Source organism: Bradyrhizobium sp. 17 (assembly GCF_023073515.1).
GTDB lineage: Bacteria > Pseudomonadota > Alphaproteobacteria > Rhizobiales > Xanthobacteraceae > Bradyrhizobium > Bradyrhizobium canariense_D.
Window position 1 is genome coordinate 1 of the sequence record NZ_JADPJQ010000007.1, and the last position, 93,431, is coordinate 93,431.

The 93,431-nt window shown below is 57.6% G+C and carries 67 protein-coding genes and 4 pseudogenes; 55 read left to right on the forward strand and 16 right to left on the reverse strand.

The window, feature by feature from the left end; genetic code table 11:
- Together IVB13_RS00500 and IVB13_RS00505 are read left to right on the forward strand one after the other, a co-directional pair.
- A partial coding sequence (locus tag IVB13_RS00500; RefSeq protein WP_247487274.1) for a TrbI/VirB10 family protein occupies window positions 1-311 on the forward strand: 311 nt, incomplete at its 5' end.
- A 5-nt stretch (window positions 312-316) separates the two neighbouring features.
- Entirely contained in the window at window positions 317-559 is a 243-nt protein-coding gene (locus IVB13_RS00505) for a DUF2274 domain-containing protein (RefSeq protein ID WP_018459932.1), read from the forward strand.
- On the opposite strand, the gene IVB13_RS00510 is transcribed toward IVB13_RS00505, so the two are convergent.
- From IVB13_RS00510 to IVB13_RS00520, 3 genes are all read right to left on the reverse strand, one after another.
- Window positions 532-1,485: a LysR family transcriptional regulator gene (locus IVB13_RS00510; RefSeq protein WP_247487276.1), complete on the reverse strand. Its 954-nt coding sequence runs from the start codon at window positions 1,483-1,485 to the stop codon at window positions 532-534. The genes IVB13_RS00505 and IVB13_RS00510 overlap by 28 nt on opposite strands.
- 73 nt (window positions 1,486-1,558) lie before the next feature.
- On the reverse strand, window positions 1,559-2,191 hold the full coding sequence (locus tag IVB13_RS00515) for an acyl-homoserine-lactone synthase (protein WP_247487329.1): 633 nt from the start codon (window positions 2,189-2,191) through the stop codon (window positions 1,559-1,561).
- 549 nt (window positions 2,192-2,740) lie between these two features.
- Complete coding sequence (locus IVB13_RS00520; RefSeq protein ID WP_247487279.1) at window positions 2,741-3,466, reverse strand: LuxR family transcriptional regulator; 726 nt, start codon at window positions 3,464-3,466, stop codon at window positions 2,741-2,743.
- A 790-nt stretch (window positions 3,467-4,256) separates the two neighbouring features.
- Between IVB13_RS00520 and IVB13_RS00525 the strand changes: the two genes are divergently transcribed.
- Entirely contained in the window at window positions 4,257-5,426 is a 1,170-nt protein-coding gene (locus IVB13_RS00525; protein ID WP_247487280.1) for a M20 aminoacylase family protein, read from the forward strand.
- Between the two features lie 1,219 nt (window positions 5,427-6,645).
- On the opposite strand, the gene IVB13_RS00530 is transcribed toward IVB13_RS00525, so the two are convergent.
- Window positions 6,646-7,002 carry a hypothetical protein gene (locus IVB13_RS00530; protein WP_247487282.1) on the reverse strand — a complete coding sequence of 119 codons (357 nt, stop codon included), beginning with the start codon at window positions 7,000-7,002 and terminating at the stop codon, window positions 6,646-6,648.
- On the opposite strand from IVB13_RS00530, the gene IVB13_RS00535 reads away from it, so the two are divergent.
- The 7 genes from IVB13_RS00535 (at window position 7,003) to ald (ending at window position 17,567) form a co-directional block, all read left to right on the forward strand.
- The gene (locus IVB13_RS00535; RefSeq protein ID WP_247487284.1) at window positions 7,003-7,950 is read left to right on the forward strand and encodes an aminotransferase class IV; all 948 of its coding nucleotides are present in this window, start codon (window positions 7,003-7,005) and stop codon (window positions 7,948-7,950) included.
- A gap of 114 nt (window positions 7,951-8,064) precedes the next feature.
- Complete coding sequence (locus IVB13_RS00540) at window positions 8,065-9,252, forward strand: glycine C-acetyltransferase (RefSeq protein WP_247487286.1); 1,188 nt, start codon at window positions 8,065-8,067, stop codon at window positions 9,250-9,252.
- A gap of 327 nt (window positions 9,253-9,579) precedes the next feature.
- Complete coding sequence (locus tag IVB13_RS00545; protein WP_247487288.1) at window positions 9,580-10,686, forward strand: ABC transporter substrate-binding protein; 1,107 nt, start codon at window positions 9,580-9,582, stop codon at window positions 10,684-10,686.
- Window positions 10,687-10,877: 191 nt separating this feature from the next.
- A complete protein-coding gene (locus IVB13_RS00550; RefSeq protein WP_247487290.1) occupies window positions 10,878-11,975 on the forward strand; it encodes an ABC transporter ATP-binding protein in 1,098 nt (365 codons plus the stop codon).
- A 13-nt stretch (window positions 11,976-11,988) separates the two neighbouring features.
- Window positions 11,989-13,764 (forward strand): ABC transporter permease subunit, encoded by a 1,776-nt coding sequence (locus IVB13_RS00555; RefSeq protein ID WP_247487291.1) that lies wholly within the window; start codon window positions 11,989-11,991, stop codon window positions 13,762-13,764.
- Between the two features lie 589 nt (window positions 13,765-14,353).
- Window positions 14,354-15,514, forward strand: coding sequence for a Xaa-Pro peptidase family protein (locus tag IVB13_RS40085; RefSeq protein ID WP_256467674.1), 1,161 nt, complete (start codon window positions 14,354-14,356; stop codon window positions 15,512-15,514).
- 940 nt (window positions 15,515-16,454) lie between these two features.
- Window positions 16,455-17,567, forward strand: a complete 1,113-nt coding sequence (ald, locus tag IVB13_RS00570; RefSeq protein ID WP_247487293.1) for an alanine dehydrogenase — start codon at window positions 16,455-16,457, stop codon at window positions 17,565-17,567.
- A gap of 313 nt (window positions 17,568-17,880) precedes the next feature.
- Here ald and IVB13_RS00575 read toward each other — a convergent pair.
- Window positions 17,881-18,132 (reverse strand): annotated as a pseudogene (locus IVB13_RS00575) (MFS transporter); the annotation flags it as partial.
- A 102-nt stretch (window positions 18,133-18,234) separates the two neighbouring features.
- Window positions 18,235-18,711 (reverse strand): Lrp/AsnC family transcriptional regulator, encoded by a 477-nt coding sequence (locus IVB13_RS00580; RefSeq protein ID WP_247487296.1) that lies wholly within the window; start codon window positions 18,709-18,711, stop codon window positions 18,235-18,237.
- Between the two features lie 159 nt (window positions 18,712-18,870).
- Here IVB13_RS00580 and IVB13_RS00585 point away from each other — a divergent pair, with 159 nt between their 5' ends.
- From IVB13_RS00585 to IVB13_RS00600, 4 genes are all read left to right on the forward strand, one after another.
- Entirely contained in the window at window positions 18,871-20,382 is a 1,512-nt protein-coding gene (locus tag IVB13_RS00585; protein WP_247487298.1) for an NAD-dependent succinate-semialdehyde dehydrogenase, read from the forward strand.
- Window positions 20,383-20,392: 10 nt separating this feature from the next.
- Window positions 20,393-21,793 carry an aminotransferase gene (locus tag IVB13_RS00590; RefSeq protein ID WP_247487300.1) on the forward strand — a complete coding sequence of 467 codons (1,401 nt, stop codon included), beginning with the start codon at window positions 20,393-20,395 and terminating at the stop codon, window positions 21,791-21,793.
- A gap of 748 nt (window positions 21,794-22,541) precedes the next feature.
- On the forward strand, window positions 22,542-22,847 hold the full coding sequence (locus IVB13_RS00595; protein WP_247441769.1) for a hypothetical protein: 306 nt from the start codon (window positions 22,542-22,544) through the stop codon (window positions 22,845-22,847).
- Window positions 22,848-22,986: 139 nt separating this feature from the next.
- Window positions 22,987-23,253 carry an IS66 family transposase gene (locus tag IVB13_RS00600; protein WP_247487332.1) on the forward strand — a complete coding sequence of 89 codons (267 nt, stop codon included), beginning with the start codon at window positions 22,987-22,989 and terminating at the stop codon, window positions 23,251-23,253.
- 429 nt (window positions 23,254-23,682) lie between these two features.
- Here the strand turns inward: IVB13_RS00600 and IVB13_RS00605 are convergent.
- Both IVB13_RS00605 and IVB13_RS00610 read right to left on the reverse strand, forming a co-directional pair.
- Window positions 23,683-23,846: pseudogene (locus tag IVB13_RS00605) on the reverse strand (IS5/IS1182 family transposase); the annotation flags it as partial.
- Window positions 23,847-23,966: 120 nt separating this feature from the next.
- Window positions 23,967-25,346, reverse strand: coding sequence for an amidohydrolase family protein (locus IVB13_RS00610; protein WP_247441767.1), 1,380 nt, complete (start codon window positions 25,344-25,346; stop codon window positions 23,967-23,969).
- Window positions 25,347-26,253: 907 nt separating this feature from the next.
- Between IVB13_RS00610 and IVB13_RS00615 the strand changes: the two genes are divergently transcribed.
- Together IVB13_RS00615 and IVB13_RS00620 are read left to right on the forward strand one after the other, a co-directional pair.
- Window positions 26,254-26,676, forward strand: a complete 423-nt coding sequence (locus IVB13_RS00615) for a GNAT family N-acetyltransferase (RefSeq protein WP_256374449.1) — start codon at window positions 26,254-26,256, stop codon at window positions 26,674-26,676.
- A 523-nt stretch (window positions 26,677-27,199) separates the two neighbouring features.
- Window positions 27,200-28,555 carry a Glu/Leu/Phe/Val dehydrogenase gene (locus IVB13_RS00620; protein WP_026233846.1) on the forward strand — a complete coding sequence of 452 codons (1,356 nt, stop codon included), beginning with the start codon at window positions 27,200-27,202 and terminating at the stop codon, window positions 28,553-28,555.
- Window positions 28,556-28,823: 268 nt separating this feature from the next.
- On the opposite strand, the gene IVB13_RS00625 is transcribed toward IVB13_RS00620, so the two are convergent.
- From IVB13_RS00625 to IVB13_RS00635, 3 genes are all read right to left on the reverse strand, one after another.
- Complete coding sequence (locus IVB13_RS00625; RefSeq protein ID WP_247441765.1) at window positions 28,824-29,093, reverse strand: transposase; 270 nt, start codon at window positions 29,091-29,093, stop codon at window positions 28,824-28,826.
- A 164-nt stretch (window positions 29,094-29,257) separates the two neighbouring features.
- Window positions 29,258-30,427 (reverse strand): Xaa-Pro peptidase family protein, encoded by a 1,170-nt coding sequence (locus IVB13_RS00630; RefSeq protein WP_026233910.1) that lies wholly within the window; start codon window positions 30,425-30,427, stop codon window positions 29,258-29,260.
- A gap of 800 nt (window positions 30,428-31,227) precedes the next feature.
- Entirely contained in the window at window positions 31,228-32,649 is a 1,422-nt protein-coding gene (locus tag IVB13_RS00635) for a M20 family metallopeptidase (RefSeq protein WP_247441787.1), read from the reverse strand.
- Window positions 32,650-33,370: 721 nt separating this feature from the next.
- Here IVB13_RS00635 and IVB13_RS00640 point away from each other — a divergent pair.
- Entirely contained in the window at window positions 33,371-34,396 is a 1,026-nt protein-coding gene (locus IVB13_RS00640; RefSeq protein WP_247441763.1) for a hypothetical protein, read from the forward strand.
- Between the two features lie 28 nt (window positions 34,397-34,424).
- On the opposite strand, the gene IVB13_RS00645 is transcribed toward IVB13_RS00640, so the two are convergent.
- A complete protein-coding gene (locus tag IVB13_RS00645; protein WP_018459954.1) occupies window positions 34,425-34,907 on the reverse strand; it encodes a MarR family transcriptional regulator in 483 nt (160 codons plus the stop codon).
- Between the two features lie 468 nt (window positions 34,908-35,375).
- Here IVB13_RS00645 and IVB13_RS00650 point away from each other — a divergent pair, with 468 nt between their 5' ends.
- The 12 genes from IVB13_RS00650 to IVB13_RS00705 all read left to right on the forward strand — a co-directional run bounded on the left by IVB13_RS00650 (window position 35,376) and on the right by IVB13_RS00705 (window position 52,516).
- A complete protein-coding gene (locus IVB13_RS00650; RefSeq protein WP_018459955.1) occupies window positions 35,376-36,896 on the forward strand; it encodes a porin in 1,521 nt (506 codons plus the stop codon).
- 540 nt (window positions 36,897-37,436) lie between these two features.
- The gene (locus IVB13_RS00655; RefSeq protein WP_247487302.1) at window positions 37,437-38,840 is read left to right on the forward strand and encodes a CapA family protein; all 1,404 of its coding nucleotides are present in this window, start codon (window positions 37,437-37,439) and stop codon (window positions 38,838-38,840) included.
- Window positions 38,841-39,415: 575 nt separating this feature from the next.
- Window positions 39,416-40,990, forward strand: coding sequence for an AMP-binding protein (locus IVB13_RS00660; RefSeq protein WP_247487305.1), 1,575 nt, complete (start codon window positions 39,416-39,418; stop codon window positions 40,988-40,990).
- A gap of 102 nt (window positions 40,991-41,092) precedes the next feature.
- On the forward strand, window positions 41,093-43,165 hold the full coding sequence (locus IVB13_RS00665; protein ID WP_247487307.1) for a 3-hydroxyacyl-CoA dehydrogenase NAD-binding domain-containing protein: 2,073 nt from the start codon (window positions 41,093-41,095) through the stop codon (window positions 43,163-43,165).
- Window positions 43,166-43,448: 283 nt separating this feature from the next.
- Window positions 43,449-44,540, forward strand: coding sequence for an ABC transporter ATP-binding protein (locus tag IVB13_RS00670; protein ID WP_026233547.1), 1,092 nt, complete (start codon window positions 43,449-43,451; stop codon window positions 44,538-44,540).
- A gap of 90 nt (window positions 44,541-44,630) precedes the next feature.
- Window positions 44,631-45,698: an ABC transporter substrate-binding protein gene (locus tag IVB13_RS00675; protein WP_247392861.1), complete on the forward strand. Its 1,068-nt coding sequence runs from the start codon at window positions 44,631-44,633 to the stop codon at window positions 45,696-45,698.
- Between the two features lie 62 nt (window positions 45,699-45,760).
- Window positions 45,761-47,011: an ABC transporter permease gene (locus IVB13_RS00680; RefSeq protein WP_018458277.1), complete on the forward strand. Its 1,251-nt coding sequence runs from the start codon at window positions 45,761-45,763 to the stop codon at window positions 47,009-47,011.
- Entirely contained in the window at window positions 47,008-47,835 is an 828-nt protein-coding gene (locus tag IVB13_RS00685; protein ID WP_247487309.1) for an ABC transporter permease, read from the forward strand. The genes IVB13_RS00680 and IVB13_RS00685 overlap by 4 nt, the downstream gene beginning before the upstream one ends.
- A 622-nt stretch (window positions 47,836-48,457) precedes the next feature.
- The gene (gene pimC, locus IVB13_RS00690; RefSeq protein WP_247487311.1) at window positions 48,458-49,660 is read left to right on the forward strand and encodes a pimeloyl-CoA dehydrogenase large subunit; all 1,203 of its coding nucleotides are present in this window, start codon (window positions 48,458-48,460) and stop codon (window positions 49,658-49,660) included.
- A gap of 87 nt (window positions 49,661-49,747) precedes the next feature.
- Window positions 49,748-50,914, forward strand: coding sequence for an acyl-CoA dehydrogenase family protein (locus IVB13_RS00695; RefSeq protein ID WP_247487313.1), 1,167 nt, complete (start codon window positions 49,748-49,750; stop codon window positions 50,912-50,914).
- 62 nt (window positions 50,915-50,976) lie between these two features.
- Window positions 50,977-52,131 (forward strand): thiolase domain-containing protein, encoded by a 1,155-nt coding sequence (locus IVB13_RS00700; protein WP_018458281.1) that lies wholly within the window; start codon window positions 50,977-50,979, stop codon window positions 52,129-52,131.
- 4 nt (window positions 52,132-52,135) lie between these two features.
- Window positions 52,136-52,516, forward strand: coding sequence for an OB-fold domain-containing protein (locus IVB13_RS00705; RefSeq protein WP_083926517.1), 381 nt, complete (start codon window positions 52,136-52,138; stop codon window positions 52,514-52,516).
- 982 nt (window positions 52,517-53,498) lie between these two features.
- Here IVB13_RS00705 and IVB13_RS00710 read toward each other — a convergent pair.
- Together IVB13_RS00710 and IVB13_RS00715 are read right to left on the reverse strand one after the other, a co-directional pair.
- Window positions 53,499-55,169 (reverse strand): MFS transporter, encoded by a 1,671-nt coding sequence (locus IVB13_RS00710; RefSeq protein ID WP_018458282.1) that lies wholly within the window; start codon window positions 55,167-55,169, stop codon window positions 53,499-53,501.
- An 832-nt stretch (window positions 55,170-56,001) separates the two neighbouring features.
- Window positions 56,002-56,457: pseudogene (locus IVB13_RS00715) on the reverse strand (Lrp/AsnC family transcriptional regulator); the annotation flags it as partial.
- A gap of 187 nt (window positions 56,458-56,644) precedes the next feature.
- Between IVB13_RS00715 and IVB13_RS00720 the strand changes: the two are divergent.
- From IVB13_RS00720 to IVB13_RS00755, 8 genes are all read left to right on the forward strand, one after another.
- A complete protein-coding gene (locus IVB13_RS00720) occupies window positions 56,645-57,880 on the forward strand; it encodes an FAD-binding oxidoreductase (protein ID WP_247447204.1) in 1,236 nt (411 codons plus the stop codon).
- 374 nt (window positions 57,881-58,254) lie between these two features.
- Window positions 58,255-59,211 (forward strand): transporter substrate-binding domain-containing protein, encoded by a 957-nt coding sequence (locus tag IVB13_RS00725; protein WP_247487315.1) that lies wholly within the window; start codon window positions 58,255-58,257, stop codon window positions 59,209-59,211.
- Between the two features lie 4 nt (window positions 59,212-59,215).
- Window positions 59,216-60,187 (forward strand): proline racemase family protein, encoded by a 972-nt coding sequence (locus IVB13_RS00730; protein ID WP_026233549.1) that lies wholly within the window; start codon window positions 59,216-59,218, stop codon window positions 60,185-60,187.
- A 12-nt stretch (window positions 60,188-60,199) separates the two neighbouring features.
- On the forward strand, window positions 60,200-60,853 hold the full coding sequence (locus IVB13_RS00735; RefSeq protein ID WP_018458287.1) for an amino acid ABC transporter permease: 654 nt from the start codon (window positions 60,200-60,202) through the stop codon (window positions 60,851-60,853).
- Entirely contained in the window at window positions 60,853-61,692 is an 840-nt protein-coding gene (locus IVB13_RS00740; RefSeq protein WP_247487317.1) for an amino acid ABC transporter ATP-binding protein, read from the forward strand. The genes IVB13_RS00735 and IVB13_RS00740 overlap by 1 nt, the downstream gene beginning before the upstream one ends.
- Before the next feature lie 11 nt (window positions 61,693-61,703).
- Window positions 61,704-62,603, forward strand: a complete 900-nt coding sequence (locus IVB13_RS00745) for a dihydrodipicolinate synthase family protein (RefSeq protein ID WP_018458289.1) — start codon at window positions 61,704-61,706, stop codon at window positions 62,601-62,603.
- A 169-nt stretch (window positions 62,604-62,772) separates the two neighbouring features.
- Window positions 62,773-64,206: an NAD-dependent succinate-semialdehyde dehydrogenase gene (locus IVB13_RS00750; RefSeq protein ID WP_247447199.1), complete on the forward strand. Its 1,434-nt coding sequence runs from the start codon at window positions 62,773-62,775 to the stop codon at window positions 64,204-64,206.
- A gap of 36 nt (window positions 64,207-64,242) precedes the next feature.
- Window positions 64,243-65,631, forward strand: coding sequence for a PLP-dependent aminotransferase family protein (locus tag IVB13_RS00755; protein ID WP_026233550.1), 1,389 nt, complete (start codon window positions 64,243-64,245; stop codon window positions 65,629-65,631).
- 533 nt (window positions 65,632-66,164) lie between these two features.
- Here IVB13_RS00755 and IVB13_RS00760 read toward each other — a convergent pair.
- Window positions 66,165-66,899 (reverse strand): GntR family transcriptional regulator, encoded by a 735-nt coding sequence (locus IVB13_RS00760; RefSeq protein WP_018458293.1) that lies wholly within the window; start codon window positions 66,897-66,899, stop codon window positions 66,165-66,167.
- Window positions 66,900-67,861: 962 nt separating this feature from the next.
- Between IVB13_RS00760 and IVB13_RS00765 the strand changes: the two genes are divergently transcribed.
- The 12 genes from IVB13_RS00765 (at window position 67,862) to IVB13_RS00820 (ending at window position 84,952) form a co-directional block, all read left to right on the forward strand.
- On the forward strand, window positions 67,862-68,623 hold the full coding sequence (locus tag IVB13_RS00765) for an SDR family oxidoreductase (protein WP_026233551.1): 762 nt from the start codon (window positions 67,862-67,864) through the stop codon (window positions 68,621-68,623).
- A 28-nt stretch (window positions 68,624-68,651) separates the two neighbouring features.
- Window positions 68,652-69,071 (forward strand): RidA family protein, encoded by a 420-nt coding sequence (locus IVB13_RS00770; RefSeq protein WP_039800367.1) that lies wholly within the window; start codon window positions 68,652-68,654, stop codon window positions 69,069-69,071.
- Between the two features lie 976 nt (window positions 69,072-70,047).
- Complete coding sequence (locus tag IVB13_RS00775; RefSeq protein ID WP_247487319.1) at window positions 70,048-70,557, forward strand: flavin reductase family protein; 510 nt, start codon at window positions 70,048-70,050, stop codon at window positions 70,555-70,557.
- 45 nt (window positions 70,558-70,602) lie between these two features.
- Window positions 70,603-71,688, forward strand: a complete 1,086-nt coding sequence (locus IVB13_RS00780) for an LLM class flavin-dependent oxidoreductase (RefSeq protein ID WP_018458297.1) — start codon at window positions 70,603-70,605, stop codon at window positions 71,686-71,688.
- 508 nt (window positions 71,689-72,196) lie between these two features.
- Window positions 72,197-73,861, forward strand: a complete 1,665-nt coding sequence (locus IVB13_RS00785) for an ABC transporter substrate-binding protein (protein ID WP_018458298.1) — start codon at window positions 72,197-72,199, stop codon at window positions 73,859-73,861.
- A gap of 71 nt (window positions 73,862-73,932) precedes the next feature.
- Entirely contained in the window at window positions 73,933-74,880 is a 948-nt protein-coding gene (locus IVB13_RS00790; RefSeq protein ID WP_018458299.1) for an ABC transporter permease, read from the forward strand.
- Between the two features lies 1 nt (window position 74,881).
- Window positions 74,882-75,733, forward strand: a complete 852-nt coding sequence (locus IVB13_RS00795) for an ABC transporter permease (protein ID WP_247487321.1) — start codon at window positions 74,882-74,884, stop codon at window positions 75,731-75,733.
- Window positions 75,726-77,765 carry an ABC transporter ATP-binding protein gene (locus IVB13_RS00800; RefSeq protein WP_039800371.1) on the forward strand — a complete coding sequence of 680 codons (2,040 nt, stop codon included), beginning with the start codon at window positions 75,726-75,728 and terminating at the stop codon, window positions 77,763-77,765. The genes IVB13_RS00795 and IVB13_RS00800 overlap by 8 nt, the downstream gene beginning before the upstream one ends.
- A gap of 124 nt (window positions 77,766-77,889) precedes the next feature.
- Window positions 77,890-79,131 carry a serine hydrolase gene (locus IVB13_RS00805; protein WP_247487322.1) on the forward strand — a complete coding sequence of 414 codons (1,242 nt, stop codon included), beginning with the start codon at window positions 77,890-77,892 and terminating at the stop codon, window positions 79,129-79,131.
- A gap of 342 nt (window positions 79,132-79,473) precedes the next feature.
- On the forward strand, window positions 79,474-80,961 hold the full coding sequence (locus IVB13_RS00810; protein WP_247487324.1) for an AMP-binding protein: 1,488 nt from the start codon (window positions 79,474-79,476) through the stop codon (window positions 80,959-80,961).
- Between the two features lie 156 nt (window positions 80,962-81,117).
- Complete coding sequence (locus IVB13_RS00815; protein ID WP_018458304.1) at window positions 81,118-81,981, forward strand: SDR family NAD(P)-dependent oxidoreductase; 864 nt, start codon at window positions 81,118-81,120, stop codon at window positions 81,979-81,981.
- A gap of 2,746 nt (window positions 81,982-84,727) precedes the next feature.
- The gene (locus IVB13_RS00820; protein WP_083926545.1) at window positions 84,728-84,952 is read left to right on the forward strand and encodes a hypothetical protein; all 225 of its coding nucleotides are present in this window, start codon (window positions 84,728-84,730) and stop codon (window positions 84,950-84,952) included.
- 917 nt (window positions 84,953-85,869) lie between these two features.
- On the opposite strand, the gene IVB13_RS00825 is transcribed toward IVB13_RS00820, so the two are convergent.
- A complete protein-coding gene (locus IVB13_RS00825) occupies window positions 85,870-86,343 on the reverse strand; it encodes a hypothetical protein (protein ID WP_247487326.1) in 474 nt (157 codons plus the stop codon).
- A 294-nt stretch (window positions 86,344-86,637) separates the two neighbouring features.
- On the opposite strand from IVB13_RS00825, the gene panB reads away from it, so the two are divergent.
- From panB to IVB13_RS00855, 6 genes and pseudogenes are all read left to right on the forward strand, one after another.
- Window positions 86,638-87,516, forward strand: a complete 879-nt coding sequence (panB, locus tag IVB13_RS00830) for a 3-methyl-2-oxobutanoate hydroxymethyltransferase (RefSeq protein ID WP_018459036.1) — start codon at window positions 86,638-86,640, stop codon at window positions 87,514-87,516.
- 2 nt (window positions 87,517-87,518) lie between these two features.
- Window positions 87,519-88,376, forward strand: coding sequence for a pantoate--beta-alanine ligase (gene panC, locus IVB13_RS00835; RefSeq protein WP_247447194.1), 858 nt, complete (start codon window positions 87,519-87,521; stop codon window positions 88,374-88,376).
- A gap of 759 nt (window positions 88,377-89,135) precedes the next feature.
- Window positions 89,136-90,338 carry a serine hydrolase gene (locus tag IVB13_RS00840; protein ID WP_247487327.1) on the forward strand — a complete coding sequence of 401 codons (1,203 nt, stop codon included), beginning with the start codon at window positions 89,136-89,138 and terminating at the stop codon, window positions 90,336-90,338.
- A 55-nt stretch (window positions 90,339-90,393) separates the two neighbouring features.
- Window positions 90,394-90,923, forward strand: a pseudogene (locus IVB13_RS00845) (aminotransferase class III-fold pyridoxal phosphate-dependent enzyme); the annotation flags it as partial.
- 309 nt (window positions 90,924-91,232) lie between these two features.
- Complete coding sequence (locus IVB13_RS00850) at window positions 91,233-91,433, forward strand: hypothetical protein (protein ID WP_247447192.1); 201 nt, start codon at window positions 91,233-91,235, stop codon at window positions 91,431-91,433.
- A gap of 26 nt (window positions 91,434-91,459) precedes the next feature.
- Window positions 91,460-91,855, forward strand: a complete 396-nt coding sequence (locus tag IVB13_RS00855; protein WP_247447191.1) for a hypothetical protein — start codon at window positions 91,460-91,462, stop codon at window positions 91,853-91,855.
- Window positions 91,856-93,431 lie beyond the last annotated feature (1,576 nt).

The following is a 93,431-nucleotide window of genomic DNA, read 5'->3' on the forward strand; positions in this document are numbered from 1 at the left end:
GCGCAGATGCGGCAGGCTACTCTGGTCTTGAGGACGAAGTCGACAATCATTGGAAGGAATTGTTGGGGGCCGCCGCTCTTTCGACGCTGCTTTCCGTCGGCACGGAGGTGAATTCCGGGGCCGATAGCGGCAATACCAACAGCGATCTCATTGCCGCGCTCCGCCGTGGAGCTGGGGATTCGATCAATCAAACGGGCCAGCAGTTAGTCCGCCGCAATCTCAATATTCAGCCAACTTTGACGATTCGTCCGGGATTTCCGGTGCGGGTGATCGTCAACCGTGACCTGGTGCTCGAACCGTATAGGGGGTGAGGACGATGGCCAAGCTTAAGCTCGGCGCAATCGAAGACGACAAGCCGATCAAAATTACGCATGAACTGCCCGCGAGCGTGCACAGGGATCTCGTGGCATATGCCGAGATCCTTGCACATGAGACCCAGCAGCCGATCGGAGATCCAGCCAAACTTATCGCGCCCATGCTGGCCCGGTTCATGGCAGCTGACCGGAGCTTCCGGAAGGCGCGCCGCGCGGGTCAGCGACCAGCAGAAGGCGAGGGGTAGCGCTGGGAGAGCAACTTCAGGAATTCGTGTAGCGCGGGGTTTTCATTGTCGGCGCGCCAATAGGCAGAAAACTCCAACCGGCTCGCACCCGCCCCATCGCGCAGCTCCCGGTAAACAAGGCCCGCAAAATTTGCGCCTATATCGGACTCGAGCACGAGGCTTATTCCCGTGTTCATGCTGATCAGGCTTTTGATGATGCCGCGACTGACGTCATGGCGCTCGATATTTGGGCGGGCCTCAGGGGAAACGAGCTTGGAAACCAGGAGATCTTCGAGCTCCTTTCCGGGGTCGTAGTGGCTGAGCAGCACCGTCTCACCACGCAGGTCGGTCCAGTAGACAGTTTCGCGCGAACTGAGAGGATGGTCATGAGGCAAGGCAACGAGAACACGCTCGCTCCACAGAGACATGGCTTTATTGTCCAACAGCGGCAAGCTCCCCGTGACGATCAGGAGATCAAGCGATCCGTTGCGAAGTGCCGCTGCTAAACGTGTCCGTGATCGTTCAACCGTTGCAAGAGCGCTCTGCGGGAAGCGCTGCTTGAACTCAAGTAGGGACGCTTGCAGATTGCCGGCCGAAAGTGATGTGCAGAAACCGACGCTCAGACGGCCGGTTTCGCTGTTGTGGACGGATCGCGCGGTTGCGATGAGTGCGCCGAACTCCTCCAGGATGGTTCTGGATAACCGAAGAACGTCGCGGCCGGGCCGCGTTGGGCGCACACCTCCGCTGAAGCGCTCGAAAATTGGAACGCCCAAGTGGTGCTCAAACTCGCTGATTATTCGGCTAAGGCTCGATTGTTGCGATCCCAGCAACTCGGCGGCTCCACGAAAGCTACCGCAATCCGCGGCAGCCACCGCCGATCTTAAGTGCTTCAGTTCCACGGCTTTGTGGGCTTGAAGCGAAAGATTTCGTCCGCGGGAATTGCGCATCTTGAGGAACGAGCGAGAGTGGCTGCCGGTTTAGTGCGCAGCCATGTTAAAAGCTTCGGACTTGCTCGAATGCCTACGCGGCGGCTCGGACGACAGGCGCCCAGAGCACTGGACCTGAGATCTGCCCCGCCTGACGGATACGTTCCAACGCACCCGTCGATACTTCCAGGTAACCGGCAACAGCCGACGTGTTGCCGAGTGCCCGAGATCTCCCAATCCGGCAAAGAGGCCAGCCAGCGCGCCGAAGAATGCGCTCCATGCGGGCATCGGTGACGGTGACGATATTACAGAGATCAAGGGAGAGGCCGAATTCGATCATCGCTGCAAAAAGCTGGTAAGTCGCAGCAGCAAGTCCGCCACCTGCCTTCGGCGCGTCGGGGGGAATGTCGAGCGCAAAACGGCTGCTCTCCCAGATCTTCTCGCTCCGCGGCACCGGTTGCCCGTCCAGAAGAACCGGGAAAGTGTCTCTCAGCATCGTAGGGCCGGTCGAGGGGAGAAGACGGACACAACCCTGAAGCCGGCCTTCGCTCGACCGGAGCAGCAAGTGAACAGGCCGAACGACATCGAACGCGTCGACCTCCATATCCCCCTTCACTTGGACCTCCCATTCAAGACGCTGCTTGAACACTCGATAGCGCAGACGGTGCATCTCGGCCAGCTCCTCAACAAACTCGCCGTAATATTCTGGCTTAATCAGGAGCATCATTGCCACCTCCGTGCTTGCTTCGCAAAGTAAAGCACAATTCTGCGTACCCTCCACCTGTGCAGGTGCACAGGTGCGCGACCATTTTGCTTCGAGTATGATGTTGATTTTTTCTTCTGGCCGCCCAGTGAGGGCCGGCAATTCGTGCCAACAACGATCTTCTTTCAACTCTTTAACACGCGGAATGTGGCCGATAGCCGCGAGGAGGAAATGGTCGCCGGGGCGAGCCGACATTTCACGTACGGCCGGGCCGCACTTAGAATAAGTCTCAGCCTCACGGCCGCCCATGATGCAGTTGGCGAGCGGATCCTATCGTCAACATTTTCCTGATCAGCCTTGGCTTCGGTCACCTCCGGCCGTGGCTTTGACAACGTCTTTCCAGCCGGCATGCTCATGAATCAGCATGCGATAGGATGAGCTAATTCGCCTATGTCCTATCGGCTGCGCTAAGTGGTCTGGCGTACCACCGAAGACTGGTGCGGTCGGGCCTTATATAACAGGACTCCCACAATCGCGCCGTTGGTGCGGCGCGAAAGCCCAGGTCAAACGAGCCTACTTTCGTTGTGAATTGTGTTGCGCAAATTGCGCCACCGCCTGGCAAATCGTGCGAACACCGAGCTTGGCTCGAACATTATCCAGATGAAATGCGGCGGTTCTCCTTGAAATTCTTAGGATGCCCCCGATGTCGGCAATCGATTTTCCGTGAGAGGACCACTCGAGGCACTCGTGTTCGCGCTGAGACAGCAACACGCCATTGATCATACGATCGGGCGCAAGCTTTTGTCGGGCATGCGCGTGGAAATACCAGGCGATCACTTCCAGAACATTACCGCCTTCCCTCACGGAGCGCTCAAAGCCGGCCCGGTTCGTGTCAGTCGCAAATGTTATAATGGCCGTTTCACCTCTGTTGTCGTGAATTGGAATCGTATATCCGTGCCGGATACCGAACCTGCCTGCCTCTTCGAACAACTCTCGTTCCGAGTCCGAGCGGACTCGCGGTCCCAACCCGGGCCCCCACCGAAACGGTCGAGCATGGATGATCGCTTGACGAACCACAGGGTCCAGCTCCTGGTAGCGGCGTTGCAAATAATGCGTGGTCCAGCCGGGCGGATATGTTGAAATCAGCTTCGGATCACGGCCTTCCTTCTTAGAGAGCCGGAGGTAGGCGAACGAAGATAGGTTCAGAGCTTTGGCGACGTCGGCCATACTTTGCTGCAGAGCAGTCTGGTCTCTGCTCTCAATCATTCGATCTATAAACGTCTGAATGGTTCGGTTCATTTGAGCTAAGGGAGGCGTTCTTCGAAAGCTACTATCTCTGGTTGGGGAACCCTTCGCAAGTGCTTCATCTTCGAATGGTTCGAGCCGAACTCCCGCCCTGGGGGCCGTCGAGCCGGCGATCGTGACGGCAAAGCAATCAGCTTAGGGATGATCCGGTGGAGTCCTGCGGAAGTGTGCAAAACTTGCAGGATCTATGCGCGGGTTCGACGAGTTCTTCAGGGTTTCGATTTTGCAGAGGCCGTACGCTCTCTCGGACAGGCAGGTGAATAGGGGGCCGGAGCGAAGCGCCGAGTTGAAATGAATGGAGGGGCGGCCCGGCCGTAGGCCGGCTATGAAGGACCGCGACGAGCGTTCCGCGTGGCAAGTCCAATAGCCGCAGGTGTCTTTCTGAGGCCGCGGCAGCATTTCTTGACCATCTGGTTCCTCTAACTCAGCCCCGCATATAAAGCGGTCGTAACTCCCGCAATTCCGGATCGGATAATGGTAGTCGCGCTCATCGTGTGCTCCAACACAGGAATGGACGGGGGATGGCTTCAGCCATACCTCCCCCCAAACCGCTACGCACACCGAGAAACCGCAGCAATCCTGTTCGAATGCACAGGGTTTTCGCTAGTTGCGCCTGCGATCCGCCCCTGACTGGGCTTCCTATGACGACGTAACGGGACATGCCGGATCCACTAGCTTCGGTTACCTGATGGAGCGCTCAGGTGTCGGTGATACATCGCTTCATTTCGCCGCCACTACGTGCCCTCTGCCAGAGTTTCCGTAAAATGAAAAGGTGGGAACTACTATGAGCACGGTCGAACACTTCACGGATTTGCAACGCGAGGCAATCGAATGGCGGCGATATCTCCACCAAAATCCAGAGCTCAACTTCCGTGTCGACAATACAGCACGCTTCGTGGCGGAGAAGCTGGCATCGTTTGGCATTAATCACATCGAAACAGGAATAGCAGAAACGGGTATCGTCGCATTGATCCCGGGCGACGGCGGGGACGGGCCAACGATCGGGCTGAGGGCAGATATGGACGCCCTGCCAATTGTAGAGGCATCAAACAAGCCCTGGTCCTCCAGGGTGTCCGGGAAAATGCATGCATGCGGACATGATGGCCACACTGCCATGCTGCTAGGTGCGGCCAAATATCTTGCGAATACCCGCAGCTTTAAAGGTTGCGTTGCTCTGATCTTCCAGCCGGCCGAAGAGGTCGAGCTACCATCCGGAGGCCTGAAAATGGTTGAGTCAGGCATTATGGACCGATTCAACATCTCCCGGGTCTTTGGGATGCATAATTCACCCGGAATCGAGGTCGGACACTTTGCCATTTGCGATGGCCCGATTCTGGCGTCTCAGGATGATTTCGATATCGTTGTGAAAGGGAAAGGAGGACATGCGGCCTCGCCACATCGAGCCATCGATCCGGTCGTCATATCGGCGCAAATCATCCTCGGCTTGCAGACACTGGTTTCGCGGAACACGGACCCCACCGAGGCGCTTGTAATCTCCGTAACGAAGCTGAAAGCCGCTCAGGCCTACAACATTATTCCCGATCAGGTTGAGATGGCCGGAACGGTGAGGACCCTCATGCCCGGTCTACGCGACTTTGCCGAGCGTCAGATTCGCATGGCCGCTGAGGGAATCGCGCGCAGTGCTGGCGCCAACGTGGAGTTTAAGTACATTCGATCCGTGCCTGTCACGTTCAATCACACCCAAGAGACAAGCCTCGCAATCAAGGCAGCCCGCGATTTAGTGGGATCTTCCGCAGTCGACGGTAAGATAAAGGCGCAGATGGGGGCGGAGGATTTCGCCTACATGCTTGAAGCTCGGCCTGGTGCCATGATTTACATTGGCAACGGATCGACTGCTGGCTTGCATCACCCGGCGTATGATTTCAACGATGATGCGCTGCCTTACGGCATTGGCTACTGGGTTAACCTGGTCGAAACGGTGCTAGGTGCCTGAAGACGATTGACCCGCGCAGAATTGAACTTCCTTCTTGGCTATACCCTAAGCACATATGCATCATCGGGACACTGCGACGCTGGCGGTCATGTCAGCAATCTTGCTGCCTCATCCGAATAGCGCTTGCTGAGAGGGGGCCTGATCCGTAGGGCGTTCGCCCGGGCGTGGGTGCTGAAGGGATTTCCAATCAGCTCGGAGCTGATTAGTCGCCCCACCAAGGTGGAGGCCGGCCGGAAATCTGGAGATCTCGACGCTTTCGCTATATCTCCTTTTCCCAATTTAGCTGCGGTGAAGGCCGGCGCATCGCCTCGAACGCTGCACACCAATTGGAGCAACTGTTCATCGTCGACGAACACGTTGCAAGTGATCGGCGGATCCTTTAGCTGGTCGGTCGCCCCCAACTCTCGACCAGGTGACACCGCCGGTTTGTTCAGGAAGCTCACGATTCTACGAGTAGTCGTATGCATTGCGGTTGCTGCAGTCGACCAAGAGATATGAGGCTTGAGACGACGGATTTTGGCCAAACCGATCTTTCTCTTCTACTTTCTGCTCGCCAGTGTAAAACAAGCGCGGACGTCCGATAGAGAAACGACGACCTGCACGGCTGTTCTGGTAGTAGCCCTTGACCCTTCCCAACGTTCTTGCGGATTGCGAGCAGTCGATCTTTCGCGGAGCTCGACGACGACGCAGACATCGGCGCCAAGGGGCGCCACGTCCGTAAGCATCCGACGTAGACCGCGGGCTTGATCGGATTACTTCGGTCGGCCAGCGTTGAGCAAGCTCGGATTTTCTTCATAGATTTGGATGAGCTCAATAAGGCGCTTGTTCCGGTGAGCGCTTGAACGCCATTCGCCAACGGCAAACACCATAATGGCGCCGTCAACGAACTCAGAACTGGATAATACTTGGGGCAAGGTAAAATCGGCTTGAGCCGAATTTCCCTTATCAGCCCTCCGATCAGGAGAACGTGACAACATGGAGCCGGGTGATCATTTCGGCTGATGACTCCAAAGTATGGTACCTTGGCCACCGCTTCAACCGATGAGCCCGCATATGTACCCGACTCAGGCGTGGGTCCATTGCGCTGTTCGACCATGGACCGTCGGACATCCGCTCTGGCTCGAGTGCTGGCTCTTCCAACGGACGGTCTGAAACTTACGCGAGCGACGTCCTGCAGAGGACGGTTCTCGGCAAGGTCCACGCAGCGATGTGCCCGAGTTCAACCGCGGCTCTCGGCGATGCTGTTGAGTAAGAATACCTTTTCACGCGCCCGGCTATCGAGGCCGGATGCTCCTTCATCTCGATTGATCAATATCACGTTGGCGACGATCATGTGATTCTCGATGCTTTTGCGCTCGTCGATGAAAACGTCGGAGTTCCACTCCAGGTGAAGAATTTCGGCCATACGAGGCCCTACATTAGAGAAATGCGACCCTGCGACACTGCTAACAACATCACCTGCACGGCGATGCCGAAGTTTAACAACATCATAGGGCAACCATGTCCGAGACAGCTTTTTGCAAGAAGCATCAAGTACTTTCCCATGTTGCTCCATCCTGCCTTGAATGACCGCCACATGACAACTCCCTCATCTATGCTTCCGGGAATCGACAAGCATCACACTGATCGTCGGCGATACCCACACGGGGTCGCCTTTATGGATGGACAATACCTGCCGATGTCGGAAGCTAAGATCTCGGTGCTTGACTGGGGCTTGCTGCACTCCGATGCGACCTATGATACTGTGCACGTCTGGAACGGCAGGTTTTTTCGGATGGATTTGCACATCAACCGTTTCTTTTCCGGAATGGAGCGTCTTCGGATGACCATTCCCTACAACCGCGAAAAGCTAATAAGCATCCTTAGCGATTGTGTCGCGTTGTCAGGCCATAAATCGGCTTATGTGGAGATGATCTGCACGCGCGGTTCATCACCGACATTCAGTCGGGATCCCCGCCAAGCTGAGAACCAGCTAATCGCGTTTGCAATTCCGTTCGGATCGGTTGCGAATAAAGAACAGCTAGAGCGCGGCTTGCACGTAGCGATCAGCGACACTATTCGTATCCCGCCCCAGTCGGTCGACCCAACGATCAAGAACTACCACTGGCTTGACCTTGTCAAGGGTCTGTTCGATGCCTACGACAAGGGAGCCGAAACAGCGCTGATCGTGGACACCAACGGCAATCTTGCCGAGGGGCCTGGCTTCAATGTGTTCATTGTGAAACGCGGGGCACTGAAGACACCGGAGTTCGGAGTCCTTCCGGGTATCACACGCCGGACCGTCATAGAACTCTGCGCGGAACTTGGCTTTTCGGTGGACGCTGCCGATGTCAGTCCCCGCGAGCTCAGGGCTGCTGACGAGGTATTCATCACATCAACCGCCGGCGGCATTATGCCGGTGACCAACGTGGATGGCGCTCCCGTCGCTTGCGGCCAAGTCGGATCGGTAACACGCCGGCTGATGGACCTTTACTGGCAGAAGCATGAAGATCCGGCTTGGTCGACAGCTGTCGTTTATCCTTGATGGAACGCGTAAACAATGGCGGAGAGCCGGGCTGCGCCGCTCACGCCTTTTAACGAGCGCTACGCCTTGAACTAGGGTAGCTCTCGCCAAGTCACATCAGCCCAGGCGTTAACGATGGATGATTCCATAATTGCTCATTTCAACGGAGAGCTCGCCCGGCTGAAATCTACCGGCCTCTACAAGGTCGAACGTGTCATCACATCGAGGCAAGGGTCGCAGGTTCAGGTCGCGCACGGCGCGAATGTGCTTAATTTGTGTGCTAATAATTATCTTGGGCTCGCAGACGACAGGGAGATGCGAGAGGCCGCCAAGAACGCGATCGACCGGTATGGCTATGGCATGGCATCCGTCCGCTTTATCTGCGGCACGCAAGAAGAGCACAAGCTACTCGAGCAGCGCATTTCATCCTTTCTTTGCACAGAAGATACGATCCTCTATTCGTCCTGCTTCGACGCTAATGCAGGGCTGTTCGAGAGCCTGCTAGGAGACGAAGACGCAGTCATTTCCGACGAGCTCAATCATGCATCGATCATCGACGGTGTCCGACTCTCGAAAGCGACGCGCTTCCGTTACGCAAATAATGATATGGTCTCCCTGGAAGAGCAACTGAAGAAGGCCGAAGGCAGTCGCTTTAAGCTCATCGCGACCGACGGTGTCTTTTCTATGGACGGCATCATTGCCGATCTCCGCGGTGTATGTGACCTGGCCGATAAGTATGGCGCCATGGTGATGGTGGACGACAGCCACGCCGTCGGCATTGTGGGGCGTCATGGGCGTGGTACGCCCGAATATTGCGGTGTCGAGGGCCGCGTGGATATCCTGACAGGAACATTAGGCAAGGCTTTGGGCGGAGCGTCAGGCGGATACACCTCGGGAAAGCGCGAGGTGGTCGAGTGGCTACGCCAGCGTTCGCGGCCATATCTGTTCTCCAATACTTTGATGCCGGCAATCGCCGCGGCATCCATGAAGGCGCTTGACATCATCCAGCGTAGCAACGCTTCGCGTGAACAATTGTCGGCTAATTCAGAGCGATTCCGTTCCAAGATGAGCAAGGCCGGCTTCGCCCTCGCGGGCGCGGATCATCCGATTATCCCCGTCATGATAGGTGACTCGATGCTCGCGCATGAGATGTCGGAGCAATTGCTTCAACGCGGCGTCTATGCGATCAGCTTCTCTTTCCCCGTCGTCCCGAATGGGCGGGCGCGCATCCGGACGCAGATGTCAGCAGCACATTCGGCGGCGGCTATCGACCGTGCGATTGCCGCGTTCACCGAAGTCGGCGGGAACTTGGGAGTGGTCTGAGCTGGGATTGAAGCTCTTCCTCGACCATGGCCGCTGCTCCGCTGTCGGCGAAAGCCGCATGTTGTTTGAAGAGGCTGCGTTCGACAACCTGCCTAAGACTACATTCACTGGGAGAGCGGCGGTCCGACGCTCGTGGCATTAGCCGCCCGCACAAACTCACCCTCGCGTCCCGGGCCTTCAACGCTTTAAAAATTCGCATTGTTCTTTCTTTTGAAGGAAGTCGACCGCGCAATGCTCCCTTTCGCCGAAATTCGGCTCCCAGCAAGGCTATGATGCTCACAATAATGCTGCTGCTTCGTCGATCAACGCTATATGTGGGGGGAGTTGATGACTCTATTCGTCAATCGCAGGCGTCTCCTGCGGACGAGCGCCGCAGGTTTAACCACCGGCGCGCTCGTCTTTGTGGCAGGTCGCTCGGCGGCGACGTCTTCAGATGTGGTCCGAGTAACCGTCGGCGGAGGCGATTATGGAAAGGCTAACATTGAAGCTTATGTTAAGCCATTTCAGGATGAGACCGGAATCAAGGTGGTTCCGATCACAGATGACGTCAACACCGCGCAGCTCGAGCTGATGGTAACCACGAAGAATGTCACGGTCGACGTGGTGGAACTAACGCAGGGCACCGCGACTACTCTAGGCGCGAAAGGTATCTTACAGGACATAGACTATTCAATCTTCAGTAAGGACGAGTTGAACGGCATCATAGATTTTGCCAAGCAGCCCTACGGTGTCGCTGCGCTTATTTATTCTTATGTCATGGTCTACAATACCGAGAAGTTTCCGGCGAATAAACCACGACCGACTACTTGGGCCGACTTCTGGGATGTCAAACAATTTCCAGCAACTCGCGTGCTTATGTCTGGGCAAGAAGGTTCGTCCGGTCCTTGGGAAGAGGCGCTCCTGGCGGATGGTGTCGCGCACGACCAGCTCTATCCCCTAGATATCGAGCGCATTTTTGCGAGCTTGGACAGGATCAAGCCTCATGTTCGAAAATGGTGGGCGAGCGGGTCCGAGATCCAGCAGATTATGCATGATAAAGTTGCCGACATCGGGAACTCGTTCGATGGCCGCGCGAGTTTATTGATCGATAAGGGGGCACCGGTTGAACTCAACCGCAACCAAGCCAAGTTGGCCTGGAACTACTGGGCGATCCCCAAGGGGAGTCCGAACGCGCAGAACGCACAGCGATTTATCGAGTTCGCTACACGAGCCGCCCATCAGGCCGCCTTCGCTCAGCGCGTCTCATATGGGCCGAGTAATCGCAATGCCTACAAGCTGCTGCCGGAGACTGTAGGTCGCAAACTCGCTAGCCATCCCGACTATATGCCGAGCAGCATCCCAATTAATACGCAGTGGTACGCTGAAACGGGATCAGATGGCCGGTCGAACACCGAGCGCCTCATCCAGCGCTGGAACGAATGGATCCTCCAGTAGCGACGTCTGGCTCGGTTGCCCACGATAGACACTCCGCGGCTAAACCACTTGATCTCCGGCGGAGTACCTGAGGATGCTTACTTGCTCAGGGCTCGCACTCGGTTGCCGATAAGCGTGATCCTTCCTCCTATGAGCTGGCTACGGCAGCACGCCGGTCGCAGGGTTTCCTCTAACGGTTCTGGACGTCAGCTATGAATGCGCATGAAACCGCCATCTTGCCGCTTCCGAAGGACCACCAATTTGCGCTGGAATGCAGTCCCGCACAGATCGAGTTTTGCAACGTCACCAAGTTGTATGGACCGGTTGCTGCGGTGAAGGATCTATCGCTGACCGTTAATGGCGGCGAGTTTCTGACCATTCTCGGTCCGAGCGGATCAGGAAAGACTACTACTCTGATGCTGCTCGCCGGCTTTGAGACACCCGACGAAGGCGATATACGGATCTCAGGAAAGTCCGTTGCATCGGTGCCTTCCTATCGGCGCGACCAGGGTATCGTCTTCCAGAGCTATGCTCTGTTTCCGCATCTCTCCGTGCGGCGCAATCTAGAATTTCCGCTTGAAATGCGCGGCATGAAGGTTGGCGAGAGAACCAAACGAGTCAACCGGATTCTGGAACGCGTGCACCTTTCTGGTTTTGACGGCCGCATGCCCTCACAACTAAGTGGGGGTCAGCAACAACGCGTGGCGCTTGCCCGTGCGCTGATCGCCGATCCTCCCATTCTGCTGCTTGATGAGCCGCTCGGCGCACTCGATCGCAATCTGCGCGAGCAGATGCAAGGGGAAGTCAAGAGCTTGCACAAGGAATTTGGCATCACCACCGTTTGTGTCACACACGATCAGGAGGAGGCGCTGACACTATCGGATCGCGTTGTGGTCATGCGCGCCGGACGCATTGTGCAAGTCGATACACCCGAAGCCCTTTACGACCGGCCGGCGACGCGATTCGTCGCCACATTTCTGGGCGAGGCCAACATCCTCGATAACCCAAGTTTCAATGTCGAATCCGACACAAAGCCCTCGGCCGGTGCCATAGCCATGATCCGGCCGGAGCGCATTCGCGTCGCCCCTCCCACGGGAGCAAAGCAATCGGCCTCCGAGGAGCGCCAGTCTGTCAGTGGGATCGTGAATGACATGATCTACGCAGGCGCCGTGCGCAAATATCATGTGCGGGTAGGCAATAACGTCCTTGTTGTGCGTGAGCACGCTGCATCCCAACAGCCCATATTTCGACCCGGCAACGAGGTGCGGCTGGATTGGCTGCGATCGGACGTCCGATTTGTTACACAATGAGGTCGACGGATAAATGAAGACGTTTCCACATTTCCGCTGGACGGCAGTCTGCCTCGCTTTACCAGCACTGGCAATCCTGTTCGTCGTATTCGGAATACCGATTGCTCTACTGTTCTTGACCAGCCTTAATGCGCCGGCCTTTTCGATCGCCAATTATCAGGCATTCCTTGGACAGCCGGCAAATGTACGAGTGCTTTTCCAGACCATCGAAATGAGCGTTGTAGCGACTTCGCTCTGCCTTCTGTTCGGCTATCCCACAGCATACGTGATTGCAGCCTCTCCGAAGCGTTTGCGCGCGGCGCTTCTTGTGTTCGTTGTCATCCCTTATCTGACCAGCCTTTTGGTCCGGACCTATGCATGGATCGTAATTCTTGGCGATCGCGGCTTGATAAATAATGCGCTGCTCAAGTTCGGCCTGATTTCCAATCCCCTGCCGCTTCTCTACAGTCGGTCTGCCGTCTACATCGGAATGGTTCACATCATGCTACCGATGATGATTCTTCCGTTAGTCGGTGTGATGGTTGGCATTGACAGGTCGCTGGTGGCGGCCGCGCGCAGCATGGGTGCGGGGCCTCTCGCTGCGTTTTGGCGCGTCTTCTTCCCCCTCACTCTGCCAGGACTCCGCAGCGGAACTCTCTTGGTCTTCATTCTTTGTCTAGGCTTCTACATCACTCCTGCTGCACTAGGGGGATTACGCGATGCAATGCTGTCAACCTTCATTGCAGCGCAAGTCGCGAGCTCTTTTAACTTAGCAAACATTGCGGCCTCTTCCTTTGTCCTACTGGGTGTTGCCGCAATCGTGCTCTCGCTGTTTGGTCTCGATCTTTCCGGCATGCAGAATAGCGCCGAACGACCAACTCGAGCGCGCCCTAACTGGCTCTCCTCATCTGCTGCCCTGAAACGGTATTTCATCGAGCTTGCTAGGCCTCTTCAGGCGAAGCGTTGGACTACTCACCTCTACCAACCCGGCGGCGTTGACTCCCGCTGGAACGTTGCCGGCGCATTATTCATCGCAAGTGTCGTCTTCTATTTGCTGGCCCCGAGCGTCGTAGTTACGATCATGTCTTTAAGTTCTGGGGCTTTTCTAGAGTTCCCACCGTCCGGACTGTCCCTGCAGTGGTATCGTTCGTTCTTTGGCGATCCATCGTGGACCGAAGCTGCCTGGACTAGCATTCAGATCGGCGTAGCGGTCACTCTCGTGTCGACCTTCACCGGGACGATGGCGGCCTTTGGCCTTAGCCGCACATCTGCACGTCTGCGGGGCTTCCTGACCATGATCATTCTCATGCCTATCACTTTTCCTAGCATAGTCGTAGCTATCGCGACGTATCTCGGCCTGCTTAATGTTGGGCTGATTGGCTCGAGAACCGGAATCGTGTTGGCGCATAGCGCCGGCGCGATCGGCTATGTTGTCGTGATCGTCGCGGCTACTCTAGCGAATTTTGACAGGCGACTCGAGCAGGCTTCTATGAGCATGCGCGCCGGGCCGTTCCAGACCGCCAGAAGGGTGACGCTGCCAATCATCATGCCGGGTATCATCGGTGGCGCCATATTCGCATTCATCCACTCCTTCGATGAGGTCGTTATATCCTCGCTGGTCAGTGGCTTCTCTATTCGTACATTGCCGCTGAAAATGTGGGAAAACATCCGCCACGCGATAGACCCAACGATTGCCGCTGTGGCTTCGATGCTGGTTCTTCTACCCGTCCTCTGGTTGTTTACTATCTACCTGACGTGGTGGAGATCGAGACCGGAAGGTCAGCGTACGTTCGGAAGCGTACCGACGTAAGCAAGCTGAAACACGTGAATTGCAGCTGTGCTACAACTCTGTTTCGCAAGAACTTGCACCGCGCCGCGACGCCCCCTTTGCCAATATCGCCATGCAGCAATAAAGATCACCATAGCTGGCTTCCTACCCTACGTCTCAGCATCCGAACGTCATCGCGAGTGAACTCTTCAAGCACCTTCTTCGCTCCACTAAAGCGTTTTTGCGACCTGGATTGCGCTCGACAACCCGATGAACTGCCGATCCTCACGTCTGCGGACTGTCCAGCGCACCTCCACAGGGTAAACGCAAGGCGTTCTCCACGGCTTCTGGCTGCGAGGCACCATGAGCTCTCATAACCGCTCTAGTTGATTTTGTTGTGCTTTGGCTTGGTCGATCGCCATCAGGACGGCGTCGGACTTTCTGTTCATTCGCAGAATTTCAGCATCGCAAGTCTCACATTGACAAGTAATCAGCTTTGCAAGCCGTTAATGTTGGCCATCTGGAGCTAGCGCAGTCCTGAGACGAGTGCGATGGCGCCGGGGCAGCTCTCGGTCATCGGACATGACATAAGACGAACGCAAAAGGCCTCTAGACCCCGATGGAGAAATATATGAACCAAATAAGCTCATCGATTCCACTTGCCGGTGTTCCCTTTCCGAGAGCGGAATACGAACGCCGCCAGCAGAAAGTGCTTGAAGCAGTCACAGGTGCGCACCTGGACGGACTTTTGGTGACCGCTCTAGGGCACGCTCGATATCTAACCGGCTACTATGGGGGCGGAAGTTACTTTGGGCCGTTCCCATTGATCTTAGCGCCGGGGCGCCCTCCGACATACGTCGTTCGAGAGTATGAGGCCCAAACAGTACGCTCGTATAGCTGCGTTGATGAAATCGTTACCTACACTCAAGAGCGGGATTTCGCGAGGGTATGCGGCGATGTCCTTCGACGATATGGACTGCACAGCAAGCGAATTGGTCTTGAACTCCGCTGTTGGAACGTCACGCCATCCGATGTCTACAAGCTGGAGGCGGAGCTTCCTGGAATGACAGTCATCGACGCAACAGAACTAGTCGGGTCTGTCGCGGCGATAAAAAGCGAGCTGGAACTCGACGCGATGCGCCATGCGATGGCTATGACCGAGGTGGCCGTGAGCTCGTTCCAGGAGACGTTGCGGATTGGTGTCACTGAGGCGGAGACGTCGGCTGCCATGCAAGCCGCGGTCAAGCGGGCTGGCGGCGAGGAACTCAGGGTGGTGTCCTTGGTTTTCGGCGAGCGGACGAGACTGGCTCACGGTCTCCCGGCGGATCATCCCATCAGTCTTAACGAGCCGGCCGTGACCGAAATCGGCGGCGTAAAATTCGGGTATGCGGCGGGGCTCGTCCGCACCGCTGTCGTTGGTCGGCATTCGGAGGTCGAATCTCTGCTCGCATTATCTAATGAGGTGTTGGATACAGCAATCAACATGATCAAGCCAGGCGTAGCTGCCGAGGAGGTGGATCAAACTGTGCGGAAGATGATCGAGCGCTCCGGGCACCCACTGGCTTTTCGCAACAAGGCAGGATACCAAACCGGGATTCACTGGTCGGAACGCGGAGATATGGACATCGTGCCAGGTGTCAAAGACATCCTTAAGCCGTGGATGACTGTGCACATGCCCATCATGTTATTTGGAAGGAAAGGACACATAATTGGATGCAGCGATCATCTGTTGGTAACTGAATGCGGGGCGAAAAGCCTCAGCAGCACACCGCGTACGCTCCATCGCATATGATTCTGAGCACCTCCTCGGTGAAGATGGGACGTTTCCAAGACAACTAGGCAAGGAAAACACGGTTTGAGAACAAACAAGGAGGCTTCCAACAAAGCGCAGACGCTCATGCAAGCGAGTTCGTTTGCATTAGAGCTGTATGACCTTAGCAGACATTCCGTCTCAAACTTAGAACGTCACTCCTTCGGGGCCCATTTGTAAAGAAGCGCGCAGTTCTCGTATCCTGTCTGTCCGCGCGGGCTTTTCGTCGGACTGATGCAATCGCTCCCGGCCTCTCTGATCGACCGGCACGCATGTGGTCGGGTTCAGTCATCAAGCCCCTCAACGGAAGGTGGAGCTATCCTGGGCCTGGGCAGGCTTGGGTACTGGCGCAAGGCCAACCCGGATTCGACCACGCCCTGATGGACACGCGCCTGACGCTCTTGCCGTCGATCCATTCCCAACCGACCTTGCTCGCCAGCAGCATCAGCTCCTGTTTCTTCTTGACGATTTGGTCCAGGCCGCGCGAGAGACAGATCTTCTTGTGCTGCTTCGGTCGCAACGGCCCTCCGGTCCGCCACAGAACCGTGGTCTGCGACTAAAGGAACTCCAGAAATGGAGCTGCAGGTTTGACAGTCTCAACCTCCAAATCGCTGCAGTCCCATGTGCACCGCAATCAGAAAACCATACTCTTGATCAATCACTTGGAGGATTGTTCTACCGAATGATCACCTCGGCCGCGCGCTTCATCTTACGACCAGCGGCCTTCCTTTCAAATCGATCTAGGCCTTCATCTGCTTATGGTGATGACAACCGATCGGCGCATTCGTTCTTGCACCTCTGGCCGTTCGAAATCCTGCGTAAACAAGCGACAAACGCTGTATTTCTCCGCCGTTTTATCTTCTATGAAGCACCATCAGGTCCGCTTCTGATTACAAGGACATATCGAGCCAGGAGGTCGCACATGAAGGTGGGTGTTCCCAAAGAGATCAAGACACACGAATACCGAGTGGGTCTGACGCCTGGAGCCGTCCGCGAATACGTGACCGCTGGTCACAACGTTATGGTCGAGACCAATGCCGGGGCCGGCATTGGGTCGACCGATAATGACTACCGCAATGCCGGCGCCACGATTGTGGACTCTGCTCGCGAGGTATTTGCATCGTGCGAGATGATCGTAAAGGTCAAAGAGCCGCAGCCTTCGGAATGGGTGCAGCTGCGAGAGAACCAGATTCTGTTTACATATCTACATCTCGCCCCGGATCCAGACCAGGCCAAGGGACTGCTGAATTCTGGCTGCACGGCCGTCGCATATGAAACCGTGACGGATGCAAACGGGGGCCTGCCGCTGCTTGCGCCGATGAGCGAAGTTGCGGGAAGACTTGCAATCGAGGCAGCCGGTACGGCGCTTAAGCGTTATACAGGCGGCCGGGGATTGTTGATCGGTGGCGTTCCGGGGGTTCAGCCCGCCCGGATCGTCGTCATCGGAGCCGGCGTTGTCGGTACGCATGCCGCGCGCATGGCTGTCGGACTTGGTGCCGAGGTCACCGTCATTGATCGATCTATACCCCGCCTGCGCGAGCTGGACGAACTGTTCCAAGGCCGTGTCCGCACCAGATTCTCGACGATCGACAGCGTTGAAAAAGAGGTTTTCTCGGCAGACGTTGTCATCGGCGCGGTGCTTGTGCCGGGGGCGAGTGCGCCGAAGTTAGTGAGCCGCAAAATGCTGAGCTCAATGGGCAACGGCTCTGTGATCGTTGACGTCGCCATCGACCAGGGCGGCTGTTTCGAAAGCTCGCATCCCACGACGCATGCTGATCCAACATACGACGTCGACGGTGTCATTCACTACTGCGTTGCCAATATGCCAGGGGCTGTCCCGCTTACATCCAGCCACGCTCTGAACAACGCAACGCTCCCATTTGGTTTGTCTCTCGCCAATAAAGGCTTTGCAGCCATTCTTGAAAATCCGCATCTGCGCGCCGGTCTCAATGTCTATCGCGGCCGTCTCACCTACAAGGCCGTGGCCGAGAGTCTAGGCCTGCCATTCTCCCCCATCGAACAAGCTGCTGCCTGATCCCAGGCGCCTCCATGGGAGGCCTTTCCTCGCTGGCTTGGCGGCCACTCCTTCGGGAGTGGCCCTTTTTTATCCCGGGGGGCGACCGACCAAACACATGCCATGGTTCACCATCCAGTGCACCATCAGATATTGCCCGCGTGCATCGGTTCGAGAGAATGCACTGCTCAACGAACACCATGGTTGTGGTAACATATTCCTGCGACTTACCTGGGCCTGTGTTGAATTTGATCAAAACCGCCGAAGTTCTTGCGCGATGGCGAGCATCGTCTTTTCTCGCGTCCGCTAGTCCGATTATCGTTTCGCTACGTGCTCAACCTACGACTCCGCCCTTGATCGCGGCCGCTTCTTTCGGAGCACGGTCAAGTTGATCTTCTATGCGGCGAACGGACCAAAGGAGCGCTCCAGCATACGGCGGACGCGGATCGGCACTGGACCTTTGTGGAAAGACAGCCGCCTGTCGATCCAAGTCGCCCTCTGACTACGTTGAGCGGTTGCGCTGTCGCAGGAAATCTAGCCATGTTGGGCAGTGATAGCGTTCAGTCCAAAGTTCTGCGTCGGCGATCAAATGCATTGACGGCTTATAATAGAACAGCCTAACGGTGATTTCAGGCGTTGGGGGCGCGCGCGCGATGAAAAGCTGCGCAAACTAGAATAAGGAACTGCGCTAATCCTCGGACGGTGGTTCGATCGGAATCGCAAAGCCAGCTTTTACGCGATCAATTATAACCATCGTCTTGAAGCCCTTGATGTCCGGGTTCTCATAGAAGAAACGACGCGTGAACTGCTCGTAGTCTTCCATGGTTCGCGCCGTAAGATAGAGAACGAAATCCGCGTCACCCGTGACAAGGAAGCCGTTGACGACCTCTGCTGACGATTTGATCGCCTTCTTAAACCTGTCGATGATGTCCGAGCGCTCTCGCTCGAGGGTCACCAAGACAAGCATCTGAATGGGCCTTCCAACCACTTTGGCCGAAACGATCGAGACGTCCGCTTCGATGATCCCATCCGCGCGCAGTCTCTTCAACCGGCGTTGACAGGCCGTCGCAGAAAGGCCGGCCATTTCCCCGATGACGTCGGAGGTCAGACGATTGTTCTTCTGCACAATCTCCAGGATACGGGCATCGATCCGGTCGTATTGCATGCTGCGCTCCAGCCAACCCTCAGGTGCATTCCGTCGCTAACCCCGTGCACACCGCAGGAAATCCTCCAGGTCGCAGGGAAATGCGGCGCAAATCTTTGTCCAATACCACTATCCTGAATTCCTGGATCATTTCAACAATTGAGCGTGCGTGACCCACAGATGACCTTTCAGGCGACTGCTCCTAGCGTCCGTCCCGCTGGCATAGCTACTCGTTATCTGCAAACTCTACGGCGGCGCGACTTCCTGGCGGGAGCGGCGCTGGTCAACGGTCGATGGTTCTCAGAGGGAGAGCGAGAACACGTGATCGATCCCGCGACCGGAGAGCGGATCGCGGATGTTGCTCGATGTAGCGCCACAGAGATGGAGTTAGCAATCGCCTCGGCTGAGCGGTCTTTCCCGGCTTGGCGAGAATTACTTCCAGCAAGAAGAGGGGCGGCACTGAGGGCATGGGCCTCATTGATGCTCGATCATGCCGAAGACCTCGCGATCCTGGTGACGAGCGAACAAGGTAAACCACTAGCCGAGGCACGGCAGGAAATTGCTTATGCGGCCGCCTTTCTTGACTGGTTCGCGGCAGAGGGCGAGCGTTCGTACGGAGAGACGATTCCCAGCCATAAGGCTGGTAGCCTCCTCCAAGTGCGTATGCAGCCGATAGGCCTCGCAGCCGCGATTACGCCCTGGAATTTTCCTGTCGCGATGATCACAAGGAAGGCGGGCGCCGCTCTTGCTGCCGGGTGCCCAATCATCGTCAAGCCTGCGCCTGAGACTCCGCTGTCTGCACTTGCCCTTGCCAGGCTGGCCGAACAGGCAGGCTTCCCACCGGGCGTGCTCCAAGTACTCGTTGGTAATCCGATCGAGCTTTCAGGGCCACTGTTGAGCGATACGAGAATACGCGCACTTTCGTTCACCGGTTCAACGGAGGTCGGCCGCTTGCTCCTTAAAGGAGCGGCCGAGGGCGTCAAGAAGGTCTCGTTGGAATTGGGTGGCCATGCCCCTTTTCTGGTTTTTGACGACGTTGACGTTGGTAAAGCCGTGAAGGGCGCGATCGCAGCTAAGTTTGCCACCTCCGGCCAAGATTGCTTGGCCGCCAATCGCATCTATGTGCAACGAAGCATCTATAACGCCTTCGTTGACGAATTTGCCGCAGCGATCGCCGGACTGAAAGTTGGACATGGGCTGGAGCCCTCGACTGATATTGGTCCCATGACAACATTGTCTGTAGCCCAGAAATGCCGGGCGCAGATCGACGATGCGACACAGCGAGGTGCGCGCGTTTTCTCCCCAAAACAAGAGGCCGCCCTCGGTCCACACTTCGTCGCGCCAACGCTGCTCAGCGACGCCACGGAAGAGATGCTCATTGCTCGCGAAGAGACATTTGGGCCTGTCGCAGCCGTACTTCCCTTCGATTCCGAAGAAGAGGTCATAGCCCGAGCCAACGCCAACGAAATGGGGCTCGCTGGCTATGTCTACACGGACAGCCTACGCCGAGCTCTTAGACTTTCTGAGCAAATCGAGTGCGGCATGCTCGGTGTCAATACAGCTTCATTCACGGGACCGCCCATCCCGTTCGGAGGCTGGAAACAATCTGGACTTGGTCGCGAAGGATCGCGACACGGGTTGGCGGAATACATGGAACTTAAATACGTCTGCTTCGGCGATCTAGCAGTCTAGGAGATAAGAAATGATGGACATCAAAACCATTGCTGAACGGGATCGCTCGAGCGTTTTGCATCCCTTCACTCAGCTCAAAGACTTCGCCACGGGAAAAATGGGCGATCCGACGATCGTTACCGGCGGAAACGGGATCTGCATTAATGACGCAGAGGGGCGCAATTACATCGACGCCTTTGCTGGCCTTTATTGCGTCAACATCGGCTATGGCCGTACGGAGGTTGCCGAAGCCATCGCCCGTCAGGCTCACAGTTTGGCCTATTACCATACATATGCGGCGCACACGACCGAACAGCTGGCGACGCTGTCGGATCGACTCGTGCGGATGGCACCCGGCAGAGCAAGTAAGGTGTTCTACGGGCTATCCGGGTCCGATGCAAATGAGACCCAGGCCAAGCTCGTCTGGTACTATAACAATCTGCGTGCTCAGCCCAAGAAGAAAAAAATCATTTCGCGTGAGCGCGGTTACCATGGCTGCTCTGTGGTTTCGGGATCGATGACCGGTATGTCGTTCTACCACGATCACATGGACCTGCCGTTCCCGGGCATTCTGCACACGGGTGCACCGCATCACTATTGGGGCGCTGAGCCGGGCGAGACGGAACTGGGCTTCTCTCGTCGGCGCGCCGCCGAACTCGAAGAATTAATCGTGACCGAGGGGCCAGAAACAATCGGCGCCTTCATCGCTGAGCCGGTGCTAGGTACCGGCGGCATCACGCCGCCACCTGAGGGGTACTGGGGGGAAATCCAAGCCGTGCTCAGGCGTTACGACATTCTTCTGATTGCAGACGAGGTTATCTGTGGCTTTGGTCGCACCGGCGCGGACTTCGGTAGCACTCTTTACGCGATTGAGCCGGATCTGGTGACAGTCGCCAAAGGGCTGACATCCGGCTACATGCCGCTCTCGGCAGCCATTGTAGGTGAGAGAGTTTACAAGGTCATGGAGGAAGCCGCCGATCGCGTCGGGGCATTCTCGCATGGGTACACTTATTCGGGCCACCCGATTGCGGCTGCAGCTGCGAATGCAGTGCTCGACATCGTAGAACATGAGCAGTTAGCCGACCGAGCTAAAACCGTCGGCGCGCACTTTCAGAAGCGATTGAAAGAACGATTTGCGCAGCTAGAAATCGTGGGGGAGGTTCGGGGCGTTGGCCTGCTCGGCGCGATCGAGTTTGTAGCAGATCGCCAAACGAAACGCCGGTTTGATGCGGAATTAAAAGTTGGCGCACGAATCTCGAAGGCTGCCCGCGATCGGGGGCTTATCGCCCGAGCGATGCCGCATGGAGACATTCTTGGCTTTGCACCCCCGCTCATTGTTTCAGAGGCCGAAATCGACCAGATTGTGGACTTGGCTTATCGAGCAACAAAGGATGTGATGGATGAGCTGGCCAAGGAGACAACGGTCGCTTGACTTCTGCTTGCAATAGGCTCGGTGGATTCTCGGGTCAGCCGAGGGGCGTGTGCACAAGTCTTCTGAGAATGCGCATGAAGACCATGCATATTGGCACGACATTCTTGCTTGGAAGCACTCTCATTCTGATTGGCAATCGGCAGTGAAGGACCCTCGGGACGCCGCGTGCGTTCGGAGACTGAGAGAGCTCGATCGTCATGGAGAGTCTGCTACCGGTGCCGAGGCGTCCGAGTGGCCGGCAAGCACGGAGCGACGCGCTGGCAGATTTACGATTGGCGACGACGCTTCCGACAGCGAGGCATGTTGGCGCCGTGCGAGGCGTCGCCGTCGACATTCGCGTCGCTGGTCGTGGAAAGCGCGTTGGAGGCGGGTCACGTTCCGGCCATCAAGCTTGAGATCGCGATCGCCGATGTCGTGCTGCGGACGGGCGCAGCCATAGATGGCGAGCAGCTGTCCCGTTCAGCGGCGCAGCCTTCGTGTTCCGATCGAAATGAGCGGACCAAATCAAGATTTTGGTCTGGGGATCGAACGGGCCTGGTGTTAGTCCATAAGCGCCTCGAAGGCTGCAAGTTCGTTTGGCCAACGATCGCAGACGGCGTGATGCGCATATCGCCAGCGATGTTCGCAGCCCTGAGTCGAAGGGCTGGATTGGAGGTTTCCGCCCGGAAGAAGCCCGGCGTCCCCAGGCAGCTGGATAACTGCGGCAGATTGACTCGGGCGCGCAGTGGTGATGCGCTCGAAATAGCGCATGAGCATTGCGGCGCGGCGCGAGGAAAACGAACGCCTGAAGGCGCGCTTTTATCAGTATCACTTACCGCTGGAAGACGTGGAGATCGCGCAATGCATCCTGCACGCGGCGCAGGAGAGAGCCGCGGCTGTGATCCAGGGCCGGATCGCGGAGCGCGCCAGATCTAGGTTCGCATCGCAATCGCGGCTGCTTGCCTGCCCATTTCTCACGGGTGGAACGGATCATCGAACCGCGAGTACGCTCCGTCCGTGCGGTTTCGGCGCCATGACGAAGATTGGCGAGGACGTCAGCAAACGCTCGACGTGATCCGGCGCAATGGCAGGTGTTGGTCACGCGCCGCCCGCAATACATCTGTCGCCGCTGCTCGGGCTGTAGCAGGCGCACGCACCGGAGCACGCGGGTGCCTGCTGGACTGCCGACCGAAGCGGCGACTGCGCACGTGATCGTGTCCAAGATCGGCGACCATACGCCGTTTCACCGTCAGGCCGAGATCTATGCGCGCCAGGGGATCCGACTTGATCGGGGACACTGGGCTAACTGGTCCGGCCGCGCCTGCTTCCATCTTCAACCCGTAAAGGACCACATGCGTCGCCATTTGGAGAGGGCAGATCGTCTGTTCATGGACGAAACCACGGCACCGGTGCTCGTTCCGGGGAGTGGCACACGAAGAACGGCTACTTCGTACGCGGTTCATCGCCGGACATCCCGATAGCCGCATCGAAAGGCCTCATGCCGTGGCGATTCCGCAACACGTCAAGCTAACCTCGTTAGGGTCGCGGCTAAGCGTTTACTAGCCGGCGGCTCGTCGGCGCGACCATCCGGAACGCAGCGCAAGCCGGCTGCAATTTCCATTGGGCATCGTGATTGACTTGGTGCCCGCACCAACAGCGGGCTCGATTGAAGCGGCGTCGAGCAGTGCGGCGGACGCTTCCCCATCACACCCTCAACAACAGGTGGGCACTTGAAGCCGCCGCCCTCAAGCCGGCTCCAATACAGCACAAAGACCACTGCCGGCCCAGACGACAAGCTTAACACGGCGCTGTCAATCGGCCTTCAGGTTTATGCATCAGTGTTGGCGGTGTCGCCCTGCGGAGCCAGAGATAAGTGCGCCCATGGGGTGCTTGGCCTTAATGGCCGATGCCGGTTCGACGGCGGCCCTGCGGCACAGTTCGCGCTCGATCTTGGGCGCTGCCCCTCGCTTCTTGGCTTCTGGCCTGAGATGAAGATCCTGAACTTGTGATCGGGCGGCGCATTATGGCCGCGGTATCTTTTGGCGGAGGGGGTGCGTGCGATTGTGTTGCCGACCAGAGCCTCCATGCACATGCGGCGCACTAGGAACTCGCGCCAGCCGGCGCCGAGAGAGGTCCTCTTAGGGCGCGCTGCAACGCCTCTCATTCCGCACTCGGCCGAAGCGCACCTTCGCTGTCAGTTGATCCTGTAGAGCGATCGGTTGTTCTTATAAAGTATCATCCTGGCGCCCTCAATTGCCTCCTCCAGGCTCAGGCTTCCTCCTACTATGTGCTCAGTCAGCGCTTGAGCAAGATACCGCTTGCCCCACCGACCGGAAAGCCAATAAAGCTCAGGAATGTGGTAAGCATCACTCGCATACATTATCTTAGATAGTGGAACGACCTCCATCACTTGCATGTATCTCTGAAACAAGCTCTGATGCACGAATGGTGTCATGATAGATAGCTCGAAATAGCAATTCGGATACAAATGACTAAGCCAAGCGGCCTTTCCCACCGATGGATAACCGGCGTGTAGAGGAATAATTTTCGGCATACGCATTACATCATCTCGGTCGAACCGACAGACCTCCTCAAGAAAAAATGGGTCTTGATTGCGGAGAATTACGTAAGGCGCTTCTCCATCCCCTGTATGGATCTGCATGGGAATGTCGCGCCGGAGACACTCTTCAAGAGCCAACGTGAAGTTGTAGCGCCGGAGATCCTTCGATACATTGTAATTAGCTTCTCGTTCCTTCGGCATATTGTGAAAGCATTCTCTGAGATTTTGCCAGGATGCCTGAGCGACCCCGCGATCATAAAGGGGCCTGATCAAACCGATGAACGGCAGGAGGTAGGACTTCATTCCAAAAGAGTTTTTCCCATAGTTTCCGTCTCCGGTCCCGTCCAGCATTTCGCGCATCCTAGTTAGAAAGCGCTGCTCGTATTCTTCGAACGAGACATCGAGAGGAAAAAGCTCTTTTTGGATCATCTCTATCCGGGCGAGACGATTGGTACGGCAAGGCAGAATGGCTTCTTCAAAGCGCGATATCTCCTCCGCTCCACACCCCTCAGCATATCCCGTATCAAGCATGATGTTCTCATACTTCACGTCCCGTAATAAGCTATTGACGTAGCCCCAGTAATCCCTTCCGCGCTCATTCCTGGCTTCGATGACCGCCTCGAGTCTCGACTCACAACCCAGGAAGTGCGACAGCTCCCTAGTAAGGAACTTCATAAATACACTTTCTGCGATATCTCGAGTGATGCCGTCGACCTTGCTCTGGATGTCAAACTTTCGATTAAAGTCGTGCCTGGTTGCCTCATCGCCATTTAGCCAGCGGTCATAAACGCCCTGGGGAAAGTAACTGGCGACAGGATATCCCGCCAGGGATATGCGTTCCACATAACGCTGCGGAGTCGTTACGGCATCGCGATCGGTGATTATGTGGCAATGGGTATCGTCGATAGGGAGATCATTCACTACCTCAAAGACTTTCATGAACTCAGGATGCTGTCTGGACAGGAACAGCGGAAGGGAGTCGAGGCCACGTGAGCGATTGCGATCGATCGTCATGGCTGTCGTAGCTCCAGGCCGGGGCCTCTATTTGATCCGCTATTGCGACGAGAGACCTATCTCTATGGGTTTTGCGAACCCAAGCGTTCGGAACGATCCAAATACGTCTGTGATGTCAACATATCACGCAATCGTGGATGTTTTGAGCGCGCACCCGCGTTGACGCGAAGGATTTGCGCAACATTCCGCCAGTGCTTGCAGCTTTTTATCGCGAGCTAGTGGTCTGATTCATTCGGGAAGATTCCCAAATCGACCGAAGCAGATCAATATGTCGGCATGAGCGAGGAGCTATCGTATGGCAATGCGACCGAGCAACGATCACACATCTTGCTCTGCTCCGATCGGCGCTACATGCGCCTCGCGCAACAAACAAGACGCAGAAGGACAAATTACGAAAGCCGTCTTTCACCAACTGGCTAAACACAGTCGGTCTTTGACTCGCGTGTTCATAGATACTTTGAGAAGATTGGCGCGTCATCGTCCCGGGAGGATTGTTGTCACGCCGTGCAACTCTTCCCCGCGTCCGCCGATGTCGACCATAGCGGCGCTTCCTACACCCGAGCGCTGCATGCCAGACGGCCAGCCTTATCTCTTTCAGCACTAAGCTTTGTAAGGAGTGCACCACGAACACGATATCACTTTCAGCGATCTGAACGAAGCCCGTCATCCGAACGTCAACATGCCGGCATATCGCTGTCCCGGATGATGCAGCAGCCTTGATGACGCCACAATACCTGTCCGCATGCGGCTTGAACTTGGAGGATGATGTCACATGGTGACCACGCGAGAAGTCTCTGTTGAGGACGCCAAGACGGTGGCTGGTTTGGTTGCTGCCCTGCTTGCCGAACTCGGGCCCGGTGAACGTGGGGCCGGAGTAGACACCCGGCTCGTGGGCGATCTCCTGGCGATGAAGGAGCGCGTCTGTGGCTTTCTCGCATTCGACCTCGAGAACCCTGTTGGTCTCATTATGCTATCTGAGGGGGCGGCACTGCTCGCGTGTGGGATTTATGGAATCGTAACCGAACTCTATGTGGTCCCGGACCAGCGATCATCTGGGGTGGCGATGCGACTCATCGATGCTGCTGTAGATCTCGGGAAAGAAAAGGGCTGGCGCCACCTCGAAGTTGGGGTCCCAAGACAGCCGATGTGGAGCCGCAGCCCACATTCCGCATTATATTTAAAGGCGGGCTTTGCGGAGATTGGCCCCCGTCTTAGGCTGCCCTTGCATTCTCCCAGTAGGGCGCCTGTTGAAGCGGAGAGACCCAGGCTAGGCCGTAGGCGGCGCCGCGTGCATCGCGGCCCGACTTCATCTGCTGCACACTTTGCCTAAGGCATCAGCCTGCTACTTATGACTGCCCGCGAGGATTCCGAGTTGAAGCTGCCTCACAACTTGGTGCGTCGCCGTAGCAGCACGCGCATATAATGTTCAGGAACGGATTTCGACTTCTCGACGCTTTTTTGCTACTGGCGCACGTGCGTTATCTTTGGCATGCATCGAACACTCGCTCCGCGAATCATTCTGCCGCAGGACCCCCACATGGGGCCGCTGCTGACAAGCCAGCACGAACGCGACTGGAGGTCCATATTCCTTCCACGCGCCGACGACAGCCTGAACCGGTAACGCGGGAACCTACGATATCGAGTAGAAGTGTTGTCCTGCGGAGAAGTCCCGAAGCACACCGCGAAGGTCAGTAGCCCGCGTGAATGGCTAAGTCACGACCGAATACTTCAATGATCCAGATGTAGAACGAATAGAATAGGGGAAATCACAATGACGCAACGAAGGTCGTGTAATGCAGGCTGCTAACTCTAATGGCTTTCTCGAGAGCGTCGGCAAACATTTCCAGCATTCGATGGCGTTTCTCGATCTGCCCGAGGGTTTGGCGGAGCGGATCATTCAATGTAACTCAACCTACACGGTTCGCTTTGGCGTGAGACTGCGCGGCCGCATGTACAGCTTTGTCGGCTGGCGATCCGTCCACAGCGAACACACAGAGCCTGTGAAGGGCGGTATTCGCTACGCGCCGAACGCCGACGCCGACGAAGTGGAGGCGCTCGCTGCGCTCATGACGCTTAAATGCTCACTTGTCGATGTACCCTTTGGCGGCTCGAAGGGAGCCCTCAAGATTGATCCGCGCGAATGGACCCCACAGGAACTCGAGCGTATCACCCGCCGCTTCACCCAGGAACTCAACAAGCGTGGCCTGATCGGCCCTGGCGTCAACGTTCCGGCCCCGGACATCGGCACAAGCGAGCGGGAGATGGCCTGGATGATGGACGAATTCCGCCGTGCGAACCCGACCGATGTCATCAACGCACGGGCCTGTGTAACGGGAAAACCTTTGTCGAAAGGCGGGATTGCCGGTCGCACCGAGGCAACGGGGAGGGGTCTGCAGTTTGCGCTCCAGAGCTATCTTCGCGATCCGCGCACCCGAGGTATGAATGGCAAGCGCGATCTCAAGGAAGCTTCTATCGTGATCCAAGGCTTTGGCAATGTCGGCTATCACGCGGCTAAATTTCTGTCTGAGGAGGACGGCGCCCGGGTAATCGCCGTTGCTGAAAGCGACGGTTATGTCGCGAATTCAACGGGGCTCTCCATTGAATTGCTGAAGCGTCATCAAATTCAAACGGGCAGCATTCTGGGCTTCCCTGGCGCCACGTCTGCTGCTAACGATATGTCCGGTATCGAAATGGCCTGTGATGTTCTCGTTCCTGCAGCAATGGAGAACGCGATTCACACAGGGAATGCGGGCCGAATAAACGCGCATCTTGTAGTAGAAGCCGCCAACGGCCCTGTCACCTTCGAGGCTGACAAGATACTCCGCTCTCGAGGAATAACCATCCTACCGGATCTCTATGTGAATGCCGGCGGTGTTGTCGTCAGCTATTTCGAATGGGTGAAGAACCTAACACACATCCCGTTCGGCTTGATGGAACGGCGGCGACGAGAAAGGCGGAACCATACGATCGCTACAGCGCTGGAAAGGATGACTGGCAAGCAGTTTCCAGCTGACATGCGCGACGAGTTTCTTGAAGGAGGCGCAGAGATCGATCTCGTTCGATCCGGCCTTGAGGACGTCATGCGGAGCACCTGGGCGCGCATTGCAGATCTCATGGAGAAGCGGCCGGAGCTGGGCGACTACAGGACCGCCGCCTACGTCGCATCCATTAGACAGATCGCCGAAGCATACGAAGCGATCGGGATCTAAGAGCGGGTAGGAAACCAAAGGCCAGCGATTTGACCGCCAGCTTCGTAACCAAGGGCGAGGATCGCAAGAAACTCATGCGCAGTCCTAAAGCAGCCTTGGCCACAAAGAGAGCGCTGAGAGGCTGTTTGCTTCTTTCCTGACCCTGACAGTGAAAGCTTGACTTCACTACGTCAAAGTGCGGCATCGCGTGCCACTGGTTGTCCGTTCAGTATTGCCGGACCACCTCTCTGCGTGCACCCTGTCCTGCGAGAGCCCCGTGACTGGCGTTCTAGTCGCCACGGAGTTTTCCGTCCTGCGCCAGCGTCTTGTAGTACGCCAGGTGGCGCGGGTGGAGCAATGGGCATGGACGGAGCTCGCAGCGGTTGCCGAGCCGATGGTCCGTTGCGGTGAGCGCCGCGTATGTCAGCGACGAGTAGGGGCGCTGGGGATTGTAGTCGACGATCCAGACGGCGAGATTGGCGCGCGCATCGTCCAGATTGACTAGCAGTGTCTGTTGAGCAGCTCCTGGCCCGCAATCTCTCGAGACAAACAGCGGCATGGGGTTAAGCTGAATCGTTTTGGATTCCTTAATCAGTATGTCTCTGATTCACCATGCTGGCCGGGCGGAAGCCAGCACGGACGGGCAATCCTTTTAGCGCCTGCAGGGTCCCGATCCCTTGCCGTTAGGCGACATAGCATTTGTTACGTCGTTGCGTTACCAGATTAAATTTCGAACAGCTCACGGGGCAGCTTGGTAAATGGTTCACCACCAAGATCTGTGACGCGAAACGTTTCGCTGATCACATAGCCGATATCTTCACCGATCCAGTTTCCGAGCATGAGGTGAAAGGTCATGTTCGACTTCAAGATAGTCGTGTCACCTTCCTTCAAGCTCGCCGTTGGCTCTGTCCAATCGATTCCGACCGCGTAGCCACACCGCGACTCCTTGTCAAAGCCATGCTTCCTCAGCGTAGTGTTGAAAGCCGCGGCGACATCGTTACACGTCATTCCGGTCTTGGCTACCGAAAGTGCAGCTTCCAGGCCAGCAACTTCTCCTTCATGCAGCCGCCGTATCTGATCTGATGGTTTGCCAATCGACAAGGTGCGCATCAATGGAGACGTATAGCCGTGACGCACGCCGGTTAACTCGAGGTTGATTTGCGAACCTTGTTGGAAGACGTCCTCTGTCCAGCTAATGTGACACGTGGACGTTCGCGGTGTCGCGCACAGAAAGAAGCTCGCGGCGTCGGTGCCGGGCTTTCCGTTAGCACCGCGCACCAATGTTGCGATGATCTCTGCGGATGCATCGGCTTCGCGCACGCCCGGGCGAATAACGTCCATCCCCTTGAGCATTCCCGCATCAGAAATTGCGGCGGCTTCGCGCATGATGCCGATTTCCAGGTCCGACTTCTCGCCTCGAATCCAGGTCACGAGGTTCGTGCAATCAAGGATTTTCGCGCCAACCAACCGGGACCTGACTTTTTCGACGGCTATCGTCGACAGAGACTTTGCTTCAAGGCCAATCCTCTTGCGGCCGAGCCCCTTGTCCAGGATAAGATCGATTATCGCGTCGTACCCATCGCGGTCGGCATTGCCAATCAGGGCTTCCGGGTAGCCGATCACATTGGTTCGATCGATGAACATCTGATGGAGTGCAGCTGGCGCGTCCATCCGCCGCGTAACAAAGGTTGGCTCTTCCTCGCTCAAAGAGACGAGTAGAGCTTGAGGCACATATCCGGACTTTGAAGTGTATCCCGAAAGGTATGTGATGTTGGCTGAAACCGAGACCACCAGCAGTTCGACCTCGCGTCGCTTCATCTCCGACTTTACGGCGGACAAGCGTCGCATATATTCAGACCGGGGAAACACCAGCTCGGCTCTTGGCATTGCCATGATTTCAGCTCCTTGCATAAATAATCAACCGCTTAAGCCCAAGTAGATTCGGTCTTGTGGAAGGCGTCGCCCGATGCTCCACACCTTTCTGGAACATCAACATTTCATTTGCGGAGTTTTCCAGCGGTAGCTGGACGACTCCGGCTCGCGACGCATTTCGGAGGTTGCTCTCGCTCGCGACCGGTGACGCAAGTTGTTCGCCGTGGTTCCGCCACCGTCGCGTTCCAGGCTTTGTCGCGCGAAGTCGATAGAAACACCGGATCCTTCTGGTGGTGGTCCCAACCCAAGACACTCCCGGCAGCCAGCTAATCTTTTTGAACGACCTTCAACGCAACTCGGAGTAACGATTAAACCTGCGACGATACTGCGGAAGCTTCCCTCTGAAGTTCAAGGCTAACTACAGACTGGCGATGTAAAGCTGTGAACTTGCTAAGTTCGGCGCAGATTTTCTGCGGAATTTAGCGTTCCGTGAGCCGTACAGCTCTCTCCACTATTTCCGAAGCGTCGCGTTTCTCACCAAGATGAACAACCCGAGCGGCAGTCCGTCTGTCGTGACCGCAAGGCTTGAATGCATTAGGATCCCGCAAAGTGTGTGATGCCGCATTCGGGCGCACCGTTCGTTCGATGGCTCGCGGTCCTCCTGCTCGCACTCATGCTCACTCTGGGCAGTTGGCCAGCGAAAGCCCGACTCCCCTCAAATTGCCTTAGGTGAGCCATTATGCACACCCAGCATCTTACGGGAACGCATGTTGGATAACCCGAAGGCGTGGTGCTCGCGCTATCGTCCTGCGGGTTTGATCTTATTTTGCCGCCATAGAGAGCGGAGGTTCGGCTTCTGGTCCTACCGGATTTTTGAACTCGTTGTCTTTACGGTAACTCTCAAGCGCTTCTTTTGCCGCAGCGAGGAGAGCAGGATCCGAAAGAACGTCGGCGGCCACGCCTGCCATAGCTTTTGCAGCGAAGGCGATTCCTTTGTGAGCAGCGGGGGACTTGCCTTGTGCAACCAGCTGCCAGGAATGACCTGGCGTCCCGATCGCATAGCATGAGACTAAGCATTGCACCGTAGGAACGACCCAACTCACGGTCCCTACGTCCGTGGAGCCAATTGAGTCGGTGCGGGAGCCATCCGGTGGGTAAATTTTGCCGCTGAGGGGGGCTGCGGTCACCGGCAGACCGTGACGACCATACGCGGAACGAATATCGTCGGGCGGGAGAGTGCGTTGAATCTGTCTGGCGAACTCCATATCAGAACTGTCGAACTCAACTCCGCCCAGTTGCAGCAGGTTCTCATGCATGGCTTCTTCCAAGGGAGCGTTGGGAACTAAGTTGGCCTCGCCCGATAGTTGTTTCATTTCCACTCTGGTCTCCGTCATCAGCGCCGCGCCCTCAGCGATCTTCCGGACCCGCTCGACCAAACCCCACATGTCATTGAGTTTAAGTGCCCGAACGAGATGACGAACAACAGCACGCGGTTGCACCACGTTTGGGGCGATACCTCCACCATCCACGAGGGCGTAGTGGACGCGAGCCGAGGAGGGCATGTGCTCGCGCATATAATTCACACCTACGCTCATGAGCTCCACGGCATCGAGCGCGCTTCGCCCAAGATGCGGCGCCACCGCGGCATGGGCGGCGCGCCCATGAAACGTGAATTCCATTTCCACACACGCGAGCGAAGCCGCGGGCCACACGCCCGTAAAGGCTGAGGGGTGCCAACAAATCGCAATATCGACATCATCGAACGCGCCAGCTCTAACCAAAAAGCTCTTGCCAGATCCGCCCTCTTCCGCAGGACAGCCATAGTAGCGCACTCGGCCAGGTAGCCCGGCTTGGGCCAGCCAATCCTTTACCGCCACTGCAGCCAACAGCGAGGCCGAGCCGAGCATGTTGTGACCGCAGCCGTGCCCTGAACCGCCCGGAACGAGAGGCCGCTGTTCAGCGAGGCCTGCTTCCTGGCTCAAACCGGGCAGCGCGTCGTATTCACCGAGGATAGCAATAACAGGGCCGCCTTTACCCGCTTCACCCATCACTGCTGTTGGGATTCCAGCCAGCGCTTCGGAGACCGTAAAGCCCTGCAAGGCGAGCGTCTGACGATGTTCGCTGAATGCGAAGAATTCCTGATAGTTCTCTTCGGGGCGCCCCCAGATCCGGTCGCTCAAATCGAAAAATTCCGTTTTGTGAGACTCAACGCACTCCCAAACTGGCTTCGTGTTCCTTAGCATGAATTCCTCGCCTAAGATCCGATCACTTACTTGCTCTTCGCATTTCCGCTCATTCACATGCCATCGAGCCCCACATCAAAGTCAGGCTCGATCAAGCAGAGATGAATCTGGCAACCGTCTCTTTGACTTTGCTAATGCTGCACGACCCGGAAACGCTCTCTGTGCGAGATTACGCCATCTGCCGCAACAATCGTCGGCAAATGCGCTGCGCCTGCGATGGAATGCGGCGTTGGGAGCGGTTGACGTGCCGAAATCCATCCTTGGGCTCATTGTGCCGCTTTGCCACATTAGCATAGCCCGCACGGTCTATCCTTCGGCTTCAGCAGCCAAGTCTATGGGATAGAACGCAATTCGTTCGAAACACTTGCGCAATGGAAGAGCAGGCGGAGTTGCTGCTGATGCAGACTCACTCGTTTGGCATCGCCATGGTCTCAGGTTTGACGTTGCGACAACGATTTGCCGACGCCCAGGCACGTCGTGCGCGGAGCCGTATTGAGTTGTTACGCCTAAAAACCTCTTATAACGGCCCAAGACGCACGACTTCGAGCTTAAAGGTGCGCCTACGAGCAGTTTCTCGGCAGGAACTCGGTATAAACTACCAACCGATGAGGAAAACGACGGATCTTTGATAGTACCGACACCTAGGACCGAGATTCACTGGCGGCTTAGCTTCTGAATGACTGGACCACGAGGGCCCAGGATCTGCACCGAGGACAAATTGATGGAGTCTCGTGCTTGGTTTGCTGGAACGAGCGATCTTGCGTCCACCCGACGCGGCGCCTCGTCATTCTTGGATAGCCTCTCGTCGGATGACTGCGAGTTAGCGGCGCTGCAAAGCTGGGCCAAGACTTGGATAACGATAGGCCAGCACAATTCCAGTCTTGTTGAACTCAACTTGCAGAAGCAAGCACTTGATATCGCCAAGGAGGCTTGGCTGTGCGCGCTAACTGCGTTCGAGGTTGCCAGAAGGCTACTTGCGGACGGGAACCGAGACGACCCAGAGATTTCCGCGACAGTTGAAAGCGACTTTCGGAAATTCGGACCAGCTCTAGGGCACACGGTCGAAAATCTGCGAATTTCGTGCGATCAGGTTCAAGTGCCTGCCTGCTATTTGCCTGCCGGCGGCTCCTATTTGCGCTTGCCGGCAGTGATCTGCATTAGCAGCGAGGAAGAGAAAAGAATGAGCCTGCTCCGCAGACTCTTGCCGGTCATCATTGGTCGCAAGATGTCTATCCTCGTTGTCTCCCACGAGGACGTCGCAGGAAACTCTCGCGGCGAATCCGAGATGCTATTGTCTCGATGTTTGGACTATTTGTCCTGCTGTCCAGACATTGATCGCAATCGAATTGCTGTCTACGGTGATGGATCGTCGGCTGCCCTGGCCACCGATTTCGCCGCGTATGATGACCGGGTCGCCGCGGCGGTTTGCGACGCTGGGCTTTGGAATCGCGCGCGAACTTTGGGATGCATTAGATGGCTGACTCGCGCCACAGAGGACGCTGAGGCGAATTCGGCACATTCGCCTCAATTGACGCACAAGATAAACTGTCCAATTCTTGTGCCTGTAAGCGCCCGTGGCATTGTTAGCGTCTCAGATGTCGTCGAACTCCATGCAAATTGTATGGCCGCGGGGGTTCCTCTGGAGGTGATTCTACCTCAGATGTACCGTGGAGGCGCGGAGCCAGAAAACTTTGTGATCTTAGATCAGCGCATCTTTGATTGGCTCGAGAAGAAGCTCAACCAATAATGAGCAGGCGCTTGGGTTTCGTTTCGGCCTACAACACGCCTATGCTAAGCTTCTGCGAAGCCAGTCGGCTATTCTTTGCAATCGAGTTCAGCCGTTTGTTGAGGTAGTCGAGCGATGCCTCGTCGAGCCCCTCGATGAGCGCAGAATTCAACGCCTCTCTCTTGATGGACAGCTTCGCAATTTCCGCACGAGCCTTTTCGGTCAAAGACATTTGAATATATCTTCCATCCTCGCGCGAGATCTCACGCGTCAAAAAGTCCATCTCCTCGAGCTTCTTAGTTTGGGTAGTGACAAACGCAGGGTGGAACCGCAGCTTGCCGGCGACTGCTATGCCCGAAACACCACGCCCTTCGTCGAGTTCTTCGATCGCCATCAAAATCAGCCATTGGGGCTCGGTCAATCCCATAAGCTGTGCCCAGCTCTTGTGTATGCCCTCCAGTTGAGAGTGAAGCTCGACAATATTCCAAATCAGGTCTCGAACAGCCCGGTCTACCGCTTGCATTTCAGACATCGTGATTGTTCCGCCGAAAGTCAGCGATAAGTCCGCTCCTGAGAGAGGTAACGCCCTCGAGGGCCCTAGGAAAGCCCCTCAAGAAACATGAAGCCTATTCCGAAAATGAATTGACATCATAAATTGAAAAAGGGTACGATCCGGCCAGATCGATTAGAGGAGGACTCTTCCACGATCATGTAAATCTCCAAGGAGAACCTCCGGGGTGCCCCCCTGGGGTTCTTTTTTTGATGACCCAAGGACTTTTTGCTCGCGAGCACACGCTTTGGTGCCAAAATGCAACACTTCGTAGCGCGTTATCAATTACGATCATTAATTGATTGTATGAATTCAATTGGCGGCTTAGATCGTGAGTTGACGGAGAGGGGGCGCCTCGACGTCGTCCGTCAAGCACCTGCCCAGTCGGTGAGGCTAGCAGCGGCGGATCTTTGAAGGACGGAAACGACGTTTCCAACTTGGAGGTTCATCATGAAACTGACAAAGACTCTTTTCCTTGGATCCGCGGCAATGTTTGCCAGCGCGACAGCTCAGGCAGCCGATCTTCCGGTCAAGGCCAAGGCGATCGAGTACGTAAAGATTTGCTCGCTCTATGGTGCTGGATTCTATTACATTCCTGGCACCGACACGTGCATCAAACTCGGCGGCTATTTGCGCACATCGCTGGCGCTGGGCTCGAACGGAGTTTATGCAACTGCCGACAGCGGCGTTGCTGGCGCCCGAAATCGGTTGAGCAACTACTACACCGCTCAATCCCGCGCAGACCTAAGCATCGACACCCGTACCGCCACGGAGTACGGGGTGGTTCGCACCTATTTCGAGGCTGTTAACACTTGGACGACAGGTGGCTATAGCGGCGCGGGTTCCAGTGCCACGAACGGCGCAACCTCCTACACAAGCTCAATCGCTTCTCAGGTTTCTGCTGGTTCTCTTGGTGTCTACTACGCGTTCTTCCAGTTTGCGGGATTTACCATCGGTAAGGCACAATCCCAGTTCGCAGCGCCCTGGACCAACTATCCTGCCAACAGCTTCGATGGACTACCCGGTGGCGGCGGCTGGGAGCCTGTGAACCAATTCACCTATACCGCTGACTTCGGCCAAGGCATTTCTGCCTCATTTTCAGCGCAGGACCAGGTTGCCAATCTGACGAGCAACATCTGGAACGTCAGCGGCGCGACTTCCACGGGTCTTGCAACTGGATCTTATGGAGCCAACGATATCGGAGGTTCGCGGGCTCCTGATCTCGTGGCAATGCTGCGCGTCGACCAAGCTTGGGGTCTATTCCAGGCGTCAGTAGCATCGCATGAAAATCACGCAGCATATTATGGTGCCGATGAAACAAGCGGCCACCCGGGCGATAAATGGGGCTGGGCTGGCCAGCTGGCTTTGTCGATCAAAAACATTCCCACCGGCGCGGGCGACACGATCAACATGTCGGGCGTGTATACGAATGGTGCGAGCCGCTACAACTTTCAGGAGTATATGTCCAGCACCTACGCGATGTATGGAGGCACTGGTCTTCCTGGTGCTTACCAGAGTGTTGGTCTCGCCGGTCTATCTGATTCAGTATTCGTCACCGGCTCGGGCCAACAGCTAACCACAACCTACGGCTTTCAGGGGGGGTACACCCACAACTGGGATCCCCACTGGAACAGCAGCGTTTATGGGGGTTGGGGCGCTGTGCGCTACAACACTACCGCAAAAGGCTACATCTGCGGCGCAGTCGTAGCTACTCTCGCACTATCAAGTGGTGTCGCTGGCTGCAATCCCGACTTCAACTACGGTGTTGTCGGGTTGGTCACGCGGTGGACGCCGGTGAAAAATCTGACCTTCACCGCGGATCTCGCCTACGTAATGCTTGATCAAAAGTATGCCGCCGGTAGCACGGTTACCCTCCCGCTGCAGTCGAGCATCGCAAAGCCCGGTGCTGCATACGAGCTCAAGGACCAGAACGCCCTGACGCTCCTTCTCCGCGCTCAGCGCAACTGGTGATCATGGTGAACTAGAAGGAGAACACGAACGGCTCTCTATGCCGCTTAACCTCCAAGAAAGCCTCCGGCATGCCCGCCGGGGGCTTTCATTCGATCAGATGCTGCAAAGACATGCGATCTGGGAAGCCGAATCTTTGATTGCTTACGCGAACGGCCGCGCCGCACGCGTGCCACTCAGTGACCAAATCGTACGCGGGCACGCTCGCCGCAGCATTGGAGCAGGAGAGCGTGCTCGACGCCTCGAAGACAATCACGCACTACGTACCCGAGTTGCGGGTCCGCGTGGCACGATGCCACGCTGCGCCAAGTCATGAACATGCAGACGGAGCTGGTGTACACGGAGCCTATGGTGACGAGCGCGCCAGTGTCTGGGCTTATGCGCGCCCCTGCGGCTGGCGGCCGCGCTGAGCGTACGCGGAACGGGCGCTGGTCCTCAACGCGCCTAAGATTCAGCGGACAGGCTTTACAAATCCAATAGCTTGTTCAGCATGCGCCAAAGAAACGATAGAGCCGAATAGACTTAGCCGAGAAGAACCAGCCTATGGAGCGACCTGTGCGGGAATACTTACACGAGAACGGCTGCCATCCAGCCCAGCAGGGGGTCGGCTATGACACCATTGGGTCGATTGCAACGAACGTTGCGGACGGCTTTACGATTGCGGCGGTCGGCGATCTTATCGTGACGCGGCCGCTGACCAAAGGCCAGCATTCGGGCTTCGGCGAAATCGTCGCACTCCTTCGTAAGGCCGATGTCACTTTCGGCAACATGGAAACCAACATCTTCAACATCCGGTCATTCCAGGGCAGTCCGCAGGCTGAGTACGGCGGCGCGTATCACGTCGGCTTGCCCGCGCTCGGAGCGGACTTGAAGGCGATGGGCTTCAACCTCGTCAGCTACGCGAACAACCACACCTTCGACTGGGGCATTGAAGGCATGCGCGAGACGATCCGGGCGCTCGACCAGAACGACATCGTCCATGCCGGGGCGGGCGAGACCCTCGCTGACGCCGGTGCCGCTCGCTTTCTCGAGACCGCCCGCGGTCGCGTGGGGCTGGTGTCGTTTGCGTCCACGTTCACGCCGCTGTCGCGGGCGGCCGATGCGGCCTGCGAGGCGCCGGGCAGACCGGGGATCAACGCTCTTCGTGTGGCGCGAAGCATCGTAGTTCTACCGGAGATGCTCGACAGCTTGAGGCACGTACGCAATGCGTTGCCGGGCTTCGGGTCTGGCCGTGAAGATCCAGACCGAGTCGTACTCGCCGGAACGACATATACGGCTGGGCCCGAGGCGGGTTACAGCTACGAAGCCAACCCGCAGGATGTGGCAAACGTCCTCCGAAACGTGCGTCGGGGCAAGCAGTTCTCCGACTGCTGCGTCGCCACGAACCACGGTCACCAGCCCGGGAATTGGAGTCAGGAGCCGCCTGATTATGAACAAGCGCTTGCCCGTCGTATCATAGATGCTGGGGCTGATGCCTACATTGGCCATGGACCGCACCAGCTGCGCGGCATCGAGATCTACAAGGGGCGGCCGATCTTCTATAGCTTGGGGAACTTCATCATGGATGACCTGCGGACGCCCGTGGGCGCTGACATGTTCGATGCTTATGGCAAGGACCCGCGCGTCGACACGGATGCTGAGGTGACCCTGGCCGAGATGGCCGGAGGATACGAGACTGATCCCGGGTTCTGCGATCCCGTCTACTATGAGAGCATTATCGCGGTTAGCCGATTCGAGCAGAACGAACTTGCTGAGGTGAGACTTTATCCTATCGAGCTTGGTCACTCGAAGCGGTTCGCCAACCGTGGGATTCCGTGTCCTGCCCCCGGGGTTCAAGCAAAGGTCATTCTGGAGCGTCTGCAGAGGCTCTCAGCAGCCTTTGGGACGGAGATCTCTATCGAGGACGAGGTTGGAGTGATTAGGCGGCGGCCCAGCTCGGCGCGGTGACGCAGCATTTGAACACGATGACGTAATTGCGGTCGGCGCTCGTGACAGACAACCTCCGTTATCGTTGAGCCCTCGCAATCAAATGATTCGAAGGAGCTCCCATGAAGCAGCACGTCGGGCTGGACGTCTCACAGAGAGAGACCGCTGTGTGCGTTGTCAACGAGACTGGTCAAGTAATCTCGAAGGGAAAGCAAAGTCTAATCCTGGTGAACTGCCCGACTCGCTCCATCGCTACAATTGAGATCAGCCGCACGGGCATGAAGGCCCGACTCGGCTTGACCAGGAACAACGTCTTGAGGCTCAACAGCTAGCTAGTGCCTCTGAACCGTTCAGATCATTACCAGGACAATCACGAGATTCTGCGCTGCTTTTCGATAAGCCGTTTGAAACCGCTGTTTGTGCGGACTGTCTTACGGCGGCGCGATTGCACTCAGTGATTAATTTTTGCGCCAAGGCGACCAAAGTCGGGGGTTTTGTTCTGAGTGGCAAGGTAAACCTCTTGCAATATCTGATGTTGGCCGTTTGCTTTCCGTTCTCGTGCATGCAGCCAAAGATCGACAACGTTTGTGGCTGAAATGACCGAAGAGATTATCGCGCTCGGCGAGAAACTTTCCCTATGCGCCCAGACAGCGCCGCATGCCCGAGCAGTTAGTTGTGGTGAGACCACTCTTACCTTTGGCCAACTGGATGCGCAAACTAACCGGATCGCCTACGCTCTAGAGGGACTGGGCGTGAAACTGGGCGACCTCGTCACCATAGGCCTGCCCAACAGCATTGATTTCATCGAGGCTTGCTGGGGGGCCTGGAAGGTAGGTGCAACCCCGCAGCCGGTGTCGTTCCGGCTACCCAATGCCGAGCTGCGCGCGATCGTCGAGCTCGCCGAGCCGTCAGTTGTGATCGCATTGCCGGGCATGGAGACCAACCGGCGGCGCTTCACGATCGAGGAGCTGCTCGCACTATCCCGCGATACTCGGCCCCTGGAACCGCGAGTGGCTCCTGTCTTGAGGGCAATGACCTCGGGCGGTTCGACGGGACGTCCCAAGCTGATCCTGTCCGGCTCGTCCGCCCTGACTCTGGCTGAACCTGGGAATGGCCCAAATTTTTGGCGGTTTGGTTTGGGCGATACGGCCTTGATTCCTGCACCGCTCTATCATACCGGCCCATTCTCATGCGCCCAAGACGCACTAACTCGTGGGGTTCACGTGGTGCTGATGCCGCGCTTCGATGCCGAGGGCCTGCTGGCTGAGATCGATCGGCACAAGGCCACTTGGGTGTATCTGGTGCCCACCATGATGAGCCGCATCTGGCGACTGCCGGAAGAAGTGCGAGGCCGCTATGACATTTCATCGCTGAAGACGCTCTGGCACCTAGGCGCGCCTTGCCCGCCATGGCTCAAGGAGGCCTTCATCAACTGGCTCGGGCCTGAGGTGATCATGGAGCTCTATGCCGGCTCTGAGAACCAAGCCGGCACGACTATCACTGGAACCGAATGGCTGGATCATCGCGGCTCCGTTGGACGCGTGAGCTCGGGTGAAATGAAAACCGTTGGCGCCGACGGAAACGTGCTGCCACCCGGCGAGGTGGGGGAGATTTACATGCGGCGTTCGGCGGGATCACCGCCTACCTACAATTACCGGGGAGCGACTGCGCGCACCCTGCCCGGCGGCTGGGAGAGCCTCGGTGACATCGGTTACTTTGACGCTGACGGCTATCTCTACCTCTCTGACCGGCGGACTGACATGATCCTCGTCGGAGGGTCTAACGTCTATCCTGCTGAGGTGGAAGCGGCGATAGACGAACACCCCGCAGTAATGTCGAGCACCGTGGTTGGCCTGCCGCATGAGGATATGGGTTCGTCCATTCACGCCATTGTCCAGGCTCGCCCGGGTCTGACTGAGGACGCGCTGCTAGCACATCTAGCCGAGCGGCTAGTACCCTATAAGCGTCCGCGCACCATCGAGTTCGTAGACGAGCCTCTTCGCGACGAAGCAGGCAAGGTGCGGCGCACACAGTTGCGTGACGATCGCATCGCCCGGATACAGTCCACCCTTGGCGAAACCTATTCAGGCAGCGGCACATCCTCCGGAACAGCAGCTGTAGCAGCCGCGACGCTACGGCGCATTACAGGAGGTTCGAGTGGATCGCCTTGATCGGCTCGCTTCTACGGATGTCGATCATCAGATGGCGATCCGCTTTGCGCTGAGGTGTCGTCAGCCAAGAAGCGCATGAAACACAAACCGAAGGGATAAAGAGTGGAAACCGTGAAACTAGAACGTCACGACGCGATCGGTGTGATCACGGTCAACAGCCCTCCGGTCAACGCGCTGAGCGCCGCGGTTCGCGGCGGAATTCTGGAGTGCATCAAGGCCGCAATCGCCGATCCCGCCATCAAGGGCATCGTGCTGACCTGCGCCGGCCGCACCTTCATTGCGGGCGCTGACATCACCGAATTCGGCAAGCCGCCGAAGCCGCCCGCCCTTAACGACGTGCTTTCCGAGATCGAGAATTCACCGAAGCCGGTCGTGGCCGCGATTCACGGCACCGCGCTCGGCGGCGGCCTCGAAGTCGCGCTCGCCTGTCATTTCCGTGTCGCGGTGAAGGAAGCCAAGCTCGGCCTGCCCGAGGTGAAGCTCGGCCTGCTGCCGGGCGCCGGTGGCACCCAACGCCTGCCGCGCGCAGTCGGACCGGAGCTTGCGGTCAAGATGATCGTCGGCGGTGATCCGATCGGTGCGGCGGAAGCTCTGAAGAACGGCCTGATCGAGGAGATCGTCGAGGGCCCGGCCGCCGGAGGTGAAGCCTTCGTACGAAAGCTGCTGGCTGAAAAGCGTCCGCTGCGCCGTCTGCGTGACGACGACTCCAAGATCGCGGCGGCCAAGGTCGATCGCTCGATCTTCACCAACGCGGTCGCCGCCATGACCAAGAAGTCGCGCGGTCTGGAAGCTCCGTTCGCGGCGGCTGACGCCGTCGGCTACGCCATCGACCTGCCGTTCGACGAAGGCCTCAAGAAGGAGCGCGAAGGTTTCCTGAAGCTCGTCGCCAGCGATCAGTCCAAGGCGCAGCGTTATGCCTTCTTCGCCGAGCGCGAGGCCAGCAAGATCGCCGGCGTTCCTGAGGGGACCAAGCCACGGCCCGTGAACCGCGTCGCCATCCTCGGCGCCGGCACAATGGGCGGCGGCATCGCGATGTCCTTTGCCAATGCCGGCGTTCCCGTCACCCTGATCGAGACCGGCGAGGAGCAGCTCAAGCGCGGCATGGGCATCATGCAGAAGAACTGGGAAGCGACCGCGGCGCGCGGCGGCATCCCGGCGGATGCACCCGCCAAGCGCATGGCGCTGATCAACGGCGTTGTCGGCATCGAGAACGTCGGTGATGCTGACCTGGTGATCGAGGCCGTGTTCGAGACCATGGCGATCAAGAAAGAGGTGTTCGGCAAGCTCGACCAGTACGTCAAGCCTGGCGCCGTGCTCGCCTCCAACACCTCGTATCTAAACATCGACGAGATCGCGAAGTCGACCAAGCGCCCGCAGGACGTGCTCGGCATGCATTTCTTCTCGCCCGCCAACGTCATGAAATTGTGCGAGATCGTGCGCGCCGACAAGACCGCGCCAGATGCCCTTGTGACGGCGGTCAACATCGCCCGCAAGATTGCAAAGGTGCCGGTGGTCGTGGGCGTATGCCATGGGTTCGTCGGCAATCGCATGTACGATCAGAGCGGCAAGCAGGCAGACAAGCTGTTGTTTGAGGGCGCTCTACCGCAACAAGTCGATGCAGCCCTAAAGAACTTTGGCATGCCCATGGGGCCGTTTGTGATGAGCGATTTGGCCGGCAACGATATCGGCTGGCTTTCGCGTAAAGATCGCGGCGTAAAGTCGGAGATCGCCGATGCGCTCTGCGAGGCCGGCCGTTTCGGCCAGAAGGCCGGTAAGGGATGGTACAGGTATGACGCGGGCTCGCGGACCCCGATTCCAGATCCCGAGGTCGAATTGCTGATTGACCAGACTTTGACCCGGCTTGGGCGTAAGCGTCGCGTCGTTAGCGACGAGGAGATCATCGAACGCGTGATGTACCCGGTTATCAACGAAGGTGCGCGGATCCTCGAGGAAGGCATCGCTGCGCGACCGGGCGACATCGACGTGGTCTGGCTCTGTGGCTTCGGATGGCCAATCTATCGCGGCGGGCCGATGTACTACGCCGACCAGATCGGCCTAGACAAGGTCCTCGCCAAGATGAGGGAGCTCCAGGCCGCTGTAGGCGACGAATTTAAACCTGCCTCCCTGCTGGAGAAACTGGTCGCGGAAGGAAAGAGATTCGGCGAGTTCAAGTAATCGGCCTAACGCATGAAATAGTCCTCTGGATGGACGAGTTCGATAAAATTGGGATTGAGTAGCCCGCTAGTACTGCGCAACGACAAGAAATGCTCTGAACCGCGCGTCATAGAGCGGACAACTTACTGGAAGGAGCTAGCCTGTTGGGAGAAGATCATGGACAGCATCATGCAACCCTTTCGTCGCAGCTTAGATCACGCACTCAAGACGCCGCAATCCGTTGATGGGCATTGATGTCCGAAGGTCGGCGAGCGTCGTAGGCGCGCTGGAGGGAAGAGGTGCAATGACAGGCGCGAACAATGCCTTCGTGGAGTTTCGCGGCGTTCAAAAGACCTATGACGGCGAGACGCTGGTCGTTAAAGATCTCAACTTGGACATCGCACGCGGGGAATTCCTGACGATGCTGGGGCCTTCCGGCTCGGGTAAGACGACGACCCTCATGATGCTTGCCGGATTCGAAGCACCCACCTATGGCTCAATCCTCCTGGCGGGGCACTCCATCGAGAAAATGCCACCACATAAGCGCGATATCGGCATGGTGTTCCAAAATTATGCGCTGTTTCCGCATATGACTGTAGAGGAAAACCTCGCGTTCCCACTCAAAGTACGCAAGCTTGGGAAGCTCGAGAGAGAGACTCGGATCAAGCGAGCGCTCGAAATGGTCCGGCTCGGCGCCTACGGCAGCCGCAGGCCTAGCCAGCTTTCCGGCGGACAGCAGCAGCGCGTCGCTCTCGCACGCGCGCTCGTCTTCGATCCCAAGCTCGTGCTGATGGATGAGCCGCTGGGCGCGTTGGACAAGCAACTGCGCGAGCACATGCAGCTCGAGATCAAGCATATTCACGAGACGCTCGGCGTCACGGTGGTCTATGTAACCCATGACCAGAGCGAGGCGTTGACCATGTCCGACCGCATAGCGGTGTTCAACGACGGAACCATTCAGCAACTTGCCGCGCCCGCCGAGCTTTACGAACGGCCGCAGAATGTTTTCGTCGCCCAGTTCATCGGTGAGAATAACCGGCTGCGAGGCAAGGTCGTCGCGATGAATGGTGGTACGTGCAGCGTGGAGCTCCCCGGCGCGGGCACCGTGCAGGCGTTGGCAGTCAACGTCGAAATTGGCGACCCGTCGGTGCTCTCGTTGAGGCCGGAGCGGGTGAAGCTAAATCCGGCGCTAGGTTCGCTGCCAAACGTCTTTAGTGCGAAGGTCCTAGAAGTCATTTATTTGGGCGATCATGTGCGCACCTGCCTCTCGGTCTGTGGTCATGATGATTTTGTGGTCAAGCTACCGAACTCGGAAGGTTCCGCACGGGTCGTGCCTGGTACGGTGATCACTATCGGTTGGGCGGCAGAGGATTGTCGGGCGCTCAGCCCGGCCTGAGGACAAAACCGCCTGGCCGGTCCAGGTTTGGCAGGATCTTTCGCGGCGCTTTCCAATTCTTTGGATGGCATAGAGGGGACAGAGCAGACGATGAAGAAGTCACTGATGAATGGTCTGGCCGCAATGGGCCTCACGGCTGGCCTGTTGGCGCAAATGAACGCCGCCATTGCTGGCGATCAGCTCACAATCACTGGGGGAGGTGGGTCCTTCCAGAAGATCCTCCGCGAAGTCGTTTTCGAGCCTTTCTCGAAGTCGACCGGGACCAAGGTCACTGACGCTGAGTATGATTACGGCACTGCAAAGATCCGCGCCATGGTCGAGACAAAGACGGTGAGCTGGGACATCGTCTACGCCGGCGAGGCCCAAACCCGGCAAATGTGCGACGAAGGTCTCATCGAGACACTCGACTGGAAAAAACTCGAAACATTCGGTCTTGACCGAGCCAAATTCGGGGATGCCAGCTACACGGATTGCGGGGTGCCGTCGACCGTCACGGGTGACGTCATCATGTACGACGCGAAACGACTGCCGAGCAGCCCGAAGACCATCGAGGATTTTTTCGATTTGAAAAAGTTCCCTGGAAAGAGAGGACTGAACAAAAGTCCTGTGGTCATTCTCGAATGGGCGCTGATCGCCGACGGCGTGTCCATCAACGACGTCTACAAGGTGCTCAACACACCCGAAGGGGTGGCCCGCGCTTTTAAAAGACTTGATACTATCAAGAAGGACGTAGTGTGGTGGACGTCAGGCGCCCAGCCGGCGCAACTTCTCGCCGACGGGGAGGTCGTCATGACTCACGTTTGGACCACCCGAGCCTATGATGCTAACAAGAACTCCGGCAAACATTTCGAATACATCTGGGACGCTGCACTTCAGGCCGGAAACGCTTGGGTGATTCCTAAGGGCTCTCCGAACATTGATGCTGGTTACAAGTTCCTCGCCTTTGCCGGTTCGGCCCACGTTCAAGCCGAGGTGGCGAACGGCACCTCAGCTGGACCAGCCAACAAGGACGCGCTGAAGCTTATTGATCCGGCTGTACGCCCGTACGTGACAAATGCACCGGAGCGTAGTGGCATAACTATCCAACGAGATACAAACTTCTGGAATGAAAAGGGTGACGAACTGCGACAGCGTCTTACCGCTTGGCTCGCACAATAAAGACACGGCAGGGACATTGAATCCCCGCGCCGCCCAGCCGATACATTCAGGGAGCACGATCCATGCCGACCACGGCCGTCGAAGTCAAAGGTGGACCGGAAGGCATGCTTCTGCGGTTCAAGTTGAAGCGGGTTGAGCGCCGCCAGAAGTTCAAGGCTTTCATTCTCGTGCTGCCATTGCTGCTGTTCATCCTGGTTGCTTTTGTCCTGCCGCTGGGCCGAATGCTGTTAACCTCATTCCATGACGACACGCTGCTCACTCTGATGCCGCGTACCATGTCAGCGCTTGACGGGTGGGACGGCAAAGACTTGCCAGACGAGGGCGTCTATGCTGCGTTAGCATTCGACCTAAAAGAGTCCTGGTCGCGGAAAACGGCTGCTGCAATCGGCAAGCGGATGAACTATGAACTGCCTGGGGCTCTCAGTCAGGTAATTTCTAGCGCCCGCAAGGCCAGCACGCTACAAGCGGGTCCTTTCAAGGGGGCACTTACAGATATAAATCCGCTCTGGGCACGTCATGACGTTTGGAGCCTTCTAAAGCGTGGAACCTCTGCCTACACCGCCTTTTATCTACTGCGCTCAGTCGATCTCCAATATGGTCCCGACAGTCAGATTGTATCCGCACCCCAGGAAAGCGCCATCTTTCGTGACGTGTTTCTGCGCACGCTTAGCGTTAGCGTTGGCGTCACAGTCGCAACCCTCCTGCTGGGCTTTCCACTCGCTTATCTGTTAGCCATTTTGCCGGCTCGGTCCAGCAACCTGCTAATGATCCTTGTGGTGCTGCCGTTCTGGACGTCGGTGCTGGCGCGCACGACTGCTTGGGTCGTACTCTTGCAGCAGCACGGTGTAGTCAACGAAGTGCTCATGACATTGCACGTCATATCTCAGCCGGCCGCGCTCATATTCAATCGATTTGGAACGATAGTGGCAATGACCCATATCCAACTGCCGTTCACACTGTTACCTATCTACAGTGTGATGAAGACAATTTCGCCCAATTATGTTCGGGCTGCCCGCTCGCTCGGCGCCGGCCCGTTCTACGCGTTCTGGACGATCTATTTTCCTCAAACGGCACAAGGAATCGCCGCTGGGTGCATGCTTACCTTCATTTTGTGTTTAGGCTATTATATCACTCCAGCGCTAGTCGGGGGACCAAGCGATCAGATGGTCGCTTACTTCGTTGCGCATTATACAAATGAAGACCTCAACTGGGGAATGGCCTCCGCATTTGGCGCGATCCTGCTTACCTCAACGCTGCTGCTCTACTTTGGTTTGAACAAGTTGGTTGGCGTCGAGCGGGTCAAACTAGCATGAGAACGGTCGCTGTCTCGCCGCTTCAGAAGATCTGGCACTATACACACCGGCTGATCTGCGGGGCTGTTATTCTTTTTTTGATCGCTCCGATCCTGGTAATCATTCCACTCTCCTTCAATTCTGTACCCTTCTTTACTTATCCGCTCGAGGGGTTTTCACTGCGTTGGTACGAGGAATTTTTCCTAACGCAGCGATGGCAGAGTGCGCTGAGCACTTCGGTTCTCGTGGCGACATCTGTGACAGCACTTTCCACCGCGTTAGGGACGCCGGCGGCACTTGGGCTTAGTCGACCGAGGTTTCCGTATCGTACTGCGGTGCTTAGTTTGTTGATTACCCCGATGGTTGTTCCCGCGGTGATTACCGCAGTGGCGATTTACTTCTTTTATGCCAATGTCGGGCTGCTCAACAGCTATGCCGGACTAGTCTTGGCGCATACCACGCTAGCCACGCCCTTTGTGGTTGTCGCTGTAACTGCCACGCTAACCGGCTTCGATTACTCCTTAACCCGCGCCGCTAGCGGCCTCGGTGCGACGCCGATCACTGTGCTCTTCAAGATCATTCTACCTGTCATCCTGCCAGGCGTTGCCTCGGGTGCGCTCTTCGCCTTCATAACTTCCTTCGATGAAGTCGTGATTTCCCTTTTCATTGCCAGCCCTGAGCAGCGCACCTTACCCATGGTTATGTTTTCCGGCATTCGTGAGGAGATCAGCCCAACGATTATCGCCGCTACCGCCGTGCTGCTGCTATTCTCAACCGTTATGCTCATCACCGTCGAACTGTTGCGACGTCGGTCCGAGCGGCTGCGCGGCATTCGTAAAACCTGAAGGGCTCCTCCGGGCGGCGCCGCTGTATCTGGTCACTTTCACCCTGTTTCTGAGCGATCGTCGCACGAATACGATCGCGATTTGGAGATCTCCATACTGGCCGACCTTGATGCGGCGGATACTCGCGGATCAGTCGTTCGGCGGAGTGAGCAAGCATGCAATCCCGACTGCGATCTGTATAGTACTACAAGACTCGATTGGCTCCTCTGAACGCGAGCGTCTCGCTCAGCGAAGTAAACAATAAACGGCCGAATATCGAGGCCCTCGCTTTAAGAGGCCGGGAACGCCCTTCGCATTATTTTTTCGAAACTAGCCACCTTTTGCGGCCATTGTGCGTAGATCGCGCCTTAAGTCTCCCTCTGTCACAGTGAGTAGAGTACGTCGGCGGCAGCCACTTTTGTGTCGGTATTCGGGGCCTGAGCTGGGCGCATGCGTAGCGTGTCGGATGGAGGACGTCATCGCGCACCGGGTAGCCCAACGTTGCGGGCAACGAACATAGTGCGCTACCTCCGTCTAGTCTCACACCTGACCAGACGATGCTTACCATCGTATCCATCTTTCGGCCGCTTCGTTGAATGCTCTGGAACGACAATCTGAACGCACGTTTCTCACAGGCAGCTTGATGGATATTGCTTTCACAAAACAAGAGCGAGCGTTTCGCGATGAAGTTCGCCAATTCCTGCGCGATCACGTGCCGCCGGAGACGCGTCGCAAGCTCATCGAAGGCCGAGATCTCACGAAAGACGAGATCGTCAGCTGGACGCGAACATTGAATAAGAAGGGCTGGGCTGTTCCGGAATGGCCCAAGGAATACGGTGGAACGGGATGGAGTCCTGCGCAGAGCTACATATTTGGTGAAGAATTGCAGATGTACCCGGTGCGCGGGTTGCCAAGTTTCGGGCCTGGCTTGGTAGCACCAGTGATCTATACGTTCGGGAACGAGGCGCAGAAACGGTATCATTTACCGCGCATTGCGAACGCCGATCATTGGTGGTGCCAGGGATTCTCGGAGCCCGGCGCCGGCTCAGACCTCGCTTCCCTCAGGACGCGAGCTGTGCGGAATGGCGATCACTACATCGTCAACGGCCAGAAGACCTGGACGACTCTTGCGCAATATGCCGACTGGATCTTCTGCTTGGTCAGGACGGACCCTCATGTCAAGAAGCAACTGGGCATCTCCTTCCTACTGATCGACATGAAGTCGCCCGGCATTACGGTGCGTCCGATTCAGCTTATCGACGGTAGCTACGAAGTGAACGAGGTCTTCTTCGACACCGTGCGAGTGCCCGTCACTAATCTTGTTGGCGAGGAGAACAAGGGATGGGCCTACGCCAAGTTCCTCCTTGGGAATGAGCGTTTCGGCATCGCTAGCGTTGGCTCTTCAAAAGAGCGTATCCGGCGCATTAAGTGCCTCGCCTCCTTATGCCGCGTTGGTGAAAAGATGCTGATCGACCAGGCCTCCTTCCGAGAGAAGGTTGCCGCACTTGAAGTTGGGTTAAAAGCGCTGGAGGTCACGCAGCTTCGCGTCGTCGCTAACGCATCAAAGCGACAGGAGTCCACGCAAGATCCTGCTAGCGCCATTCTCAAGATCAAGGGTTCGGAAATACAGCAAGCGACAGCTGAGCTTCTGCTTGAGGTCGTAGGACCCTACGCGCTGCCCTATGTGTCGCAAGATGATGGTGAGAACCTCGATGGGCCCCCGATCGGCCCTGATTGGGCCGCCCCTATCGCTCCAGCCTATTTTAATGCCCGCAAGGTCTCAATCTATGGGGGCTCCAATGAAATCCAAAAAAACATAATCGCCAAGGCGGTCCTTCGCCTCTAATGCCTGTTGCAGGTCGACTGCGTGAGGCGGACACACCGTTTCGGGGCAGATCTAACGGGCATTGCTCTAGTTCGGGAGGCTTAACTGGTGGACTTCGAGTTTTCGGAGGAGCAGCGGCTCCTCAATGACAGTATCGAGCGGCTCATGCTCGAAGATTACGCCTTCGATCATCGCCGCAAGTACCAGGGCGAGGAAGCTGGCTTTAGCGACGCGATGTGGGCTCGCTATGCCGAGCTCGGGCTTTTGGGATTACCGTTTCGCGAGGCATACGGGGGCTTCGGCGGCGGCGCGGTTGAGATGATGATAGTGATGGAGGCCTTCGGAAAAGCACTCATACTTGAACCCTATTTTGCGACAGTAGTGCTCGCTGCGGGCGCACTGCGCCATGGTGCAAGTGAAGCGCAAAAGGCAGAGTTGATCCCCGCGATTGTAGAGGGGCGGACGAAGTTTGCCTTTGCTTACGCCGAACCAGGGTCGAGATACGATCTCTTCGATGTTCGGACGGAAGCAAAACGGGACGGTGACGCGTGGTCGCTGAGTGGCGCCAAGACTCTCGTCCTCCACGGGGGGGCGGCCGACAAACTGCTCGTTTCCGCGCGAACAGCTGGAACAGCGCGCGAGAAGGATGGGATTGGTCTCTTTTTAGTTGCGGGTGACGCGCCAGGTGTAACGCGACGCAGCTATTGGACACAGGATGGCTTGCGCGCGGCCGAAGTCACGCTCGAGAGGGTGCGCGTTGAGCCGTTCGGCGTCATTGGAGATCCGTTCGGCGGATTCCCAATTATTTCCCGCGTGGCTGATGAAGCCGTAGCAGCGCTTTGCGCGGAAGCGGTCGGATGTTTTGCGAGAATGCAAACGATCACGCTCGATTATCTAAGGACGCGCCAGCAGTTCGGCGCGGCGATTGGTTCATTCCAAGTGCTGCAGCATCGTGCTGTCGACATGTTCGTCGAACTGGAGCAATCACGCTCCATGGCGATCTACGCTGCGATGATGGTAGCTGACGGTAATCCGGCGAAGCGCTCTCGAGCAATCTCAGCGGCGAAGGTCCAGATAGGACATTCGGCCAAAGCAATCGGCCAGCAATCGATCCAGCTGCATGGTGGCGTTGGTATGACAATGGAATACAGCATCGGTCACTACTTCAAGCGTGTGACCATGATAGACACCTTGTTTGGAGATACCGATCATCATTTGCGACGGCTTGCCTCTTTTGGCGGGCTGATCAACGAGGACGACGAGCAGAGTATGTAACCAGAGGGGTGGGTCATTGGAGTGATCGCAACTTCTCTAATCACGAGGACGAAAGGATAATCATGGCTCGCGTCGAAACGGCCTACATAGTCGGTGCATACGAGCATCCCACGCGAAGGGCGCCAGACAAGTCGGTGATGCAGCTTCACGCCGAATGCGCAGCTGGCGCCCTAGCCGACGCTGGGTTGAGTAAAGACGATGTCGACGGCTATTTCTCCGCTGGCGATGAACCAGGCTTTCGCCCCCTTCCGGTGATCGACTTCCTAAACCTGAAGGTGCGGCATTGTGACTTTACTGATATCGGGGGTTCCGCGCCTTTGCAGCACATCGCCCATGCCGCGCAGGCCATCGCGGCGGGTAAATGTAGCGTCGCGTTGATTACTTTAGCCGGCCGCCCTCGCACCGCATTCGTAGAGTCCCAACCAGACTTCACTCAGCCTGACTTGTTGTGGGAATGGCCGCTGCGGCAAAGGCTAGTCGATATCTACGCGCTTTGCGCGAGGCGTCATATGCATGAGTACGGGACCACTAGCGAGCAGCTGGCGTGGATCAAAGTGGCTGCCTCTCACCATGCGCAGCACAATCCGCATGCCATGCTGCCGAAAGTGGTGACCACCGAGGATGTGTTGGCGTCTCCAATGGTTTCCGAGCCGTTACATCGCCTTGATTGTTGCGTGATTTCTGATGGCGGCGGAGCCGTTGTAGTAACCCGACCAGAGATTGCCAAGAGCCTCCGGCGGCCCCGGGTGAAGATGATCGGGGCAGGTGAGGCCATTCAGGGACAGTCAGCTGGCGCGGTCGAGCTAACCGCCTCGGCGGCCAGGCAGTCAGGCGCCGCTGCGTTTGCAGAGGCTGGGGTCAGGCCGAGCGATATTCGATACGCCTCCATTTACGATAGCTTCACGATCACAGTGCTTATCGCATTGGAGGATCTCGGGTTCTGTGAAAAGGGACAGGGTGGCCGTTTTGTAACAGAAGGAAACCTGATCTCCGGCTGCGGTCGCTTGCCTTTCAATACTGACGGTGGTGGTCTGTGCAACAATCATCCCGCAATGAGGGGCGGAATCACAAAGGTCATTGAGGCGGTTCGCCAGCTGCGTGGCGAGGCCCATCCGGCCGTGCAGGTCAAGGATTGCGCCTTGGCGTTGGCGCATGGAACAGGATGGCTGATGGGTACTCGGCACAGCAGCGCGACCCTTATCCTGGAACGGGAGTAGTCCGATGATTGGCACAGAATTTATTGCACAGAGTCCAGAGACTAAGCCGTTTTGGGAGGCGGCGGCTGCTGGTCGTTTCGTGCTGCCACGATGCCGGCAATGCAGCAGAACTCACTGGTATCCCCGCGGCATCTGCCCGCATTGTCTGTCAACGACTATTGATTGGCAGGATTCACCGGGCGAGGGTGAGATTTACTCCTTCGCTATAAACCGCATGGGGAAAGAGCCATATGTGGTCGCTTATGTGGCGCTTACCGAGGGGCCGATCATGCTGACCAATGTGATAGATGCTGATCCAGGCGCACTGTCGATCGGCACGAGCGTAAAGGTGACATTCAAGCCAGCTGTTACACAAGCACCTGTACCTCTCTTCGTCGTGCGTTAGATTGGATAAACCGCGTCAGCTTGCTGAGAATGGCATCAACTTCGTCCCGAAAGGTCCATCTCCGTCTGTCGTGAACGGCGAGACCGGATAGAAGATGCGACCTCGATGGCTGGCAGTTATCTGTGGCCTCTCTCACGGACAGAGCAGTTGCGGCCTGATCCTAGAGGTCCCTTTGGGGACATCCTGCCTGACCCTGGTGGGCCGCTCCTCCGGGAGTGGCCCCCCTTGTGCCAGGTCAGCTTAGAGCCGGAGTCTTCCTAGGGAAGCATCTAGCCGAGAGACCAGCATCGCGAAGCTCGGACCTAGGCGGCACACTGGAGGACCGCCTGCCTGCGATCCGGGAGTGGTCAGTCGGAAAGGACAGGGCGGGCGCAGGGTGGTCCATTCTCCCGGCTGTTGTGATCGTGCTGCAAAGGAGCATCAGAAAGGCAGCGTCCTACGCTTGCCGATCGCTGCGAATGTGTGTGCGCAGCTAATAGCGGCCGCCCAACCGATCGTTCGGGCTTCGCTTCACTGGCAGTTAACGGCTCGGCGGCGCATCTCGCAGCTATCGCTCGCCGCTTTGAGAGCCATGCGGGAACGTGAGTGATGACGGCCTGCGATAGCCGGCCTATCGAGGCGAGTGCCGACCGTTTCAGAAGCTCTCGAGGGAAGCGATACGCCATGAACGACGCAAGTGTCAGATTCAACGACGGCATCAACGTCATCCTCATGCCGGCAAGCCACACCGCCCGATCGCCTCGTTACCAAAAATGCTGCATAACTCGCTTTTACGCCAACATTCTTGCGCCGACGCTCGTCGAGAGCTTCGCACAGCTGCTGAGACGTTGTTGCTTATTGTGGGAGCGACCTTCGTTCGTTCCGCAACTCTGCTTGAGCGCGTCGGTATGCCTCCGGAAGATAAACCTACTGCCATGAGCGATGCACGCCCGTCCCTGCCAAAGTTCAACGCCTCAAGCCAACGTCCCGGAATTTGTCACCATTACGAATCCGTGCCGCGCAATTGCTCGTCTGCGACGTCATCGGGCGCTGCTTCTTTCCAGCGTACTGATCCGAACGGACGCTCCAGCATACGTCGGACGCGAACAGGTTCATGACCGATGTGGAAGGCACTTGCCTGCCCATCTAGCGCTCGTTCCGATTGGGTTGCGCGGTTGCGCTGGCGCAAGTAATCAAGCCACGTAGGGCAGTGATAACGCTCGGTCCACAATTCGAGATCCGAAATATCTCGGGCAAGCGACCAGCCATAGGCTCCGTTGCGCTGACGGAATAGTTGGATGTCCTGCATCAAAGTGTGGAACGAGCGCGCGTTCTGTCGCGCGATTCGATATTCGATCTCCACGACAAGCGGCCCGCTGCGCTCCGTCAGGGCCAGCCTCACGCTTGGATCTTCAAGCATAGTAGGTTCTTCGTCCTGCGCGTTGACGCGCGGCATCGGCAGCCGGAACCCGAGCAGCGGAGAAACGAGCAGCGCGACAGCTGCGAACAGAAGCGCTACGCCGACTCCTGCAGAATCCGTCAGATGTCCCCAACCCCAACTACCGATGGCAATCCCCCCAGAACTGGCAGCTTGATAAGCTGCGAGTGATCGTCCTGCCACCCAGCGCGGCGCTGATAATTGCACGCCGATGCTAAACAGTACCCACGCCACGATCCATGCCGCCCCTGCTACAACCAGCGCAACCGCAGTCAGAACCGGTTCACGACTCAGCGCGACTGCAGCAACTGCCCCGCCCATGGACACAGCGCACGCACGGATCGCAGCCTCCCCGCTCAACCGCTTACGTATCTCCGTGATTTTGAGTGCGCCGATCACAGCCCCTAGACCAAAGGAGGCCAACATGATGCCATAGATTTCCGCACCACCGTGCAGAAGATCGCGCGCCACCAGCGGCATCAAAGCAAGGATCGCACCGCCGAAAACACCCATAAACATAGAGCGGATCAGGACGATCTTGATCGCAGGCGAATGAATGATGTAGCGTATGCCTGACACCATAGCACGGTGCAGGCTTTCGGGCGGCAACCGCGAGGGTTCACTGACGCGCTTCCAGAGAAGCAGAGCGATTACCAGCGGCAGATATAGGAGCGCGCTAAGCGCGAACGCAGCCACCGCGCCAGCGGCTGCAACGACGATTCCACCTATTACGGGCCCGACGCTACGCGCGATGTTGTAGCTGATGCCGTTAAGCGCTACTGCCGCGGGCAACGCTTCCGAAGGCACCTGTTCGCTTACGGAGGACTGCCAAGCCGGGTCTGTCAAGGCAACACCGCTGCCGACCACAAAGCAGAGCGCCAGCAGCAGGTTTGGCGTGGTTAGATCGAGCCAAGCAAGCGTAGTCAGGGCCGTCACGCCTGTAAACGAGACGCCGAGTGAGAATAGCATTACCATTCGACGGTCATACATGTCCGCGATCGCTCCGGCCGGCATCGAGATCAGCATGACCGGCAGCATCAGCGCCGTCTGCACCAGGGCGACCATCTCGGCCGTCGATGTCATCTGAGTCATCGCCCAAGCGGCACCCACCCCCCTGATCAGGGCGCCGAGATTGGAGAGCAGGCTTGCAAGCCATATCCGACGGAACGCGGCATGTTGGAATGGGGCGGTGATCCCGTCGGCGTTACCCGTCGGGAGTTTTGGTTTATCACTCATGTGAGTTTGGAGCTTACCTGTTCGATATTCTTACGGGGCGCAAAAAACATGATTCCGCAAAGTCGGCCTCTCTCAACCATCTAAGAAACTGGGGATGCAGTTTCCCGCAGACAGCGGCGATCAGACGGTGATAGAAGAGTCCTATCCTGGCGCGAGCTGACGATCTTCGGCTGAGAGCGGTAGAGCGGCGGTGTACCTGCGACCTGCTGCGCCTCAATAGTTCGATGAGCGGCCTCTAGTGGATTCATTTAGCGATTCCGAGTTGGCGACTTTCACGGCAACGGTTCGTGGACGTGAGTGTAAGTCGGCCTCTTAACGCCAGATCGAAGCCGCCTACTGAGCCGATCGTAGAGTAAAGCATTGCGTATTTTGCGCGTAATGTGCGCGTGGTTGATTGAAAAATGCGGCAAGTGCGGAGTTTGCTAACAGCATCAGAATCGCTACAGCCGGAGCCAATGAAACCTATGTAGGCTTCGCCACGACTCACTAAACCATTTCGGGAACATCCGAAATAAGCATCGTAGCTCTCGCTAAGTGGCGGGGTATAAAATGTTTGGAGGAACATCCGCTCCGCCGTCTTCGCGCGGCACGCGTCTTGGCGCTGTGACGCGTCCGCGCACACGAGCACAGCCATGCACGCAACAGGCGGAGCATGAATTGATCGCAGCAGCTACGCGCGCACTCGGAGATGCAGCTACAATTCTGCCGATCGACGATGCGAGGGCACGGTTGTTGTTGAAGCTGATTCGACTGTGCGCGGCCGTCGTCGGCTGTGCGTCCGGCGCTGTTCGCTGGCTGAACGGGGATTGCTATACCGGTTGTCGGGAATTGCCACTGGAATCGCGAAGCCTGCCTTCACCCGATCCATTACAACCAATGTCTTGAAGCTTTTGACATCCCGGTTTTCGTAGAAGAACCGTTGCGTAAACTCCTCGTACTCTTCCATCGTATGGGCGGCAATATAGAGTGCGAAGTCTGCGTCGCCGGTAATGTAAAAGCCATTGATGACTTCTACTGACGCTTTGATGGCCTTCTTTAACCGATCTACGACATCAGAACGCTTGCGTTCCAGTGTCACCAGTACCAGCATTTGTAGGGGCCATCCCACTGCCTTCGCCGAAACGATTGACACATCGGCCTCGATGATTCCCTCCGAACGAAGCCGCTTCAGTCGACGCTGACATGCGGTTGTCGAAAGACCAACCGCTTCAGCCATCACCTCGCAGGTCACACGGTTGTTCTTTTGTACGATCTCGAGGATGTGGGCGTCTATTCGGTCGTATTGCATATCCAGGGCTCCGGTCAATTCCAAGCTAGTGGGGTGCCTGGTACTTGTAATAGAGCAATTTGGCTGTATTGTCCTATATTAATTGCATGACAAGTGATGCAGAACATGAGGAACAGTATTACGATACCTATAAACAGTGGCGGCCCGCGGCAGTGGACCTTGGTTGCGCATTTATTGGAGGAGACACATGGCTGAACAACGTGCCGTCGCTATCATTGGAGGCGGTGTAGTCGGGGTGAGTTGCGCGCTTATGCTAGCGCGGGAGGGGCACACCGTCACGGTCTTCGAGGAGGGCCGCGTCGGCCACGGTTGCTCTTGGGGCAACGGCGCCCAATACAATGCTGGATCGGCTCTTCCTATGGCTCATCCCGGTGTCATGTGGCGCGCGTTGCGCTGGTTCGCTGATGCTGATGGCCCGGTGCGCCTCGCCCCGCGTGAATTGCCCCGCACCATGCCATGGCTAGTACGCTTCCTGCGTACGGGGCGTCCGCAGACCTGGGAGGCGGCCTATACGGCGTTGCACGCCCTTAACCAACCATGCGCGGCTCTGTATCGCGATATGCTCGGCGACACCGACTGGAAACGATTGTTCCGGCCGAACGGCGCTCTCCATGTTTGGCGCAACCGATCGCCGAGCCCGCTGGAAGAGCAGGTGGACGGCCTGCGGACGCGGCATGGCGTGGCCTTTGAGAAGCTAAGCGCCGAGCAGGTATACGAGTTGGAGCCTGCTTTGTCCCACGATTACAAGCGCGGGATATACTTTCCCGGCAGTGGTCACGTCACGTCGCCTCCGGGGCTGGTAGAGGGCTTGATGAATAGAGCCATTGCGCTAGGCGCTTCAATTCGGGCCGCGCGCGTTGAGACGATAGAGCCGGGCACGGAATGTGTAACGCTGCAAACGAGCGCCGGTCCCCACCGCTATGACAAGGTGGTTGTCGCGGCGGGTATCGCTAGCCGCGATCTGGCACGCTCCCTAGGAATTTCCCTGTCGCTGGCCAGTGAGCGCGGCTATCACATCACCATGCCCGCTGGTTCCGGTGCCATTAGCCGCCCGGTCACCGACGCGGCCTCAGCCTTCGTTGCCACGCCGCTCCAGGAAGGGCTGCGCATCGTGGGCATCGCCGAATTCGATGCGCCCGACGCGCCGCGCAACGTGAAGCAGAACAAGAAGCTGCAAGCCTACGCCCGCACGATGCTCCCTGACATTTCCCTCAGCCAGGTGACTGACTGGATGGGTGTAAGACCATCGACGCCAGACAGCCTCCCGATCATCGGCGCCCATCCCAAGCACGCGTCCATCTTGTTCGCCACTGGTCATGGTCACATGGGCATCAGCGGTGCCCCCATGACTGCGGCTATCATCTCTGACCTCGTGGCGGGCCGCGCGCCCCGCATTTCAAGCGTCCCTTACCGCCTTCGATAAGAGGGGGTAGCCACTTAGCGTTGACTGCTTGATGCTGAGCGTCTCTGCCGTTCGGCGGAGGCTTTGATGTGGGACGCAGCTATCCGCCCAGAGTGACTGGCACGGTTGAAAACCATGGCGAGCTGCCCGTGACCAAGGTTTCTCCCGAAGGGGGCAGATCCATGCCGGTGAACCCGACTTCTAATTGTATCCTGCCGTGAGCTTCGTGCTTCTTATTCATGCATGTTGTGCACAGGGGAGCTTGATCTGCTTGGCAACGCTAGGACAGAGAAAAATGGGTGTCCTGCCCGCTACCATGCTTGAGGCTTGGTCGCCGCCGGCGCTCGATCGCTGCTTCCGTTCGACAGGGATGCCTCGCCCGGAGCAGGTTTTGCATGAGCACGATATCTTTTTGTATTGCGTTGTCACCCAGTTTTGATATAGTACATTATCGAATTGTCATAATACAGAGTCTGCTGAGACTAGGACAACGAGGGAGGAGCATTCCCATGAATCGTTACCTGCGTGCGATTGTTGCTGTCACCTTTGGTGCGGCGGCGCTGTTCGGTCCGGCCTCCATGCCGGCTCGGGCTGAAAATCCCTCCCTGGTGCTCGACCGGATCAAGGCCAGTGGCAAGCTCAAATTTCCAGTGATGGTCGCGGAAGAGCCGGGCTACATCAAGGATCCCCGCACGGGCGAATGGTCAGGATTTTTCGTCGACTGGGGTAAGGATATCGCGAGTCTGCTCGGCGTTCAGGTCGAATACTATGAGACCACCTGGGGCAACCTCGCAGCCGACTTTCAGGCCGGCAAAATCGACCTTGCGGTGGCGCTTAATCCCAACCCTCGCCGTGGCCTCGTCATCGACTATGTCCCGGGCTCCATTGTTGAGGGCATCTGGGCGCTCGTCGCGCGTCCTGGCTTTACGCCCAAGACCTGGCGCGAGATGGACAAGAAGGAAGTGCGCGTCGCCGTGCAGAAGGGCGGCACAATGCAAGTCATCGCCGAATCCGTGATCCCGAACTCCACCATCGTCGTGGTGCCCACGCGCGACCAAGCGGTGCTAGAGCTACAGTCAGGCAAAATCGACGCGATGATCATTGCCGACCAGGATGCGGCCCTTCTCGACTCCAAGGGCGTCGGCAAGGCCGTGGTACCCACACCGATCCTGCGCAACCCTGCGACGATCGGCATCCGCCGCGAAGCCGGAAACGAGGGCTTCTCCAACTTCCTGGCCAATTGGATGTCGCAGCAGAATTCGCTCGGCCTCGCTTGCTCGCGCATCACTCGTTACATGCTCGAGCGCGGCATCGACATGAAAGTGGTTCCCCAGTCCGGCAAGTATTGCTGACGCCATGCGTACGAGCCGTCTCTTCACAGTCATCGACAGCCACACCGCAGGGCATCCCACCCGAACGGTCATGGCGGGCATCCCTCCGTTACGCGGGGACAGCGTGCGCGAGCAGCGGGACGATTTCCGCAACAACCATGACGGCTTGAGAACGTTACTGCTCCATGAACCGCGCGGGCATGCCGCCACGGCTGCGGCTGTGCCCGTGCCCTCCCGTGAGGCAGACCAGGGTCTTTTCTTCATCTTCTCCTACGCCTATGCCGACATGTGCGGTCATGCCACGATTGGCTACATCGCCAGTCTAGCTGCGATGGGGGCGCTCCCGTACGGCTTTGAGCGAAACGGCATGTCCATCGAGACCCCGGCGGGTATCGTCCATGTGACCGGCACGTTCGAAGCCGGGCGGCTGACCTCTGTCCTGTTGCGCAACGTACCCTCTTTTGTGCTCGCCTCCGATGTTGTTTCGGAGGTCGAAGGTCTCGGCACAGTGACCTGCGACATTGCTTATAGCGGGATCACCTACGCACTGGTCGACGCGGACGAAGTCGATCTTCCATTCAGCATCGACCATGCCAGCCGATGGTGCCGCGCGGGGGTCGCGATCAAGGAAGCGCTGAATGCGAGAAGCGGAGTGCCGCAGGTCGACAGCGTTCTGTTTTACCAGTCGATTACGGCTGGCGCCCGCCATTTGGTGATTTTGGCCGGCAATAAGTTCGACCGTTCGCCTTGCGGCACCGGGACATCCGCCCGATTGGCCCAGCTTCACGCCCGCGGGCAGCTGGTCGTGGGCGCGCACTACCGAGCGGAGAACATTCTTGGCGTGCCCTTTGAGGCCAAGATCGCGGAGTTGGGCAGAGGGCATGATGGCCAGCCCGCGGTCATTCCCGAGGTGCGGGGCATGGCTCATATCGCTGCATTCTCTACGCTCGTGCTGGAAGCGGACGATCCGCTGCCAGCCGGCTTTCTTCCCACCTGACGGGGGAGTGCCATGAAATTTGATCCGTCCATCGTCTTTGCGAATTGGGACATTCTTGCCTACGGCCTGCTCGTCACTCTGAAGTACACAATCTACACATGCGCCATCGGATTGGTGATCGGCCTTTTTGTGGCGCTCCTTCAGCTCACCCCCTGGCCATTGGTGCGATGGACCGGCCGAGTCTGGGTCGAGTTCTTCCGCAACATTCCCCTGCTCGTGCTGCTGATGTGGACCTATTACGCGCTGCCGATCTTTCTTCAGATCCAGATCGGCAAGGAAACGGCGGGCATCCTGGGTCTCGGGTTCTACGCCAGCGGCTTCTATGCGGAGATCCTGCGTGCCGGCGTCCAGTCGATCGACCGTGGCCAGACCGATGCCGCAATCGCTTTGGGAATGGGGTACGTGCAGCGCATGAAGCGGATCATCCTGCCGCAGGCGCTCCGCCGCATGGTGCCGCCGCTGATGGGCCAGACAATCATGCAGCTCAAAAACACGACTCTTCTCTCCGTGCTGACCATCCCCGACCTTCTTTATCAAGCCGGCTATATAGCCAGTTTCACCTACCGGCCGATGGAGGTCTACACCGCGATCGGCCTCGTCTTCATCCTCTTGTTGTTCCCTCTCAGCGCTCTTTCCCGGCGATTCGAACGCAAGGAGGCCGCGTGATGGCCGTAACATCCTCTGAGCTCGTACTGAGCGTACGGGGCATAGAGAAATCGTATGGAAAAAATCATGTACTTCGCGGCGTCGATCTCGATGTCCATCGCGGAGAGGTGGTCTGCCTGATTGGCGCGAGCGGCTCGGGCAAAACCTCGCTGCTACGATGCATGAACCTGTTGATGGAGCCTGACCAGGGCGAGATCGTCATCGAGGGGGCGCCTCTCTTCCGTCGCTGCGGGGCCGAGCGGCTGAAGCTCTCTGGCCGGCAGGTCAGCGCGGTGCGCGTCAAAACCGGAATGGTGTTCCAGAGCTTCAACCTGTTCCCCCACCGTACGGCGCTAGAGAACATCATCGAAGCCCCAGTAGTGGTGAAGAAAGTGGCGCGCGGCGAAGCCGAGGCCCGGGGTCGCGAGCTCCTCACCCGTATGGGTCTTCCCGAGGCCGGGCATAAATACCCTTCACAATTGTCGGGCGGTCAGCAGCAGCGCGTTGCCATCGCCAGGGCGCTAGCTATGCAGCCCACCATCATGCTTTTCGACGAGCCGACCTCGGCGCTGGACCCAGAACTAGTGGGCGAGGTGCTCGCCGCCATCCGCCAGCTCGCCGCCGAAGGAATGACCATGGTGATCGTCACCCATGAAATCGGCTTCGCCTATGAGCTGGCTGATCGGGTGGTCTTCATGGACCAAGGAGTCGTTGCAGCCAGCGGAGCTCCCCGTGAACTCCTGCTTTCGAGCCAAAACCCGAGGCTCGCTGCCTTCGTCGGCCGGTTCACTGAACAGGCTCGCCTTCTCGGCCCCCTCACTTCGCAGGCGGCCGCACCTCCATCCACATCTCCAGCATAGGACTGTAAATCATGACCAACGTGAACTGGGGCGGTATCTTCCCCGTGCTCGTCACTCCCTTTAGCGCCAACGGCTCCATTGATGAGACCAGATATAAGGCGCTCATTGACGATGCGATCGCCAATGGCGCGCAGGGGGTCGTGGCCGCTGGCAGCACCGGAGAATTTTATGCGCTCACCAAGGCCGAACGCGCGCATCTCTACAAGTTGACCGTTGACCATGTGGGCGGCCGTGTTCCCGTGCTGGCAGGCGTCGCCGATTTGCGTGTCGAGGACGTGCTGGAAGCGTGCCAATCGGCCGTGGCAGCGGGGTGCGCGGGCGGCATGATCCTGCCACCCATCTACGCTATGCCGAGTCCGCGTGAGATCGTGACCTTCTTTGAACACATCTCCCGCAACACGTCACTGCCGCTGATGCTCTACAACAGCCCACGGCGCGCTGGCATCGACATCACGCCAGCCCTTGTGGAGCAGCTCTCTGCGCTGCCAACGGTGGTCGCGATCAAGGATAGCTCCGGCGTCATTACTCAAGTGACTGAGCTTGTGCAGCGTGTCGGGAACAGACTTCGTGTCTTCGTCGGTTACGAGACAATGATCGTGCCGGCCCGCGCCGTTGGTGCCCACGGAGTTGTCGCCATGGCGCATCAAATCGCCGGGCCTTTGATCCGCGACTACTGGGACAAAGCCCTGGGCGGTGACAAGGGATTGGACGATCTCGGCCGCGACGTCTTCGCCTTCTATCGTTGCTTCCAGTCCGGATCCTATTACGCGGCCATCAAAGAAACCATGAGCCAGCTAGGTCGGAGCGCAGGTGACCCGCGTCTGCCGCTGCTGCCTTTGGCAGACGAACAAAAAGCGGCCATCGCGAAGATCATCTCTGAGGCCGGTCTTACTCGCTGGGCTAAGGCCTGAGGGGATCGTTCCAATCCTGCCGTTGGCGAAATTAGTATCGATCGCAGAACCCACTAATTGGGCGGGCAGAGACGGTTCACATCTAAGCCGCCTCGACAAAGGGGCTCGGTCGCATCGGGCTCTCGTTCACTCGCGTCTGAGCGCAACATATCCGTTTAAGGAATAGAAGATGTATACCAAACTGGCACTCCTCATAGATGGTGAGTGGATCGAGGAAACCAATGCTGGAAGCGAGACCGTTCTCAACCCGGCGACGGAGCAGCCTCTTGGCAAGCTGCCGCACGCGGGGACGGAAGAACTAGACCGCGCACTCACGGCGGCAAACCGGGCCTTCGAAGGCTGGAGGCGCACCTCGCCGTATGAGCGGGGGCAGATCTTGCGCCGCGCGGCCGGCCTGATGCGAGAGCGTTTAGACCATATCGCCACTGTGCTGACCTTGGAGGAAGGTAAGACCCTCGCGGAAGCGAAGGGAGAGATCACCGCCGCGGCAGAGTTTTTTGACTGGTTCGCGGAAGAGGGGCGGCGCAGCTATGGGCGAGTGATCCCGGCGCGCCTGCCCGATATGCGCCAGACGGTCACGCAGGAGCCGGTCGGCCCCGTCGCTTGCTTCACGCCCTGGAATTTCCCGGCAGTAACGCCCGCGCGCAAAATCGCTCCCGCTCTTGCCGCCGGATGCACTTGCATTATCAAGCCAGCTGAGGAAACGCCGGGGACCACGCTAGAGATGGCGAGGGCGCTCACCGACGCAGGGTTACCCAAAGGCGTACTGAACGTGGTTTTCGGCATACCGGCAGAAGTGTCCGAATATCTCCTGCGTTCCCCCATCATCCGCAAAATCTCGTTCACTGGATCAACACCCGTGGGACGTCAGCTCGCTCGGCTTGCAGGAGAGACCCTGACGCTCGCCACGATGGAGCTGGGCGGCCATGCACCGGTGATCGTCGCGAAAGACGCCGACGTGCAGCGCGCGGCGGAGCTCTCCATGACCATCAAACTGCGCAACACTGGCCAGGTTTGCACTTCGCCGACACGGTTTTTCGTCGAACAGCCAGTTTATGAAGAGTACCTCGAACACGCTCGTGCCTTCGTGGATAAGCAAGTGGTCGGAGACGGCCTGCAAGCGGCCACCACCGTGGGGCCGGTCGCCAACGCGCGCCGTATCGCTGCCATGGACGACCTGATCTCCGACGCCTTATCCCATTCGGCGCGTCTTGTGGTGGGAGGTGAAAGACTGAAGGGGGCCGGTCTGATGTACAGGCCCACCATCCTGGCGGATATGCCCGAACAGGCGAGAGCCATGAGAGAGGAGCCGTTCGGCCCGCTTGCGCTGGTACAACCTGTTGATGACCTAGAACAGGCCATCGCACGGGCGAATGCATTGCCGTACGGTCTCGCCGGGTACGCCTTCACCCGCTCTGCCGCGACTGCGAACCGCATAGCGGAGCAGATGGAGGTCGGAGTCATCGGCATCAACCAGATGGTGGTGACAATACCCGAAACGCCGTTCGGCGGGATCGGCGACAGTGGCTGGGGCCGCGAGGGCGGCATCGAAGGCTTAGAGTCCTATACGGTAAGGAAGTATGTCGGCCATCTTCATGTCTAGCAAACGATGAGACCGAAACGAAAAGGAGCGCGGGAGATGAGCTTGGACGGGCCGGTTTCAGGCTGGCGACCTCGGCAGCTCGCTTCCGAGGGACCGCGGTACCTAGCCCTGGTCAACGCTCTGGAGCAGGACATTGCCGATGGCCGGCTGTCGGATGGCGATCGTCTGCCACCGCACCGAGACCTGGCACGAGAGCTTAGTCTCTCGGTCGGTACCGTGAGCAAAGCCTATCAGGAGGCGGAACAACGCGGGATCGTCAGCGGCCATGTCGGGCAGGGTACCTTTGTCCGGCGCCGCTCCGCTTCCCGAGCTGAGCCGACGGCAAAACATCAACCCGTTAACCTGGCGCTGAACGTCCCGGTGGAGGGTGGCGAGCGGCAGATCTTGTCCACGATGTTCAATGAGGTGGTGCGCGAACCTGATCTTGCACCGTTGCTGCGCTACCATCCCCATGGCGGCATCTGGGAGCACCGCGAGATCATCGCAGCTTCGCTGTCTGATAACAGCTTCACAATCAAACCTGCCCAGTTGTATCTATGCAACGGCGCTCAGCACGCCATCGACATCGCCCTTCGCCTCGTCGCAAAGCCAGGTGACAGTATCTTGGTCGATACCCTCACATATTCCGGCTTCAAAGCGATCGCCGCTGCTAGCCACCTCAATCTGGTGCCCGTCACGATGGACGAAGAGGGAATAGTCCCGGAAGCAATGAAGCAGGCGTGTCGCGCGTCTGACGCGCGGGTGCTCTATTGTATGGCAACCTTACAGAGCCCCACGGCTCGCACCATGGGTCTCGCCCGCCGACGCCGAATCGCTGAACTAGCCGAAGAGCTCGATCTCGCCGTCATAGAAGATGACGTTTACGGCTTCTTCTTCACGGAGCGTCCGGTGCCGATCGCCTCCCTGGCACCTAACCGCACCTTCTACGTCACTTCTTATTCCAAGTGCCTTGCGCCCGCCTTTCGGCTCGGGACATTAACGGTCCCGCCGCACTACATTGCTCAAACCGAGCTACTCCTGCACGCGTCCGCCTGGTTTGTGGCTCCCATGCTAAGCGAGGTGGTAATCCGGATGATCGAGAGCGGCAAGCTTGAAGAAATTCTGCATGAGCGGCGTCTGCAAGCGCGCGAGCGCTACCAGGTGTTCCTGGACGTTTTTCCGAACGCCTCAAAGCTTCATTTCCCGGCCTTCTACGGATGGTTGCCATTGCCGGAAGGGTGGTCTGCGGATCAATTTGCCGCCACCGCCCGAGGTCGGGGCATACTTGTGACACCACGCATCGCGTCGGCGGTCGGCGAAGTTGATCCCGGCGCAACACGCATCTGCCTTGGCGCACCAAGGGATCTTTTCGAACTCTCCGACGTGCTGCAGACTTTACGCGATATACTGGCTCGCTATCCGATAAACGTCGTTTCTGTGGCCTAACCGTCTCTCGCTCTGGTTTGTTCTATCCGTCGTGTTGCCAAATACGGGAGCGAGATTGTACTCGTATTCAGACGTTCTGAGCTTCGACGGACGCTTGCGACACGAATCTCCTACAATACATGATCCAACCGTTCCGGGATCGCCCCGTTGCTCAATTTGGCTCGATCACTAGCGCTCTACCAGCGGATCGAAGCTGGAGCTGAGGTTCACCGGCTCCTGAGAACACGGTGCGCGCGCGCCCAACCCTTCAGGCCAATCACTTGATCGGCAACGCGCGGTACGCCAACCTGGCGCTCGCTGGCGACCGGCGCTCGCTTCAGCAAACGTTCAAGTTGTCACTGCAACGAACATCGCGGAGAACCGTGAGCTCAGCGTCGATGCTTCTGACGACCTGCTGTAGGGCCAGTCGTCGCATTAGCCAGCATATTTCGGGACTACTCGCCCTGGCAGTCACCAATACTGGGGTGTCAACTACACCACTTGGATAATGGCCCAACAATAGCTGCTACCAAAGGATGTTCCTCGACCAACCGCTAGGCGTCGACAGCTTTGGTGCGCCGCAAGGGGGTGCGGCTGCTGTCGAAACCCTTAGCTCGTGCGGCGCCATCGGCCTCAGTGCCAGCAACCAATGCCAGATATCTGTCGAGAGCCTTCTGAAATTTCGCGCTCCATATCTTTTGCGCTTCGTCGCGTCTTCCGTGCCGGATCGCTTTGTACAGCCGCATAATGTACCTTTGGGCGTCCCCTTTGCGATCGGTGTAGACGACGGAAAAGAAATTGTTGAATCGCCTGATGTCACCGGTCAGTTCCGAAAAATAGCGCATCGTTCTTTGAAGGCCCGTCGCGTCTACGATGGCTTGCTGAAATTCAAGATCAGTCTTCACTGACTCTGCTTGATCCTCAAATTCGGAGGATTTCAGGGCATTTTGTGCGAGCTTTTCTATCTTTTTCAATGCCTTATCGGAAATTTGCTTTGGATGAGCGAAAATATGATCAAGCGCTAACCTGCCCATGGCCATTCGAAGATTATATACTTCGGCGATACTGTCCGCGTCGACTGCGGTCACCGATGCACCTCTATTCAGCTTTATTTCAACAAATCCTTCTCGCGCCAAAAGCCGTAGAGCCTCGCGGACTGGATGGCGGGAGATATTCAGCATTTCGATCAGTTGCTGTTCAACAAGCCGATGGCCGGGCTTGAAATGCCCGGTGATTATAGCATTGCGGATCTGCTCTGCCGCAAATTGAGTGCTTTCAATACGGGTCATTTGACCCAGTACAGCACTATTCCCATGTCTAGCTCGCATCGAGTTCTCCTCGTGACCCTATAGAGGATACGTACACGGGAATCTCATTGTATACTATATACAGGGGGCGATGAAACACGAAAGAAGCGCTGCCGTTCGATGGTCCGCACCACGGATCCACTCTACGCCTCGAACGACACACGGCACTGGCGCCGGATCAAACGCTCGAGTGATCTCCGAGAAGCGCGCGGTGCGACGCACCCCGGCAAAACTTAAGATCTCAAAAGCCGGTCTGAATTCGCCTAAGCTCCTGCACCTTTCGCTCAACCTGAATACGACGCAGAGCTGTAGCTGAGGTGTGCCTACGGAACCGCGTCAACGTTCAGCAGTCGGTTCCTGGCGCGCTCGGCGATTCCGCTCACGCGCAATTAGCAAGGCTGCACGAGAAAGCAGTTCGCGAACTCATCTGGGATTGTGGATACGCCGCGAGAGTTTTGGATTGCTGCGAGGCATCGAAGCGATCGTGCGTGGCAGGAGCAGGCAAGTCGGCCGAATGGTGAGTATCAAGCCTCCCGAGCTCGGCCGTGCTCCGCTGCCGGTTCATCGTACTGAGTGATCTCTTCCTGAATACAAATTTTCGTACCGGTGCAGAGTTCGCGGACGTCGCGCGTCGGCAATCCTTACACAAACGCATGAACAACGGTATTCTGTTGACGGATTGTAGATAATCAGTAATCTATGCAGCATGGCTGCAGCCACTGTTTGCGGCGTCCTGCAATCGTGGTCGTGCTCGCTATTGCTTCGCGACGTCAGTCACTCCGCTGATGTTGGCGGCAACTTTCGTTCTCGTATGCGTGAACAAAGACCAGCTTGATCAGCGGCCCCGCGAAAGATTAGAGGCGCTTTCATCAAAGACGAGGTGCTCGAAAGTCCATCGCAAGAGCAAACCACGAGAAGACATACCAACACGGAAAGGTGCAAGGATGAGATCGTATAACTTAACGGGGAAGACTGCGCTTGTAACCGGAGGGGGCTCCGGGATCGGCCTTGAAGCCGCGCGCCTTATGGCGGAAGCCGGTGCTAAGGTCGCAATTAATTACTTGCCATCCGACAACCGTGGCGAAGCCGCGTTAGCGGACCTTAAACGGGCAGGGCTGGCAGTGATTGGCGCGCCTGGCGATGTGGGAGATGCCGATGATGCGCCAAGAATGGTATCGAAGGCCATCGACAGCCTTGGGCGCTTGGACCTCCTGCTGAACAATGCTGGGACCCCCGGTCGCAATACACCGGTGCCGATTGCGGATCTCGATCAGCTTACAGAGGAGCTCTGGGCGACTTTGCTGGGCGTGAATCTCATGGGCGTGTTTCGGTGCGCCAAAGCGGCTGCACCGGCGCTTAAATCAGCAAAGGGAGCAATCGTGAACACGGCATCCGTTGCTGGCTATGGAGGAATCGCCAGCACGATCCCATACAGCGTATCTAAGGCCGGGGTGATAAATCTAACCAAGAACTTGGCAAACGCGTTGGCTCCCGACGTTCGTGTCAACGCTGTCGCGCCCGGCACGGTCGATAGTTCCTGGGCGATGAAGCGGGAGGAGGAGCGTCATGAGGCCGTGGTCGCTAGAACGCCCTTGAGAAAAGTTTGTACAACCACAGATGTCGCAGAATTGATGATCTTTCTAGGTTTTTCCGGCAGCATGATCACGGGCCAAACAGTGATCATTGACGGCGGCGCGCACAGCTAATTTCATCCCTTGCAGAATGGAAACTGACATGGAAATCGTAAAGCTAAGATCTGGCAGCATCTTGGAAGAGCGACTCGCTTACTCTCGAATCGTCGCGGTTGACAATTGGATATTCATGTCGCTCACGGCCGGAAGAGATTATAAGACACGTAGGATGCCAGACACGGCCTTGGAACAGGCTAAGCTGGCAATGAAGAATGTTGAAGGTGCGCTTGAGGCGGTCGGCAGCGGACTGTCAGACATTGTTCGCCGTCGTATCATCGTTCCCCGGCAAGAAGATGTTGCGGAAGTAATGTCTTATATCGGTGAGAAATTCCGCAATATCAATCCGGCAAGTACGGTCAGTTGTGGGCCGCTAGGCGGGCCTGAATACCTTTTTGAAATCGAAGTCACGGCCTACCGCGGCGCAGGCAGCCTACCGACGAGAAATCTCACGATTGCGCTTTGACCGGCCAACCAAGCGTCCCATACGAGCGGAGCCGGCCGAGTCTTTTCTCCAAGTCTTGGGTGGGAGCGCGAGTCTATATCGAAGGTGAGAAGAATGGGATTACGCAAGCGGCCCGCGGCTTCACTATCAGCGTAAGTGAAGTCGGCTAGGAACTGCGCAACCCATCGTATGGGATCAAGGGTGCTTCCTTCGCGCGCCATTTGCAAGGAGGAAGCCGTCACACCGTTTGATCGCGAGCTCATAGCCGGCTCAGAAGCAACATTGAGCCGGATCTCACATGCTCGCGCCTGGCGTTTCGGCAGACGTTTGCTACACGACCATTTTGCTGGTGAAGACCCAGCGATGCGAGGGTTGGGACTTGCGTGGTCGGTATGGCGGGCAGCAGCCACGTCAGTTAGGACCAAGTGACCTGATCGAGCTTTATGAACAGCCCTTCAAGACAGGAGGGTGGGCTTCTCGCAGCTACTTTCATACGAGTGCTAAGCGCAGATCGACCACGGTTCTGTTCTCGTACCACAACCACGGAGTATATCTATGACATGACTTTTGGATCGCGCGACCAAGCCAGTATGGCGGGTCGTGGTCGAGTAGTGGGCTGTCCAGCGCGCCCGGTACATGACGCTGGAAGCCATCGCGCCGCTGAGCGATGATCCGACCGTAAGCCTTTCGGCCTTCGCCAGCTGACCAGCCCGGTGACTCGCAGCCAGCTACACCGCGCCAGGGGCACGATCCAATCGCCAATTGCGGCCGAACGTCAATATCGCCCGAGATCGCCTCCCCCGACCTGCACGAGCGAGAAGGAAGGGCGCGACAAAGCGCGTCCGGACTGGCCGCTTGCGGCTAACAGATCTTTCCCGGACTCCGGCTTGACGGTGCCGAAGTCCGGACTCCCGACGGCGAGAAAACGGTCGCGCGATAGGAGGTTTCGTGTTGACGGATTGTAGATGATCTGCAATTCTGACGGAAAGGAAAGCAGATGCTTGGTCAGGATCAGAGAGTTGATCGGTTCCGGCAGTCTATGCGTAGGCTTGCATCAACTGTTTGCGTCTTGTCTTGCAAGCGGGCTCGGGCTCGCTATGGCATCACGGTGACGTCGGTCACTCCGCTGAGTTTTGCGCCGATTTCGATCATCGTGTGCGTCAACAAGAGCGCCTCGATCAGCGGTCCTCTTAAAGATGAGAGACGCTTTTCCATCAACGTCCTGACGGCATCGCAGATGGACGTGTCCCAGTCGTTCAGTGGGGTGGTGCCGCCGGAGGAGCGCTTCAATGTCGGTGGTTGGCTTGAGCAGGATGGGATTCCTTACCTCCCGAACGCGCAGGCGACACTGTTCTGCGAAATGGATCAGGCTATTTCATACGCTACCCACGACATCATCATAGGACGAGTATTCGACGTCCAATTCGATCGCATCATTGCGCCTCTTATCTATCAGAACGGCACTTACGCGCTTGCGGCCCCTCTCATGCTTCAAGGGACCAGCTAACAGAGTAGCGGCAGCGTCAGATCATCACAAAAGAAGGGTAAGTGCATGCAACTCGGTCTGTTCAACCTTATGACGCTTCGCGATCACCCGGATGGTGCAAGCGGCGTCATGCGCGACACCCGCAAGATGGTAGAAGCCGCGGAAGAACTGGGCTTTGATATTGCATGGTTCGCTGAACATCACTTCGCAAATTACTCCAGCTCTCCATCTCCACTGATGATGTGCGCCTATGCGGCCGGCTGGACTAGGTCGATAAAGCTTGGCCCGGCCGTTATCGTGCTTCCGCTTTACAATCCACTTCGTCTTGCGCAGGAAATAGCTGTTGCGGATATTCAAACCGAAGGCCGTCTCGCGCTCGGGCTTGGCACTGGCTATCAGCGGTACGAGTTCGATCGTTACAAAATTGAGCTAGACGATCGCGTCGATGTATTCCTCGAATACTGGGACGTGATTGAAAACGCGCTTGTCAATGGTGAGGTCGAATATGATGGCAAGTACATTTCGCTACCAAAAACGCAATTCGCCATCAGCACTACTCAGAAGCCGCTCCCCCCAATTTTCGTAACTTCGTCCCACCCTAAATTGCTAAACCGTTTCAAGAAATGGAGAGCGGTGCCGTTCTTGGCTGCCAGCACGCTGGGTTCGCCGATTCTTTACAAGATGGTGGATGGCCTCAACGATGCCTGGAGCTCAATAGGAGAGAGACCCTCGACCAAGCCGCTTGCGATCATGCAGTACGTTGGAATTACTGATAGCCGTCGCGAGTCGCTCGAAGTGGCGGATCGCGCGCGTTACGTCGGGCGCATGGCTCACCATCTTCGAAAGGCGGAGATTCCGTTAGACAGAAGGGGCTACATCCGAGATGAGCCATACTCGGGTGAATACACCCTAGATGAATATGCAGAGAAGACTGTCGTCGGAGATCCACACACCGTCGCCGAAAAGATGGTAGCGGACATAACACGGCTCAATCCGACTAATTACACCTGCAATTTCTCGTTCGGGTGTATGCCTCTCGATAGAGCATATAAATCAATCGTGCGTTTCAAGACTGAAGTCGTGCCGCTCATTGAAAAAGAACTGGGGCCGATCGCTTCGATCGGCTCAAGAAGCGGCTCGGTGAGTGTCTAAGTGGAAATGGGCGTCGGACCTCTTAGCCTTGCGAGCCCTTTGTAAGGAGCCAGCGCATGAAGAGCAGAGCGCAAAGGGCGCGGCGTTCGAAAGCGCTAGCTGGCCGGATAGCTTTGGCGTGAACAACAGCGCAGTTCGCATCCGCTCTGAGCGTGAGAGGGGGCATCAATGGGGACGGCGGGCGGCCGCCGAGACCTTTCGCTCGCACCAGCATAGCGCTGTGCGGTCGGAGCGAAGCCCCAGCTCGGCGTATTCGCAGCTTGGGAAAAGAACTGCAGCCAAAAGATTTGTCTTGCGTCATGTAACAGAAATAATATGGTTCATTTCTGCCATTGACGCGTAACAAAATGGCGAATTGTGACGGTCGAATGTACTAGAAATACTCCGGACACTAACCGGACGCTTAATGTCTCAATTGCGGCTCGCTCGCACTCAACTGCCGCGGCATATGCAGGTGCCGTCTTTGGCTCTGGCGCGAGATTATTACCTGCATGAAAGGGGAACTTGAATGTCACGTCAGCCTCGCTTGCTCGATGATCTCCGTTCCAATCTCACCTCGCTCGAGAACCACCTTGTTGATGGGCATATCGACGGCCGCGTAAGCCGCCGAGACTTTTTACGGCATGGCAGCGTGCTTGGATTGTCCCTGCCGTTTCTCGCGCAGGTTACAATGGTGGCGGGCTACAGTGCTGCTCCATCGGTCGCCCGGGCCGCCGCTCAGCCCGGGGCTACGATCCGCATCGCTTGTGCATCACCGAAGCAAGCGATTGACCCGGTCAGAGGGGGCACCCCCGGATGTTTTCTCTTGACCCAACAGGTCGGTGAATTTCTCTGCGTTCCTGGGCCTGATCTGATTCTGAAGCCCTCCCTCGCGACAAGCTGGAAGCCCAATCAGGACGGCAGCGCCTGGACCTTTTCTCTGCGCAAGGGCGTCAAGTTCCATTCCGGCGGCGAGATGAAGGCGGACGACGTCGTCGCGACCATGGATCGACTAATCAATCCCGAAAATACTTCGAACGCGCTCACGGTATTCAGGGGTGTTTTGTCGCAAGGAGCTATCCGAAAGGTGGATGACTACACGGTCGAATTCCATCTCGACGGTCCCAATGGCAACTTTCCCTATTTGGTTTCGTCCGACAATTACAATGCCATCATCCTGCCGGCCAGCTATTCCGGAAACTTCGAGGACACTTGGGACGGCACTGGCCCCTTCAAGATCGACAGGTTCACTCGTAATGTTGGTGTGAGCTTTGTTCGAAATGACGACTACTGGGGGCCGAAGGCGCTTCCCGCAAAAACAGAATTTCTGTTCTTCGAGGACATCCAGCCGCAAATCCTCGCGCTCCAGGCTGGACAGGTTGATATGATCAACAAGATTCCCGCGCTTGCAGGAATAGCCTTGCTCAGCAATCCGGCTGTTGAAATAATCAACATCAAGTCTTCCGCAAACCAGTTGGTTGCCATGAAGTGCGATGAGGGTCCATTTAAAGACCCTCGCGTTCGCCGGGCTGTCGCGCTTTGTCTAGATCGGGAGAAACTGGTCAAAGGGTTGATGAAGGGCTATGCCGCAGTTGGCAATGACACTCCCTTTGCTTCAATCTACCCCTCCGCCGACCCGACTGTCCCGCAGCGTAGGCAAGACATTGCGCAAGCCAAAGAATTGATGAAGGCGGCGGGAATGGAGAAGGGCTTTCAGGTGACGCTCTCGACTTCGCGTTATCTTGAAATTCCTGAGTATGCCCAGCTCATCCAAGGCTGGGTCAAACAGATCGGCATCGACCTTAAACTGGATATCATGGACTACATGTCCTTTTACGGCCAGTTTGTCCCCGGTCAGTCTCCTTTTTTCGATGCAGTGCTGGGCATCGACGACTATGTCCACCGTGGCGTTCCGAATTTTCATCTCTCGGCTCTACTGAAGAGCGATGGCGTCTGGAATACGGCGCGGTTCAACAACAAAGAGTATGATGCCTTAGCAAAGAGCTACGTCGCCTCCCTTGATTTAGAGGCGCAGCGAGCAGTCTCAGGCAAAATCCAACGGCTTGTCCTTGAAGAGACTCCGTACCTTTGGAGCTACTTCTACGACCAGCTGACCGCGACGAAGAAAGGTCTTGTCGGCGTTCAGCCAACGGCTGTTGGGCATCTGTTCCTGCAGAACGCCGGGATGGCTTAGTAACGAGCGGGTAGGCGGGGCGTTAGCAGCCTCGCCTACCGAGTCGTCACGGCGGTGTGTGAAAGAGATCTATGAAGCGCTTCCTTGCTCAACGGTTCAGTTATGCGTTTGTAACGCTTTTCGTGCTGAGCCTCCTGGTGTTCTTCGGCGGCCAAGTGTTGCCCGGTGACGTAGGGCGGGCGATCCTTGGGCCATTGGCGGATCAGCAAGCCGTCGACGCGCTGAACCACCAGCTCGGTGTGGATAGGCCGCTGCTTGTTCAGTACGGCGCTTGGATTTGGAACGTTCTGCAGGGGGACATGGGGCGATCCTACGCCTATTCCGCCCCGGTCGCCCCTATCGTACTCACCGCGTTTGGGCATTCGCTCAAACTTGCGGCCGTGGTTTATCTGCTCGTTGTCCCACTGGGGATTCTTGGCGGAGTAGTAGCTGCGCTGAATGTAAACCGGCCAATCGACCGCATTATCGGCTTAGGGGGCATGTCCGCGACCGTTCTACCGGAGTTCGTCACTGGCATCGTGCTGATATTGATCTTCGCCGTGTGGCTAGGTTGGCTGCCGATCTCAGCGACCTGGCCTCCTGACGCCGGAATCCTGACGCAGATACATTACCTGATACTTCCCGCAATGCCGCTAGTTTTCGTGCTCTTTGGCTATATCGCCCGCATGGCTCGCGCTGGAATGATTGAAGCGCTGGATTCTGATTATACCCGAACCGCCGTACTAAAGGGCCTAACGTGGCCACAGGTGATCTGGCGCCATGTGTTGCGGAACGCGCTGTTACCGACGATCACAGTCATCGCCACTGAAGCCGGTTATCTGGTGGGCGGCCTTTTGGTGGTGGAGATCTTGTTCCGTTATCAGGGCATCGGCTTACTTATCTTCTCTGCAGCCCAGAGCAAGGATTTCCCGATGCTTGAGGCGGGTGTGCTGGTGGCCGGTGCAGTCTTGGTCCTGTCAACCGTTCTCGCAGATTTGTTGTATTCCCTGCTTAATCCCCGCATCCGAATAGGGGGCTGAAATGGCCGATGTCAGTACTTCGTTAAGTCTCCGGCGAGGGATCGGTGCCGCCCTATTAAGTTCCGGCGAGTTCTTGTTCGGCTCTGCCGTTCTGACCTTCTGGATCACATGCGCACTATTGGGACCTCATTTCGTGCCCTACGACCCTCTCGCCGGGGACGTGCTGAACGCTCTAGCGCCTCCGTCCGCCGACAATTGGTTCGGCACTGATCAGCTTGGGCGTGACGTTTTTTCCCGTGTCATAATCGGCTCGCGCGACATTCTCACCATCGCCCCTCTGGCGACATTCCTCGCCACGATCTTGGGAACTGCTATTGGTTTACTTACGGGCTATGTGCGGGGAGTGATTGATGACATCATCTCCCGCCTGCTGGAGGCGGTGCTGGCGCTCCCATCGATCATTGTGGTTTTGTTGGCGATCGTAGCCTTGGGTAAATCTGAAACTACCGTGATCATGGTTATCGCCCTTTCGTTCGCCCCGCGTATTGCCCGCACCGTCCGAGCCGCCGTACTTTCGGAACGCGAATTGGACTATGTCGCTGCAGCGACGCTGCGCCGCGAATCAGGAGTGCACATAGTCTTTATTGAAATCCTACCTAACATTCTTCCGCCTATCCTCGTCGAAGCCACAGTACGTCTTGGTTATGCGATCTTTGCAGTGGCTACCCTGAGCTTCATTGGCTTCGGGCTGCAGCCTCCCTCGCCGGATTGGGGACTGTCGATCTCGACAAATTACGCGATGATCGGTGCTGGCTACTGGTGGGCGGTCCTATTTGACGCAATGGCCATCGCCAGCCTTGTCATCGCGGTGAATTTGGTAGCAGACGGGCTGCATGGGGCAATTCATGACTAATCACGCCCTCTGTTTGGATCAGCTTTCCGTCGCCTATCGATCCGGCGGCCGAGATCGCGCAGTACTGCGCGACATCACTCTTAAGATTGCTCGTGGTGAGGCGTACGGCCTCGTCGGCGAGTCCGGTTGCGGGAAGTCGACGGTGGCGCTGGCAACCGTGCGCTATCTATCCCGCAATGGCAAGGTAACCGGGGGCAAGATCTTCCTCGACGGAGCGGACGCAATGGAGCTCGATACGAGGGCTCTACGGAGACTACGAGCGAGAACAGTCTCTATGGTTTACCAAGATCCCGGCAAGGCGCTGAATCCAACAATGAAGGTGGGGCGGCAGTTGGTCGAGGTTTTCGAGCTCGCGGGCTTGCCCCCGCAAGAGCGGGAGGCTCGTGCGCTCGAAATGCTCGCCAAAGTCCGTATCGCCGATCCGACCTCAGTGATGCAACGCTACCCACACCAGCTTTCCGGCGGAATGCAGCAACGGGTCGGGATAGCCATGGCGCTGGCGAGCCATCCGACGATGCTTATTCTTGATGAGCCCACTACCGGTCTTGATGCCACGGTAGAGGCCGAGGTTCTCGAACTCGTAAGCGATCTTCGGCGCGAACTCGGCACGTCGATCCTGTTCATCAGCCATAATCTTGCGGTAGTGGCGAAGATGTGCGACCGCGTGGGCGTTCTTTACGCGGGAATTTTGGTCGAAGAAGGGCCTACTCGTGAGGTGCTGAGTGCGCCGCGTCATCCCTACACTGTAGCCCTGCTGCGGTGTTTGCCCCGGGCCGGGCAACGTAAGGACCATCGGAGGCTGGATACTATTCCAGGCTTCCTGCCCACGCCCGGTGCGTCGATCAGTGGTTGCCCCTTCGCCGAGCGGTGTGCTCTCGCCGATAACCATTGCCGGACCAAAATTCCGGATCTGCAAGATAATGGAAGTGGCCGGCTCGTGCGTTGCCATTACCCAGATCGGGCAGCGGATCTTCCCCGCAGCACTGCTCCGGATGCGGTACTAGCGAAAGCGAGGGCGGGTGCGGAGCCGGTGCTTCGGGTAAGCAATGTTTCGAAGACTTTTGGCCAAGGCGAGCATGCGATCCGCGCCGTGGTGGATGTCTCTCTTAACCTGCAGCCAGGAGAGACGCTCGGGCTAGTGGGCGAGTCGGGCTCTGGCAAGACTACGCTGGCTCGCATGCTTCTGGGCTTAGTGTCGCCTGATCCCGGCGGGACTCTTGAGCTTGATGGCAAGCCCCTTGCTTCAACCCTTGAGCGACGGCGAGATGAGCAGGTCAAGGCAGTCCAGATCATCTTCCAGAATCCGGACTCGGCGCTCAACCGTTCTCATTCCGTCGAGCACATTATTGGTCGGGCGTTGCGGAAGCTTGGTGGATTTCGCGGCGCCGATCTGTCTAATCGTCTTCGAGCGCTCGTTGCAGCTGTCCGCCTGGCTCCCCAACATTTGTCTCTCAGGCCGCGCCAGCTATCAGGTGGCCTGAAGCAGCGAGTGGCCATTGCACGAAGCTTCGCGGGCGCCCCTCGAGTGGTAGTCTGTGACGAACCTACTTCATCACTTGACGTGTCGGTTCAGGCAGCGATCTTGAACCTACTGGCTGAGCTCCAGGCGGCCCAAACTGTGAGTTACATTTTCATTTCTCACGATCTTGGCGTGGTGCGCTATCTTTCCGATCGAATTGCGGTGCTCTATCTTGGGCGCCTCATGGAGGTAGGACCTTCGGAGCGTGTATTCGCAGGACCAAGCCATCCTTACACCGAGGCACTTCTATCCGCCGCTCCCAACCTTGAAGGTATCCGCAAACGCATCCGCCTGACAGGCGAGATTCCTTCCGCAGCCAATCCGCCGCCCGGTTGCGTTTTCCAGACTCGATGCCCCCGTAAGCTCGGGACTGTCTGTGAGACCAGCGAGCCGCCGCTGGTCGAAGCGGAGGTTGGGCATATCATCCGTTGTCATATCGCACCCGCAGAGCTCGCGTCCCTCCAAAGGGAAACAAAGCGCCTGGCAGACGCCACAGCGGATGCTGCTTCTTGATAAGATCAGCCGCGATTAGCGGATACCAGCGAAATAGCGTGTGACCAACATAGGCCTCCAAGGGGTGGCCTAGCGCTGAATGTTTTGGCCATAACAGAACAACTGCAACAATTGAGGTGAACCGATGGGCATGCTTGAATTTGAGGGGAAGGGCTATCCCGACGGCCGTGATTCCGATCCTCGGGAATTCGGCTGGATGCATGGCGCGCCGCCGCCCCCCGATAAACGGATAACTTTCGAGAGCGGCCGCTTCCTCCATTTTCCGCAGATCCGCTGGTCGCTGTCTCACATGCGCGAGCTTGCCGCGACAGCCAATGTGGAGCGCGGGCAGCCCGCGCCGTTCGAGCGTAGGGACAGAGCCGCTGACATCGACGCGCTCACCTTCGTGGACATGAACGGCCGCGCCCGCAGATTCGAAGATGCGCTCTATGACAGTTACGCCGACGGGCTCGTGGTGCTGCATCGCGGGCGGATCGTGTACGAGCGCTACTTCGGCGCGCTCGAACCGCACCTGCCCCATTCGTGCTTTTCGGTCACGAAGTCGTTTGCGGGCACATTGACCGCAGCCTTTGTGCATGAAGGCGTTCTCGATGACACAAAGACGATCCCGCATTACCTGCCGGAGCTGGGTAGCTCCGCTTGGAAGGACGCCACCCTGCGTCAAGTGATGGATATGGAAACCGGTCTGGCATACACGGAAGACTACGTCGACGAGAACTCCGGCGTGAGCGCGTACGGGCGCTCCTTTGGTTGGCGGCCGGTCGGCTATGACGGGCCGAAGACCATGTGTGACTACCTGCGCACGGTAAGTAAAGAAGGCGCGCACGGCGAAAAGTTCGCCTATAAAACAGTCAACACAGAAGTGATGGCCTGGGTGATGGCGCGCGTGACAGGCCGCTCCTTCGCCGAACTGCTTCATGAACGCCTCTGGGTACCGCTCGGCTGCGAGCAGGATGCTTACATCAGGATCGATCCAGCAGGGATGCAGTCGGCCGGAGGTGGGCTGAGCGCAGCGCTGCGCGACGTGGCGCGATTCGGTGAGTTGATGCGGTGCAAAGGTGACTGGAAGGGGAAGCAACTCATTCCGGAGTCCGTCGTAGTCGACGTGCAAAAGGGCGGGAACCAGTCGCGGTTCTCAAAGGGCGCCCCGGGAATGCCAAAATACTCATACCGCAGCATGTGGTGGGTGACGCATAACGAGCTGGACGCCTTCGAAGGCCGCGGCATCCATGGCCAGCGCCTGTATGTCGCGCCAAAGGCTGACATGGTGGTCGCTCGTTTCGCCTCGCACCCCGTAGCGTCTTCGATGAACGACAAGATAACCCTTCCCCAGATGCTGGCGCTTGGGAAGATGCTGCGCGAATAGTAGGGCATTCTGCGCCGAGCCGCTTGCGCGGCGCTTAGCAGGGGCGGCCGCATTTGCGGCCGACATTTGCCACGCGTATGCGACCCGGCTACGCGGAGCGAATTGCCTCGCTTAAGCTTCGTTCTAGTCGTCCAGCCACAGTCACGGGACACCGCGAATGCCGTTCAGGCTGGCCAGGCTGGCAGTCGGCAAGAATGACGATTTATTTTCGCGCTAAAGCGAACAAACTCGGGGATTTTGTTCCCGCGCGTAGCGTAACTCTTCTGCGAATCTGGTGCCGACCTTTTGTTTGGTTCTAGTGAACGCAGCGTGGATCCCAGCAACAAACGTTTGTAGGCTAAAATGAGCCAAGAGATCATCGCACTAGGCGAGAAGCTTTCCCGGCAAGCCCAGACTACGCCCAATGCGCCGGCGGTTAGTTGCGGTGAGACCACTCTCACCTGGAGCCAACTGGAGGCTCGCACCAACCGCATCGCCCGGGCTTTGGAGGGGCTGAGCGTCCAACTGGGGGACCTGGTCACCATCGGCCTACCGAATGGCGTTGAGTTCATCGAGGCCTGCTGGGCTGCCTGGAAACTGGGTGCGACGCCGCAGCCGGTATCTTTCCGACTACCGAATACGGAACTGTGCGCGATCATCGACCTCGCCAATCCGGCAGTGGTGATCGCATTGCCTGGCATGGAAGCTGGCCGACGCCGTTTCACCGTTGAGGATCTGCTCGCGCTTTGCGAGGATGACCAGCCGTTTAACTCACGCGTGGCCCCAGTATTGAAGGCGGTAACCTCGGGCGGCTCGACAGGACGGCCCAAGCTGATCCTGTCCGGCTCGCGTGGAGTAACACAGGCGCAGCCGGCCGATGGCCCAAGTTTTTGGCGTTTCGGCCCTGGCGACACTGCGCTTATTCCTGGGCCGCTCTATCACAATGGCCCTTTCGGGTGCGCGCTCGACGCCTTAACTCACGACGCTCATGTTGTGGTAATGCCGCGCTTCGACGCCGAGGGCGTACTGGCGCAGATCCAGCGTCATAGAGCGACTTGGGTCTATCTCGTGCCAACCATGATGAGCCGCATCTGGCGATTGCCGGAAGAGGTGCGAGGTCGATATGATCTCTCGTCGCTGAAGACGCTCTGGCATTTCGCCGCGCCGTGTCCGCCGTGGCTCAAGGAGGCGTTTATCAACTGGCTAGGCCCGGAGGTGATAATGGAGCTCTATGCCGGCTCTGAGAACCAAGCGGGTACCACCATCACCGGGAACGAATGGCTCCTTCACCGCGGCTCGGTCGGGCGCGTGAGCTCGGGTGAAATGAAAGCCTTCGATGCTGATGGAAACGTGCTGTCGCCAGGCGAAATAGGCGAGATCTATATGCGTCGATCGGCGGGATCACCGCCGACGTACAACTACCGGGGCGCCACGGCGCGCACCCTGCCGGGCGGCTGGGAGAGCCTCGGAGACATCGGCTACTTTGACGCAGACGGCTACCTCTTCCTCTCTGACCGTCGTACCGACATGATCTTGGTCGGAGGGTCAAACGTCTATCCGGCAGAGGTCGAAGCCGTGATCGACGAGCTCCCGCAAGTCATTTCGAGCGCAGTGGTTGGCCTACCGCATGAGGACATGGGCTCCTCCGTCCACGCCATTGTTCAGGCACGTCCGGGTCTGACAGAGGAGGCGCTACTGGCGCATCTGGCCGAGCGGCTTGTAACCTATAAACTTCCGCGCACGATTGAGTTTGTCGACGAGCCTCTTCGCGATGAAGCAGGCAAGGTGCGGCGAACGCATTTGCGTGACGAACGTATCGCTCGAATGAAGTCCGCGGTCAGCCAAACCTAGTCGCCCCTGCGTGCTATCAAAAGGTGCGCAGGATGGGCGCGAGAGGCAAGTCGTACATCGTGGGTCCGAGAGTCCGGCCAGAGAATTCCGCGCACCATGATGTTTATTCACGCAGGCACATAGGGCTCGCGGTGGTGAGCGTTCAGAGAGGACAAAATGGGATTGTTGGATGGCAAGGTCGCGATCGTTACCGGGGCCGGAGGTGGTCTCGGCGAAGCCTATGCAAACCTATTTGCCAAAGAAGGCGCGGCCGTCGTGGTCAACGACCTTGGCACGACTGTAAATGGCTCCGGGGTGAGTGCTGCTGCTGAGAAGGTGGTGGCCGCAATTGTTGCCGCCGGCGGAAGGGCCGTGTCCAATAGCGACGACGTATCGACGTTGGCGGGTGGGGAGAACATCCTCAGGGCAGCGCTCGATGCCTTCGGTCAAGTCGACATCTTGATCTGCAATGCGGGCATTTTGCGCGATCGGACTTTCGCCAATACCGCGGAGGAGGATTGGGATGCCGTTATGAAGGTTCACCTGAAGGGAACCTACTGCTGCACGCGGCCTGTGTGGACTTGGTTAAAGGACAATCGTCGTCCTGGTGTGATCATTATGACCTCATCAACCTCTGGGTTGTTTGGAAATTTTGGGCAGGCCAATTATGGGGCGGCGAAGGCCGGCATCTATGGGTTTATGCGCGTGCTATCCATCGAAGGACGCAAGTACGGAATCCGTGTCATGGCCGTGGCCCCCAACGCAGTGACGCGCATGTGGGCACGGATTCCAGGAACGGAGGCGATCGAATCTGATCGCCCCGCTTTGCTTCCCGAGAACGTTGCGCCCGGAGTGCTGTTCATGGCGTCAGATTTAGCGGCCGAGCATTCGGGCAAGGTTCTTGCCGTATCAGGCGAAGAGATCTCCGAAGTGAAGATGTTAACGGCAGAAGGCTTCCGTCCCAAAGGGGCTTACACCGCCTCGGATGTCGCGGCCCACGCGGCTTCAGTATTCTTTCCGACGGACCCCAGCGGCGTTTGAACAACTAGCGCAGTTTAACGGAACCGCGAGAGTAGAAAGGGTCACTCGCCGGATGCGTTCCGGACCGACTCAACGCTGCGATTAATTTGCGAAGGCCACTTCAGCCTGGATGTCATGTGCGGAGCTTCGCGCTTGGTGGCCACCACCATCTGCATCATCATCATCGGCTACCCCACGGCTTACCCGGTCACTATTGTATAGAAGCGCCTGCGCCCGGGTGCTCCCTGTAGTCGTCGTCATTCCGCATCTGACATGTCTCTCGGTGTGCACTAATGCTTTGATCGTGATCTACGGCGACCCCAGCCTCATCAGCGACATCCTCCCGATCTGCACCTGATCTGCAGCCCCATTTGCCGCTTACCTACAGCGGCATAGCGGTCCATGTCGGGATAGTGCACATCGTGTTGCCCGCCATCGTGCTCTGTCTCGGCTTCTAAATCACACCAGGGGCTATGGGCGGGTTACGTGAAGTCATGCTGCCGACCCTCATTGCCGCGCAAGTCGCAGCTCCCTTCAAAATGGCATATATTCCAGCTCGGCTTTCACTCTCTTGGCATCGCGCCGGTCGTGCTCTCAATCGTTAGGCTCGATCCTTCTGCGTTCGTCAGCCCGAGCCCGTCGTGCGGCTTGGAGCACCAGACTTCCATCATTCGGCGGTCTGGAAGCCTATCTTGATGAGTTCGCGCGCCTTATGGTGCGAAGTGCTGGATGGCCACGCTCTACCACGTGCGGGGCGAGAGCCCCTGGTGGACAATCGTGGTTGCCGTGTTTATCGGACAATCATGTTCTACCTGCTGTTTCCGAGATTGGTGCTCATTATCATGTACGTCAGCGGGGCGCCGGAAGGTCGCCAATCGCGGGGAGGGCGGCTCGTACAGGACCTTGCCGACGTCGCCATAACCGGTGATGCCGCCAAAGTGCACGGATAGCGCCGCGGACGTCAATAGGTTGCGTGGGTGCAAGCAGCTTGCATTGGGGCGCGGCGCGGGAATGGTTTCGTCATAGACGCGGCGAGCCTCTTCGGCATAGACCTCGACGTAAGCGCCACCGATATGTGCTCGCTTAGCGTCTCGGAGAGCGGCTTGCCCTGCTCGGAGGTCAGTATGACCGCGAGATCCTGACGATTGGCCCAGGACCCGTTCGTACCATTTGCGCAGGATATTCGAGCGTTGCTTGGCTGGGAGCTCAACCTATGCAGGAAACGCTCATCCGGCGCCAACAAACGTTGGCTAGAGCTGCGGCAGTTTGGCGAGTTCGATGCCGGTCGCCGGATGTTTATCGAAAACGCGAGTCGAGCCGACGCAGGCGATCAATGTAGCAGCCACCCTGCGGAAGTGACAGGTCGTCAAACTAAATCGCAGGTTGGACGAGCGTTGTGTGGATCGCGCGGCGGCGGTTGGGGCAATCGCGTTGCTCCTGCCGGCCCTCAACTCCGCGGAATCAGGTGTGCTCGATTGCGAAAAAAGGCCGCGCGAGACACCGCGCGGCCAAGTCAGGGAGGAAACGCCCCGAAGGGCAGAAGAGCTCAGCAAGTAAATGAACCCGCTGGCCACTCCATCTTGCACGAAACGCCCTAGCATCGTGCAAGCCCACATCGGATACTCATTTACCCGAGGGGATTGGCGGCGTTCGCAGTGATATCTTGCAGTTTTTGTGCGAAGATTTCACCAACTACGCAGCAACTGCTATCATTTAGCGGTTCTCGCGTGATATTCGCGTTGCGTGGTGTTCATTGAAGCCAATCGAACGTGTCGCCGGGTGTACGCGCTCGTATCGCCTGATCGGGTTGGCTTCAGGATTTCGGATCCAATCTCAATAAGTCGGCACTCGTGAATCGCGGCAGAGAAACTTTGCGCTCGGCGATTCCCGGGGCTTTCCGCGACGCGTCCCGAGACCGGTGAACGCGTCCTTCCATCGGCAACTTCGGAGGTCGCGACGTCGGGTTGCAAAGTGAAATCGGCCAAAGCTGTTTGATATGCTGCACTTCTTATCATTGCACCGGAAATGCGATTCGATGGAGCTGGAGAGACGGAGACGCAGCGATGAGACAATCGCAACCCAGCACTATTCGATCGATGACAAGCAGACGGGCTATCGCGCGACAACTTCAGTCGCGCGTTGTCGCTCGGCGCGAAGTGTCGCGGCAACGGAGAGCGCGGTAACGCACCAAAGCCTCAGGCGGGAGGTTGCATGTGCCTGGCCTGCTCCTAGGACCCCAGAGTTCCCTTCTCGGCGCCGGGAGCAAGCCGTAGTCTCGCCTTGAGACCGCGCTGCGTATTCAAAAAGAGTCAGGTCTTGCTCCAGCGCGCTCTAGCGGCTTTATGGACGCAAGACAGCGAATTGGGCTCGGCCGCGTCGAAAAAATGCAATGGCTACTTGAAACTAGCAGAAACAATGCGTCTCGATTGAGTATTGATCTCCAAATCACTCGCTGACGCTCGCGCCGGCCGCTTTCTCTTACGCATTCGAGGGCCTTTATGTACGACTGTGATCATGTCTCAGGCGGCCTGTCGGTGCCGACTGCTCCGGGCATCGCGTTTCTCCGCTCGAGCCTGCTCACATTTGTGATGGTTTAGGGACCTAGATCAGCCTTTCGCCCCTCATGAGTTGGCGAAGTTTCCAATCGCATTTCATGGCGGATCGAGCGGTGAAATGTGTACCGATCAACTTACGCAATACGAGGGGACACATCGGGTAACCCATACTCACTAGCACGGGAGTATGCGAAAACTAGGGAGACATTCGGATGCCGTATTACTCATTTGATCTCGTAATTGATGGGGAGCACAAGAATCAGGGCGGCCTTATCCTCGAGAATGTTGACCTTGCCGCCGATAGAGCTGACCAGCTTGCGACGGAATTGTCTATTGTACATCCAGAGCTGAAGGCCAAAGGCTGTTCAGTTCGCGTTATCAGTGCTGATGACACCGAAATCTATCGGACGCCGCTCGATCCCATCTCAAGGCGCTAACACTGAGCTCTCGGTGGCGTGCGACGGCTTCGCCAAGGCGGTCACGCCTGGCAGGCTCCTCAATGTACTTCAGACACTACACGCTTCAAAGCGGACCGACGCCTAGCGTTCGCAAAGCAAAGCAGGACATAACTGGCTATTGCTGGACGCCGATCGAACCGAAAGCTGCTTGGCGCGCCGATGCTGCGCGCTTTCGCAGCTTATTAGCCCGGCGGAGCGCTCGTCAGAGACACCGGAGCTTGAGACATACCGATGAATTCCTCCTAAAGGTGAGCATCGGCCGCGCCCTCCGTATTGATCAGCAGAACCCGAGCATCTCGAGCAAGGGCGACGTTGCCCCTAGGGTCTGGTCGGAAGCGACCTTCAGTAAGCCGGCCAGACCAACACCACCACTTTCGCCTGAAACGACGGCAGGGTCGGCATCCCTGGGCATTGGTGAGCCGCCTCATAACGCTTATTGCGTCCATCGACGATCACGCATCCGCCGTGGGCGAAAGGATGCACCACGCGACGAGCGAGGATTGCTAGCATTCGAGCGTCGCCGTCACCTGCGACTGCCCATGACTTACCGTCACAACGAGGCACGCGCACTATCAAGAAGACACGCTGCGCGCGCGGCGTTGACTACCCTGAAAACGGGCAGTTCTTCCCCGAGCAGAACTGAAGAATACCCGCCCTCGGCTGCAGTATTACTTCCCACACCGGCTTGGACGAAAACATGGCGGCGCGCGACGCAACGGGCGCAGTGCTTCACTTCCAATGGCGGTATAGCCCTGCATCAATAGAGCAGGAATCCGCTCGTAACCAGGCCAGGATGCCTCTCTGCACGGCTTGGTGCAGCGATTTGTGCCGCACGCTCTCTCCAAACTCTAAGGGACGCCGATGGCAGATAGCGAAGACTTCAGGCCCGCAAGATATCAGCTGCCGCCGCATGCTGAGGGATTCTCTCCCGTTCTTTGATCAGACCTTGCGTTGTGCCCAGTGTCCTTCCCACAGCTATTGCAAGGCTCGGCGGCCTGACCGAGCAAGTCCCGCAGGCGTTCGACGCGGGCGCGCTGGAAAGGCGAAGCAGGGCTGGTCATCAAGACGGGTCCATCGGCTCGAATGCGAGGGCTCGTCACCTGGACGTCAAGACGAGCGTGGCCGCTCGATGGCGTGTCGGCTACGCGCGTGCCCATATGATCCGCGCAGCCCCAGTCCGCGCCATGAATGCGCAACATATCGCGGTGGGCCCGCTTGATGAACGAGCGCTCAACCGCGCGACGAGCAAATATTGCGGCGACCAGGGCGAGGCCGCAACTGAAATAGCTGTTCGAAATGCTCCACACTCCACCGACAACCACCACGTTGAAAGTGAGTGCAGCGGCGGCGTTGCAGACCTTGTCCGCCATCAGCTTGCGACCTCCCATCGGAATTGCTGAGGCATTGTAGCGGTTCAGCCGGGCTGATCATCGGCGTTTTTGTTCCATATTCGCCGCTTCGCGATCTATCATTCGTACCGACCTTTCGCTGGGCCGAGAGAATTACTCCCACTATGATTGCGCGATCATTGGGCTGTTCAGTGCTTCCTTCTTCCAGTTTGCAGGGAAAGCTTTCTTTGTCTACCGGTGCATTGACTTATCTGTCCTCTCGCCTAGGAAGCGCCGGGACTAGAGGTGCCCCGTTAAAAACAGATCAGGATTGAGATGAGCCACACGCCGCAGCCAAACCAGCGAATCACCATACCCTTTCTTCAGCAATGGAAGGAGGAGGGGCGGCGGATCGCAATGACCACGGCTTACGACGCGGTTGCCGCGCGCATCGCTGATCCGATCGTGGATATTATCCTCGTCGGTGACAGCGTTGGCAATGTTTGCCTCGGATTCGACAATACTCTACCAGTCAGCGTCTCCATGATGAATCATCACCTCGAAGCCGTGGCGCGCACAAAACCTCGTGCCCTGCTCGTTGCCGATATGCCCTTCCTCAGCTTCCATATCAGCCGGGAAGAAACCATCCGCAACGCCGGCGGCTTCATCCAGCGTGGCGCCGATGCGGTGAAGCTCGAAGGCGGTGCAAACCGCCTCGATATGGTACGCGCCCTGGTCGACTGCGAAATCCCCGTGATGGGACATCTCGGTCTCACCCCACAAAGCGTCAATGTCATGGGCGGTTTCAAGGTTCAGGGTCGGACGGCCAATGACGCTTTGCGCCTGCTCGAGGACGCGCATTTTCTGGAGGACGCTGGTTGTTTTGCTCTCGTGCTGGAGGGAATCCCGGCTGAGTTAGCAGCGCGGGCGACGGAGATCCTCCAGATCCCGACCATGGGAATCGGAGCCGGTCTAGGATGTTCAGGGCAGGTGCTCGTGTTCCATGACGTGGTGGGTCTTACCGAGGGCAAGCCGCCCAAATTCGTGCGCCCCTATTCGAATGGATTTCAGCTGATGCAGGAGGCGCTCTCGCGCTGGGCGACTGACGTGCGTGACGGTGCATTCCCAGGAGGGCAGGAATCCTATCGCCTCCCGGACGAGCTCAAGGAGCTAGTCGCAAACTGGACTCCGCACGAACTAACCTCAGGGTCGTGATCATGCGAACAATAACACGCGCTATTGAATTGCGTCGGGTTTTGGCCGAGGCTCGGGCCCCAGATAGACGCATCGGGTTTGTGCCCACAATGGGTTGCCTGCACCAAGGCCACATGGCCCTCGTCGACGAGAGCCGGGCTAGTTGTGATGCCACGGTCGTCAGCATCTTCGTTAATCCTACGCAGTTCGGCCCCAAGGAAGATCTCACCACCTATCCTCGTGATTTTCTCCGTGATGAACAACTGTGCCGCGATGCAGGGGTCGATATCGTTTTCGTACCGGAGGCGCAGGAGGTTTATCCGCCGCAGTTTGACACTTTCATTGAACCTGGTGCGCTCGCGCAATCGCTGTGCGGAACCTTCAGGCCCAGACATTTCCGCGGTGTTGCGACCGTTGTCTGCAAGCTGTTCAACATGGTCCAGCCGGATGTCGCGTTCTTCGGCCAGAAGGATCTTCAGCAATGCGCAGTCCTCCGCCGCATGTCAGTTGATCTCAACCTGCCGATCGAAATCGTTACCGTCCCAACAGTCCGCGAGCCGGATGGCCTCGCAATGAGCAGCCGAAACCGCTATCTCAGCGCCCCAGAACGCAACCGTGCACAGGCAATCAGTCGAGGCCTGCTCGCGGCGGAAGCCGCCTTTCGCGAAGGGGAGCGCGATCCCATACGGCTGCTATCGATTGTTAGGCATCCTCTGGAGGCACTGGATGAGTTGCAATACCTCGAAATCGTGGACGCTGAAACCCTAGAGCCCGCCACGAACCCGTTATCGCGCCCGGTCGCCATTTGTGCAGCAGGGTATGTTGGCTCTACCCGGCTTATCGACAACGTCGTGCTCGATCCGGACGCCGCCTGCCGATAGAAAGCTTCCCGTCGCCGTGACGCTCACACTGGACAGCAAGCAGGTGCGGAGGGGCCGTGGAGAAAAGCGAGCGACCCTTCCAGGGCGCCACCAGACGAGCTTGGTGCGAGTTGGTGCGAGCAGGCGTGCAGCGCGTCCTTATTGAGATGTTAGATCCGGTCGATCATATTTTTTTCTCTTGAGGGCACGGCCCTTCATCGTCGCGGTCAATGTTTCGCTTTTCTACCAGGTACTTTGCGGTGAGGCAGCCCTTTTGACGCTCGTTCCGCCTGGCCTGCTTCACGGACGTTCTCTGGAGCAGAATACGAGGACCTGGGATATGGTCAGGGCCATAGGCGGTCACAGACCAAGCTGAATGGCGTGGGAGCGAACGCCGTGAGCGACACCGCTCGCCAGCTCGGAGTGAGCAAGCCGACATAGGCGCGCGAATAGGCGCGCTAAATCAAGCAGCAGAAAGAGCGCCCTGTTCGCTTCGTATCTGGCGGCTGCTCGACTGCTTCGTGAGCCTGCTATAAGCGGCGTGCCGTCGCTCGTGCAGACGGACCATGACCAGCTTCGCCCACGGCGCTTAAGCGCCTGGTCTAACCTGACGAATGATCTGGGAATCTCCAGGCAAAGGGAATTCGGCGCACCAGGATCGATTCTCGCCTGAATTCGGCTTCGATCCGGGCAAGACGCCTGAAAAATCACATTCCGCACGCGATATGCTGCCGCGCAGCGCGGCTGTATTGCTCGGCCACGGTAACAAAGGGCATCAACATGAAGTATGCATTTGTGGCGTCCTTGGGCGCGTTGTCCATGCTTTGGCCGATCGCTGTCGCAGCTGAAGAAGGAGAGGTTCTCCCATCGGGCGATTCTATTCTCTGGACGCCAGAGCAGCAGGTCATCGGCTTCCGAGCAATAGAGAAGATCAAGCCAGTTCATGTCGTGCGCCGCGGAACGAATGTCCATCCCCTGCCCAAGGCTGCCCACCAGATCTCGCCCCGCTGGATATCGCGCGGCCAGGCCATGGACGTGGACCGTTACATGAGAGAACGGCGCACTTCGGGCGTCATCGTACTCAGGGACGGCGAAGTGGTGCTTGAACGCTACGGCCTGGGGCGCAAAGAAACTGACGGCTGGATCTCGATGTCCGTGGCGAAGTCGGTAACTTCGACTCTAATTGGCGCGGCAATCAAGGATGGCTACATCAAAAGCCTCGATGCGCCAGTGAGCGACTACATCCATGAACTTAAGGCCAGCGCCTACGAAGTGGTATCCATTCGCCAACTTCTGACCATGAGCTCGGGTGTGAAGTGGAACGAGGATTATGTTGACCGCAACTCTGACGTCAATCTGCACTACAACGCCATTTCAGAGTCTGGCGTCAATCCTATCGTCTCCTACATGCGCCGGCTGCCACGGGCCGACGAACCAGGCACCAAGTTCGTCTACAATACCGGCGAAACTGACTTGGTCGGACTCTTGCTCACGAGGGCGGTCGGCAAGTCAATGGCCGAGTATCTGTCAGAGAAGATTTGGCGGCCCTACGGGATGGAAAGCGACGCTGTCTGGCAGGTCGATCCGTCCGGACAAGAGTATGGCGGCTGCTGCATCTCCGCGACTCTGCGCGATTACGCCCGCATCGGCCAGTTCATCCTCGACGGTGGAGAGGCCGGCGGCGTTCAAGTCTTGCCACCCGGCTGGGTGCAGGACGCGACAAGCGTTCACATGAAGTTCGCGCCGAACGCAGCGGGGAAGACCCACAACGGCCGCCGCATCGGGTATGGTTATTTCTGGTGGATTTACGATAACGGATATGCGGGCTCGGGGATATTTGGCCAGAATATTTTCGTCTATCCAAAAGACAAGGTCGTGATCGCGATCAATTCGGCTTGGCCCAAACCGACCGACTCCGAGTACTCCGAGGCGCGGGACGCCTTCGCCGAAGCTTCGCGCGCGGCGGCTGTCGCCGAGCGTTGACGATTTGCTGGCATTGACGACGGTCGGCCTACAGCGGCCACTGCTCAAGATGGGCCTGATCACGGGTTTCGGCCGGACAGGAGCCATGTTCGGTTCGGACAAGTACGGGATCGAGCCGGATCTTATCGCGGTCCCGAAGGGGCTTACCTCGGCTTACTTCTTCTTGTCCGGATGGATCGTCAGCGAAAAGGTCTACAAGGTGCTAGAAAAGGTCTACGAGGTCCTAGAAGAGGGGGCCCACAACGCCGCCGCCTTCCCCACGGCTCACCTACTCCGGGCATCCGACGGGCGCGGCCGGCGGAGGCGGTCCTGGATATTGTCGAGCGCGAGAACCTTCCCAACAAGGCCAATGAGCTCGGAGCCTGCTTTCAAGCTGGATCGACCCGGATGTTTTAGCCAACTGCCGATCGTCGGCAAAGCGCGCGGCGTCGGCATGATGGGGCGATCGCATTCATCGCTGATCGGGATCGGAAGCCGCGCTTTGAACCGCACCTAAAGGCCGGCGCTCGGATTTCGAAGGCTGCTCGCAAGCGTCGGCTCATCTCTCGCGCGATGCCGCATGGCGAGATCCTCGGCTTCTCGCCTCTGACGCTGGCGTGGCGCGGACGGGGCTTCTTCGATCGCGTTCGTTCGCATCGCGGCGAAAATCGTCAAAAAAAGAGCGCCTCCAGCGCTGAATTCCATTAACGAGGCGGTTCCTCCAGGACTGGCGTAGCGGAGCAAGACCAGCACAACCACTCCGTACGAGGAGGGCACAGCAGCAACGTCTCGGGCACCCACGAGCAACGAACTGTGGTGAAGTTCATACTCGACTTTGGAATCAGCTAGTAGTCTCTTTGAGGGGGTCACCGCGCTTTCTCTGCTACCATTCTTTGCGCCTTGCGGAGTCGCCAAGTGTTGGATGCAACGACCACTACGCTTTTGCGTGCTGTTCTTGAGGAGGTTTGCGACAACCTGCCTCGCAGCGAAACCGGCACTCGGGCCCATGTCGCTTCCAAGATCTTGGAGGCCGCCAATAAAGGTGAGATCACGGCGGAGCGCCTTCGGCAGGTCGCAATGCAAGCTCTTCGCTCCGCGCCAACCATGTGGCGCTAGATACGGACAAGACCGATAGTGCTCATGTGAATTTCCAGGTCACGGTGTTGAAGATCCTTGTGAGCTACCCGAACGGCTTCGCATCCATGCCGGACCTCAAGCGAGACATGGCCATTTTGGCCACGAGCGGTCCGGATTGGGCGGCGCGCACCAAACGAATGGGCGCCCGTGTGCCCGAGCTCGACCTTTTTTCGCAGCAACTCGTCGAGCGCTTGCATGGAGGGTGGCGCATCACGGAAAAGGGACGAGCGGTGCTCGAGCTGATGGAGCCGCGCCCTACTACGCACCAACTCCAACCAGAGGACACGAGAGCTCGTGAGCTGCCATCGCCAGTGCCGGCAGGATCTCTTCCTGTCGAACTACGCCGGCGTGAGCCCGAACGACTGGGGCGGCGCCGGTCCTCCAGGGTCACTGATGGCTAACGAGGCCGGCGCAACGATGCTGGACTCTCACGATCTCCGCCGGCGGATGGCCCGCCGGATTTGATTGACCAGATAAGTGCCCCAAATGATCATCATCTCGCCGACACGTTCCGTGCGCTTGCGCTCAGGGTACGTTGACCGGAGGCATGGCCGCAGTCGGGCGTAACACGAATTGTTCTCGCTGCTGCCCACGCGCTGCCAGGATGATCGCAAAAACCACGAGGAAAATCAGAGACCGAGTCATGACCAAGACTTACTTCAGAATCCATATCGCAATTATGAAACCCCTCACACCCGGGCCAAACGACGCGCGTCGCGCGCATAATATCGCGCCGCTCTTCAGGTCCCGTTTGCTGAGCCAAAAGCAATAACGATTATTCGTGCCGCAACACGGCCGAGTAGCCTTGTGTGGTGCTCAAAAAATGCATTTTCCAGACGCAACAGCCGGAAATCTGTGCAAAATCAGGATAAGAACTGACGGCGCGGGCGCAGGAAAGGTCTGTTGCTATCCAGGACCGCAACGAGGGGCGCTCAAGCGCAAACAATTGTGCTTCGGCGCGCTCCTAGCGCTGACTGCAGCGGGATTATACTCCTATGTTCGAGCCTCTTCGCGTTATTATGAAGGTTAAGTAATTTAAGACCTCGCTTTGCCTCTGAGGTCAAAGGCAATAATTCTCTTTCAACTGCCGACTTGCCAGCGTGGCCGGCTTGATGTCGCTCGCAAACAGCTCTTCGGCTTCTTTTCTGACGAAATGATTTGAAGGCGCCGCTGAGCGGTGTGATCTTGATGCTTTGGAGCAAGCGACCAACAAAGCGCGTGCGTTTCGAACGAGAGCATTGGGTCACCCTTTTGGGGGTAAATGGAAAATGGTGGCGCGATTGCGTTCTCGTTGAGATTTCCGAAACTGGCGCTCGCCTACGCGTTGACGGATCTCCAGACGTGCTCAAATCACGACACTTTTTCTTGCTACTTTCCAGAACTGGATTGGCGTTTCGCCGGTGCGAATTGGTCAGGCTAGATGGCCCGGAAGCCGACGTTCAGTTCGTCGTGCGTAGCACTGCTGGTTTGAGCACTCCTAGTGTTGGCCGCATGTGACAAGGGGGAACTGCAAGCGAGCACGCCCCCGCTTGAAGAAAACGCGCAGGAGCAGGCAGCTTACATCCTGCCGGTTGTTCTGACGAAATGGGTCACTTTTTGCAGGAGCCGGTCGACTAGCCCGGCGCAGAGATCGATTCCCCCGTCCCCGCACAACGTTGAAATCGTCCACCGCGTGGGTAGACGTGGCAAGAGGACGGTCGGCCGCCCTTCGAAGGTACTTTGTCGAGGTGACGACCGAAAAGGAACGCCTCGATTTTATCGATCAGATGAAAAGGCGGTTTGTGAGCTGCCGGCAATCGATGAGTGTGCGTCGCCTACGCCGCAGCTGTCAGATGACGTGCGCACGGACGCGCCGAGGTGGGTGAGCTCTGTCATCAGCCAAAGGGGGAGGGGGCCTGAGGTCCTCTGTAAGCGCGAAGCCGATACCCTTGCTTCAGAATTCGAATGAACGTGCGAAAGAAGCCTCCGGCTTGGACG

Excerpts from the sequence above, each read along its gene's own strand:
- IVB13_RS00505 (WP_018459932.1), top strand. The coding sequence starts at position 317 with ATGGCCAAGCTTAAGCTCGGCGCAATCGAAGACGACAAGCCGATCAAA.
- IVB13_RS00510 (WP_247487276.1), bottom strand. The coding sequence starts at position 1,485 with ATGCGCAATTCCCGCGGACGAAATCTTTCGCTTCAAGCCCACAAAGCC.
- IVB13_RS00515 (WP_247487329.1), bottom strand. The coding sequence starts at position 2,191 with ATGATGCTCCTGATTAAGCCAGAATATTACGGCGAGTTTGTTGAGGAG.
- IVB13_RS00520 (WP_247487279.1), bottom strand. The coding sequence starts at position 3,466 with ATGAACCGAACCATTCAGACGTTTATAGATCGAATGATTGAGAGCAGA.
- IVB13_RS00525 (WP_247487280.1), top strand. The coding sequence starts at position 4,257 with ATGAGCACGGTCGAACACTTCACGGATTTGCAACGCGAGGCAATCGAA.
- IVB13_RS00535 (WP_247487284.1), top strand. The coding sequence starts at position 7,003 with ATGACAACTCCCTCATCTATGCTTCCGGGAATCGACAAGCATCACACT.
- IVB13_RS00540 (WP_247487286.1), top strand. The coding sequence starts at position 8,065 with ATGGATGATTCCATAATTGCTCATTTCAACGGAGAGCTCGCCCGGCTG.
- IVB13_RS00545 (WP_247487288.1), top strand. The coding sequence starts at position 9,580 with ATGACTCTATTCGTCAATCGCAGGCGTCTCCTGCGGACGAGCGCCGCA.
- IVB13_RS00550 (WP_247487290.1), top strand. The coding sequence starts at position 10,878 with ATGAATGCGCATGAAACCGCCATCTTGCCGCTTCCGAAGGACCACCAA.
- IVB13_RS00555 (WP_247487291.1), top strand. The coding sequence starts at position 11,989 with ATGAAGACGTTTCCACATTTCCGCTGGACGGCAGTCTGCCTCGCTTTA.
- IVB13_RS40085 (WP_256467674.1), top strand. The coding sequence starts at position 14,354 with ATGAACCAAATAAGCTCATCGATTCCACTTGCCGGTGTTCCCTTTCCG.
- ald (WP_247487293.1), top strand. The coding sequence starts at position 16,455 with ATGAAGGTGGGTGTTCCCAAAGAGATCAAGACACACGAATACCGAGTG.
- IVB13_RS00580 (WP_247487296.1), bottom strand. The coding sequence starts at position 18,711 with ATGCAATACGACCGGATCGATGCCCGTATCCTGGAGATTGTGCAGAAG.
- IVB13_RS00585 (WP_247487298.1), top strand. The coding sequence starts at position 18,871 with ATGACCTTTCAGGCGACTGCTCCTAGCGTCCGTCCCGCTGGCATAGCT.
- IVB13_RS00590 (WP_247487300.1), top strand. The coding sequence starts at position 20,393 with ATGATGGACATCAAAACCATTGCTGAACGGGATCGCTCGAGCGTTTTG.
- IVB13_RS00595 (WP_247441769.1), top strand. The coding sequence starts at position 22,542 with ATGAGCATTGCGGCGCGGCGCGAGGAAAACGAACGCCTGAAGGCGCGC.
- IVB13_RS00610 (WP_247441767.1), bottom strand. The coding sequence starts at position 25,346 with ATGACGATCGATCGCAATCGCTCACGTGGCCTCGACTCCCTTCCGCTG.
- IVB13_RS00615 (WP_256374449.1), top strand. The coding sequence starts at position 26,254 with ATGAAGGAGCGCGTCTGTGGCTTTCTCGCATTCGACCTCGAGAACCCT.
- IVB13_RS00620 (WP_026233846.1), top strand. The coding sequence starts at position 27,200 with ATGGCGTTTCTCGATCTGCCCGAGGGTTTGGCGGAGCGGATCATTCAA.
- IVB13_RS00625 (WP_247441765.1), bottom strand. The coding sequence starts at position 29,093 with ATGCCGCTGTTTGTCTCGAGAGATTGCGGGCCAGGAGCTGCTCAACAG.
- IVB13_RS00630 (WP_026233910.1), bottom strand. The coding sequence starts at position 30,427 with ATGGCAATGCCAAGAGCCGAGCTGGTGTTTCCCCGGTCTGAATATATG.
- IVB13_RS00635 (WP_247441787.1), bottom strand. The coding sequence starts at position 32,649 with ATGCTAAGGAACACGAAGCCAGTTTGGGAGTGCGTTGAGTCTCACAAA.
- IVB13_RS00640 (WP_247441763.1), top strand. The coding sequence starts at position 33,371 with ATGGAGTCTCGTGCTTGGTTTGCTGGAACGAGCGATCTTGCGTCCACC.
- IVB13_RS00645 (WP_018459954.1), bottom strand. The coding sequence starts at position 34,907 with ATGTCTGAAATGCAAGCGGTAGACCGGGCTGTTCGAGACCTGATTTGG.
- IVB13_RS00650 (WP_018459955.1), top strand. The coding sequence starts at position 35,376 with ATGAAACTGACAAAGACTCTTTTCCTTGGATCCGCGGCAATGTTTGCC.
- IVB13_RS00655 (WP_247487302.1), top strand. The coding sequence starts at position 37,437 with ATGGAGCGACCTGTGCGGGAATACTTACACGAGAACGGCTGCCATCCA.
- IVB13_RS00660 (WP_247487305.1), top strand. The coding sequence starts at position 39,416 with ATGACCGAAGAGATTATCGCGCTCGGCGAGAAACTTTCCCTATGCGCC.
- IVB13_RS00670 (WP_026233547.1), top strand. The coding sequence starts at position 43,449 with ATGACAGGCGCGAACAATGCCTTCGTGGAGTTTCGCGGCGTTCAAAAG.
- IVB13_RS00675 (WP_247392861.1), top strand. The coding sequence starts at position 44,631 with ATGAAGAAGTCACTGATGAATGGTCTGGCCGCAATGGGCCTCACGGCT.
- IVB13_RS00680 (WP_018458277.1), top strand. The coding sequence starts at position 45,761 with ATGCCGACCACGGCCGTCGAAGTCAAAGGTGGACCGGAAGGCATGCTT.
- IVB13_RS00685 (WP_247487309.1), top strand. The coding sequence starts at position 47,008 with ATGAGAACGGTCGCTGTCTCGCCGCTTCAGAAGATCTGGCACTATACA.
- pimC (WP_247487311.1), top strand. The coding sequence starts at position 48,458 with ATGGATATTGCTTTCACAAAACAAGAGCGAGCGTTTCGCGATGAAGTT.
- IVB13_RS00700 (WP_018458281.1), top strand. The coding sequence starts at position 50,977 with ATGGCTCGCGTCGAAACGGCCTACATAGTCGGTGCATACGAGCATCCC.
- IVB13_RS00705 (WP_083926517.1), top strand. The coding sequence starts at position 52,136 with ATGATTGGCACAGAATTTATTGCACAGAGTCCAGAGACTAAGCCGTTT.
- IVB13_RS00710 (WP_018458282.1), bottom strand. The coding sequence starts at position 55,169 with ATGAGTGATAAACCAAAACTCCCGACGGGTAACGCCGACGGGATCACC.
- IVB13_RS00720 (WP_247447204.1), top strand. The coding sequence starts at position 56,645 with ATGGCTGAACAACGTGCCGTCGCTATCATTGGAGGCGGTGTAGTCGGG.
- IVB13_RS00725 (WP_247487315.1), top strand. The coding sequence starts at position 58,255 with ATGAGCACGATATCTTTTTGTATTGCGTTGTCACCCAGTTTTGATATA.
- IVB13_RS00730 (WP_026233549.1), top strand. The coding sequence starts at position 59,216 with ATGCGTACGAGCCGTCTCTTCACAGTCATCGACAGCCACACCGCAGGG.
- IVB13_RS00735 (WP_018458287.1), top strand. The coding sequence starts at position 60,200 with ATGAAATTTGATCCGTCCATCGTCTTTGCGAATTGGGACATTCTTGCC.
- IVB13_RS00740 (WP_247487317.1), top strand. The coding sequence starts at position 60,853 with ATGGCCGTAACATCCTCTGAGCTCGTACTGAGCGTACGGGGCATAGAG.
- IVB13_RS00745 (WP_018458289.1), top strand. The coding sequence starts at position 61,704 with ATGACCAACGTGAACTGGGGCGGTATCTTCCCCGTGCTCGTCACTCCC.
- IVB13_RS00750 (WP_247447199.1), top strand. The coding sequence starts at position 62,773 with ATGTATACCAAACTGGCACTCCTCATAGATGGTGAGTGGATCGAGGAA.
- IVB13_RS00755 (WP_026233550.1), top strand. The coding sequence starts at position 64,243 with ATGAGCTTGGACGGGCCGGTTTCAGGCTGGCGACCTCGGCAGCTCGCT.
- IVB13_RS00760 (WP_018458293.1), bottom strand. The coding sequence starts at position 66,899 with ATGACCCGTATTGAAAGCACTCAATTTGCGGCAGAGCAGATCCGCAAT.
- IVB13_RS00765 (WP_026233551.1), top strand. The coding sequence starts at position 67,862 with ATGAGATCGTATAACTTAACGGGGAAGACTGCGCTTGTAACCGGAGGG.
- IVB13_RS00770 (WP_039800367.1), top strand. The coding sequence starts at position 68,652 with ATGGAAATCGTAAAGCTAAGATCTGGCAGCATCTTGGAAGAGCGACTC.
- IVB13_RS00775 (WP_247487319.1), top strand. The coding sequence starts at position 70,048 with ATGCTTGGTCAGGATCAGAGAGTTGATCGGTTCCGGCAGTCTATGCGT.
- IVB13_RS00780 (WP_018458297.1), top strand. The coding sequence starts at position 70,603 with ATGCAACTCGGTCTGTTCAACCTTATGACGCTTCGCGATCACCCGGAT.
- IVB13_RS00785 (WP_018458298.1), top strand. The coding sequence starts at position 72,197 with ATGTCACGTCAGCCTCGCTTGCTCGATGATCTCCGTTCCAATCTCACC.
- IVB13_RS00790 (WP_018458299.1), top strand. The coding sequence starts at position 73,933 with ATGAAGCGCTTCCTTGCTCAACGGTTCAGTTATGCGTTTGTAACGCTT.
- IVB13_RS00795 (WP_247487321.1), top strand. The coding sequence starts at position 74,882 with ATGGCCGATGTCAGTACTTCGTTAAGTCTCCGGCGAGGGATCGGTGCC.
- IVB13_RS00800 (WP_039800371.1), top strand. The coding sequence starts at position 75,726 with ATGACTAATCACGCCCTCTGTTTGGATCAGCTTTCCGTCGCCTATCGA.
- IVB13_RS00805 (WP_247487322.1), top strand. The coding sequence starts at position 77,890 with ATGGGCATGCTTGAATTTGAGGGGAAGGGCTATCCCGACGGCCGTGAT.
- IVB13_RS00810 (WP_247487324.1), top strand. The coding sequence starts at position 79,474 with ATGAGCCAAGAGATCATCGCACTAGGCGAGAAGCTTTCCCGGCAAGCC.
- IVB13_RS00815 (WP_018458304.1), top strand. The coding sequence starts at position 81,118 with ATGGGATTGTTGGATGGCAAGGTCGCGATCGTTACCGGGGCCGGAGGT.
- IVB13_RS00820 (WP_083926545.1), top strand. The coding sequence starts at position 84,728 with ATGCCGTATTACTCATTTGATCTCGTAATTGATGGGGAGCACAAGAAT.
- IVB13_RS00825 (WP_247487326.1), bottom strand. The coding sequence starts at position 86,343 with ATGGCGGACAAGGTCTGCAACGCCGCCGCTGCACTCACTTTCAACGTG.
- panB (WP_018459036.1), top strand. The coding sequence starts at position 86,638 with ATGAGCCACACGCCGCAGCCAAACCAGCGAATCACCATACCCTTTCTT.
- panC (WP_247447194.1), top strand. The coding sequence starts at position 87,519 with ATGCGAACAATAACACGCGCTATTGAATTGCGTCGGGTTTTGGCCGAG.
- IVB13_RS00840 (WP_247487327.1), top strand. The coding sequence starts at position 89,136 with ATGAAGTATGCATTTGTGGCGTCCTTGGGCGCGTTGTCCATGCTTTGG.